Origin of the sequence: Candidatus Kapaibacterium thiocyanatum (genome assembly GCA_001899175.1) — a bacterium.
GTDB classification, from domain to species: domain Bacteria; phylum Bacteroidota; class Ignavibacteria; order Kapaibacteriales; family Kapaibacteriaceae; genus Kapaibacterium; species Kapaibacterium thiocyanatum.
In genome coordinates this window covers 1-115343 of record MKVH01000024.1, presented here as the reverse complement: position 1 = coordinate 115343, position 115343 = coordinate 1, and the positions used below count along the sequence as shown (strand labels likewise).

Annotated in this window: 102 protein-coding genes, 4 tRNA genes and 1 pseudogene (1 of these 107 running past the window's edge); 29 read left to right on the top strand and 78 right to left on the bottom strand. The window is 59.5% G+C overall.

Annotated elements, in window-relative coordinates; all coding sequences use genetic code 11:
• The 12 genes from BGO89_09110 to BGO89_09055 all read right to left on the bottom strand — a co-directional run.
• On the bottom strand, positions 1-145 hold the beginning of the coding sequence (locus tag BGO89_09110; protein OJX56691.1) for a 50S ribosomal protein L22. 194 nt of this gene lie to the left of the window's left edge; 145 of the gene's 339 nt are visible here — the first part of the coding sequence; the start codon lies at positions 143-145; its stop codon lies beyond the left edge, outside the window.
• A 10-nt stretch (positions 146-155) separates the two neighbouring features.
• On the bottom strand, positions 156-443 hold the full coding sequence (locus BGO89_09105) for a 30S ribosomal protein S19 (protein OJX56690.1): 288 nt from the start codon (positions 441-443) through the stop codon (positions 156-158).
• Between the two features lie 23 nt (positions 444-466).
• Positions 467-1303: a 50S ribosomal protein L2 gene (locus BGO89_09100; GenBank protein ID OJX56689.1), complete on the bottom strand. Its 837-nt coding sequence runs from the start codon at positions 1301-1303 to the stop codon at positions 467-469.
• Positions 1304-1342: 39 nt separating this feature from the next.
• Entirely contained in the window at positions 1343-1645 is a 303-nt protein-coding gene (locus BGO89_09095) for a 50S ribosomal protein L23 (protein OJX56688.1), read from the bottom strand.
• Between the two features lie 16 nt (positions 1646-1661).
• Positions 1662-2291: a 50S ribosomal protein L4 gene (locus BGO89_09090; protein ID OJX56687.1), complete on the bottom strand. Its 630-nt coding sequence runs from the start codon at positions 2289-2291 to the stop codon at positions 1662-1664.
• 12 nt (positions 2292-2303) lie between these two features.
• Positions 2304-2924 (bottom strand): 50S ribosomal protein L3, encoded by a 621-nt coding sequence (locus BGO89_09085; protein OJX56686.1) that lies wholly within the window; start codon positions 2922-2924, stop codon positions 2304-2306.
• A gap of 15 nt (positions 2925-2939) precedes the next feature.
• Positions 2940-3248 (bottom strand): 30S ribosomal protein S10, encoded by a 309-nt coding sequence (locus tag BGO89_09080; protein ID OJX56685.1) that lies wholly within the window; start codon positions 3246-3248, stop codon positions 2940-2942.
• A 97-nt stretch (positions 3249-3345) separates the two neighbouring features.
• The gene (locus tag BGO89_09075) at positions 3346-4554 is read right to left on the bottom strand and encodes a translation elongation factor Tu (protein ID OJX56684.1); all 1209 of its coding nucleotides are present in this window, start codon (positions 4552-4554) and stop codon (positions 3346-3348) included.
• A 215-nt stretch (positions 4555-4769) separates the two neighbouring features.
• The gene (locus BGO89_09070; protein ID OJX56683.1) at positions 4770-6821 is read right to left on the bottom strand and encodes a translation elongation factor G; all 2052 of its coding nucleotides are present in this window, start codon (positions 6819-6821) and stop codon (positions 4770-4772) included.
• Between the two features lie 40 nt (positions 6822-6861).
• On the bottom strand, positions 6862-7329 hold the full coding sequence (locus BGO89_09065; protein OJX56682.1) for a 30S ribosomal protein S7: 468 nt from the start codon (positions 7327-7329) through the stop codon (positions 6862-6864).
• Between the two features lie 41 nt (positions 7330-7370).
• Positions 7371-7778 carry a 30S ribosomal protein S12 gene (locus BGO89_09060; protein ID OJX56681.1) on the bottom strand — a complete coding sequence of 136 codons (408 nt, stop codon included), beginning with the start codon at positions 7776-7778 and terminating at the stop codon, positions 7371-7373.
• A gap of 176 nt (positions 7779-7954) precedes the next feature.
• A complete protein-coding gene (locus tag BGO89_09055) occupies positions 7955-8848 on the bottom strand; it encodes a hypothetical protein (protein OJX56680.1) in 894 nt (297 codons plus the stop codon).
• A 144-nt stretch (positions 8849-8992) separates the two neighbouring features.
• Between BGO89_09055 and BGO89_09050 the strand changes: the two genes are divergently transcribed.
• Positions 8993-9673, top strand: a complete 681-nt coding sequence (locus BGO89_09050) for a DNA-binding response regulator (protein ID OJX56679.1) — start codon at positions 8993-8995, stop codon at positions 9671-9673.
• Positions 9670-10911, top strand: a complete 1242-nt coding sequence (locus tag BGO89_09045) for a hypothetical protein (protein OJX56678.1) — start codon at positions 9670-9672, stop codon at positions 10909-10911. Before BGO89_09050 ends, BGO89_09045 begins: the two co-directional genes overlap by 4 nt.
• Before the next feature lie 11 nt (positions 10912-10922).
• On the opposite strand, the gene BGO89_09040 is transcribed toward BGO89_09045, so the two are convergent.
• Together BGO89_09040 and BGO89_09035 are read right to left on the bottom strand one after the other, a co-directional pair.
• Entirely contained in the window at positions 10923-13466 is a 2544-nt protein-coding gene (locus BGO89_09040) for a hypothetical protein (protein OJX56677.1), read from the bottom strand.
• Between the two features lie 2 nt (positions 13467-13468).
• Positions 13469-16057 (bottom strand): hypothetical protein, encoded by a 2589-nt coding sequence (locus tag BGO89_09035; GenBank protein OJX56676.1) that lies wholly within the window; start codon positions 16055-16057, stop codon positions 13469-13471.
• A 124-nt stretch (positions 16058-16181) separates the two neighbouring features.
• Between BGO89_09035 and BGO89_09030 the strand changes: the two genes are divergently transcribed.
• Complete coding sequence (locus tag BGO89_09030; GenBank protein OJX56675.1) at positions 16182-17708, top strand: hypothetical protein; 1527 nt, start codon at positions 16182-16184, stop codon at positions 17706-17708.
• Positions 17709-17840: 132 nt separating this feature from the next.
• Here the strand turns inward: BGO89_09030 and BGO89_09025 are convergent, their stop codons facing one another.
• The 3 genes from BGO89_09025 to BGO89_09015 all read right to left on the bottom strand — a co-directional run bounded on the left by BGO89_09025 (position 17841) and on the right by BGO89_09015 (position 22914).
• A complete protein-coding gene (locus BGO89_09025; protein ID OJX56674.1) occupies positions 17841-19940 on the bottom strand; it encodes a translation elongation factor G in 2100 nt (699 codons plus the stop codon).
• A gap of 122 nt (positions 19941-20062) precedes the next feature.
• Positions 20063-21433, bottom strand: coding sequence for a hypothetical protein (locus tag BGO89_09020; GenBank protein OJX56673.1), 1371 nt, complete (start codon positions 21431-21433; stop codon positions 20063-20065).
• Between the two features lie 245 nt (positions 21434-21678).
• Complete coding sequence (locus tag BGO89_09015; protein ID OJX56672.1) at positions 21679-22914, bottom strand: hypothetical protein; 1236 nt, start codon at positions 22912-22914, stop codon at positions 21679-21681.
• Positions 22915-22975: 61 nt separating this feature from the next.
• Between BGO89_09015 and BGO89_09010 the strand changes: the two genes are divergently transcribed.
• On the top strand, positions 22976-24268 hold the full coding sequence (locus BGO89_09010; protein ID OJX56671.1) for a dicarboxylate/amino acid:cation symporter: 1293 nt from the start codon (positions 22976-22978) through the stop codon (positions 24266-24268).
• On the opposite strand, the gene BGO89_09005 is transcribed toward BGO89_09010, so the two are convergent.
• The 17 genes from BGO89_09005 to BGO89_08925 all read right to left on the bottom strand — a co-directional run bounded on the left by BGO89_09005 (position 24258) and on the right by BGO89_08925 (position 42791).
• Positions 24258-26381, bottom strand: a complete 2124-nt coding sequence (locus BGO89_09005; GenBank protein OJX56670.1) for a hypothetical protein — start codon at positions 26379-26381, stop codon at positions 24258-24260. The genes BGO89_09010 and BGO89_09005 overlap by 11 nt on opposite strands.
• On the bottom strand, positions 26378-26602 hold the full coding sequence (locus tag BGO89_09000; GenBank protein OJX56669.1) for a hypothetical protein: 225 nt from the start codon (positions 26600-26602) through the stop codon (positions 26378-26380). The genes BGO89_09005 and BGO89_09000 overlap by 4 nt, the downstream gene beginning before the upstream one ends.
• Before the next feature lie 42 nt (positions 26603-26644).
• Complete coding sequence (locus BGO89_08995; GenBank protein OJX56668.1) at positions 26645-28771, bottom strand: hypothetical protein; 2127 nt, start codon at positions 28769-28771, stop codon at positions 26645-26647.
• A gap of 146 nt (positions 28772-28917) precedes the next feature.
• Positions 28918-29643: a hypothetical protein gene (locus BGO89_08990; protein ID OJX57330.1), complete on the bottom strand. Its 726-nt coding sequence runs from the start codon at positions 29641-29643 to the stop codon at positions 28918-28920.
• A gap of 90 nt (positions 29644-29733) precedes the next feature.
• Positions 29734-34008, bottom strand: coding sequence for a DNA-directed RNA polymerase subunit beta' (locus BGO89_08985; GenBank protein ID OJX56667.1), 4275 nt, complete (start codon positions 34006-34008; stop codon positions 29734-29736).
• A gap of 28 nt (positions 34009-34036) precedes the next feature.
• On the bottom strand, positions 34037-37828 hold the full coding sequence (locus BGO89_08980) for a DNA-directed RNA polymerase subunit beta (GenBank protein ID OJX57329.1): 3792 nt from the start codon (positions 37826-37828) through the stop codon (positions 34037-34039).
• A gap of 228 nt (positions 37829-38056) precedes the next feature.
• Positions 38057-38437 carry a 50S ribosomal protein L7/L12 gene (locus BGO89_08975; protein OJX56666.1) on the bottom strand — a complete coding sequence of 127 codons (381 nt, stop codon included), beginning with the start codon at positions 38435-38437 and terminating at the stop codon, positions 38057-38059.
• A gap of 48 nt (positions 38438-38485) precedes the next feature.
• The gene (locus BGO89_08970) at positions 38486-39010 is read right to left on the bottom strand and encodes a 50S ribosomal protein L10 (GenBank protein OJX56665.1); all 525 of its coding nucleotides are present in this window, start codon (positions 39008-39010) and stop codon (positions 38486-38488) included.
• A gap of 95 nt (positions 39011-39105) precedes the next feature.
• On the bottom strand, positions 39106-39804 hold the full coding sequence (locus tag BGO89_08965) for a 50S ribosomal protein L1 (protein ID OJX56664.1): 699 nt from the start codon (positions 39802-39804) through the stop codon (positions 39106-39108).
• Between the two features lie 60 nt (positions 39805-39864).
• A complete protein-coding gene (locus BGO89_08960) occupies positions 39865-40290 on the bottom strand; it encodes a 50S ribosomal protein L11 (GenBank protein ID OJX56663.1) in 426 nt (141 codons plus the stop codon).
• Positions 40291-40305: 15 nt separating this feature from the next.
• Positions 40306-40875, bottom strand: a complete 570-nt coding sequence (locus BGO89_08955; protein OJX56662.1) for a transcription termination/antitermination factor NusG — start codon at positions 40873-40875, stop codon at positions 40306-40308.
• A 17-nt stretch (positions 40876-40892) separates the two neighbouring features.
• On the bottom strand, positions 40893-41075 hold the full coding sequence (locus tag BGO89_08950; GenBank protein ID OJX56661.1) for a preprotein translocase subunit SecE: 183 nt from the start codon (positions 41073-41075) through the stop codon (positions 40893-40895).
• Positions 41076-41104: 29 nt separating this feature from the next.
• Positions 41105-41177, bottom strand: a tRNA-Trp gene (locus BGO89_08945).
• 5 nt (positions 41178-41182) lie between these two features.
• Positions 41183-41258, bottom strand: a tRNA-Thr gene (locus BGO89_08940).
• An 81-nt stretch (positions 41259-41339) separates the two neighbouring features.
• Positions 41340-41412: transfer RNA gene (locus BGO89_08935), tRNA-Gly, on the bottom strand.
• A 17-nt stretch (positions 41413-41429) separates the two neighbouring features.
• A tRNA-Tyr gene (locus BGO89_08930) sits at positions 41430-41515 on the bottom strand.
• A 142-nt stretch (positions 41516-41657) separates the two neighbouring features.
• Positions 41658-42791, bottom strand: coding sequence for a carbamoyl phosphate synthase small subunit (locus tag BGO89_08925; protein ID OJX56660.1), 1134 nt, complete (start codon positions 42789-42791; stop codon positions 41658-41660).
• 145 nt (positions 42792-42936) lie between these two features.
• Between BGO89_08925 and BGO89_08920 the strand changes: the two genes are divergently transcribed.
• Positions 42937-43446 (top strand): HNH endonuclease, encoded by a 510-nt coding sequence (locus BGO89_08920; GenBank protein ID OJX56659.1) that lies wholly within the window; start codon positions 42937-42939, stop codon positions 43444-43446.
• Between the two features lie 21 nt (positions 43447-43467).
• Here the strand turns inward: BGO89_08920 and BGO89_08915 are convergent, their stop codons facing one another.
• From BGO89_08915 to BGO89_08905, 3 genes are read right to left on the bottom strand one after another with little or no spacing between them, the layout of a single operon-like run.
• Positions 43468-46377, bottom strand: a complete 2910-nt coding sequence (locus BGO89_08915; protein ID OJX56658.1) for a hypothetical protein — start codon at positions 46375-46377, stop codon at positions 43468-43470.
• A gap of 26 nt (positions 46378-46403) precedes the next feature.
• Entirely contained in the window at positions 46404-47969 is a 1566-nt protein-coding gene (locus tag BGO89_08910) for a hypothetical protein (protein ID OJX56657.1), read from the bottom strand.
• Positions 47970-47977: 8 nt separating this feature from the next.
• The gene (locus tag BGO89_08905; GenBank protein ID OJX56656.1) at positions 47978-49369 is read right to left on the bottom strand and encodes a hypothetical protein; all 1392 of its coding nucleotides are present in this window, start codon (positions 49367-49369) and stop codon (positions 47978-47980) included.
• Between the two features lie 140 nt (positions 49370-49509).
• On the opposite strand from BGO89_08905, the gene BGO89_08900 reads away from it, so the two are divergent.
• From BGO89_08900 to BGO89_08890, 3 genes are read left to right on the top strand one after another with little or no spacing between them, the layout of a single operon-like run.
• Positions 49510-52005, top strand: a complete 2496-nt coding sequence (locus BGO89_08900) for a hypothetical protein (protein ID OJX56655.1) — start codon at positions 49510-49512, stop codon at positions 52003-52005.
• Positions 52002-52601: a hypothetical protein gene (locus tag BGO89_08895; GenBank protein OJX56654.1), complete on the top strand. Its 600-nt coding sequence runs from the start codon at positions 52002-52004 to the stop codon at positions 52599-52601. The genes BGO89_08900 and BGO89_08895 overlap by 4 nt, the downstream gene beginning before the upstream one ends.
• Before the next feature lie 2 nt (positions 52602-52603).
• Positions 52604-53950, top strand: coding sequence for a hypothetical protein (locus tag BGO89_08890; protein ID OJX56653.1), 1347 nt, complete (start codon positions 52604-52606; stop codon positions 53948-53950).
• Between the two features lie 4 nt (positions 53951-53954).
• Here BGO89_08890 and BGO89_08885 read toward each other — a convergent pair whose 3' ends face one another.
• From BGO89_08885 to BGO89_08825, 13 genes are all read right to left on the bottom strand, one after another.
• Positions 53955-54596, bottom strand: a complete 642-nt coding sequence (locus BGO89_08885; protein OJX56652.1) for a hypothetical protein — start codon at positions 54594-54596, stop codon at positions 53955-53957.
• Between the two features lie 18 nt (positions 54597-54614).
• Complete coding sequence (locus BGO89_08880; GenBank protein OJX56651.1) at positions 54615-55493, bottom strand: hypothetical protein; 879 nt, start codon at positions 55491-55493, stop codon at positions 54615-54617.
• Positions 55486-56106: a septum formation protein Maf gene (locus BGO89_08875; GenBank protein OJX56650.1), complete on the bottom strand. Its 621-nt coding sequence runs from the start codon at positions 56104-56106 to the stop codon at positions 55486-55488. The genes BGO89_08880 and BGO89_08875 overlap by 8 nt, the downstream gene beginning before the upstream one ends.
• A gap of 23 nt (positions 56107-56129) precedes the next feature.
• Positions 56130-57623: a hypothetical protein gene (locus BGO89_08870; protein OJX57328.1), complete on the bottom strand. Its 1494-nt coding sequence runs from the start codon at positions 57621-57623 to the stop codon at positions 56130-56132.
• A 632-nt stretch (positions 57624-58255) separates the two neighbouring features.
• The gene (locus BGO89_08865; GenBank protein ID OJX56649.1) at positions 58256-58795 is read right to left on the bottom strand and encodes a glutathione peroxidase; all 540 of its coding nucleotides are present in this window, start codon (positions 58793-58795) and stop codon (positions 58256-58258) included.
• Positions 58796-58815: 20 nt separating this feature from the next.
• The gene (locus BGO89_08860; GenBank protein OJX57327.1) at positions 58816-59403 is read right to left on the bottom strand and encodes a hypothetical protein; all 588 of its coding nucleotides are present in this window, start codon (positions 59401-59403) and stop codon (positions 58816-58818) included.
• Positions 59393-60451: a hypothetical protein gene (locus tag BGO89_08855; protein OJX56648.1), complete on the bottom strand. Its 1059-nt coding sequence runs from the start codon at positions 60449-60451 to the stop codon at positions 59393-59395. Before BGO89_08855 ends, BGO89_08860 begins: the two co-directional genes overlap by 11 nt.
• A complete protein-coding gene (locus tag BGO89_08850; GenBank protein OJX56647.1) occupies positions 60448-61254 on the bottom strand; it encodes a tRNA threonylcarbamoyladenosine dehydratase in 807 nt (268 codons plus the stop codon). Before BGO89_08850 ends, BGO89_08855 begins: the two co-directional genes overlap by 4 nt.
• Positions 61255-61400: 146 nt before the next feature.
• Positions 61401-62069 carry a hypothetical protein gene (locus BGO89_08845; protein OJX56646.1) on the bottom strand — a complete coding sequence of 223 codons (669 nt, stop codon included), beginning with the start codon at positions 62067-62069 and terminating at the stop codon, positions 61401-61403.
• A gap of 150 nt (positions 62070-62219) precedes the next feature.
• The gene (locus BGO89_08840) at positions 62220-63848 is read right to left on the bottom strand and encodes a chaperonin GroL (GenBank protein ID OJX56645.1); all 1629 of its coding nucleotides are present in this window, start codon (positions 63846-63848) and stop codon (positions 62220-62222) included.
• A 17-nt stretch (positions 63849-63865) separates the two neighbouring features.
• The gene (locus BGO89_08835; GenBank protein OJX56644.1) at positions 63866-64153 is read right to left on the bottom strand and encodes a co-chaperone GroES; all 288 of its coding nucleotides are present in this window, start codon (positions 64151-64153) and stop codon (positions 63866-63868) included.
• Positions 64154-64481: 328 nt separating this feature from the next.
• On the bottom strand, positions 64482-65261 hold the full coding sequence (locus BGO89_08830; GenBank protein ID OJX56643.1) for an ABC transporter permease: 780 nt from the start codon (positions 65259-65261) through the stop codon (positions 64482-64484).
• A gap of 141 nt (positions 65262-65402) precedes the next feature.
• Positions 65403-66143, bottom strand: a complete 741-nt coding sequence (locus BGO89_08825) for a hypothetical protein (GenBank protein ID OJX56642.1) — start codon at positions 66141-66143, stop codon at positions 65403-65405.
• Positions 66144-66285: 142 nt separating this feature from the next.
• Here BGO89_08825 and BGO89_08820 point away from each other — a divergent pair, with 142 nt between their 5' ends.
• Both BGO89_08820 and BGO89_08815 read left to right on the top strand, forming a co-directional pair.
• On the top strand, positions 66286-68427 hold the full coding sequence (locus BGO89_08820; GenBank protein OJX56641.1) for a hypothetical protein: 2142 nt from the start codon (positions 66286-66288) through the stop codon (positions 68425-68427).
• A gap of 102 nt (positions 68428-68529) precedes the next feature.
• Positions 68530-71910: a hypothetical protein gene (locus BGO89_08815; GenBank protein OJX56640.1), complete on the top strand. Its 3381-nt coding sequence runs from the start codon at positions 68530-68532 to the stop codon at positions 71908-71910.
• Between the two features lie 102 nt (positions 71911-72012).
• Here the strand turns inward: BGO89_08815 and BGO89_08810 are convergent, their stop codons facing one another.
• Together BGO89_08810 and BGO89_08805 are read right to left on the bottom strand one after the other, a co-directional pair.
• Positions 72013-72711 (bottom strand): hypothetical protein, encoded by a 699-nt coding sequence (locus tag BGO89_08810; protein OJX56639.1) that lies wholly within the window; start codon positions 72709-72711, stop codon positions 72013-72015.
• Positions 72711-73154: a hypothetical protein gene (locus tag BGO89_08805; GenBank protein OJX56638.1), complete on the bottom strand. Its 444-nt coding sequence runs from the start codon at positions 73152-73154 to the stop codon at positions 72711-72713. The genes BGO89_08810 and BGO89_08805 overlap by 1 nt, the downstream gene beginning before the upstream one ends.
• 145 nt (positions 73155-73299) lie before the next feature.
• Here BGO89_08805 and BGO89_08800 point away from each other — a divergent pair, with 145 nt between their 5' ends.
• Complete coding sequence (locus BGO89_08800) at positions 73300-74547, top strand: carboxylate-amine ligase (protein OJX56637.1); 1248 nt, start codon at positions 73300-73302, stop codon at positions 74545-74547.
• A 111-nt stretch (positions 74548-74658) separates the two neighbouring features.
• The gene (locus BGO89_08795; protein ID OJX57326.1) at positions 74659-76056 is read left to right on the top strand and encodes a peptidase S10; all 1398 of its coding nucleotides are present in this window, start codon (positions 74659-74661) and stop codon (positions 76054-76056) included.
• 15 nt (positions 76057-76071) lie between these two features.
• Here BGO89_08795 and BGO89_08790 read toward each other — a convergent pair whose 3' ends face one another.
• Positions 76072-76521, bottom strand: coding sequence for a hypothetical protein (locus BGO89_08790; protein OJX57325.1), 450 nt, complete (start codon positions 76519-76521; stop codon positions 76072-76074).
• An 84-nt stretch (positions 76522-76605) separates the two neighbouring features.
• Here BGO89_08790 and BGO89_08785 point away from each other — a divergent pair, with 84 nt between their 5' ends.
• Entirely contained in the window at positions 76606-77244 is a 639-nt protein-coding gene (locus BGO89_08785; GenBank protein ID OJX56636.1) for a hypothetical protein, read from the top strand.
• Between the two features lie 65 nt (positions 77245-77309).
• On the opposite strand, the gene BGO89_08780 is transcribed toward BGO89_08785, so the two are convergent.
• The 12 genes from BGO89_08780 to BGO89_08725 all read right to left on the bottom strand — a co-directional run bounded on the left by BGO89_08780 (position 77310) and on the right by BGO89_08725 (position 87897).
• Positions 77310-77936 carry a hypothetical protein gene (locus tag BGO89_08780; protein OJX56635.1) on the bottom strand — a complete coding sequence of 209 codons (627 nt, stop codon included), beginning with the start codon at positions 77934-77936 and terminating at the stop codon, positions 77310-77312.
• Positions 77933-78316, bottom strand: coding sequence for a hypothetical protein (locus BGO89_08775; protein OJX56634.1), 384 nt, complete (start codon positions 78314-78316; stop codon positions 77933-77935). The genes BGO89_08780 and BGO89_08775 overlap by 4 nt, the downstream gene beginning before the upstream one ends.
• A gap of 36 nt (positions 78317-78352) precedes the next feature.
• Positions 78353-79645 carry a 4Fe-4S ferredoxin gene (locus BGO89_08770; protein ID OJX56633.1) on the bottom strand — a complete coding sequence of 431 codons (1293 nt, stop codon included), beginning with the start codon at positions 79643-79645 and terminating at the stop codon, positions 78353-78355.
• A complete protein-coding gene (locus tag BGO89_08765; GenBank protein ID OJX57324.1) occupies positions 79642-80889 on the bottom strand; it encodes a hypothetical protein in 1248 nt (415 codons plus the stop codon). Before BGO89_08765 ends, BGO89_08770 begins: the two co-directional genes overlap by 4 nt.
• Before the next feature lie 34 nt (positions 80890-80923).
• Entirely contained in the window at positions 80924-81568 is a 645-nt protein-coding gene (locus BGO89_08760; protein OJX57323.1) for a hypothetical protein, read from the bottom strand.
• A complete protein-coding gene (locus tag BGO89_08755) occupies positions 81568-82623 on the bottom strand; it encodes a radical SAM protein (GenBank protein ID OJX56632.1) in 1056 nt (351 codons plus the stop codon). Before BGO89_08755 ends, BGO89_08760 begins: the two co-directional genes overlap by 1 nt.
• 7 nt (positions 82624-82630) lie before the next feature.
• The gene (locus BGO89_08750) at positions 82631-82963 is read right to left on the bottom strand and encodes a 4-carboxymuconolactone decarboxylase (protein OJX56631.1); all 333 of its coding nucleotides are present in this window, start codon (positions 82961-82963) and stop codon (positions 82631-82633) included.
• A gap of 112 nt (positions 82964-83075) precedes the next feature.
• Positions 83076-83765 (bottom strand): hypothetical protein, encoded by a 690-nt coding sequence (locus BGO89_08745; GenBank protein ID OJX56630.1) that lies wholly within the window; start codon positions 83763-83765, stop codon positions 83076-83078.
• A gap of 108 nt (positions 83766-83873) precedes the next feature.
• Entirely contained in the window at positions 83874-85421 is a 1548-nt protein-coding gene (locus tag BGO89_08740) for a hypothetical protein (protein OJX56629.1), read from the bottom strand.
• A 136-nt stretch (positions 85422-85557) separates the two neighbouring features.
• Positions 85558-86052, bottom strand: coding sequence for a hypothetical protein (locus BGO89_08735; GenBank protein OJX56628.1), 495 nt, complete (start codon positions 86050-86052; stop codon positions 85558-85560).
• The gene (locus BGO89_08730; GenBank protein OJX56627.1) at positions 86037-86987 is read right to left on the bottom strand and encodes a hypothetical protein; all 951 of its coding nucleotides are present in this window, start codon (positions 86985-86987) and stop codon (positions 86037-86039) included. The genes BGO89_08735 and BGO89_08730 overlap by 16 nt, the downstream gene beginning before the upstream one ends.
• Before the next feature lie 10 nt (positions 86988-86997).
• Entirely contained in the window at positions 86998-87897 is a 900-nt protein-coding gene (locus BGO89_08725) for a hypothetical protein (GenBank protein ID OJX56626.1), read from the bottom strand.
• Between the two features lie 142 nt (positions 87898-88039).
• Here BGO89_08725 and BGO89_08720 point away from each other — a divergent pair, with 142 nt between their 5' ends.
• The 5 genes from BGO89_08720 to BGO89_08700 all read left to right on the top strand — a co-directional run bounded on the left by BGO89_08720 (position 88040) and on the right by BGO89_08700 (position 92002).
• Positions 88040-88765: a hypothetical protein gene (locus tag BGO89_08720; protein OJX57322.1), complete on the top strand. Its 726-nt coding sequence runs from the start codon at positions 88040-88042 to the stop codon at positions 88763-88765.
• Positions 88762-89478 (top strand): hypothetical protein, encoded by a 717-nt coding sequence (locus BGO89_08715; GenBank protein OJX56625.1) that lies wholly within the window; start codon positions 88762-88764, stop codon positions 89476-89478. Before BGO89_08720 ends, BGO89_08715 begins: the two co-directional genes overlap by 4 nt.
• 106 nt (positions 89479-89584) lie before the next feature.
• Complete coding sequence (locus BGO89_08710) at positions 89585-90532, top strand: hypothetical protein (protein ID OJX56624.1); 948 nt, start codon at positions 89585-89587, stop codon at positions 90530-90532.
• 205 nt (positions 90533-90737) lie between these two features.
• Positions 90738-91301, top strand: a complete 564-nt coding sequence (locus BGO89_08705) for a hypothetical protein (protein OJX56623.1) — start codon at positions 90738-90740, stop codon at positions 91299-91301.
• Entirely contained in the window at positions 91298-92002 is a 705-nt protein-coding gene (locus BGO89_08700; protein OJX56622.1) for a hypothetical protein, read from the top strand. The genes BGO89_08705 and BGO89_08700 overlap by 4 nt, the downstream gene beginning before the upstream one ends.
• A 10-nt stretch (positions 92003-92012) precedes the next feature.
• On the opposite strand, the gene BGO89_08695 is transcribed toward BGO89_08700, so the two are convergent.
• The 6 genes from BGO89_08695 to BGO89_08670 are packed head-to-tail and all read right to left on the bottom strand — an operon-like array spanning position 92013 to position 99186.
• Positions 92013-94706, bottom strand: a complete 2694-nt coding sequence (locus BGO89_08695; GenBank protein OJX56621.1) for a carbonate dehydratase — start codon at positions 94704-94706, stop codon at positions 92013-92015.
• Positions 94703-96244, bottom strand: a complete 1542-nt coding sequence (locus tag BGO89_08690; protein ID OJX56620.1) for a histidine ammonia-lyase — start codon at positions 96242-96244, stop codon at positions 94703-94705. Before BGO89_08690 ends, BGO89_08695 begins: the two co-directional genes overlap by 4 nt.
• Positions 96245-96253: 9 nt before the next feature.
• On the bottom strand, positions 96254-96709 hold the full coding sequence (locus BGO89_08685; GenBank protein ID OJX56619.1) for a hypothetical protein: 456 nt from the start codon (positions 96707-96709) through the stop codon (positions 96254-96256).
• Positions 96710-96753: 44 nt separating this feature from the next.
• Positions 96754-97722, bottom strand: coding sequence for a glutathione synthase (locus BGO89_08680; GenBank protein ID OJX57321.1), 969 nt, complete (start codon positions 97720-97722; stop codon positions 96754-96756).
• A 10-nt stretch (positions 97723-97732) separates the two neighbouring features.
• Positions 97733-98410 carry a hypothetical protein gene (locus tag BGO89_08675; GenBank protein OJX56618.1) on the bottom strand — a complete coding sequence of 226 codons (678 nt, stop codon included), beginning with the start codon at positions 98408-98410 and terminating at the stop codon, positions 97733-97735.
• Positions 98407-99186 (bottom strand): hypothetical protein, encoded by a 780-nt coding sequence (locus BGO89_08670; protein ID OJX57320.1) that lies wholly within the window; start codon positions 99184-99186, stop codon positions 98407-98409. Before BGO89_08670 ends, BGO89_08675 begins: the two co-directional genes overlap by 4 nt.
• A gap of 175 nt (positions 99187-99361) precedes the next feature.
• Here BGO89_08670 and BGO89_08665 point away from each other — a divergent pair, with 175 nt between their 5' ends.
• The 9 genes from BGO89_08665 (at position 99362) to BGO89_08625 (ending at position 105927) form a co-directional block, all read left to right on the top strand.
• Positions 99362-100183, top strand: coding sequence for a 3-methyl-2-oxobutanoate hydroxymethyltransferase (locus BGO89_08665; GenBank protein OJX56617.1), 822 nt, complete (start codon positions 99362-99364; stop codon positions 100181-100183).
• The gene (locus BGO89_08660) at positions 100180-100581 is read left to right on the top strand and encodes a hypothetical protein (GenBank protein ID OJX56616.1); all 402 of its coding nucleotides are present in this window, start codon (positions 100180-100182) and stop codon (positions 100579-100581) included. Before BGO89_08665 ends, BGO89_08660 begins: the two co-directional genes overlap by 4 nt.
• A gap of 41 nt (positions 100582-100622) precedes the next feature.
• Positions 100623-101645, top strand: coding sequence for a hypothetical protein (locus BGO89_08655; GenBank protein ID OJX56615.1), 1023 nt, complete (start codon positions 100623-100625; stop codon positions 101643-101645).
• A 76-nt stretch (positions 101646-101721) separates the two neighbouring features.
• The gene (locus BGO89_08650) at positions 101722-102447 is read left to right on the top strand and encodes a hypothetical protein (protein OJX56614.1); all 726 of its coding nucleotides are present in this window, start codon (positions 101722-101724) and stop codon (positions 102445-102447) included.
• Between the two features lie 21 nt (positions 102448-102468).
• Positions 102469-103653, top strand: coding sequence for a hypothetical protein (locus BGO89_08645; GenBank protein OJX56613.1), 1185 nt, complete (start codon positions 102469-102471; stop codon positions 103651-103653).
• Positions 103654-103666: 13 nt separating this feature from the next.
• Positions 103667-103987 (top strand): hypothetical protein, encoded by a 321-nt coding sequence (locus tag BGO89_08640; GenBank protein ID OJX56612.1) that lies wholly within the window; start codon positions 103667-103669, stop codon positions 103985-103987.
• Positions 103984-104424, top strand: a complete 441-nt coding sequence (locus tag BGO89_08635; protein OJX56611.1) for a hypothetical protein — start codon at positions 103984-103986, stop codon at positions 104422-104424. Before BGO89_08640 ends, BGO89_08635 begins: the two co-directional genes overlap by 4 nt.
• A 4-nt stretch (positions 104425-104428) precedes the next feature.
• Positions 104429-104926: a hypothetical protein gene (locus BGO89_08630; GenBank protein OJX56610.1), complete on the top strand. Its 498-nt coding sequence runs from the start codon at positions 104429-104431 to the stop codon at positions 104924-104926.
• A 5-nt stretch (positions 104927-104931) separates the two neighbouring features.
• Positions 104932-105927, top strand: a complete 996-nt coding sequence (locus BGO89_08625; GenBank protein OJX56609.1) for a hypothetical protein — start codon at positions 104932-104934, stop codon at positions 105925-105927.
• Positions 105928-105945: 18 nt separating this feature from the next.
• Here BGO89_08625 and BGO89_08620 read toward each other — a convergent pair whose 3' ends face one another.
• Positions 105946-106713, bottom strand: a complete 768-nt coding sequence (locus tag BGO89_08620) for a hypothetical protein (GenBank protein OJX56608.1) — start codon at positions 106711-106713, stop codon at positions 105946-105948.
• 5 nt (positions 106714-106718) lie between these two features.
• Between BGO89_08620 and BGO89_08615 the strand changes: the two genes are divergently transcribed.
• Positions 106719-107123, top strand: a complete 405-nt coding sequence (locus tag BGO89_08615; GenBank protein OJX56607.1) for a hypothetical protein — start codon at positions 106719-106721, stop codon at positions 107121-107123.
• Positions 107124-107199: 76 nt separating this feature from the next.
• Here the strand turns inward: BGO89_08615 and BGO89_08610 are convergent, their stop codons facing one another.
• The 6 genes from BGO89_08610 to BGO89_08585 form a co-directional block, all read right to left on the bottom strand.
• Positions 107200-108144 (bottom strand): hypothetical protein, encoded by a 945-nt coding sequence (locus BGO89_08610; protein OJX56606.1) that lies wholly within the window; start codon positions 108142-108144, stop codon positions 107200-107202.
• A gap of 125 nt (positions 108145-108269) precedes the next feature.
• On the bottom strand, positions 108270-110105 hold the full coding sequence (locus tag BGO89_08605; protein ID OJX56605.1) for a hypothetical protein: 1836 nt from the start codon (positions 110103-110105) through the stop codon (positions 108270-108272).
• Between the two features lie 500 nt (positions 110106-110605).
• Positions 110606-111283, bottom strand: a complete 678-nt coding sequence (locus tag BGO89_08600) for a hypothetical protein (GenBank protein OJX56604.1) — start codon at positions 111281-111283, stop codon at positions 110606-110608.
• Between the two features lie 349 nt (positions 111284-111632).
• On the bottom strand, positions 111633-112319 hold the full coding sequence (locus BGO89_08595) for a hypothetical protein (GenBank protein OJX56603.1): 687 nt from the start codon (positions 112317-112319) through the stop codon (positions 111633-111635).
• 1147 nt (positions 112320-113466) lie between these two features.
• Entirely contained in the window at positions 113467-114045 is a 579-nt protein-coding gene (locus BGO89_08590) for a hypothetical protein (protein ID OJX56602.1), read from the bottom strand.
• A 510-nt stretch (positions 114046-114555) separates the two neighbouring features.
• Entirely contained in the window at positions 114556-115104 is a 549-nt protein-coding gene (locus BGO89_08585) for a hypothetical protein (protein OJX56601.1), read from the bottom strand.
• Between the two features lie 33 nt (positions 115105-115137).
• On the opposite strand from BGO89_08585, the pseudogene BGO89_08580 reads away from it, so the two are divergent.
• Positions 115138-115343, top strand: a pseudogene (locus BGO89_08580) (hypothetical protein).

Sequence of the window (115343 nt, the reverse complement as noted above, 5' to 3'; positions counted from 1 at the left end):
GTTCGGCTGCCTTCGCCGCATGCTTTTCATGGAACTGCAGGATGTTGAGGGCCTGCACCACCGATTTGCCGCGGATAAGGTCGATCACAAGCCGCATCTTGCGGGGCGAGGACCGTGTGTAGCGTTTTACTGCTCTTGCTTCCATCGTTCGTCCGTTATTTCTTGCCTGTCTTGAGATCCTTGCGGTTGCCGGAATGGCCGCGGTAGTTACGCGTCGGCGAGAACTCACCGAGCTTGTGGCCTACCATGTTTTCCGACACGTATACCGGGATGAACTTGTTGCCGTTGTGTACCGCGAAGGTATGACCCACGAAGTCCGGTGCGATTACCGAAGCGCGCGACCATGTCTTGATCACGGTCTTCTTGCCGCTCTGATTCATCGTGTCGACCTTCTTCACCAGCTTGTAGCTGATAAACGGTTCTTTCTTGAGGGAACGAGGCATGGTGTATCCTTCTTGATCGCTTCTTACTTGGTCCGACGACGAATGATCATGTCATCCGACGCCTTCTTCTTCTTGCGCGTCTTCAGCCCCTTGGCGAGCTGACCCCACGGCGAACGCAGGTGCTGACGTCCACCACCCGACTTCGAGCGACCTTCACCACCACCGTTCGGGTGGTCGATCGGATTCATGGCCATACCGCGCGTCTGCGGGCGTACACCCAGCCAGCGCTTGCGGCCGGCCTTGCCGTACAGGATGTTCTCGTGATCGCCGTTGCTCAGCACTCCGAGCGTCGCCATGCATTCCGAAGGAACCATGCGGATCTCGCCTGAAGGCAGCTTGAGCTGGGCCTTGTTTCCGTCCACACCGACGAGCTGGGCCGAAGCGCCAGCCGTACGTACCATCTGTCCACCCTTGCCGGGCTTCATCTCGATGTTGTGCACGAACATGCCGAACGGGATCTTGCGAAGGGGAAGGCAGTTGCCGTCACGCAGTTCGGCGGTCTCGCTGGAGATCAGGACGTCGCCGACCTTGATCTTCGCCGGTGCGAGGATGTAGCGCTTCTCTCCATCGGCATACTCGAGCAGAGCGATACGGCAGGTACGGTTGGGATCGTACTCGATCGTGAGAACCGTGGCCGGAATATCCTTCTTGTTCCGCTTGAAGTCGATGATGCGATACAGACGCTTGTGTCCGCCGCCACGGTGACGCGACGTTACGCGACCCGTGTTGTTCCGTCCACCAGACTTCTTGAGAGGCACCGTGAGGGACTTCTCCGGCTTGGCGGCCGTGATCTCATCGAAGGCGCTGACGGAGTAGAACCGCGTGCCTGGTGTGATCGGTTTGAGTGTGCGAATTGCCATTGTCGTTCTCTTCTAGTCGTCGTGTTCTTGATGGAGCCCTTAGTTCTCGCCACCTTCGCCGGCAACGATGTCAAGCGTCTGGCCTTCCTTCAGCGTGACATAGGCCTTCTTGCGGAGGTTCGTCCGTCCAACCTGCAGGCCACGCTTCGTGAAGCGCGACTTCACCTTGCCCTTGATCCGTACGGTGCGGATGCTTTCGACTTCCACGTCGAACATCTGCTTGAGGGCAGCCTGGATCTGAAGCTTGTTCGAGTTCGGATCAACTTCGAAGACATACTGGCGGAGGTGACCCACCTTCGTGGCCTTCTCGGTAATCACCGGTTTTCTGAGTACTGTGATCATGATAGCCGCCCGTACCTTAGTTGCTTCCGAATGACTGTTCGAGGGTCTGTACGGCGCTCTTGAAGATCAGGAGCTTGCCGTGGCTCAGCACATCGTATGCCGAGATCTTGTCTGCGGGGAATGTCGTCACGCCCGGGATGTTGCGCGCCGAACGAACGACGTTCGTGTCGGTCTGCGGCAGGAGGACGAGGACCTTCGAACCATCGAGGTTCAGCGCCTTCATCATGGAGGCGATGTCCTTCGTCTTGGCCTGCTGGAGGGTGAAGTCTTCCACCACGTGCACGTTGTTCTCACGAGCGCGGAGAGCCAGCGCCGACTTGCGTGCGAGGCGCTTGACCTTCACCGGCAGTTCCACACGGTAGAGGTGGGGAATGGGGCCGTGAATCTTGCCACCACCAGGCTGCAGCGGAGAACGGCTCGTGCCACGACGTGCGCCACCAGTCCCCTTCTGCTTGAAGGGCTTCTTGCCGCCGCCCGAAACTTCCGAGCGCGTCTTGTTCTTGTGAGTACCCTGGCGACGATGAGCGAGATACGCCCGCACCGCCAGATACATCGCGTGCTCGTTAGGCTCTACGCCGAACACCGTTGCCGGGAGTTCGATCGTGCCTGACTTCGCACCGTCCTTGGTTACTACTTCCACTGTCATGGTCGTGTTCGATTAAAGCTTGACAATTTCCACCACACCGTTGGGCGCACCAGGGATGCTCCCCTTCACCATCAGCAGATTCGATCCGGGAATCACGCGCACGATCGTGAGATTGCGTACGGTGATCCGCGTTCCGCCCATCCGGCCTGCCATGCGCATGCCCTTGAAGACACGCGACGGGAAGGACGAGGAGCCGATCGAACCAGGGGCGCGCGGACGGTCGCTCTGACCGTGCGTCGTCATACCCACACCACCGAAGTGGTGGCGTTTCACGACGCCCTGGAAACCGCGTCCTTTGCTCGTGGCAGACACTTTGATCTTGTCGCCTTCGGCAAAGTTGTCAACCGTCACAACGTCGCCTACGGCAACCTTGTTGAACAGCTGGCGGAACTCCTTGAGATGGCGCACGGGCGCCGTTCCGGCCTTGGCGAGGTGTCCCGCCTTCGGCTTGTTGAGTTTACGTTCGGCAAGAGCTCCGAATCCGATCTGCACTGCCTCGTATCCGTCGCTCTCCATGGTTTTCACCTGGGTGACGGGGCAGGGGCCGGCTTCGATCACGGTGCACGGTACGAATTGACCGTCTTCCGTGAAGATGCTCGTCATGCCTATTTTTCGTCCAAGAATAGCACTCATGGCTCTAGATCACTTTTAGACTTTCACTTCCACATCAACGCCTGCCGGTAGTTCCAGGCGCATGAGCGCATCAATTGTCTTCTGCGTCGAGCTGAAGATGTCGATGAGCCGCTTGTGCACACGAGCTTCAAATTGCTCGCGCGACTTCTTGTCCACGTGGGGCGACCGCAGCACCGTGTAGATGCTCTTCTCCGTCGGCAGCGGGATGGGTCCCGAAACCACGGCTCCGGTCTGCTTCACCGTGCGCACGATGCGCTCCGCCGAACGGTCGATCAGATTGTGATCGTATGAGCGAAGCTTGATGCGAATGCGTTGCGTTGCCACTCGATTGTTCTCCTGGTTGGCGTGTTCAGGTCCTGAGACGACAACGAGGGAAGGGGTGACCTTCCCTCGGTCCGTTCATTGCTGTCTTCGCTATTGCTTATTCGATGATCCCTGTCACGACACCAGCACCTACGGTACGGCCACCTTCGCGGATAGCGAAGCGAAGACCTTCTTCCATAGCGACCGGCGTGATGAGCTCAACTTCAAGGTTGTCGACGTTGTCGCCAGGCATGATCATTTCCATGCCGGCCGGCAGGTTGAGAACACCCGTTACGTCCGTCGTACGGAAGTAGAACTGCGGGCGATAGTTCGTGAAGAACGGCGTGTGACGGCCGCCTTCTTCCTTCGTGAGTACGTAGGCCTGAGCCTTGAACTTGTGGTGCGGCGTGATGGATCCCGGCTTCGAGATAACCATACCGCGCTCGAGTTCTTCCTTGTCCACACCGCGGAGAAGAAGACCGACGTTGTCACCGGCTTGTCCTTCATCCAGCAGCTTGCGGAACATTTCGATACCCGTTACCGTGGACTTCTTCTGAAGACCGAAGCCTACGATTTCGACTTCATCGTTGACCTTGACGATACCGCGCTCGATACGACCCGTACCTACCGTACCGCGACCCGTGATCGAGAACACGTCTTCGACAGGCATGAGGAAGGGCTTGTCCACATCGCGCTTCGGCGTGGGGATGTAGCTGTCGACGGCGGCCATGAGTTCATAGATGCACTGCAGGTCGGGATGGCTCGACGTCGTTCCGTCTGCGGAAGCGGCTTCGAGAGCCTTGAGAGCAGAGCCCTTGATGATCGGAATGTCGTCGCCGGGGAATTCGTACTTCGACAGCAGTTCGCGGATTTCGAGTTCCACGAGGTCGACGAGTTCAGGATCGGCGATGTCAACCTTGTTCATGAAGACGACGATACGGGGCACACCGACCTGGCGAGCGAGCAGGATATGCTCACGCGTCTGGGGCATCGGGCCGTCCGTAGCGGCTACCACGAGGATGGCGCCGTCCATCTGAGCGGCACCCGTGATCATGTTCTTCACATAGTCGGCGTGACCAGGGCAGTCGACGTGAGCATAGTGACGGTTCTCCGTCTCGTACTCGACGTGCGCCGTGGCGATTGTGATCCCGCGTGCCTTTTCTTCGGGAGCGTTGTCAATGGAGTCAAACGAACGCTTTTCAGCCAAACCTTGCACAGCTAGCGACATGGTGATCGCTGCCGTCAACGTTGTTTTGCCGTGGTCAACGTGGCCAATCGTGCCTACGTTCACGTGCGGTTTGTTCCGCTCGAATTTTTCCTTTGCCATGGGTCAAACTCCTCTGGATGCAGGAAGGTTTGTGTTGAGAGTTATTTACTAGAGTTTCTTGCGGTTGCTTCTCGTTCAGCCGAAGATAGACTTCAAAGATACGAAAAGTTCTGATACTGGCAAGCACACGAATCCACTTTCCCGAAAAAAACGCATTGGGCGTTTCCGGTACCACATAACGGAGTCTATACCGCTCACGCGTTCCGGTAGCAGAATTACCGGCGCGTGGTCGATGGTTCGTAATGCGAAAACGTCATCGTATACGAACCACGACCCTGTGTGAGCGATCGCAACTGCGTTACGTAGCCGAATAGCTGTGACAGCGGTACGACCGCCGTAACAACCTGGAGGATATCACGCACCTGAATGCCTTCAACCCTTCCACTTCGCGAGCTGAGGTCTGCAATGACCTCGCCCACGTATTCCTCGGGCGTAACGACCTCGACGTGGAAGACGGGCTCCATGATGACCGGATTGGCCATCCTTGCCGCATCCTTCGCTGCCATCGAGGCGGAGATCGCATATGCCATCTCCGTCGAATCTTCTTCCTGATATTCCGCACCGACCAGGGCCGCCACGATGTCGATCATGGGATACCCTGCGATGGGGCCTACCTTCAGGGCTTCCAGTGCGCCCTGTTCAGCACTTTTCACGTACGGCGCCGGAAGTACGTTCGGTCCCAGTTCATTGATGAACTCGAAGCCTTTTCCAGTTCCGTTCGGACGCAATTCGATTGTAACCTGTCCGAATTGATTCTTCCCCGTGGCACTGCGGATGAACTTTCCTTCGTGCCGAGCAGGGGTAGTAATCGTCTCGCGATATGCTACCTGAGGCTTGCCGACCTTGACCGGGACGTTGAATTCCCGCTTGAGGCGATCGACGATGATCTCCAGATGGAGCTCGCCGACACCCGAGATGATGATCTGTCCGGTTTCGGCATCCGTATGGAATCGAAACGTCGGATCTTCTTCAGAGAGCCGATGTAAGGATTCCGTCAGTTTGTCCTGATCTGCCAAGGTCCTGGCCTCAACCGCCTGGTTGATGACCGGCTCGGCAAAACGAATGCTTTCAAGCAGGATGGGGTGTTTCTGGTCGCAGAGAGTATCGCCCGTACGCGTGAATCGCAGTGCGGGGATGGCGACGATGTCGCCGGCATATGCTTCGTCGATCTCGTCGCGCTTGTTCGCACGCATGCGAAGAAGCTTGCCCGCGCGTTCCTTCTTGTCGTTGGTGACGTTGAAGATCTGCTCACCGGCCTTGACCGTTCCGGAGTAGATCCGTATGAACGTGAGACGCCCTACGAAGGGATCGGTAAGGATCTTGAATGCCAGCGCCGAAAAGGGCTCGGCATCGTCGGGCTTGCGTGTGAGTTCCCTGTCGGGATTCCTGACATCGAAGCCATGGACATGGCCGACGTCGAGTGGCGACGGGAGATAGGCGATGACGGCGTCGAGAAGCTGCTGAACGCCCTTGTTCTTGAAGGACGAACCGCACAGGACAGGCGTGAGCTTGTTGTGCAGCGTGACGTGCCTGAGGACACGCTTCAGTTCTTCCGCGCCGATTTCTTCACCGTTGAGATACCGTTCGAGCATGGCGTCATCATGTTCCGCCACGGCTTCGACGAGCATCATCCGGTAGCGCTCGGTTTCTTCCTTCATATCGTCGGGAAGCGGCAGCGTTTCGTAGGTCACACCACCATCGGCTTCGTTGTAGACGACGAGTGCCCGATCGACAAGATCGACGACACCCTTGAAGGTATCTTCAGCACCCCACGGTATCTGTATCGCAACCGGGCGGGCCTGCAACCGCTCGCGCATCATGTCGAGTACGCGGGGGAAGTTGGCGCCGATGCGATCCATCTTGTTCACGAAGGCGATGCGCGGAACGTGATACTGGCTGGCCTGATGCCATACCGTTTCACTCTGCGGCTCGACTCCGGCTACCGCACAGAAGAGTGCGATGGCTCCGTCGAGAACGCGCAACGAACGTTGAACTTCTGCCGTGAAGTCGACATGCCCGGGAGTATCGATGATATTGATCGTGTATCCGTGCCATGCACAGGTCGTGGCTGCGGAGGTGATGGTTATCCCCCGCTCCTTTTCCTGATCCATGTAGTCCATGAAGGCAGTGCCTTCATGCACTTCGCCCATGCGGTGCAGCACCCCGGTATAGAACAGGATGCGCTCCGTGGTCGTCGTCTTCCCGGCATCGATGTGAGCCATGATGCCGATGTTACGCACGAGGTCGATGGCGACGGTACGGGGCATGTCGGTCGTTAAACCTTAGTTGTCAAGGAACAAGGATCAATTACCACTTGAAGTGGGCGAAGGCACGGTTGGCATCGGCCATGCGGTGCATTTCGTCACGACGCTTGATTGCTCCGCCTTCACCGTTGGCAGCGGCCATGAGCTCGGAAGCGAGCTTGGCAGCCATCGAACGGTCACGGCGCTCGGAGGCGAACTTCTTGATCCAGCGGATCGCCAGGGCGACGCGGCGCTCTTCACGCACTTCCATCGGGACCTGATACGTAGCACCACCGACGCGGCGCGGACGGATCTCGAGTGCCGGCGAAGCGTTCTGAATCGCCTTGCGGAAGACGTCCAGCGGATTCTGTTCGGTCTTCTTACCGATCATGTCCAACGCATTGTAGACGAGCGTGCGGGCCGTAGCCTTCTTGCCTTCGTCCATGACGTTGTTCACGAACTTGGCCACGATGACATCATTGAACCGGGGATCCGGGGCCACGCGGCGTTTCTCTGCACGTTTCTTACGCATAACGACTGCTGATCAAGTGTGTTCGTCGATGAATTTCGTTGTTACTTCTTGCCCTTGCCTGCAGGTGCCGGAGCGCCGGGCTTGGGCTTCTTGGCGCCGTACTTGGAACGGGCCTGGTTGCGTTTGTTGACACCCTGCGTGTCCGCCGCACCGCGAACGATGTGGTAGCGAACACCGGGAAGGTCCTTCACACGGCCGCCGCGAATCAGCACGATCGAGTGTTCCTGAAGGTTGTGACCTTCGCCAGGGATGTAGGCGGTCACTTCGATGTTGTTCGTCAAGCGCACACGGGCAACCTTCCGGAGAGCCGAGTTCGGCTTCTTCGGCGTTGTCGTGTAAACACGCGTGCAAACACCGCGCTTCTGCGGACACGAGTCCAGAGCGGGCGACTTGCTCTTCGTGATGACTGCCTCACGGCCCTTGCGGACAAGCTGGCTGATCGTTGGCACGTGATCTCCGACTTCTATTGAGTTACGATACTGGATTCTGACCTGAACTCCGGCGCTCCGACCCTTCCGTTCGCACGGAGCGCGTCGAATCTTCCAGAGCCCGCAAAGATAAGGGGTTCATGTGGACAAACCAAATGCAATGTGGGATTTGCGTCGCGGCTGACCTCTTCACGAAACTATGGCTCAGCCGGAGTATCGGCGGCAGGCGGGAGTTTTGGAGCTTTCCTAGTCGATTTTTTCTTGGATGAATCCGCTTTCTGTAACGCCTTCGACTGGCGTTTCAGGTCCTTTTTCGCTTCATTGATATCTTCCATCCTCGGCAATGCCTCGGGGGCAACTCCACTTATACTGATCATCGATTCCCGGACCTTCTTCCCGACTTCACGAGCTATTTCCTCCGCCTGTCCTTGCCCGCTGACCCTGTCTGCCTTGATCTTCAACTCCGTCTGAGACATGGCGAAGAGATTCGCAGCCAATTCATCCTTCCCCATATAGTCCAGTGGTGTTCTACTGGAATCGATGCCTCGCAATTGTCGCAGTTGGGCAATCGACCTGTTGTAGAGACCGACATAGCGGGCATTCTGGAAATATGCGTAATTGACAACACCAGCCTGTTTCGCAGTGCTGGTCAGCGACTTTTCCCGCTCGGTAATCTCACCTCGGAACGCTATGCGATCAGCATTTTCGATTTGTTCGAAATGGTCCCTGATCGCCCCGGCTATGGTCGCGAAATAGTTAATTGCCCCAGCCACCTCAGGCTTTCTGGCATCTGCTCGCATGGCTATATAATAACAGGCCACTCTGGACAACTTCGCATCCGTCTCCTGCTTCCCATCGATGGTCCTACCAACGAACATGATATGATCCTGAATTGGCATACCCAGGGTATTCAGGATCTGCATCGCTTGATTCATCACCCGTTGAAAGGAATCCCATCCAGTATATCCCAGACAAGACATCAATGTGCGGGCGTACCAGAACCTGAAACCATTCTCCTCGGCGAAAGACTCGAAGTTCGGTTCGTCTTCGTTGAAATGGAATACATGCTGCGATGTTGATTGCTCGGCCATAGGTTACGAATATGGCGAACTATCCACTATTTGACAGGGTATCGAAGTTGAGGGAATTTACCGACGGACCATATCCGTCAACGACTACAGCCCCTGGCACTACCCTACCCCACCCACGTCCGCCGAATTGCTGATGTTCGCAGCATGACAGTCCTCATCATCGAAGACGAACCGAAACTGGCGGCCTTCATCAGCCAGGGCCTGGAGGAACACGGCTGGACGACGCACGTGGCCACGGATGGTCCCCTGGGCTGCCAGGCAGCACGCGACCTGCACCCGGAGGTGATCGTCCTGGATCTCCTCCTGCCTGGCCTGCACGGCCTGGACGTCTGCCGCGAGATCCGCACCTTCTCGACCGTACCGATCCTGATGCTGACGGCCCTGGGAACGACCGACGACAAGGTGACCGGCCTGGAATCGGGAGCCGACGACTATCTCGTCAAACCCTTCCAGTTCGAAGAGCTGGTAGCTCGCCTCCGGGCCCTCGCCAGACGCTCCCAGCCCGCATCGCAGCAGATATATCAGGTCGCGGACCTCGTCGTGGATGCCGGCAAACGCACGGTGTCGCGCGGCGGCAAGGACATCGCCCTCACGCCGCGGGAATACGGCCTGCTCGTCGAGCTCATCCGCGAACCGGGCGCCACCCGCAGCCGCTCCGAACTCGCGGAACGCGTCTGGGGCATCACCTTCGATACCGGCACGAACGTCATCGACGTCTACGTGAACTATCTGCGCAACAAGGTGGACAAGCCGTTCTCGCCCCGACTGATCCATACGGTCTTCGGCACCGGCTACGTCCTGAAGGAAACGAAGGAGCAGCCGTGACGATCCGCGTACGACTCACAGCGACGTTCACGGCCATCACGGCCGTCATCCTCGCAGGCGTCCTGGTCCTGATCTACGTGCTCACGGCACAGTCCACGCGTCACGACTTCTACGGCCGGCTGCGCGAACGCACGACGTCCGTCGCGACGGTCTTCCTCGAGCACGATACATTGTCGAGAGCGAAACTGCTCGACTTCAACCAACGCTATCACGAAGACCTCACCGACGAATCCGCAGCCGTCCTTCGCGACAACGGCCGGAAACAGGTCGTGGACCAGCATGGCGCGTTGAATACGTCGGAAGAGCTCCAGGCAGAGGCTCGCCAGCACGGCGTCATCCAGCGTCAATACGGTGAACGGCAACTCGTGGCGGAATACTATCACGACGCAGGCGGCAACTTCATCGTCGTGGTATCGGCGGTCGACCGCGCAGGCAACGAAAAACTGTCGACGCTACTGCTGCTGATGGCAGGTGGGTATTCGATGGGCCTCGTCGTACTCGCCCTCGCGGGTTCCTGGTTCGCCAAGGGCGCCATGCAGCCGTGGGAGCAGAGCATCGCCCGTGAACGCCTGTTCCTCGCCAACGCTTCGCACGAGTTGCGCACGCCACTGACGACGATGATCGGCGAGTTGCAGGTACGGCTTTCCCGTGAACGTACGGATGAGGAGTATCGCGAAACGCTTCGATCCGTCCTCATGGACGCCGAGCGTCTGAACGACATCGTCAACGGCATGCTCATGCTGTCGCAGGCCAACGCCAAACCCGACAGCATCCAGCGCGAGCCGGTACGTATGGACGACATCCTGTTCGACGTCCTGGCCATGATGCAACGACATCACGAGGCGCGGCGCATGCGTGTGGAATTCGACGTACCGAACGATGCGCACTCCGTCACGGTCATGGCGCATCCGATGATGATGAGGGTGGTCATCACGAACATCATCGACAACGCGCTGAAGTATTCGGGAAATGAAATCGTGGAGATCACGCTGCAGTCCGACAGCCATACCGTGCGGCTGATCGTGCGCGACAAGGGCCTGGGCATCGCTCCCGAGGATCTCATGCGTCTGACGGAACCATTCTTCCGAGCGGCCAGTGTGCGTCCGATCAGGGGATACGGAATCGGCATACCGCTCGCGGACAGGCTCATCACGCTATTCGGCGGCGAGTTGCAGATCAGCAGTGTGGAAGGATCGGGCACGACGGCAACCATCATCGTGCCCGTCTATGACAGGTAGGACTTCTTCGTTTATCGCTTCACGAAGCTTCGTGCTGCCGTGCGGCCGGCAGCGGATACCATGACGGTGTAAAGGCCTGGCGGAAGCGCCTGCACGGACACCGTTTCGTCGAGCACGCCTGCACCACGTACGATCGGACGGTCGACGACGATACGTCCGAGGATATCGATGATGGTCAATGACGTCGCATCCACGATGGAAGCGTCGGCGATGCGAAGGATATCGGATGCGGGATTGGGATGGACATCGGCGAGCGTATTTCCTCCGGGATGAGGCCGTCCTTCTTCCACCGTCGTGACGCGTACGGCATCGCCGTAGAGCGTCCGCTTCGACGTACTGTAGACATCGCCATCGGGCAGGACGAAGGAGAGGCGCAAGGCGCTCGCATGCGTCCCTTCCTGTTCCGGAGTGAAGCGGATCCGAACTTCGATCCGCTCATCAGCCTGAACGACTGCCGGCAGGCGAGGTACGACATCGACGATGGTGAAAGGCGCAACCACACCCTCGATGCCATTCACCGTCATCTCCATGTTGACGTTATGCTTGAAAGTCAGCACCATCTCCGCCGACCCCCCAACAGCCACCGTCCCGAACGGCACCCCGGTAGATCCTATGGGACATATACCACCGACGTGCAGGCGTTCGACGCCTGCAGACGTAGTAACGACGAGCCATGCATTGTGCGCTCCCCCACGACGGGGATCATATCGGAACAGAAGATCCCGCGACATACCGGGCCCCAGCACGATGGGCAGTTCCAGCGTTTCCGACAAGGCGAACTGATCGTAGTCGTCCCCGACGAAGTCCACGGAGGTGATCATAACACGCCGGTCCGTTCCGTTGTACAACTGTCCTGGCAGCACCGTATCGCGCGTACGGCCAGCAGGGATCGCACCGAAGAACACATGACCGACACGCGACTGCAGACCACTGGCTCCGCTCGTTCCACACCATGTTACCGTGATCGTGTCCACGATCGGACCGTCGTTCGCGATGACGCAATGCGCACGATGGATACCGGCGTGCGTCGCAGTGGCACGGAACTCCACATCCGAAGCCGCACCGGCTTCGATCCGGAACGATCCATCGGGAGTGACGACGGCGAGGCCCGCGGCATCGGGACCTTCAACGGCGATGTTACGCACCGTAAGGGCGGATACCCCTTCATTCTCGAGAATGCCGCCCAGCGTTCGATCGAGCGCCTGCCCGATATTCACGACACCGATGTCGACGACGCGCCGGGCAAGACGCAACAATCCTCTATCCGGCTCCACCGTCAGCATGCACATTACCGTCTGGACGTCCGAACATCCATTCCCGATCACTACATCGTACTGTCCCGAATCCGAACGCCGTGCGTTCTCGATGACGTAGTGTGGTTTCGTCGCATCGTAGATAGGAACGAGATCCTTCCGCCACTGGAACGACGTAGCACCCGTTGCCGCGACCCCGAGTTCGATACGGCTGCCGATGGCTCCCTTCCTCGTACCTGGAAGATCCGTCGTGACGACGGGAGCGATGCATCCCTCCGTCCGACGGACGATCATTCCATCGGCACCCACGACGACGATGGCGGAACCCGCGAAATCCAGGGCGACCGCCTGGAGATTCGGCAGCGTGCTCGTCGCAGGCGACCACGTCGCACCACGGTCCTTGCTCGTCAGGAACGTATGCCTCCCGAAGGCGATATGGCCTTCTTCCATCACCTTGTTGCCCGCGAGAGCGATTTCGCCACTCGGCCCCATGGCCGCATCGACGAACGTTCCCGCCTGATGCCCCAGCACGACGAAGGTCCGGCCGCCATCCGTCGACCGCAGCAACGGCGGCGGAATGGACAGCAGCGATTCCCCACCGGCCACGATGTCGCTCTTCGACGTCATGATGACGGAGGTCAGGAAGCCAGGCCGTTCACGCGGTCCTTCATAGGCAACCGTCCATGTGGCACCACCGTCGTCCGTGGTGCATACGAGATGGACGTCGACGCCGCTGGCCAGCACGACACTGCCCACGATACAACCATGGCCGGCATCGAACATATCGGCACCACGATACAGATGCGCGCGCTGCCCACGCAACGGATCCACCACTTCGGTCCACGTCAGTCCCGCATCCGTCGTGCGCAGGATCACACCGTCGTTCCAGTCTGCCGTCATGCCGACGATGAGCCCGACGCCCGACGGACTGATGTCCATTTCCATCGCCATGAACGACTCCGGATGGCCGCTCGGAATGGCCCGCCACGAAGCACCACCGTTCGTCGTGCGCCAGATATCGCCATCACGCGTGACTGCGACTGCGATGTCGGGACTCACTGCCTGCACGGCCCTGAAGTCATCCGTCGTCGGAACGGTCAGCCGCTCGGACCATGTCTTCCCGCCGTCCACGCTCCTCCGGACGGTACCGTAGACGCCGACGGCATATCCGGCCGTTTCGCCAGCGAACGAAACGTCGACCAGGGCGAAGCTCCCTCCTTCGACGACGACCTTCCATTGTGCCTGCACGGGTATGCAGGCGAACGATGCGAGCAGAACCAGAATCGCCAGCAGACGCTTCATGACTACCTCTTGACCATACGTGATGTACTGCGCTTGCCGTCCGACACGAGTGAGACCGTATAGGCTCCTGAGGGAACATCCTCTATATCGATGGCGGCATGGATACCGTCCATGCCTGCGTCGACGTCGAGCGTCCGCACCGTGCGTCCGAACATATCGGTGATGGAGATGCGTACGCGACCGCCAGGCCCGGGCGCATCGATCCACAGTCGGTCATCGGCGGGAATGGGCCGCAGCTGGAGCCTGCCGGCAGGGGCCTCCTCGACGGTCGCCACGATAGGTGTGCGGCCGGTGAGAAGCCTGCGCTCCGTCTGCACGACGACACCTTCCGGAGATTCCCATGAGAGACGAAGTCCCGTAAGACCTGCTCCTGGCTTGGTAGGCCTGTACCGCACGACGACTTCCAGAAGACCGTCGGCACCGACGGTGGCAGGGAGACGCGGATTGACCTCCTGGAGGGAGAAATCGCCGTCCTGAAGATCGATGGCCCGGCATATCAGTTCATCGTCGAGTACGTGTTCGAAATAGAGCGTCGTATCCCTGCTTATTCCCACGCCGACACGGCCGTAGTCCACGACGTCCGTATACCACGTCGGACGCGATACGCCGACGATCGGCAGACGTCGTTCGACACCGCCCTGTCCGATGACGAGCACGGCATGATAGGTTCTCGGAATGGACGGAGAGAAGGAGAGACCGACACCACGACCGGCACCGGACTCCAGCGGGATGGGCAGACCATCGTAGCCTTCGAGGCTGAAGCTGAAGATATCGTCACCGCTCAGATACATCGTGTCGATGGTCATCGGTTCGGCGAAGTCGTTCACGATAAGATCCGGCAACACCGTATCCTTTGTCTGCCCCATGTCGACCACACCGAAATCGACCATGCGTCTGGAATACAGCACGGGCAGACCTTGTCGTTCCGCACCGGCACTACCACTGACATGGACGACGGGATTGTCCGCACCTTCCGTCAACAACTGCAGTGCGGCCCAGTGCGTTCCGACTTCCTCCGGACGATACCGGACATGCACATCGACGGAAGCCCCGGGAGCGACGAGAGTGTTGGCGTGATTACCGACGATGGAGAAGAAGGACGATTCACCGGCGATCCGTACATCGACGATACGGACGGATGTTTGACCACCATTCAGGAAGGCACCCGTGAAGACCGTATCGCGCGTTTCACCCCGTTGCGTGGCACCGCATTCGAGATGCTTCGCCATCGCCACCAGACGGGACGGAAGCGTCACGGCAAGCGTACACACGTTACTCCTGACGGTATTGCAGTCCGAGATCACGTCGACGCGATACATCCCCGAATCCTTGATCTCCGCACCGATGATGGGATAGATCCTGTGTACGGCACCGGGAATGGCGACGTCGTTGTGATACCAGAGGAAGCGATCGGATTCCCGCTCGCTTTCGACGGACAGGGCCATCGTCGCTCCGTACGGCATCGTCGCCGAATCGGGCAGATCGCGGACAATCGACGTTGCAGGGCACTGATACGCCACATGCGCCCCCTCACCCTCGACGCCTGCAGCGAGGACACGTGTGGTACCCGCAACGGCCACGGTGGAAGGAGCGAACTTCATGGGCGAGATCGTCTCGCGTCCCCACGCCATGCCACCATTCCACGTATAGATGGCGCTCGGCATCTTGCGGACTTCCTGACCGATGACGTCCGTCACCACTCCTACGGCCACGCCGTTCGTGGTTCCGAGGAAGACGAGGTCGCGCACGTCCCGCAGATGTTCGTTGGCTTCGAAACGCCATTGCTCACCGCCGTCGTCCGACGCGAAGAAGCCGGCCGCATCATCGGGATCCACGGTACCGAGAACGAGGATAGCGTCCGATGTCGTTCGGGCTATCGCATTCGCTTCGAACCGTTCCGCAGACGTATATCGATGCTGCCAGGTCCGCCCACCATCGGTGGTCGTCAGCACGAGGGCATGGTGTTCGGAGACGCTTTGCCACGTCGTTCCGGCGATGGCGCCGCGCAACGGGTCGTGGAAGTGTATGGCTGCGTAGTTATGAGGGACGCCTTCGACCGGATTGCCCACGGTCGCCCATGTACGTCCGGCATCCACGCTATGAAGGATCAGCCCCCGCATGGATTCGGACATCGTTCCCACGATGGTCGCTTCCGTATCCGACGAGAAGACGACGGAGACGAGATTCCACTCCGAATCGAGAACGGCCGAGGTGAACTGTATTCCATCCTCCGAGCGCAGAAGTCTTCCGCCCTCACCTACGACCACCACCGTTCCCGATGGAGAAACGGCCACGCCCCGCAGGTGTTCGCGGGCATTGGAAACCAGGGGCGACCATACCGCCCCGCCGTCCGTCGTCGACGTCAGCGTACCGTGTTCACCCACGGCCCAGCCGTGCAGGGAATCGGCGAAGGCCGCGTCGCGCAGCGTCTGCGTCGTATGCATGTCGACGGGCTGCCAGCCGCCCTGGGCCCGGGCGGAGGTTCCGACGAGGAGAAGAGCGAGCGCCAGGGTGGCCGACCATAACGCGGTCCTGTACTGCCCCAGACCTGCTCCTACGAGTTGCGAGAGGAGTTCCTGTTTCGTGTTCATGATGATCGTTCGTATTCCGAAGGAATGGCATTGTGTGGATTCAAATGCAAGGACGTGCTCGGAATCGATAGGTTCACACCATTTTTGCAGTATTCTTCCAAGTCGAACGGACCCCCTCAGCCACATGCCCTCGAATGCTTCGGACTCATTGCATCGCCTGATCACGTCGTTGCACCGCACGGAGAAAGGCTACGTCAAGAAGTATTGCTCCCGCCACGTCCTCGGCGACGGCAACGATTATCTGCGCCTGTTCGACGCAGTCGATGCCATGGACGAGTACGACGAACGGCGGCTGAAGGAATCCCTCAGCGACTCGCCGATGGTGAAACGACTGCCCTCCGTCAAGAACTACCTCTTCCAGCAGATCCTGGAGGCGATGCGGGCCTATCATGCCGCGAAGTCGGCGGAACGGCAGATCGTCGAGCTCCTGGTCGATGCCGACTTCCTGTGGGAGAAAGCGCTCTACGATCTCGCCTACAAACGGATCGTGAAGGCCAAGGACCTTGCGGAACGCCATTTCGAATACGCCTTCTGGCTCAAGATCATCTCCTGGGAGAAGAACTACTGGTATCTGGTCAGGGGCATGGTACAGGAGGAGAACGGGCGGGACGTCCTGTCCAGCGAACAGGAGCGCATCGCAGCCCACCTCCTGAATACCATCGCCTATGAAAGCATCGGGAACATGCTGCAATTGCAACTCCACCGGCTTTCGTCGTCGAACGACCCTGACGCCCGCAAATGGCTGGACGCCTTCCCGGATCTCGAAGAGATCAAGGACGAAGCCCATGCCACATCTCCCCTCGCCCGCTGCAACTTCCACCTCATGCAGTACGGCTACGAGTCGCTGTATCACGACGACAACGAACAGGCCTACGTCCACGCGCGGAATCTGATAGACTTCATCCACGCCACTCCCGGACTCGCCACCGGCCATCCGAACTATCTCATGGTGGCGCAACTCGCCTACCTCACGACCTGTGTCGCGACGAAGCGGTACGACGAATACCTGGCCCACATCGACGAGCTATGGGGGGACGCTGGAACGACTGCACTGACCAGGAACATCAGCGTCAAGAAATTCTACCGCGCCCTTACGGTCGAACTGCGGTATGCCGGAGTGACCGGAAACATGGAGCGCATCCTCGATCGCCTCCCCTTCATCCTGCACCAGCTCAACGATCTGTGGGACTCCATTCCGGCGCACTACCAGGCGACATCGACCTTCACGATCGCCCAACTGTGCAGGCCCGTGGGAAGGATCAGGGAGGCCGATGCGGCCATGCGCCTGTTCAGCCGCGTTCCCGAAGACGTACGCGTCGACATCCATGCCGCCGTCCGCATCCAGCAGATGCAGCAGGCCGTGGAGCGGCAGGACTGGGACTACCTGACCAATGCCGTGCGGACGGCGAAGCGGTTCCTGAAGAAATCGGGTTTCGCCAGCAGGCGTACGGACATCATGTTGTCCTATTTCTCGAGAGTCGGTCAGGCTCCTCCCAAGCGGAGGAAAGCCCTGGTACAGGAGGCGCTGAATGCCCTGTCCAACTACCCTGCGTCGACTGATATCGCCGACGTGGTCGAGACGGCCGGTACCGAACACTGGCTCAGAAGTCTGGCAACGGCGGCGCAGTCGAAATACCAGGTATCGATATAATATTCGATCCGAACGAGCGATCCGCCATGGCCGCGGACAGGATCGGATGCCGTGGGACTACCCGCAAAAAGAAAACTCCGTGCATCGTTGCCGATGCACGGAGTCTGGATTTTCGAACCGATCGTCCGACGCTTACTTGTTACCTTCGGCGCGACGCTTCTGATATTCCTTGACCATCTCTTCCTGGACGTTGCGCGGTACGGGTTGGTACTTCTCGAATTCCATCGAGAACTCGCCCTTACCTTGCGTCACGGAACGGAGGTCCGTGGAGTATCCGAACATTTCGGACAGCGGTACTTCCGATTCGATCGTGACGTAGCCCATGTCCGTTTCCGTGCCGAGGATGACGCCACGGCGCTGGTTGATCTGGCCGATCACCGTACCCTGGAACTCTTCCGGTGCGCTCACTTCGAGCTTCATGATCGGCTCGAGGATCACCGGCTTGCAGGCCGAGTACGATTCGCGGAAAGCCTGGATGGCAGCCGTCTTGAACGCCATTTCCGACGAGTCGACCGCGTGCGTCGCACCGTCGTTGATCGTCACGCGTACACCGACGACCGGCTGACCGATCAGCGTACCCTCCTTGACGGCTTCACGGAAGCCCTTGTCACAGGCAGGAACGTACTCACGGGGAATCACGCCGCCGACGATGTCGTCCACGAATTCATACATTTCCACAGCGTCGCTCGGAAGCGGATCGATGAAACCGCCCACGCGGGCGAACTGACCCGAACCACCCGTCTGCTTCTTGTGCGTGTAGTTGAAGTCGGCGCGCGCCGTGATCGTTTCGCGGAAAGCTACCTTCGGACGACCGACGGTGATTTCCGTGTTGTATTCACGACGGATACGCTCGATGTAGATCTCGAGGTGAAGTTCACCCATGCCCTTGATGATCGTTTCGCCGGACTCTTCGTCTCGCATCACGCGGAACGTCGGGTCTTCCTTGGTGAAGCGGTTCAGGGCCTTCGAGAAGTTCACCTGACCTGCCTTGTCCTTCGGAGCTACGGCAAGTTCGATCACAGGCTCGGGAACGAACATCGACGTCATCGAATAGCGGACGTTGCCATCGGTGAACGTGTCGCCCGAGGCGCAGTCCACGCCGAACAGGGCCACGATGTCACCGGCGACCGATTTTTCCTCGAGTTCGTGCATTTCGCTGGAGTGCATGCGCACGAGGCGGGGAACCTTGACCTTCTTGCCGTTGGCGACGTTGAAGATCGTATCGCCCTTACCTACCGAACCCTGATAGATACGCATGTAGGTGAGCTGTCCGTACCGGCCGTCCTCGAGCTTGAAGGCAAGCATGACGAGCGGCTTGTTGGGATCGGGATCGAGGGTGACTTTCTCTTCGTTGTTGTCCTGGTCGAGCGCTTCGTTCTTGATCTGGTCGGGCGACGGAAGGAAGTCCACGACACCATCGAGCAACAGCTGAACGCCCTTGTTCTTGTAGGCGGAGCCACAGAAGACGGGCGTCATCTTCATGCTGAGGGCACCCTTGCGGATGGCGGACTTGAGTTCCGCTTCCGTGGGTTCTTCGTCCATGAGGAACTTCTCCATCAGACTGTCTTCGAAGTCGGCGGCGACTTCGATCAGGTGATGGCGCAGTTCCTTGGCCTTCGGCATGAGGTCGGCCGGAATTTCTTCGATACGGATGTCGTCACCCGAATCGCCGTCGAAATAGACGGCCTTCATGGTCACGAGGTTGAGGCAGCCCTGGAGCTTGTCTTCGAGACCGATCGGATACGTCACGAAGGCAGGATTGTGCTGGAGCTTCTCGCGAAGCTGGTCGACGACCTTGTCCGGATTGGCACCCTGACGGTCGGCCTTGTTGATGAAGGCCAGACGGGGTACGCTGTAGCGGCGCATCTGACGGTCTACCGTGATCGACTGCGACTGCACACCTGCAACCGAGCACAGAACCAGGACGGCGCCATCGAGTACGCGCAGGGCGCGCTCTACTTCCACCGTGAAGTCCACGTGACCGGGAGTGTCGATCAGGTTGATGTTGTAGTCGCCCCACGTGCAGTACGTGGCGGCCGACTGGATGGTGATACCCTTTTCACGTTCGAGGTCCATCGAGTCCATCTTGGCGCCGACACCGTCCTTACCGCGGACTTCGTGAATTGCGTGGATTTTACCCGTGTAATACAGGATACGCTCGGACAGTGTGGTCTTGCCGGAATCGATGTGGGCCGAGATCCCGATGTTCCGAACCTTTGACAGATCTGCCATGGCCGTTCATTGGTATAAGTGGAGAGACTGATTCGCTTCGACAGCTTTTCCGATCGGTGAGCTACCGCCATGCGGCAGACACTTCCCGAAAAAGACATCAAATGTAGTGAATTTTTCCGGATTTATCGCACGACGAAGGCCGACGTGCGGTCGCCGATCCGGACCGAATAGGCTCCTCGCATCCAGCCGGACGTCTGGAGTACGACGGACGCCGTATCGAGGCCGACCTTGCGCCGTACCACGATACGGCCCGCGGAATCGGCAACGATGAGGTCCGCACCGGCACTGCCTTCCATTCCGAAGGTCAACGTCACGTGACCTTCCGCGGGATTGGGTCGGGCGTCGATGCCGGGCTTGTCGGCCTGACCCGCCTTGACGGAGACGGCTCCGAAGAGGTCGATGTCCGGCCAGCCGTTCGTGGCCTCGATGGCAGCCAGGGCCGCATCCATCCGTACGCGCGTATCCTGGGCGAACTCGCCGATCGTCGTGATGGGAGAGCTGTTGAAGATCCATGTGAATGTCACACCAGTACGGCCGTCCCGCCAGATGAGGCTGGATGCGCCCGCGAGAATGCCCGCATGCGTCCATACCTGACCGTTCGCTTCGCAGCGGAAGGCCAGCCCCTGATACCGCTGCGGATCGTTCTCACCGGAAATCGCAGGAACGACAACCATGGTATCGATCTGATCCGCGGGCAGGATGTGCGGGCGCGACGTCGTAGGATCGAGCGACGTGAGATAGCGCACCAGATCGGTGGCCGTGGTGACCCATCCACCGTGGGCATCGGTCGTCGGCAGATGATAGTCCGCCCCATAAGCCATGCTCACCCGCGCATCCTCATCGCCCATCACGCTCCACCCGTCAGGCAGGTCGTTGCCGACGTAGTAGACGACTTCCCCTTCCATGCGTTCGATGCGCCTGGTCTTTCCGATATACGCCGCGGTGATCCCTGCCGGTGCGAAGATGCTGTCGCGAACGTAGCGTTCGTACGGCATACCGGTCACGGCCTCGATGATGCGACCCAGGAGGTTGAATCCGAAGTTGGAATAGGAGATGGCCGTTCCGGGCTGATAGTCGAGTGGCTTGTCCAGCATATACCGAATGATGGAAGCAGGATCTGCAGGTACGGGAACGGCGCAGGCCCGGGCCGCAGTACGCAGGTATTCATACTGCGGATCGCCGTTCGAGTTGGCGAAACCGGCGCTATGCATCATGAGATGACGGACGGTGATCTTGTCCCAGTCCGCATGTCTCGTCGCCCCCGGCACCGGCGCGATGCCTGCGAGGATATCCACGACCTTGTCGTCCAGATGCAGCCTGCCACCGGCAACGAGCTTCTGGATGGCCGTTCCCGTGACCGGCTTCGAACTCGATGCGATCCGGAACAGGTTGCGACGGGTCGCAGGAATCTTCGCCATGGTGTCGGCATAGCCGAAGGCACGGGAATAGACGAGACGTCCGTTCTTCGTGACGGCGAGCTGGCCACCCGGCATGTTCCAGCGCTCCATGGTACGCAGCATGAACGTATCGAGGGCACGCAACGACGGGACCTCGTCGCCATCGGCGGGTACGACCTGTGCACTCATTCCGGCGCAGGCGATCACGAACGCACAGCAATACGACAACAATGATTTCATGACGATGGATCAGTGAATGGATGATGTTCGTTCGAAGGCACGCGATGACTCGCGGAAGAGGACCACAGTCCCCGCGATGGGCAGGCGGCGGCCGGCGCCGCTCAGATTTCGTTCTGGGACAGATCCATGGCACGGAGCGCAGGCGACGTGAGGGTGACGACTGCGACGACGATCAGCGTGATGGTACCGCCGATGAGAACACTCGGAACGGTACCGAACAGCTTGGCACTGATACCGCTTTCGACTGCACCGAGCTCGTTGCTGGACGACACGAACATCGTATTCGCAGCGGCGACCCGCCCCTTCATGTCTTCCGGCGTATAGAGTTGCAGGATCGTCTGCCGCGTCACGACGCTCACGCTGTCGAAGATACCGGCAAGGACGAGCAACCCTACGGACAATGCGAAGGATGTACTCATGGCGAAGCTCAGCATGCACCCGCCATAGGCGGCAACGCTCAGCAACATGTTGCGTCCGGCATTCCGTGCCGGCGGCCGATAACTCAGCCACGCCATCATGACCACCGAGCCGATGGACATCGATGCGCGCAGGAGGCCGAGCCCGGATTCACCGACGTGGAGGACGGTATCGGCGAAGACAGGCAGCAGTGCCGTCACGCCACCGAACAGCACGGCGAAGAGATCCAGGGACAGTGCACCGAGGATGATCTTGTTCGCGAAGATGAAATCGAGTCCCTTCGTCAGATCATCCTTCATCGAACTGCCGCGCCCCTTGAGCAAGGCGGGTTTCGGCGTGAGTCGTAACACGCCGAGCGAACCGATGATCATGAAGAGGACATAGGTAATGGACGCCACCGTGACACCGAAGTGACCGTAGACGAGGCCTGCGGCCAACGGACCGGAGATCACGGCACCTTGCCAGACCGTACTGCTCAGCGCCGTTCCTTGCGGAATGAGATCACGCGGAACGATGGCCGACAGCATGGAGAACATCGACGGCGAATACATGCTGCGGGCGAAGCCATTCACCATGATCATGGCGAGCAGTCCGCCGATCACCGTCGGCTTGCCCAGCGCAGGAAGCATGGAAGGCTGCAGGAGGACGGCCGAGATCATGGCCGACACCACGATGAGCGTCAGGGCGATGCGCACGGCACGACGTTTCTCCATGCGTTCGATCACGTATCCCATCGGCAGTGCCGCACCGATGGCGGGAATGGCCTCGGCCAGCCCCACCATTCCCAGCATGAACGGATCCTTCGTGATCGCATAGACATACCAGGCGATGACGACTCCCTGCATGTGCCAACCCGTCGCCAGAAAGAACCGCAGTTGCAGGAAGGCCCGATACTCGGGCAGTTGAAGTGGTGACGTCATCGATCATCCAGGTACGTGTGGTCAGCGGACGAAAATACTATCTTCGTCATCCAACAGGACCATGCCCATGATGACACACGATACTTCGCCCAAGCCCTGGTGGCACCTTTCACTCACGAAACAGATCCTGATCGGCCTCGTCGTCGGCGGACTCATCGGCCACTTCGCCCCTGAATTCGGCACCAGCCTGTCCTGGTTGCGTGACATCTTCCTGCATATGATCAAGTCCATCATCGCACCGCTGGTCTTCGCCACGGTCGTGGCAGGAATCGCAGGCGGAGGAGATGTAAAGAAGATCGGCAGGCTCGGCGTGAAGTCGTTGCTCTACTTCGAGATCATCACCACCGTCGCTCTTTTCCTGGGTCTGCTCGTCGTCAACGTCATCCAGCCCGGCGCGGGCGTCGTTCTCCAGGGGGATGCCGGAATATTGGGAACGGTCGGACAGACGCATCCGAAGACGCTGATCGAAACGCTGGTCCACATCTTCCCATCGAGCATCATCGAAGCCATGGTCAAGGGTGACGTCCTGCAGATCGTCGTCTTCTCCGTGCTCTTCGGTCTTGGTGTTTCGGCCAGTGGCGACAGGGGCAGACCCATCGTGCAGTGGTGTGAAAGTCTGGCCTCGGTGATGTTCAAGTTCACCGGCTACGTCATGATGTATGCGCCCATCGGCGTGGGTGCGGCGATGGCGGCGACCATCGGCCATCAGGGTGTGGAAGTCCTGAAGAATCTGGGCATGCTCATCGCTTCGCTCTATATCGCCCTGCTCGTCTTCGTCGTCATCGTTCTCGGCTTCGTCATGCGCATCGCCCGCATTCCGGTGAAGCAGTTCATCCGCGCCGTACGCGAACCGTTCACCATTGCCTTCGTCACGACGTCGAGCGAATCCGCCCTGCCGAAGGCAATGGAAAACATGGAGCAGTTCGGTGTTCCGAAGCGCATCGTCGGCTTCGTGATGCCGACGGGATACAGTTTCAATCTCGATGGCACGACGCTCTATCTCGCCATGGCCAGCGTCTTCATCGCCCAGGCCGTAGCGGGCACCGTACCTGGCTTCACCTTCGGTATCGATCAGCAGATCGCGATGATGATCACCCTGATGATCACGTCGAAGGGCGTAGCCGCTGTGCCGCGCGCTTCGCTCGTCATCCTTCTCGCCTGCGTCAATTCCTTCCTTCCCGCGCCCTACGGAGCCATCGGCGTAGCCATGATCTTCGGTGTCGACGAGATCATGGACATGGCCCGGTCGAGCGTCAACCTGCTCGGCAACTGCCTGGCCGCGGCCGTCATGGCACGATGGGAAGGTGTCTTCGACGAAGAGAAGGCCCGCGCCTTCGGCGAAATCACCGCTTGACGAACATCGCTGTCGAAACGCCGCGTTCGCTGACGACACGCAGGGCATAGACGCCCGCCGTCAGGGATGAAACGGACAACGACTGACGTCCTTGCGTCATCCGTTGCGTGAGAACGATGCCCCCGTTCACGTCGATGACCTGGACCATACCGCCCATCGACAGCGAGAAAGCCAGTTCCGACTGTACGGGATTCGGATGGACGTCATGGATACCGTTGCCTGCAACGACATCGACATCACCATCGACACCCGTCGACGTCGAATCCGGGAAGCGCACATGATAGCGCTCCCATGTGTCGGAACAGAAGTGGCCGATGACTTCGAAGGTATCGCCGAGGGGACGGATGATGACGGCATCGCCTTCCATGACTTCCGCCGACGTGAAATCGATCAGCGTGAGGATGACGGCATCGTGCGTGGCGATCGCACGCGACGTACCCGCAGGCAGCACCAGTCTGGACAGATCGGCACGGCGACCGGCATCGTTGCTGGCGCCTCCGCCACTACCCCAGTATGCCACCTTCTCGTAGGTACCGTAGATGAGGAAGGCCGTCTCCCAGCACCTGCATACCGGACTGGCCAGGACTTCCGTCACGTCGATACCGAGTGCACGGCTGTGTTTGCCGATGGTGATCCCTTGCTGACGTCCTTCATAACTGAGGTTACGACCGGGGAAGCATTCCGGTGCCGGGCCCGGATCCTTCTGATCCCAGTCCGTCGTCATGTGACGATACATGTAGACGAGACCGTCTTCGCGCATTTCACGTACGATCTCACGATAGCGTTCGTGCCCAGGACGCTGCCACTCGTAGGCGCCGAGATCGATCTTGCGCTCGACCAGACGAGGATTGCCGATGCAGTCGGTACGCCAGTGGTTCACGAATCCGTCGATGACTCCTGCATCATGCGCAGTCGACATCGCATCGACGCGAAGTCCATCGTCGTCCGTTCCCAGGAAGCCGTCGGGACCGGCAGGATGTTCGATATCGATGAACATCGGATCGTTCTGCCAGAAGCCGAAGTCGAAGTCGTTACGTACCAGACAGGCCCTGGCAGCGATCATCGTATCGAGACCCGTCGTATCCAGTTGTGCGATCTGACGCTGATTCTCTTCCTCGGTTCCCCAGAAGATGCTGTTGAGGACACCTGCTCCATGCATGGCCACGGCCGCACCGACTCCCGAGCTGTCACCGTACAGGTTGCGCACGAACGTCGTGTTCACGACGTAGGGAATCGTCCTCTCGTCGGCATGGATGGCACCACCGGCGCCACCGATCCCTTCGACGCGATTGCCGTAGAAGACCGAGCTGGCGACGCGGGGAGTACCTGCATCGACGAAGCTGATGGCACCTCCACGCGATCCCGCCCTGTTGCCGATGAAGTGCGACTGCGATACGGCCGGACGCGTAAGACTGTCCTTCCTGCCTTCGTAGCAGATGGCGCCACCTTCACGCAGGGCCATGTTCTCGATGAAGGTGCAGTATTCGAACTTCGCCTGTCCCGTTCCCGTCACGTATGCGGCGCCACCCTTGCTCGCCCCGTTCCGCAGGAATTCGCAGTTGCGGAAGATCGGGGAGTCGGCACCGACGAGGATACCGGCACCCTCGCCAAGAGGATTGAAGCCGGCCGTGATCACCAGACCGTCGATGATCGTCATCGAGTCGAGATCACCGCTCGTCATGGTCACGACGTTCATGCTGTTGTCGAAGCGCGTAACGTCGCTCACGTCGATCACCTCGGCATCGTTCCCCAGAAGATCGCCGCTGAGGATCGTCCGGTTACGATACCAGTCGCGCGTTTCGCGCAGTGTCTCCGTGCCCTTGAATCCACCGTAGACCTGTCTGCGGTTCAGGATGCGGAACGTAGCGTTCTTGTCCCCGGCGGTGCGATCCGTTCCCTGATCGGGCTTGTACGTTCCCTTCGCAACCCACAGTTCGTCGCCCTGGCGGCTTGCCGTGAGCGCGTCGTTGAGATGACGGTAGGCGGTATTCCAGCTACGGCCGTCCCCACCGGGCTCGGCCTGGATGTTGACGTAGAGCGTGTCGGCCTTCGCCGAAAGGCAAAGTCCGATGACGGCGACGACCAGTACGACGACACGACGGAACAACGTCATGAGTTTTCTCCGATCCAGATTGTAAAGATGATAGCGGCACCTTCCGTGCCGACAAGGATGGCCAGGACGCTCCCGATCGTGCCTGTCATGAGCCACGCAAGGAACTGCAAACGACCGGTTTCGTTACCGATCAAAAATATCCAGATTTCGGTACGGTAATACGGCTCCCTTGATGAAGCACGGAGGGACCCGACGTCCCAGGGACTGCGTATCCGATCCATTCAGCCATGTCACATGGCACGGCTCGAACGGCCCGCCTTCACTCACCGATACCTCACGATCTTCCGCACCACACGCCGCGCACCATTGTCGACGACGCATATGTACGGACCTGCACCCAGACCATCCATCATCGCCACAACGTGATCCGTCGTGATCGCGGAAAGGTGCTCGCGCAGAATGACGTTTCCACGCACGTCGACGATGGTTACGGTACCAGGACCCGACAGATCGTCGTTCGTTGCGATACCGCCTTCGTGACGCCACTCATCCACCGACGTCAGCGGTCCCGCCACGGCGTAGACACCATCGACGGTACCTACCGTGTAGCCGGATGCCGAAATGACGGCGATACCCTTGTCGACGTCCGGAATGTCCAGCGCATATCCGTACCACGTTTCGGCATCGGCGGAAACGCAGATACCGATCGACATCGCATTCCGGCACGGCACACACCATCCCGTACCGTCGGCGGCCGGCACACCGGCGAAGCCGATGTCCGTGGGATTGCCTCCCCAGCTCTCACCACCGTTCCTGCTCGACAGCAGCATGTCGCCGAGATAGACGACGAGCGTGGACTTCGTTCCGATCATCCAGTGGAAGGCCAGGCCGTCACCATCCCGCACCAGCATGTAACGCTGCGATTCCGCCATCGTTCGCAGATCGACGACGGCAAGCACGTAGGACTGCAGCCCCTCTTCGTGATCGATGACACGCATGACGACGTAGGCAGTGTCGTTGCGCACGACCATATCGACCGGCTGACCCTCCCCGATATCGACCAGCGCCCACTCGTCCGATACGGCAGGTCGCTGTCCGTAGAGACGGCCATCGGCCGCCGCGAGGCGGACGCCATCACTCGTGGCGACGGACGTAACGGTACGGCCGACGAGGCCCCTCGATTCGAGGGATGCCCCTTCGATGTTCACTTCCCGCAATCCGTTGACAGGATCGCCGATGAACGCCCCATCAGATGTGCTGAAGATCTTCGACACGTAGGCGTCGGTATGGATGACGACTCGACTGCCCGCCACGTCGTCCGGCTTCCATATCTCCAGTGCATACCTGCCGTCGATGATGCTATTGGCGAGCAGTACGTGTCCACCGGCCGTACCCATGACGAAGCCTGCCGAACTCTGCATGCCCGACGGTCCGATCACGGCGGCATTGGAATCGCGGCGATAGGTCCAGAGACCGACGGATCGCTGCGAGAACAGCATGATACTGTCGTTGGCATAGAGCGCTTCATCGCCCTGTTCCGTGAATCGTGCTGGCCGCTTGACCATTCTCGTCCATGTCGCACCGTCCGTGCTGACGAGGAATCGTCCTGCCGCTTCGATCAGAATGGTCGTATCGACGAGGGAAAGTTCGTACGGAATCTCCGATGCCCCTTCGGGCAGGATGATCCGCGAACGGGACGGCAGACCATCGACGGCAAGTGTGTCACCCGAACCGTGGAAGTAGACCGGACCACCGATATCGCCCGTCGGGACGAGGACGCGTCGTGCCTCGGGATACAGCCGCTCGACGTATGGTTCCACGTCTGTCAATCCGAATGCGGCAAGAGTATCGTCGGAAACATAGCCGCTGACCACGATTCCCGCGGCCTTGCGATGGACCTTCACACCGCTCCGACCCGAGAGCGGCAACGTTATCGTACGCCGATCTCCGCCATGCAGCGGATAGGTCATCAGGATGGCCTGGAAAGCAGGATCGATCGTCGAAACGGTGACGACCGCGATCTCGTCGTTCGTCATGACGGCCGATACGGGAGCTTCTCCCGATGCGATGGTCATGACATGATTCCAGGAGACGCCATCCGTCGTCAGTGCGATGGAGGCGGTCCTCCGCGAACCATCCGTTCGCACGATATGGGCAAGGATGGCATCGCCGTTCGCGTCGTAAAGCCGGACTTCGACGACGTCGTTCGCCTGCGTCATGCGCTCCATGATTCCAGCGTCGTTCTGACGATAGAGCTGATTCACCGACGTGGCATAAGTGCGCCCATCCCAAACCAGTGCCGACGTCACCACCGACGCACCGTCGCCGACCGGTAGACGCTGCTGCGCGAACAGTGCGGAATCGGACACGACGATGCACACGGCCAGCGACAGCCATAGATGGAGCATCGCCTGCAGATGCGACGTCCGCCCTTCCGATCGTTCCATCATCGTTCACTCCATGCTACGTTCATGATCCGTATCGAGCGTACGGCCGTGTGAATGTGACACGAAGCCGGCACCTGTCGGTGCGCTCTTGTCCGACGCCCTAAACTACATCCCAACGCCATGCGCGCGTTCCGGCATGCGGACGATGTTCAGTCGACGGTACATTCCATCATGAAGCCACCCGGACGCAAGGGATGCTCACCGTACGATCTATCGATACGCGTGGCGAATCCTTCCTTCGTCAACGACGCGATGATCGAAGCCGGATCGTACAATCTCTGCACGTGCGTTTCCCGTGTGCGACGGTACGAGGCGCCGTCCTTCCGGAACAACGTGATATCCCGCATCAGCAGGTTTCCCCTCCGCGTGGCTTCGACGACGATGGACGAGTTCTCCGTTTCCACGAAACGGACGTTGCGATCCGAGCCTGCGTGAGGGGTTTCGTCGAGCATATCGAAGACGAACAGACCGCCCGGCCCCAGGGCATGGCGCAGCCGCCGGAACAAGGACTGCAAGGTGGGTCCGTGATCCCCTTCCTCGATGACGTAGGCGAGGCATTCATTGAAGGATACGACGGCGGCGGCCTGCGGCAGTTCCGCTCCGTGCATGTCGCCGACGATGAAGGTCGCACCGGGATTGCGACTTTTCGCGATATCGATCATAGCAGCGGAAACATCGATGCCGACGACGTCGAATCCCGCCTCGGTGAAGATCAGCGATGAAGCGCCGCTGCCGCAACCCAGGTCGACGATCGTCCCGTTACGGACTCCACGAGCTGCGAGAGCTTCAACGACGTATCGCGCTCCGTGTCGGGCAGTGGATTCGTATCCATCGGCATGCACCATCGCGAGATCGGGACCATAGAAACCGTTCATGTCATGACGCTCCATTCATCGAAAAAAGAAAGAGCCCCATACGCGGAACGCAGGGGCTCTCATAACATTCAGGCAGGACGCCCGGCCATATCAGACCGTGGTCTTGCGGCGAGGAGCGCGTTTGGGTGCGACTTCCTCTTCCTTGACTTCGGGGATGATGGCGGCCGCACCGAAGATGTTGCCGACTTCGCTGGTGACGATAAGGTCCTGATAGGTACGCAGACCCGTACCTGCAGGGATGAGCTGGCCGAGAATGATGTTCTCCTTCAGGCCCTGAAGGCGGTCGGCCTTCGCTGCCGCCGAAGCGTCTGCGAGTACGCGCGTCGTTTCCTGGAACGAGGCTGCGGACAGCCACGATTCCGTCGTCAACGATGCCTGCGTGATACCGAGGAGCAGGGGTTCGCCGATCGCCGGCTCCGCCTTGCGGCTCTTGATGCCTTCCTTCTCCTTCTTCTTCAGCTCGTCGTTCAGTTCCTTGAGCTTCCGCTTCTCGACGATCTGGCCGACCTTGAGCTTGGAGTCGCCCTTATCGGTCACGACGACGCAGCTCTTGAGGTGCTCGTTCTCGTCGTTGAACCGGATACGGTCGATCTGGTCTCCTTCGAGGAACTGCGAGTCCCCTGCATCCGTGATGCGGACCTTCTGGAGCATCTGGCGGACGATGATCTCGATGTGCTTGTCGTTGATCTTCACACCCTGCATGCGATACACTTCCTGGATTTCGTTCACCAGGTAGGCCTGCACTTCGTTGATACCCTTGATGTGCAGGATGTCGTGCGGGTTGATGGCGCCTTCCGAGATACGATCGCCGGCGCGGACGAGGTCACCTTCCTGTACGAGGACGTGGCGACCGATCGGCACACTGTAGTCGCGCTTGAGCTCACCGTCGAGCGACGTCACCGTGATCACGCGCGAACCGCGCTTCGGCTTGTCGATCGAGATGATGCCATCGATTTCCGTGACCGTCGCGGGAGCCTGCGGCGAACGTGCTTCGAAGAGCTCCGTTACGCGGGGCAGACCGCCCGTGATGTCGCGCAAACGTCCGAGGTCGCGCGGCATCTTGACGAGCTTGGAACCGACCGACACCACTTCGTCGTCATCCACGACGATCTGTGCGCGCGTCGGGATGATGTAGGACTGGATGATGTTACCTTCTTCGTCGACGATTTCGATTGCAGGGCTCTTCGTACGATCGCGCGAGTCGATGACGATCTTCGTCGTGTGACCCGTCTGTTCGTCGTTGGCTTCCTTGTAGGTGAGGTTGAGCACGAGGTCGCGATAGCGGACGCGGCCCGACTTCTCCGTGATGATGACGGAGTTGTAGGGGTCCCAGTCGTACAGCATGTCACCCTTCTTGACGGCCTGGCCTTCGCGGACCTTGAGTTCGGCACCGTAGATGGCGTCGTACTTCGTGAGAACGCGATTGGAATCCGGCTCGATGATGCTGATGACACCGGAACGGCTGACCACGACGCTGACTTCTTCGGTTTCGCCTTCGTACGTCACGAACTTGACGTTCTCGAACTGGATGACACCGTCGAACTTGGCCGTCGCGACGCTCTGCGAGAGCGAGAGCGAGGCCGTACCACCGGTGTGGAACGTACGGAGCGTAAGCTGTGTACCCGGCTCACCGATGGACTGCGAAGCGATGGTACCGACAGCCTCGCCCGTATCGGTCATCTGACCGGTAGCGAGGTTGCGGCCATAGCACTTGGCACAGACACCACGACGCGATTCGCACGTGAGTACGGAGCGGATCATGACGGCTTCGACGTGCGACTTCTCGATGTTGTCGGCGATCTCTTCCGTCACCAGATCTCCCTTGCGGGCGAGGACGGTGCTGTCCACGGGATCGATGACGTCCGTGAGTCCCACGCGGCCGAGAATGCGCTCGCCCAGCGGCTCCTTCACTTCTTCGCCATCCTTCAGTGCACGCATTTCGACGCCACGGATCGTACCGCAGTCATCGTCACCGATCACGACATCCTGCGCGACGTCATGCAGACGACGCGTCAGATAGCCGGCATCGGCCGTCTTGAGAGCCGTATCGGCAAGACCCTTACGGGCACCGTGCGTGGAGATGAAGTATTCGAGAACGGTCAGACCTTCCTTGAAGTTCGAGATGATCGGGTTCTCGATCAACTCGGCGCTGGAAGCGGCAGCCGTCTTCTGCGGCTTGGCCATGAGACCACGCATGCCCGCAAGCTGACGGATCTGTTCCTTCGAACCCCGTGCCTGCGAGTCCATCATCATCCAGAACGTGTTGAAGCCGTCCTTGTGCATCTGCAGCTCGGTGTAGAGCTTGTCGGCGACACGGTTGGTGGCAGTGGACCACGTATCGATGATCTTGTTGTAGCGCTCACCTTCGGTGATGACACCGGAGTGATAGTAGTCTTCGATCTTGTCGACTTCCTTCTGGGCCTTGTCGATGATCGTGACCTTTTCGGCCGGTACCACGACGTCGGCGATGGATACGGACAGACCACCACGCGTAGCGGTGAGGAAGCCCGCTTCCTTCAGCTTGTCGAGGAATTCCACCGTCTTGGCCAGACCTGCCTTGCGGAAGCAGAGGGCGATGACCTGACGCAGACGCTTCTTGCCGAGCATTTCGTTGAGATAGCCCAGTTCGAACGGTACGATCTGATTGAACAGGATGCGTCCCGTCGTCGTTTCCACGAGCTGTCCGCCGATACGCACCTTGATGGAGGCGTGCATGCTGATACGGCCCGTGTTATGGGCGATGATGACTTCTTCGGACGAGGAGAAGATCTTGCCTTCACCCTTGGCGCCACGACGCTTCTTCGTGAGGTAGTAGACGCCGAGAACCATGTCCTGCGACGGAACGGCGATCGGTTCACCGTTCTGCGTGTGCATGATGTTGTGGCTGGACAGGATGAGGAGCAGGGCTTCGAGCTGCGCTTCGTGGCTCAGCGGCACGTGTACGGCCATCTGGTCACCGTCGAAGTCGGCGTTGAAGGCGGTCGTCACGAGCGGGTGAAGCTGGATGGCCTTACCTTCGATCAGACGGGGCTGGAAGGCCTGGATGCCGAGACGGTGCAGCGTGGGAGCACGGTTCAGGAGAACCGGGTGTCCGTCGATCACCTTGTCCAGGATATCCCATACTTCCGTCGTCTTCTTTTCCACCTGCTTCTTGGCACTCTTGACGGTCTTGCAGTGGCCACGCTCGATCAGCTTCCTGATGATGAGCGGCTTGAAGAGCTCAACGGCCATGTCCTTGGGCAGACCGCACTCGTGGATCTTGAGTTCGGGACCCACGACGATGACGGAACGACCCGAATAGTCGACGCGCTTACCGAGCAGGTTCTGACGGAAACGACCCGTCTTGCCCTTGAGCGTGTCGGCCAGCGACTTGAGTGCGCGTTGCGATTCGCTGCGGACGGCGCGGCGGGAGTTGTCGAACAGGGCGTCGACAGCCTCCTGCAACATCCGCTTCTCGTTACGAAGGATCACTTCGGGCGCCTTGATGTCGATCAGGCGCTTGAGACGGTTGTTACGGATGATGACGCGGCGATAGAGATCGTTGAGGTCGGACGTCGCGAAACGGCCACCTTCGAGCGGCACCAGCGGGCGCAGGTCCGGAGGGATGACCGGGATGATGTCGAGCACCATCCACTCGGGGCGGTTCGGCTCCTTGCCTTCGCCGGAACGGAATGCGTCGAGGATGCGCAGGCGCTTGAGAAGGTCGGCCTTCTTCTGCTGCGACATGTCCTCCTTGACCGCTTCACGCAGCCTGTAGTAATCTTCGTCGGGATCGACGCGGCGCAGCAGCTCCTTGATGGCTTCGCCACCGATGAGAGCGATGAACTTGCGCGGATCGTCGTCGTCCATGTTTCGCTCTTCCGGACGCAGGTTGGCCAGTACTTCGAGGTACTGGTCTTCCGTGAGCAGGTCCTTCGGTTGCAGACCCGTGGAACCGGGCTGGATCACGACGTACGATTCGTAATAGACGATCCGTTCGACGTCCTTGGTAGGCATGCCGATAACACCGGAGATCTTGCTCGGCAGCGAGCGAAGGAACCAGATGTGGACGACGGGCACGGCCAGCATGATGTGACCCATGCGTTCGCGGCGCACGCTCTTCTGCGTGACTTCCACACCGCAACGGTCACAGACGATTCCCTTGTACCGGATGCGCTTGTACTTGCCGCAAGCGCATTCCCAGTCGCGAATGGGGCCGAAGATCTTTTCGCAGAAGAGACCATCCTTCTCCGGTCGGAAAGACCGGTAGTTGATCGTTTCCGGCTTCGTCACTTCACCGTGCGAACGGTTCAGGATGTCGTCCGGCGACGAGATGCGGATGGTGATCTGCGAGAACCCGCGCTTCGGGATGAATTGGTATTGCATCGTAACTCCGATGTCGTGTTCTTTTTCTTTAGTCGATCTTGACGTCGAGACACAGACCCTGCAGCTCGCGGACGAGTACGTTGAACGATTCCGGGATATTGGGTGCCGGCATGTTCTCGCCCTTGACGAGCGATTCATACATCTTGGCACGGCCCGTCACGTCGTCGGACTTCACCGTGATCATTTCCTGCAGCGTGTGTGCAGCACCGTAGGCTTCGAGAGCCCACACTTCCATTTCCCCGAGACGTTGACCGCCGAACTGGGCCTTGCCGCCCAACGGCTGCTGCGTGATGAGGGAGTACGGTCCGATGGAGCGAGCGTGGATCTTGTCTTCCACAAGGTGGCTCAGCTTCATCATGTAGATCTGGCCTACCGTGATCTCGTTCTCGAACGGCTCGCCGGAACGGCCATCGTGCAGAATCGTCTTGCCCGTGCGGGGCAGACCGGCCTTCTCCAGATAGTCGCCGACTTCATCCCACGATGCACCATCGAAGATGGGCGTGGCGAAGTGTACGCCGAGCTTTTCGGCAGCCCATCCGAGAGCGGTCTCGTAGAGCTGGCCGAGATTCATACGCGAGGGTACGCCGAGCGGGTTGAGGACGATGTCGACGGGCTGTCCATCGGGAAGGAAGGGCATGTCCTCGAGCGGAACGATCTTGGACACGATACCCTTGTTTCCGTGGCGACCGGCCATCTTGTCACCGACCTGCAGCTTGCGTTTCTTGGCGACGTAGACCTTGGCCATCTGCAGGATGCCGGGCTGCAACTCGTCGCCTGCGGCGATCTTGTTGCGCTCGATGCGCGCATCGGCCATGATGTTGTTGCGACGGTTATTGTAGCTCTCCACCAGACGGTGCAGGAGCTTCATGATCTTCTTGTCGGCCACCCAGTCGTTGTCGTAGGCCATCATCGACGGCACGAAGGTACCGGCCTCGAACTTGGAGAGGATGTCCTTCTTCGTGAGCTTGGCGCCGGAGCGATAGACGACGGAGTCGTTCGCCGAGCGGATGCCGAGGCTGGTTTCGCCATCGAGCAGCGTGCTCATGCGGTCCACGCAGTCGGCATCGAGCGAGCGGAGCGTCTGCTGCTCGCGCTTCGTGATGAGGTCCTGGCGCTTCTTCTCTTCCTGACGGAATTCGCTGTCGCTCGTGAGCACGCGGCGTGCGAAGAGCTTGGTGTTGATCACCGTACCCTTCAGTCCTGGAGGCGCCTTGAGGGACACATCCTTGACGTCGCCTGCCTTGTCGCCGAAGATGGCGCGGAGCAGCTTCTCTTCCGGCGTGGGATCCGTTTCGCCCTTCGGCGTGATCTTGCCGATGAGGATGTCGCCTTCGCGAACCTTGGCGCCGATGCGAACGATACCGCGATCGTCGAGGTCCTTCGTGGCTTCTTCGCTGACGTTGGGAATTTCACGCGTGAACTCTTCTTCACCGCGCTTGGTGTCCCGGACCTGCAGCGTGTACTCTTCGATGTGGACGGACGTGAAGACGTCCTCGGCCACCATGCGTTCGCTGATGATGATGGCGTCTTCGAAGTTGTAACCGCGCCAGGGCATGAAGGCGACCATGACGTTACGGCCGAGCGCGAGCTCGCCCATTTCCGTCGACGCACCGTCGATGAGGGGTTGCCCCTTCTTCACCTTCTGGCCATAATAGACGACCGGGCGGTGGTTGACGCACGTGTCCTGGTTGGTGCGGTAGAACTTGAGCAGCGGATAGGTCTTGACACGGTCTTCGTCGAACGAGACCAGCTTGTCGTCGTCGGAGCGCTTGTCGTCGTAGCGCACGCGGATGTAGTCACCGCATACGTATTCGACCACGCCATCGTCCTCGGCGAGGACGAGTGCGCGCGAGTCGCGCGCGACGCGGGCTTCCATACCGGTACCGACGACGGGAGCCTTCGGACGGAGCAGGGGCACGCCCTGCCGTTGCATGTTCGAGCCCATGAGTGCGCGGTTGGCGTCGTCATGCTCGAGGAAGGGAATCAGCGAGGCGGCCGGCGACGTGATCTGATCCGTCGTGACTTCCATGTAGTTCACTTCGAGGGGCGACAGCACCTTGAAGTCGCCGCTCACGCGGGCCTTGACGCGGTCGCCGCTGAGTTTGCGGTTCACATCCATCGGCGTGGAGGCCGGAACGATGATCATCCCTTCTTCCTTCTCGGCAGGAAGATGTTCGATGGTATCCGTGACCACACCATTGACGACCTTGTAGTACGGCGTCTCGATGAAGCCGAACTTGTTCACGCGCGAATGGATGGCCAGCGACGAGATGAGACCGATGTTCGGACCTTCGGGGGTCTCGATCGGGCAAAGACGGCCATAGTGGGTGTAGTGAACGTCACGGACTTCGAAGCCTGCCCGCTCACGCGTAAGACCACCCGGACCGAGTGCCGACGTACGGCGCTTGTGGGTGAGCTCGGAGAGCGGATTCGTCTGGTCCATGAACTGCGACAGCTGGTTCGTACCGAAGAACTGGTTGATGACGCTCGTGATGGTACGGGCGTTCACCAGTTCGCTCGGCGTGATGTTCTCGCTGTCGCGCACGCTCAGGCGTTCCTTGATCGTACGCGCCATACGCGTCAGACCGAGGTTGAATTGTGCGGTGAGCTGCTCGCCTACCGTACGGACACGGCGATTGCCGAGGTGGTCGATGTCATCCACCGGCACCTTGCCATCACGCAGATCGATGAGGTAGCGGATGATGGCCACGATGTCTTCGATCGTCAACGTCGTCTTGTCGAGCGGAATGCCCATACCAAGCTTCTCGTTGATGCGATAGCGTCCGACGACACCGAGATCGTAGCGCTTCTCGTTGAAGAACAACTTGTCCAGCAGGCTCCATGCCGTATCGAGATCGGGCGGATCGCTGGAGCGGAGCTGGCGGTAGATGCTTTCGAGAGCGTCTTCGCGCGTGCGGGACGTGTCCTTGGCGAGGGTCTTGGCGATGATCGGTTCGTCGTTCGAGTTCTCGTACTTGTAGAGTTTGATGCTCTCGACGTCCGAGTTCCTGAGCACGGCGATCAGGTCGTCGCTCAGGATGTTGTCGCGCGTGGCCACGATTTCGCCTGTCGACATGTCGATGGCATCGGCCGCTACGCGGCGGCCGAGGTAGTCGTCATCCAGATCGGCGACGGCGACCTCACCGGAGAGGTCGAAGAGATCGAGCAATTCTTCGTCGCTCGAATATCCCAGGGCACGCAGCAGCGTGGTCACGGGGAACTTCTTCTTCCGGTCGATATAGGCATACATCACGTCATGGATGTCGGTGGTGAATTCCACCCACGAACCCTTGAACGGAATGATACGGGCCGAGAAGATCTTCGTACCGTTCGGGTGAACGGCATCGTCGAAGAACACGCCCGGCGAGCGGTGGAGCTGCGCAACGATGACGCGTTCGGCACCGTTGATGATGAAGGTACCGCGCGGCGTCATCGCTGGGATGTTGCCAAGGTAGACTTCCTGGTCGATGGCTTCGATGTAGTCTTCGGAGCTCGGATCGGCCTTGGAGGACAGACGGAGCTTGGCCTTCAGCGTCTTCGCATAGGTCAACTCACGTTCGCGGCATTCTTCCTCGGTATACTTGGGCTTTTCGACCAGGTACTCGAGGAAACTCAGTTCGTAGATACCCGAATTGTCCTCGATGGGGAAGTTCGTCTGGAAGGCCATCTGCAGGCCCGTAGGCTTGCGTTCAGACGACGAAACGTTCTCCTGGAGGAACTCGTGGTATGCGTCCAGTTGGATGCCAAGAAGATCTTGGTAGGAATGCTCCTTCTCCACGCTTCCGAAGGTGATCCGGTTGCGCAGCCGCACGAGCGGCATCGAGAAGATTGACGTTTCCTGAACATCATTCATAGGAGAGGACTCCCGAATGCAGAAAAAACAAGGATTTTTTGATGGGCGAGCCTTGACTCATCCATCAAAAAACCCTCAGCTATCGATTCCGTACGAATCGCGGTCGATCATGGAACGGTTCCGATGGTGGCGGAGAAAACGACAACGCCCGGGACGGCACAACGACCGTCCCGGGGCTGTCCGATACAGGCTTGCTTACTTGAGCGTAACCTTGGCGCCGGCTTCTTCGAGCTTCTTCTTGAGAGCATCGGCATCGGCCTTCGGCACAGCTTCCTTGACGAGCTTCGGAGCGCCTTCCACGAGGTCCTTGGCTTCCTTGAGGCCCAGACCCGTGACTTCGCGGACGACCTTGATGACGTTCAGCTTCTGAGCGCCGCCATCCGTCAGTTCGACGTCGAATTCCGTCTTTTCTTCGGCAGCGGCGGCAGGTGCACCACCGACCGGGCCACCAGCCATCATGATCGGTGCGGCAGCCGTTACGCCAAACTTGTCTTCGAGAGCCTTCTTGAGATCGGCAGCTTCGAGAAGGGTAAGATTACCGATCTTCTCGACGAGTTCTTCAACGATTGCGGACATGTTGTTCTCCAGGTTTGATATTGTTGTTTGTTCCGTGCGGGGAGTGAATCAGGCCGCCTTGTTCTTGGCGACTTCTTCGATGAGCGATGCGAGATCGCGCATCACTGCATTGACGCTGCCTACGATGCCCGAAATCGGCGCATGCAGGCTGCCCACGATACCGGCGATCATGTCTTCGCGGGTCGGGAGTTCCGATACCTGCTTGAGCTGGGAACCGTCGAACATCTGGCCTTCGACCACTGCCACCTTCAACTTGGGCTTCTCGCCCTTGTCGAAGTACTGACGAATGATCTTGGCCGGTGCGATCGGATCCTTGCCACCGAAGATGACCGCTGTCTGACCGAACAGCTTCTTGTCCTCTATCTCATAGCCACCTACTTCAGCAAGGGCACGAAGAACGAGTGTGTTCTTGGCGACCTTGATGCCGACACCCTTCTCACGCAGTTCCTTGCGGAACGCCTGATCGAGGGCGACGGTCATGCCGGTGAAGTCTATGAAATACAGGCTCGAAGCACCCTGGATCTTCTCCACGAGTTCGGCGACGGTAGCCTGTTTTTGTTCCTTCGTAATCATAGATCCCGTTTGATGATGGGCCCGTTGTTCAACGCATCCGGAGATACGCTAGAAGCTGAACGCGGAGCGATGCGTAATAACCGTTGTCAGGTACCTTACTCCTGCGTGAACGTGTATTCGTCGACGCGGACGCTGGGGCCCATCGTCGAGCTGAAGAACACGCTCTTGACGTACTTGCCCTTGGCCGTTGCCGGCTTGGCGCGGAGGATGGTCGTGTAGAGGGCCTGGGCGTTCTCCGCGATCTGGGCCGCGGTGAACGAACACTTGCCTACGGCAGCGTGAACGTTACCGGCCTTGTCGACGCGGAATTCGATCTTCCCTGCCTTGACTTCGTTGACGGCCTTCGCGACGTCGAACGTCACCGTACCGCTCTTGGGGTTCGGCATGAGACCGCGCGGACCGAGGACACGGCCGAGCTTGCCGACTTCGCCCATGACGTCGGGCGTAGCGATGATGATGTCGATGTCGGCCCAGCCACCCTGCAGCTTCTCGATGTATTCCGTGAAGCCCGCGTGATCGGCACCGGCTTCCAGGGCTTCCTTGTCCTTGGGAGCCTTGGCCAGTACGAGAACGCGGACGCTCTTACCCGTACCGTGCGGCAGGGACACCGTACCGCGGACGAGCTGATCCGCCTTGCGGGGGTCAACGCCGAGGTTCATGGAGAGGTCGAAGGATTCGTCGAACTTCGCCGTTGCATTGGCCTTGACGAGGTCGATGGCCTTCTTGAATTCGTAGGTCAGCGTGCGGTCGTAGGACTTCGCTGCCTTGTCAAAACGCTTGCCCGCGTTCTTCATCGGGGTGTTCCTTGATTCGTTGTGCGAACGGCCGCATACGCAGCCTCCAACGTGATTGAATTAGCCTTCGACGACGATACCCATGGAGCGTGCGGTACCGGCAACCATGCTGACGGCGCTCTCCATGGTGTGGCAGTTGAGGTCCTGCATCTTGATCTTGGCGATCTCTTCGAGCTGGGCCTGCTTGACCGTTCCCACCTTCGTCTTGTTCGGCTCCTTGGAACCGGACTCGATGCCGATGGCCTTCTTGAGAAGGACGGGAGCCGGCGGCGACTTGATTTCGAACGTGAAGCTCTTGTCACTGAAGAACGTGACGAGCACGGGCAGGATCATGCCGGGCTGCTTGGCCGAACGGGCATTGAACTGCTTCACGAATTCCATACCGGCAAGACCGCGCTGACCGAACGCCGGACCTACCGGCGGCGCCATCGTGGCCTCTCCAGCCTTCAGCTGGAGCTTGAAGGTGCCCATTACTTTTTTGGCCATGACCTGACTCTTCGATTAGTGATTTTCGAGTTCGACCTGATGGAAGTCCAATTCGATCGGCGTCTTGCGGCCAAGAATACCGACCTCCACCTTCAGCTTCTGCTTTTCGACGTTCACTTCCTTGACCGTTCCGGAGAAGTTCGAGAACGGACCATCGATGACCTTCACCGGATCTCCCTCGCGGAAGCTGGTTTCGACCGTCGTGATGTCCTTGCGCTCCTCCACCCGGCCGAGGATGCGATCCACTTCGTCCGGCTGCAATGCCTGCGGTTCGGTCTTCGTACCGACGAAACTGACGATGGACGGCAGCGAGAGGATGATTTCCTTCAGCCGCTTGTCCAGCGCAACTTCGATGAGTATGTATCCCGGCAGGAAGTTCTTGACCTTCGTACGGCGCTTGCCGTTACGCACCTCGTACACCGTCTCCTGAGGGATGACGATGCTCTTGACGCGATTCTGCAACCCCAAACGCACCATCTCCGTTTCGATCGACGTCTTCACACGGGCCTCATGGCCGGTGAACGTCCGGATGGCGTACCACTTGGGTTCGAGTGCCGTTGTCTGTCCTGTTGCTGTATCCATCATATCGATATGCCCCAGGCTTAGTAGACCAGTTTCATGAGCTGCGTCATGCCCAGGTCGATGAGAGCCACGATCGCCGTCAGCACCAGACAGGTAACGATCACCACGACGGTACTTTCGCGCAGCTGCTCCCGCGTGGGCCAGGAGACCTTCTTCATCTCCTTGGACACGTCGTTGAAGAACGCTTTCGTCTGTGCAAACATGGCCGTACTCCAGGACAAATTTTCTACTGCACGGGTGGCAGGAATCGAACCCACAGCCTACGGTTTTGGAGACCGCCGCTCTACCAATTGAGCTACACCCGTATGTTTCGAGCTGATGACCGGGATTGAACCGGTGACCTCCACCTTACCAAGGTGGTGCTCTACCAACTGAGCTACATCAGCGAACTCACCGGCGGAGACGCCAAAGCCCTCCGACAAACCGGCCTACAGTATGCCAGATCGCCGCAGGGTTCGCTTTCTCTGAGCGGGAGACGAGACTCGAACTCGCGACCAACAGCTTGGAAGGCTGTGACTCTACCAACTGAGTTACTCCCGCGTAACCGCTCGTGTTCTTGGTGGGCAGGGAAGGATTCGAACCTCCGTAGGTGTACACCAGCAGATTTACAGTCTGCCCTCGTTGGCCGCTTGAGTACCTGCCCGATCACCAGAGCCTGCAAATATAGGGGAGATTGGGAAACCTGCAAGCGGGTTCATGCATTCATGACAGGAATTCGTATCGCCGCCGTCCGAACACGCGATTCCGGCCGCCCCGCTCCGTCATCCCCGGAAATTCCGTCCGGGTTATGCCATCATCGCCACGAACTGCTCGAAGAGATAGTCCGAATCGTGCGGGCCGGGCGAGGCTTCGGGATGGTACTGGACGCCGAAAGCCGGCGCATCCGTGAGGCTGATGCCGGCGCAGGTATCGTCGTTGAGATTCATGTGCGTCACCGCCGCATTCGGCGGCAGCGTGGCCGCGTCCACGGCGAACCCGTGGTTCTGCGAGGTGATCTCGATGCTTCCCGACACGAGGTTCTTCACGGGATGATTCGCCCCTCGGTGACCGAACTTGAGCTTGTAGGTCGAGGCTCCTACGGCAAGACCGAGGATCTGATGTCCGAGGCAGATGCCGAAGATCGGACGCTTGCCGAGCAGCCCCCGCACGGTTTCGATGCCGTAGGTGACGGCCGCCGGATCGCCCGGACCGTTCGAAAGGAAGACTCCGTCGGGCGAGATGGCGAGGATTTCCTCGGCCGTAGCCGTGGCCGGGAAGACGGTGACGTCGCATCCGTGGGCCGCGAGACGACGCAGGATGTTGCGCTTGATGCCGTAATCCACGGCCGCCACCTTGTAGCGCCTGCCGCCCGCAGGAGCAGGGCTGCGCTCGGGTGCGCCGTAGTTCCAGGTCGTGGCTTCCTTCCATTCGTAGACGCTGCCCGTCGTGACGAGCGGACAGAGGTCGAGGCCGTCCATCGAAGGGACGTTCCGTGCCTTCTCCACCAGAGCCTTGGGATCGGCCGACGCATCGTGGGAAATGACGCACCGCATCGCTCCCTCGGAGCGGAGAATCCGCACGATCATCCGTGTATCGACACCTTCGATGCCAGCGATCCCACTGTCCTCGAGATAGCGCTGCAGCGTCCGCGTGGAACGGAAGTTCGACGCGATGTCCGACAATTCGTGAACGACGAGGCCCGAAGCCTGCACGGCGTCGTTCTCGACGTCCTCCGGATTCGTACCGTAATTGCCGATATGGGGATAGGTGAAGGTGACGACCTGCCCTTTATAGGACGGATCGGTCAGGACCTCCTGATAGCCAGACATCGCAGTGTTGAAAACCAGCTCGCCCGTGGCCTCGGTGCCGATAGCTCCGATGGCCGAACCGTGTACGATGACACCGTTTTCGAGCGCAAGAATAGCCGGACGTCGTTCCATGAAACCCGTTAACGTATGAAGAGTTGTTATTCGGGGTACAAAAATACCCTTTACTGTGTATTTTGACACCGAAGAAAGGAGGGTTGCCTTCAGTACGCACGCCCATCTGCGCCAGGAACACCACCGTCCACCGACGGGAGGGTTGGTGTCTCTCAATACGAAGGTACTGGTCCTCAACCAGTCCTACGAACCGATCAGTGTCTGCAGTACGAAGAAAGCCCTGCTCCTGCTCGTCCTCACGAAGGCCGAAATCGTCGAAGAACGTACGACCCTTTCCATCCGTACCGTCCGCTCTTCCTATCCGTTCCCCAGCGTCATCCGCCTCAGCGCCTACCTGCGCGTCCCCTTCCGCAAGATCGAACTGTCACGCAAGAACATCCTGCGCCGCGACGGCTTCCGTTGCATGTACTGCGGAACGCCGCAGACGCCGTTGACGATCGATCACGTGATCCCCCGCTCGAGAGGCGGCATGGATCAGTGGGAGAATCTCGTCTGTGCCTGCGTGCACTGCAACAACAAGAAGGGCAACCGGACGCCGGAGGAAGCAGGAATGCGCCTGGCCACGATACCGCGCAAGCCGCATCACGTGCTGTTCCTGAAGCACTACCTCGGCAAGGTTGAGGAGACCTGGCGCCCCTACCTCTTCATGGACTGAGAGCTGGGGACCGACTCCCGTCTACCGCGCGACGACTACCGGAATCGTACGGACGGCACTTCCGGTGCGGGCACGGACGGCATAGGTCCCCGCAGGGAATGCATGGACGTCGACCGTCGTACCGGTACCACCCGCTTGTACTCCGGACCATACGATCCGGCCGAGAGCATCGACCATGTCGACCGCTGCATCGCTCCTAACATCGATCCGCATGGTTTCGCCGGCAGGATTGGGCGAGATCACGATATCGCCTTCGGGCAGATCCTCCCCTACCGACGTCGCCGTCGTACCGAACTGCAGCCTGAACCACGGCGTCTTCCATTGCGCCGTGCTCACCGTCAACGTGAAACGGCCGGACGGACTCCTCGTCGCGGCGAATCGCCCGCCCGCAGGACGTCCATCGGGACCCAGCGGCTGTGCGAAGACGCTGTCGACGTCGGGGCGCGTGATGGTGATCCGGAAGGCCGTTCCCTCCATCATGGGCCGCCCCGTACCCCACGTCACGAGTGAAAGATTGTCGGCGCTGAACGTGGCACCTTCGTTCAGGACGCGCGTGGCGATCGTCAGCAAGGCGGTTCTGCCTTCCCTGATCGGCTCGGCGCCCTCGCCGACGATGGACATCGTCACGTTCTCGACGGTATCGAGTTGTTCGACGAGGAGGCCCGCTCCGGGCAGCGTGAACAGTTCACCCCGAAGCTTGCCGGACAGACCTATGTAGCGATCGGTCTGCACGCGCAGGATACCCGCCGATGCGTCCCAGAATATCTGGTCGTTCTCGGCGTTGAGCATGCGGAGGTCCACGTCGTTGCTCGCGAGCGCGGAGATCTCACGGTGCGGCAGGAAGCTGCCGATTTCCGCGGGTTCGGCATTCATCCTGATCCTGCGGAATAGCGGCATACGTCCATCGGAATAGATACCGAGCGAATACGGCATCTGGGCATGGAGCCTCGGATACGTGAACGCTTCGTCGGGTACCGTGATCTCGACGACCTTCGGTGACGGGCGGACGTCGCCACGACGCATCATCGCCGCAGTCGACGGGAGCATGACAAGGACGTCGGGCTTGTCCATGATCTCCCAGGCCGCATTGGAATCCACGCGTTCGGAACCTGCGGCAGGGCGACTCGCGAAGACGCTGAAGAAGACACCGTCCCAATCATGCAGTCCGGCATAGGCCGGGAAGATGGTCGCCACCTGCGCGTGATACGGTCGCGGATACTGGATACCGGAATGCGTGATCACCATCGCCTTGCCCTTGACGGCATTCTGCGCAGGCACGTATACCGAGCCGCCATAGTATTCGCTCAGCATCGACGTGGCATTGCTTCTCCAGTCCGTCGACGAGAACACATCGTAGTCCTTCGCGGCATGGAGCTCGGGGAAGGTCGTGAATCGGGCGCTGGGACACAGGAGCACATCACTGCGCAGCGTATCGCGCACGAGACGACGGACACCATCGAAGAGGGATTTCAGTGTTCCGATATAGAATTCGGCATTGTCCCGCGCGCGTGCGGGCGATATCGTCTCGTCGAAGACCGACGTCCGTGCGACCGTACCGTTCACGATGGACTCGCCGGGGAACAGACCGCCGAACGGTATCTCACGAAGTACGGCATCGTCGATGTAGACGTCGCCACTGTCGGAGCCGAGCAGAAAGGACACCGCGCCGCTCGTGGAGTCCGATGCCGAACACGTGAACGTGTAGTCGAACCGCTGCCATTGATCCGTGAGATTCACGACTTCGGCGAGGCCATAGGTATCGTACGGATAGGTACTGTTCTGCACGCTCACGGCGATCGCACGCGAGCCGCGTTGCGGCGTAGTCTTGGCCCAGAAGGCCACCCTGTACCGATGCAGGCGCTTCATCTTCTGCAGTATCTGGGCGAGCTGGATACCATACGACTGTTTGTTCGCATCGAGAGAGGCGATCCGTACGCGGAGCGACGATTCGCCTTCCTTCCTGTCGGCGTCGCTGTACTGCACGATGGCCTGCGCCCCTGCATTCGTGTTGACGCCGAGAATCCATGCGGCGTTGAACGGATCGTTGAAGCCGGCGTTCCGCAGCACGTTCGACGTATCCGCGACTGTCGAACTCCATGCCCTGTCCAGCGCGGCATCGGTCGTGAGCCCCTTGCTCCGCAACGAAGCGAGGAAGAGCGAATCGATCAGACGCAGATGTTGCATACCGACGGAGGCATCACCGCCGTTGGGACGTATAACGTTCTGCGTATACATCCAGTAGGCCATGACAGATGCATCTTCCGCGGCGATGATGAATGGAATTGCCGCTTCGTCCTTGTAGGCGACGTTCGTGAACTCGTTTACATGTTCGAGGAAGAGGCGAAGGATACGGCGGTGGATGGTCTGCACGACAGGATCGAAGACGAGGCCCATGCGCGTTCCCCAACCGACGGAGTCGGGTTGACGCACGCCGTCGCCCGGCCGGGGCATCCATACCGAATGAAAGGTGAAGACACTGTAGATACCGTTGCGCTTGAGCTGATAGACGAGATAGTCGAGCTTGCGCATCTGTTCGTCGTCCAGCCGTTCCGTGCTATTGCCGTCGGCCAGGATGCTCACGCCACGGAAGTACGGATAGTCGAAGGCATTGAACTTCACCGTATTCACTCCGAGGGCCCTGAGCCGTCGTGCCGTACGTTCCGCCACGACGCTGTCCGGGAAGCAGCCGCTCCATTGCAACCCGGTCCCCACCATCCTCAGCCTGCCGCCATCGGCGAAGACGAAGTGACCATCGGCATCCAGCCGTACACGGCCACGGCTGCCTGCGGGCTCGAGCGGTACGGCGAGCAATGTCGTATCCAGCTCCACGCCTTCCGGCATGGAGAAGACGAATGGCTGGGAAAGCGGTTGGGCCTGTTGTGCGACGTGCACGAAGACGAAGGCAAGGACGAAAAGGAGCGAATGGCGCATCGTGATGATCGATTCGTGGACGACGGTTAACGGCTGACGGTGAGGAACGTGTGCATCGTCGCACGGTCGGCATGCAACGTGAGCAGATAGGTACCGGGATTCATTCCCTGTACGTCGAACGTGGCGATACCACTCCAGGCGTCGACGGGGACTGCGCGGACGAAACGCCCCTGCATGTCGCTTATCCGGAGTCCGACATCGGCGAACGGCTCGCAGTCGACACGCACCTGCACCGTCGTGGATGCGGGATTCGGCGACACCGAACGGAATCCGCAATGTATCCCCTGCCCAGCCTCCTGCACGGATACCGGCACGTGGAACAGCGGCAATGCCTGTTGGGAGAAATCCCTGAGGAGAACGTTCTGCGCCGTCGTCTGCGACTCGCCGAAGTACTGCAGCAGGACGCTCGCATAGACATGGCGATAGTCGTACTGCATGAGCAGGTCACCGCGCTCGTCGAGATTCTGCAAGTCGGGATTGCGTCCGAAGACCTTTCCTCCAGCCACGTAATGCCCGAAGACGAAGAGCGGTGCGGCCGTTCCATGATCCGTGCCCTGGCTTCCGTTCTCCGCCACACGGCGCCCGAATTCGCTGAAGGTCATCCCGGCCACTTTCTCCTGCAGTCCCTGACGCTTCATCTCGGCCATCAGGGCACTCACGGCATCGCCGAGTTCGCGCAGGAGACGCGCATGATTTCCCGTGACGCCTCCCTGATCGGCATGGGTGTCGAAGTTGTTGTTCGCCCACGACACGAGGTAGACCCGCGACTGCAGGCCTCCGGCGATCAGTTGCGATACGACGCGCAGCTTGGCTCCGATGTCCGTCGTCGGGAACGTCGTACCGATGTTCCCCCTGTCGGCGGTGTCCTTCACCACACGGGCGTAGACGTCGGCGGAACGCGCGATACTGCGCATGAAGGATACTTCACGTCCTGCGGGCGTATCCGACGGCGGGGCGGCCGGCACTTCGTCCGTCGCCCCCGTGTTGACGAGTCGATAGAATTCGTCGGGATCGCGAAAGCTGATTCCCATCGGGCCGTTACCACCCAGGAGGCCGAGCGACAACGACGTACCGATCTGCACTGCGAGCGGATGCGGCGGGAGCTCCTGCGGATAGCCGGGAGCGAGCGTCTGGAGATATCGCCCCACCCAGCCCGTACTGCCGAAGACGTCGGCATCGGTCGCCGTCAGCCAGATGTCCGTACCACGGAAGTGCGAACGGTCGGGATTGGGATAGGTCACACCCTGTACCAGGGCGAGCTTCCCGTCCTTGTAGAGATCGTCGAAACCCGACAGCGATGGATGCCAGCCGAGCGTATCGTCGATGCGAAGCGTCTGCGCCGCCGGAATGGCGATGTTCGGACGGCGTTCGTAGTAGAGCGGATCGGCATACGGAACGACGGTGTTGAGGCCATCGTTCCCACCCTGCAACTGAATCAGGATCAGGATACGGTCCGAAGCGGCCAGGAGGCGCTCGAGTCCCCCGTCACCGGCCGCAAGTGCACGTACCGTGAAGGAGTCCACGACGGCCGGCAGGGTCGCAAGGGCGAGGCCGGACGTACCGGCGGCGCGAAGAAAACGTCGGCGATTCATGTGTCCTCCTACATCAACTGGAATTCGGGCATACGAACGATGGCCTGCAGGAGGCTCCTCAACCGGACGACGCTTCCCGGTGCGTCGATATCCCATTCATAGACCGGAGCACCGGCGAGCATGATGTCGAGCAGGACGTCGAGCTGTTGCGGCGTCGCAGGAACGGGCAGGAGCAGGCCGACGATGTTCGCCACGAGCTTCGTCGCATCGCCATGGTCCGGGAACTGCTTCGCGAAGGCCACGACGTCGACGGCGAGCACCTGCCCCGTATCGTCGGCCAACGGCAATCCGTCCGTCTTGCGTCCGGCCACGAGATTCTCGCCGAAGCGCTGGCGTTGCGGGAAGGTCGAGCTCGTGATCCATGCATGATGTCCCTTCCATCCCTCCACCGTCGGAGGGTAGAACGGCTCCTGTGCCAGCCTGGTCATGGATGCCACGGCATAGGCCGGATCGAGCTTCGTCGCATCGAGCAGGGAAGCGAGGCCGATGACGAGATCGGCAGGACTCTTGATGAGGGCACCGCGGATGGAGGCATCGTAGAAATGATCCGAGACGAGAACGCTGCGCAACACCGCGCGTATGTCATAGTGCGTGTCGAGCAATGCCTGGGCCATCACCTCCACGACCGTAGCGTCGGGCGTCGATTGCACGTAGGTCCTGTACAACTTCCCCGCGATGAACCTCGCACAGGCCGGTTTCATGAGCGTGATCCTCACGACGTCACGATATCCCCACGATCCGGTCTCGCCAAGGATCGTCTTCGCCCCCGTGTCCGCAAGCTGCGCGTTGTAGACGCCGTTCATGCCGGAGATACGCCACCCCGTGAACGCGCGGGCCGCCTCGACGATGTCGTGTTCGGTGTAGTTGCCCACGCCGAGCGTGAACAGCTCGAAGAATTCGCGGGCGAAGTTCTCGTTCGGATTCCCCTTCACGCTCTGGTTGCCATTCAGGTAGATCAACATGGCAGGATCGCCGACGATGTTCTCGCACAGCGTCGCGAACGGACCGTAGGCATAGGTTCTCAGCAGCTCGTGCTGGCGCACGATATACTGACCATAGTAGACCGTCACGTAGTCGCTCGTCGTCACGTTGTGCCAGAAGAGCGTCAGTCGCTCGCGGAGGGACGGCGTCGTCAGCACATGACGCATCCACCACGTCTGCACCTCGGGCCAGCGCCGGGCGACGTCCACGAACGGTGTTCCGGGATCCGGGGCCACGGCGGCCCAGTCGGGCGGAGTCGGTGCTGCCCCCATGTCCAGCAGTATATCGACGGCCTGTGCAGGCGTCTTCCCCGTCATGCTTCCGACGAGCTTGAATGTCGGATGGAATGTGGTGCGTCGCACCAGGTGCAATGCGTCATCGAACGTCAGTGGCGAGGTACGTTCGGCAAGGTCAGCCATGGGTCCTCCCGGAGTAGGTCAGGTCGAGCGCCGGAACATACGAAATGACCATCCCGAAGCCAACAGCTTCATCCTGCATCACGGAATGGCTTTTTGTACTTTTGTCTCTTGCAATCAACGCTTCATTCATAGGGTCGTCCATGAATTTCATTCCGGAACGCTACCGCGATCTCGCCGCCTATGGCGTGATACTTCTCGCCGTCATCCTGTTCTTCGCCGACGCATTGTTCGGTGGCAAGACCTTTCTCGGTGAAAGCGACAACGTAGCCTTCTTCAGCTTCATCCCCTATCTGGATCAGGCCAAGCAGTCGGGTGAATTTCCGTTGTGGGTACCCTATATCTTTTCGGGCATGCCGTCGCTCGCCTCCTTCCTCGCCGCAGGCGAACGCGGGTGGGACATCGTGGCGCAGATCCTGTTCGCGATTCCGCGAACGCTCGGAGAGGTCATGAACAACGATACGGCGCGTATCGGACTCTGGTACAGCATCTACGGCTGGGGGGTCTATACGCTCATGCGTGCCAAGAAGCATCTTCGTGGCGTCAGCATCTTCTCTGCCCTCGGCGCCGTGTTCTCCACGTTCGTCATCGTCTGGATCATGATCGGCCACTCCACGAAGCCCGTCTCACTGGCCACGCTGCCGTGGATACTGCTCGCACTGGAACGCCTGCGCGAACGCTTCAGCCTGCTGAACCTCTTCATCCTGACGCTGCCGCTCATCGTTCTCGTATCGGCCACGCACCCCCAGATGATGTTCTACATCGGATGCGGTCTGGCCATCTACATGCTCGTCGAACTCGTCCATCGCCTCATCACGAAGGACGGTGCAATGGACGTCCTGAAGAGCGCCGGCGCTCTCGCCGTGGCGGGCGGCCTGGCCCTGGCCACGCATGCGGACATGTTCCTCGCGACACGCGAATACACACCGTATTCCACGCGCGGCTCCGCGCCTCTCGTCCAGAACACCAGCAACCAGCAGGATCGATCGGGCGGCAACGACTACGAATACGCCACGAACTGGTCCTTCTCGCCGGAAGAGATGATGACCTTCCTCGTGCCCAACTACTACGGGTTCGGCAAAACGAAGGACGAACGCGGCCGCATGGAGATGACGTACTGGGGTCAGATGCCCTTCACCGACGCCGCCAACTACATGGGCATCGGCATCCTGATGCTCGCACTGGTCGGGGCCTGGGCCAACAGACGCGACCCGTTCGTCGTCTTCCTCATCGTCGTCTCGGTCTTCTCGCTCCTGCTCTCCTTCGGCAAGAACTTCCCGATCCTCTACGACATCTTCTATAACCTGGTACCGTCGTTCAACAAGTTCCGGGCGCCGTCCATCGCCCTGTGCCTGTTGCAGTTCGCAGTACCCGTCCTCGCGGGATATGGCCTGACGTCCATCATCGGCTGGTCCACGAAGGCGACGGCACAGCAGAAGAAGACGGGCCTCGCCCTTCTCGGTGGAGCAGCCGCCTTCTTCATCGTCGGCGTCATCTACACCAACACCTTCGAGTCGTCCTACAAGCGTTCCATCGGTGAAGCATACATGGCCAAGATGCCGGACCGCGTCACAGATCCCTCGCAACTACCCGACGAAATGACGTCAAAGCTGTTCGACAGCATGCAGAGCGACTGGATGGTGACAGGACTGCTGGCCATCGGCTTCGGACTTCTCGCCTTCCTCACGATCCGCGGCACGATCAAGCCGGGCCTCTCGACGTCGGCCCTCATCGTCCTGCTCATCATCGACCTCTGGCGTGTGGACAAGCGTCCGTACGAACCGTCGAAGGCCAAGATCGAGCAGACGACCTTCCGCAGAACGGACGTCGTGGACTTCCTGAAACAGGACAAGGGCGCCTTCCGGATCGCCGATCTCTCCCGCAACGCGCCCAATGCATGGGCCTATCACTTCATCGAGAACGTCCACGGCTACAGCTCGGCCAAACTCCGCGTCTACCAGGACATGCTCGACATCGCAGGCGTGAGCCCCGGCTCCAAGCCCATGCCCGGCAATTCTCTCATCGTGAATCCCTTCATGTGGAACCTGCTCAACGTGAAGTACATCGTGGCGGATCAGCCCATCTATCAGAACGTCCCTCCCGCCTTCACGTCGCAGCAGACCGGGCAGCTCGTCTACGACAATCCGATGGCTCTGCCCCGCGCCTGGTTCGTCGACAGCACCGTCGTCGGCACGTCCGACCGTGTCGTCCTCGAAGCCATGCGCGATGCGGCATTCAATCCCCGTCAACGTGCCTACGTAAGCAAGGCCGTGAATGGCGTCGTGGCCGCGGACAGCACGGCAAGCGTCCGGATCACCGGACGCGGCAACCAGCATCTCGCCTTCGACGTCAAGGCCAGCGGCGACAACTTCCTCGTCGTCAGCGAGGTGTACTATCCCGAATGGCATGCCTACGTCGACGGCAAGGAAGTGGAGATCGTACGCACGAACACGCTCCTGCGCGGTGTCAGGATTCCGGCAGGATCGCATACCCTCGAATTCCGCTTCATCAGCCCCGCATTCGAATCCGGCCGCACCATCAGCATGGCCGCCAACGGCATCATCCTCGCCATCGGGGCATTGGGACTGCTGCTGACGCTGCGGGACCGCAAGCGCATCGCAACAGGAAAGGCCGCATGACGACGGAAGAACTGCTGACGCTATGCCAGACCTCCATCGAGGCCAACGGCCATCTCGTCCTCGACGACGACACGTTCCGCCTGCTCGACCCGGATCAGATCGACGCGGTGCGCTCGCGCTACGGCTCGAAGTACCTGCTGCGTCTGCCCTCGCATGAAATCGCATTCTTCGAGTGGCTCCGCACGACCGACGAGACCGTGTGGAAGGACCTATGGGAAGGCAACGAGGCCCCCTATCTCGTGAGCATGGCCTACCTGAAGGACTTCTCCGGCGCCAATGCCAACGGCGCCTTCGTCATCTGCGACCTGGTATCGACCGACAACTACTACTTCTCGCCCGATCTCATCATCGAGAAGGAATCGGACGACTACCTCGCCGCCGTCCGCGACCGTTTCCGCGACCGTCAGTCGCTCACTCCCGCACAACTCCTGTCGCTCGAGGCGAGCAACGGCCCGATCGACATCTGGCACTTCGCCCACCGCTACAACCTCTCCCTCGATACGGCGAAACGTGCCGTACTGGAACTGGTGGACGACCGCATCCTGCTCCACGTCCCGAGTGCCGAACATCTCGCAAACTATTTCGACGTACACTGATCATGCTGGTGATGAAATTCGGCGGCACCTCCGTTCAGGATGCCGTTTCCATGCGCTCCGTCCTCGACATCGTCCGTCACCGCACGTCCGAACCGGGCGGTCTCGTCGTCGTCCTGTCCGCAACGGCACGCACGACGGACGCCCTTCTCGCCCTCGCACGCGCCACCACCGACGTGAACCGCACGACGGCGCATACGATGGTGAGGGACGGCATGGCGGCGATACGGACCAGACACCGGGCGATCGTGGACGAGCTCATCACCGTGGAGACGGAACGGGCTGCGACCGGCGCTCTCGTCGATACGCTCTGCGATACGTTGCACAGATTCCTCGACGGAATGGCGATGCTCGGCGAATGCACACCGCAGTCACTCGACGAAGTAGCGTCGTTCGGTGAACGCCTGAGTACGACGATCTTCGCGGGTGCATGCAGGGCCGCAGGATTGCGCACGGCTTGGTTCGATGCACGGACCGTCATCCGTACCGACGACACCTTCGTGGAAGCCGCCATCGACATGACGGCCATCAACGCACTGTGCACCTCTACGCTACTGCCCGTCGCCGAATCCCATGACGTCGTCGTGACGCAGGGCTTCCTCGGCTCGACGGCCGATGGCCGTACCACGACGCTCGGCCGTGGGGGTGGCGATTATTCCGCTGCGATCCTCGGTGCCGCATGCGGTGCGCGGGAGATCGACGTATGGACGGACGTGAGCGGCATCTACAGCACGGATCCACGACTCGTCAAGGAAGCACGCCCCATTTCCGGCATGTCGTTCCGCGAAGTACGCGAGCTGGCGCTCTACGGCGCCAAGGTCCTCCACCCGGATACCATCGCGCCGGCCATCGATGCCGTGATTCCCGTCCGCGTACTGAACACCTTCAAGCCCGACGACGAAGGAACGTTGATCGTCGCCGCACAGCCTGACGATGCTCCCATCCACGCCGTCACCCTCCTTCGCGACACGGTAGCCGTCACGTGCACGCACGATGATGCCATGGCGTCGCTTCCCGACGCGTTGCAGCGCGAAGACCTTTCACCGGTACTCGTCTATGGCGCACTCGGTTCGGCAGCGGCAATCCTGCGCATTCCGAACGAGGAACGTCGACTGTCGGTCGACGTGGCGACGGCAGGACTACCCGTTACCGTGCAGGATGTTGCCCTGATCTGTATCGTCGGCCCTCACGTGACCGGAGCTTCGGCGATGGCTGCCATCGCCGGTGCCGTATCGTCGCTGCCCATCCTGGGTATCGTGGCGGGAATGAGTCCGGTCAGTGCGCACGTCGTATGTGACCGCGCCGATGCCGTCGATGCACTGGCGGCGATCCATGCCCTCATCGGCCGCTGATCCGTCAATCCTGGTCTTCCTCGCGGGAAGCCGCGGCGACGAGCTCGCGCATGGGGCCGATGTGACGGAGAAAGATCACGACACATGAGGCGAAGACGAAGAGCTTGAGTTCCGTCGGGTTGTCCATGGTGACGAGCGTCGTCATGCGCAACACCCGTTCCGGTGTGCTGAAGATCAACACTGCGAGCCCGATCGTACCCACGACGTTGCCGACGTGCTGGTTGCGTTTGATGGCGAAGTATCCCGTAAGGTACATGAGGTCCCACAGCAGGATCACGAAGGGATTCACGACGGCGAACACACCTGTGGCCGTCGAGAGTCCGCGCCCTCCCTTGCCCTTGAGCAGCAGGTTGAAGTTGTGGCCGCCGATCACCGCCGTGCCCATCACGGCCTTGGCCAGGAACCAGTCACCGTAGATCCACTGCGCCACGCATACTGCGAGCACACCCTTGAGAGCATCGATCACGAAGGTGATGATGCCGAGCCAGCGACTACCGGTGACGTCGTAGGTATTCATCGCCCCGACGTTACCCGTGCCTTCCTGACGGATGTCCTTGCCGTGGGAGAACTTCAGGACGAGATAAGCCGTTGGGATCATGCCGATAACGTAGGCGATGAGCAGTCCTGGCAGGAGTCCGATATTCATGACGTCGATTCCGGTTTGTCAGTCACGGCTGCCGATCAGCTTCATCTGGCCGAGCGACAGCATGAGGAGAATGATGAAGATCACATAGGCCAGCGCACAGGCATAGCCCATCATGTCCGATTGCTCGAACGCCTGTACGTATACTTCATAGACGAGCGTCGTAGTGGCACCGAGCGGCCCGCCCTTCGTCATCACATACACCTCGACGAAGATCTGGAAACTCTTGATGGTGTTGATCACGAGCACGAAGAGCATGGTCGGCTTCAGCATGGGCAGCGTGATCCGGATGAACTGCTGCCACCGCGTGGCTCCAGCCAGCTCGGCGCTTTCGTAGAGATCCTTCGGTATCGCTTCCATACCGGCGAGGAAGAGCACCATGTAGTATCCGGTGCTGATCCACACGTCCATGGCCATGATGGACCCGAGAGCCGTCGACGTATCGAGCAGCCAGCCTCGGGCAGGATACGGCAGCCCCATCATTCCCGCCAGCGCATTCACGTAACCATCACGGGCATAGAGATTGGTGAAGATCAGAGCGATCACCACGAGCGACGTGACCGACGGCATGAAGTACGAGGCCCGGAAGACCGCACTGAGGCGCGGATGGCGTCGCTGCAGGGCCGATGCGAGTGCGAGCGCGAAGACCGTCGTCACGGGCACGGTGCCGAACGTGAAGATGACGGTATTCTTCAGTGCATTCCAGAACGTGCCGTCGGTGAACACCCGACGATAGTTGTCGAAGCCGACGAAGGACATGTCGTTCGTGAGCGTGGCGTACTTCGAGAAGCTCAGGACCAGAGCGTAGCCCAGAGGATACAACCAGAAGACGAGGAGCGTGAGGATCCACGGCGCCAGCAGCGTCACCGTCATCGCTCCTTCGCGTACGCCTCTACGCATGACGTTCTCCTGCCACGAAGTCGCGCAGCGTCGTATAGAGTAGCTCGAGCGGAAGGCCGACGATGGTGTAGTAGCATCCTTCGACGCGATTGACGAAGACGGCACCGAAGTCATCCTGGATACCGTAGGCACCCGCCTTGTCGAGCGGTGATCCCGATGCGACATAGGCCTCGATCTCGGCATCGTCGAGATCGCGGAAGGTCACACGCGTATCACGAACGGCCGTCACGGAACGTCCGCTCGCCGCATGGACGAGGGCGATGCCCGTATAGACCGTATGCGTACGCCCACTCAGCGAGCGTAGCATCCGCGCGGCATCCATGGCGTCGACAGGCTTGTTGAGAACCCGACCATCGAGTACGACGGTCGTGTCCGATCCCAGGACGATGACGTCATTCCCGGACATCTCCGCACCACGAACGGCCTTCATCAACGCGAGTTGCGAAACGTAGTCGGCGGGCGGCAACGTCACCGGCACGCTGTCTTCGTCAACGTTCGGCACGACGACGGAGAAGTCGAACCCCACGTGCGTGAGCAAGGCCTGACGCCGTGGCGATTGGGAAGCCAGGACGAGCGGTACCGACAGTTCGAGAAGTCCGTTGAGCGAGAGCATCTGCGAAGATAGGACTATGGCGGCTATCGCTTGACGATCATGAATTCCACGCGGCGATTGTTCTGGCGCCCTGCCTCGTCATCGTTCGATGCGAGAGGACGACTTTCACCGTAGCCCTTGGCGACCAGACGCGATGCGGGAATGCCCTTCTCCACGAGATAGTTGCGAACGCTGTTCACACGGTTCTGCGACAACTGGAGGTTGTCGGCATCGGACCCTATGTTGTCCGTATGCCCAGCCAGTTCGATGGATACTGCAGACGTCCTGAGGAAGGAGGCGAGACGATCGAGTTCCGGGTGCGACTCGGGGCGCAGATCCCATTTCCCGCTGTCGAAGAAAACGTTGTTCAGACGGATGGCGACGTTCTCCTTGATGGGCGTCAGATACAGGTCTCGATCGACCTGCGTGTATTTGTCCAGCGACTTCGCATCGAACTGCTCGGCCATCGGATAGAAGCCTTCGGCTTCGGCGCGGACACCGTAGACCTGGCCGCTCGGCAGGGACACCTTGTATCGTCCGTCCGACGGATGCGAACGGGCGATACCCACGTCCTTGCCATCGGATAGCCGTTCGTATCGGATGGCGGCTGCGAGAGGCTGCTTCGTTTCGGCATTCAGCACGCGACCACTGACGAGGAAGACGGGATTGGGCCGCAGCGACGGAGGAACGGGCACGGATACGATATCGGATTCGCCGTAGGTATCCTTCTGCGTGGAGAAATATGCCGAATCGCCCTGCGCGGGAATGTAGAGAAAGGAATCGTGTTCGTCGGTATTGATACCCTTACCGAGATTGATCGGCGTCGACCACTTCATCCATGTATCGTCGAGGCGACGCGACATGAAGACGTCGTATCCGCCGTATCCCGGATGACCGTAGCTGGCGAAGTAGAGTGTGCGGCCGTCGGCCGCGATGAAGGGCGCCGTTTCCGCCCCTGTCGTATTGATCGTCGAGCCGAGGTTCGACGGTGCTGTCCATGTGGAGTCGTTCTTCCTGAACAGCACGTAGAGATCCTGGCCACCCTTCGAATCGTCCCGCTCGCAGGTCATGATGAGCGTCGTCCCGTCCGGTGCGAGATACGAATTGAGAACGGACGCATAGTTGTAGAAGTTCTCGATGGTCTGGTTCTTCGGCATCGACCACCCCGTGGCCGTACGATACGTGATGGACATCCCCTCGCCCAGAAACTCGCCCTTGGCATCGTACTGGTTCTGGAGCAGCATCATGTTCTGGTCGGGCGTGATGGCGATGGCGAAGTTGTGTCCTTCGTTGTTGATCGGCTTGCCGAGATTCACGGCCTTCGACCATGAACCATCGCGCTGCCGCGTCGACATCCACACGTCGCGACGCAGCTCCTTGCCCACGTTCTCCGGATGGCTGCCGCGGCTGAAGTAGAGCACCTGTCCGTCGGCCGTGAAACAGTCGACCAGTTCGTCGGACTTCGCGTTGATGTTGGGACCGAGATTCCTCGGCCGGACATTGGTATCCACACCCTCCGCAACGCTGACAGGCGCCATATCCGAGGCCTTGACACGTATCCAGTCGATGTCGACGGTACGTTCTTCATGGACGATGGGAGCGATCTTGTTACCGAAGATGCGATAGTAGGAATACGGGAACATGACGTTCGGCGTACCGTTCACGAAGCAGGTGAGGGCGTCGTTCGTACGGCGGACTTCCAGGGTGTTCCATTCGCCTACAGGGTTCAGACCGCGCACCTTGCGCCACGGAACGATGTCCTGGCGTTCGCCTTCCTTCCATCGCGCGATACGGCAGTAGCCATCATGCGTCACGATGAACTCGTACATGTTGTCCGCGTCCTGACCGTTCCAGAGAAGGCCGTATCCATGATCGACCTTTCCTTCCTTCTGACGCATGCGGATCTCGATCGACCAGTTCCTGTCGACCGGCAGATCGACGTTCTGGTAGAAGTAGCGGTATCCGTCACCCGTATACGTCATGCGATAGATGCCGTCCTCGATTTCCCCATTCGCGGCGCCATCGGACGATTCACCGGTGAACCATTCCTTTTCGTTGTCGTTGAATTCATCGCCGTACAACAGTTCCTGGGCGTGCAGCGAACCGGCGAGGACGAGACAGCATGAGAGGGACAGAAGACGCTTCGCGGCATTCGGGACGATTCGATGCATCAGAGTGCCTTCTCGATATCACGCAGGACTTCTTCGCTCATGGGATCGACGTCGCTCTTGTAGCGGTGGATGATGCGCCCGTCCTTGCCGACGAGGAACTTCTCGAAGTTCCAGTCGATCTCGCCGGCCAGAGCGGGATTACCGCCACCGCTCGTGAGGAAGGCATAGAGCGGAGCCTTGTGCTCGCCCTTCACCGTGATCTTCGAGAACATCGGGAAGGTCACGTCGTACGTGGTCGAACAGAACGTAGCGATCTCCTTGTCCGTTCCCGGCTCCTGTGCTCCGAAGTCGTTCGCGGGGAAGCCGGCGACGACCAGCCCGCGATCCTTGTATTTGCGATACAGTGCTTCGAGCGGCTTGTATTGCTTGGTGTAGCCGCAGAATGAGGCGACGTTGACGACGAGAACGACCTTGCCCTTGTACGAAGCGAGTGCCGTTTCCTTGCCGTCGATGTCCTTCATGGTGAAATCGTGCAGTGACTGTGCAGACATGGCTGTGATTCCGACGATCAATGTAACGAGAATGATTATCGCTTTCATGGGATGCTCCGTTGGTATCGTCAACGCTGGTCGAGACGCATGGGTGCAGCAGGCTTCTTCGCCGCGACGAAGACGACGGGCGGTTTGCCCTGCTGGTTGATGAAGGATGTTTCGATGCACGTGACGCCGGACTGCTCCCACGACGAGAACATGGCTCGGCACATGTCGAGCTCGCGCTCGCCTTCCTGATGACGATAGCAGACAACCGTCAGCACGCCGTCGTCGGCAAGGAGTGCCAATGCGGCATCGAGCGCGGCACGCGTCGTATCGGCCATCGTCGTGATCTCCTTGTCCCCACCGGGAAGATAGCCGAGATTGAACGTCACGGCCCGTACCTGTCCCCGATGCGAGGCATCGACATGCTCGCGCATCGTCTCGTGTCCGGCCAGTACGAGACGCGCATCGACGGGCAGGCCAGGCAGACGGACAGCCGTGACGTCGAGCGCCGTCTGCTGGACGTCGAAGCAATAGAGCGTACCGGTACCGATGCACGATGCCATCACCGCCGCATCCCATCCGTTTCCGGCCGTGGCGTCCACGACGATATCGCCGCCGCGGAGATGGGTGCGAAGCAGGGCATGGACATAGCTTACGGCATTATCGAACATCATGATTCCACCATCGAAGTACTGTTGTTTCAGGATGAAGAGCTTCACCCAGCACGAGGTGTCGGGCGAGCTGACGTGCAAAGTACGGCGCAAGGAGTGAACCCTTCGTACCCAGGCCGTTCATGATCGCGTGACATGGCCGTTCCGGATGTCGTCCGAGGAACGGACGCTTGCTCTTGGCCGCCGGCCTGATACCTGCGCGTTGATCGTGGACGACGATGTCGCGTCCGAACAGGTCCCGGGCATCGTCCAGCAGCGCCCTTCGCGCCGCGTCCGTGGCATCGACGTCGAGGTGATCCCAGTCATAGGTCGAACCGATGCGATAGCGATATGCTCCGTTCCTGTCCGGCACGCACCATATTCCCGACGATACGATGTAGGGAACGTCGAAACCGGGAATCTCCACGTCGAGGATCTCGCCCTTGACGGGCTCGAGCGGCAACCAGGACCAGAGCGGATGCCGCAGCATCGAATGGCCTTCGCACCATATCACCGTATCGAAGGATCGTCCGTTCCAGACGACGGTATCACCGTGCTCGACGACCTCTTCGGGAGATACCATCGCCTGGATATACGCTTCGGTATCGATCAATCTCTTCCGCCCGGCATCAAGCAGTGCGGGAATATCGACGGCAGCGGCTTCGTGTTGTTCGTAGCCACCGAATGGATATCGTATACCGTCATGAACGCCGGCCTCCATCGCTTCGAGCGTCATCCATGCACGTTCGGGGTCATCCCGACGTTTCCCGAACCACATCAGCGATTCCTGGTCGCGGAAGACGCGGCGGAGACGCAATGGGCGAAAGACATCGATTCCGAAGTCCTGTTCGAGACGTCGGTATTCGCGGACGGCATCGTGCCAGAGCAGTTCGCCTTCCCACGTGGGCTTGAGTCGCTTTCCCGTCAACGGATTGATGATACCGGCCGCAACTCTCGACGCACTCGACGCATCGGCCGCATCCACCGCCGTCACGACGGCGCCCGCTTCCTGCAGACTGCGTACGAGCCAGGCTCCCGCGAGACCGTAGCCGATGACGAGAACGTTCATTGTCCGTTCGTTCCATCAGGCACGACGTCCTTCACCTCGACGTCCGCCGAGAGGCCCCGGATGACGACGCTGGCACAAGCACCACCGAAGGCGGCGGGGAGATAGGATACCGTCCCGAACGCGGACTTCTTGAAGTTCAGACCATCGGTGAACATGAGCGATTCCTCCACGACGGGTTCGATGGAATAGACGGCGGAGATACCGTCGTTCACGCCCTTGCGGCGTAGCCGCTTGCGCACGTATCGTGCGAGATTGCATTTCTCCGTCGCCGAGATATCGGCCACGCGGATCTTCGTCGGATCCAGCTTCCCGCCCGCTCCCATGGCGCTCACGATGCGCATGCCCTTGGCATGGGCCCCTGCGAGCAACCATATCTTCGGCGTCAGCGAATCGATGGCATCGACGATGAAGTCGTATCGCGCGGCGAGCAGACGATCGATGCGCGATGGCGTGATGAACTCCCTGACGGCGACGAGACGGATGTCCGGATTGATGGCGCGCAGGCGGTCGCGCATGACTTCGACCTTGTACTGCCCCTCCGTCTCCACCGTCGCAGGCAGTTGCCTGTTCCGGTTGCTCGGTTCGATCACGTCTCCGTCGACGATCGTCATACGACCCACACCGGCGCGGGCGATGAATTCGGCGGCATAGGAGCCGACGCCGCCCATGCCTACGACGAGGACATGGGCACGCTGCATACGGTCGACCGGATCGTCGCCGAGCAGAAGGCGGGTACGGGATGTCCAGGACGAGTCTCTCGTCGCATGGATACGGTCGCGATAGTCATTGGCTGGATTGAGCATGGCGGACAAAAATCGCCAATTCCCGAGACCCGGGCGTCGTCGACAACGGATCGATGTTCAGGAACAGTGACCGGCATGCGAAAGGAACCGGAAGTCGACGTCAACCCCTTGCCGGGGCATGCTCCATACGTCGGATCGTCGCCGTTTCACCGTACGGCAAGCTGCGGGAACAGGTGCCGTACCGTTCGCGTCGTCATGGCTTCGATGCCTTCCGGCGTCATGCCACGAAGCGTGGCGGCCGTCATGTAGATGTCTTCGATCGTTACGGAAGCGTCGTCGGTCTCCAGGAGAACCCGACCATGCGGGATACGGGCGATGGCTGCACGTGCAGGTGAGCGTTCCTTCAGCAGAGCCTCGCCGAACGACAGGTGGCATCCGGCATCGATCAATCTGTCCATCACGTCTCCCCCCTTGTTGAAGCCGTGAAGGATCCAGGGTTGCTCCACCTCGTTGTTTCGTCGCTCCTTGATGACCTCGTCGAACGCACGTACGCAGTGCACGACGAGGGGCTTGCCGAGTTCTTCGCTCAAGGCGATATGCCTGCGAAAGATCTCCATCTGCTCGTCCCATGGCGTGTCGACGTTACGGTCGAGCCCGGCCTCTCCTATCGCCACCACCGACGGCCGATGGGCGAGCATCACGCAACGTTCCCATGCCTTTTCGATATCGTCGTGCCGCGTCCACGGATGCATTCCCACACTGCATGGTGCCGTATCCGGCAGCGACGTCGTGCCTTCGTCCACCATCACGTTCAGGATGGAGACGACGTCGAGTCGTGCGGAGCGGTGGTGGGTATGGATGTCATAGAGGGGCATGGGGCAAAGATGCGACAGACGGGGCAATGATGTTCAGACTGTGTCGGTGATGACATGCACATCGAAGCCGTACACGTCTGTCCAAAACAAAAAAAGCGGAGCCGGTTTTCACCGGCCCCGCCATGATGACTCTATCTATCGACAGATCTCTTAGTACATGTCCATTCCGCCGCCGTGAGGCATGGCGGGCGCCTTTTCCTTCTCCGGACGTTCCACGATCGTGGCTTCCGTCGTGATGAGAAGGGAAGCGACCGACGCCGCGTTCTCGAGAGCGACGCGCGATACCTTCGTAGGATCGATCACACCGGCTTCGAGAAGATCTTCGTAGCGCTCGGCATAGGCGTTGAAGCCGTGGGCGCCGTCGCTCTCCTTGATCTTGTTCACGATGACCGATGCTTCGAGACCGGCGTTGTTCAGGATCTGGCGGATGGGCTCTTCGACGGCGCGGCGGATGATGTTGATACCCGTGCGCTGATCTTCATTCTCGGGCTTCAGGCCTTCGAGCTTGTGGATCGTGCGGAGGTAGGCGACGCCACCACCGGGTACGATACCTTCTTCGACGGCTGCGCGCGTTGCATGGAGTGCATCTTCCACGCGGGCCTTCTTCTCCTTCATCTCGACTTCCGTAGCGGCGCCGATCTTGAGGACGGCAACGCCACCGCTCAGCTTGGCCAGGCGCTCCTGGAGCTTTTCGCGATCGTAGTCGCTGGACGTCTTTTCGACCTGCGAACGGATTTCGCTGATACGCTTCTTGATATCATCGCTGGAGCCGGCACCTTCGACGATCGTCGTGTTGTCCTTGTCGATCGTCACGCGCTTGGCCGTACCCATGTTGGCGATGGTAGCGCTTTCGAGCTTGTAGCCCTTTTCTTCGGAGATGACCATACCGCCCGTGAGGATGGCGATGTCTTCGAGCATGGCCTTGCGGCGATCACCGAAGCCGGGAGCCTTGACGGCAGCGACGCGGATGGTGCCACGCAGACGGTTGACGACGAGCGTAGCGAGCGCTTCGCCTTCGATGTCCTCGGCGATGATGAGCAGGCCACGGCCGCTTTGTGCCGTCTTCTCGAGGATGGGGAGAAGATCCTTGATGGCCGAGATCTTCTTGTCGTGGATCAGGATGTAGGGGCTTTCCAGCGTGCATTCCATCGTGTCGGCATCCGTCACGAAGTAGGGCGACAGATAGCCGCGGTCGAACTGCATACCTTCGACGACGTCGACGTTCGTTTCCGTACCCTTGGCTTCTTCGACCGTGATCACGCCGTCCTTGCCGACTTTTTCCATGGCATCGGCGATGAGATTGCCGATCATGGGGTCGTTGTTGGCGGAGATGGTACCGACCTGGGCGATTTCCTTCTTGCCCGTGACCGGACGGCTCAGCTCGCGCAGACCTTCGTGGATGGCCGTCACCGCGAGGTCGATACCACGCTTGAGGTCCATCGGATTGGCGCCGGCCGTCACGTTCTTCAGACCTTCGTGTACGATGGCCTGTGCAAGAACGGTTGCCGTCGTCGTGCCGTCGCCGGCGATGTCGCTCGTCTTGGAAGCGACTTCACGAACCATGGAAGCGCCGAGGTTTTCCATCGGATCTTCCAGTTCGATTTCCTTCGCTACCGTTACGCCGTCCTTGGTGACGGTCGGCGAACCGAACTTCTTGTCGATCACGACGTTACGGCCCTTGGGACCGAGCGTGACCTTGACCGCGTCTGCAAGTTGATCCACGCCGCGCTTGAGCGCCGCACGTGCGTCAACATCGAAGGTTATGATCTTTGATGCCATGGTTATGATTCTCCTGATTACTTGATGATGGCGAAAATGTCCGACTCACGCATGATGAGGAAGTCCTCACCATCGATGCTGATCTCCGTGCCGGCATACTTGCCGTAGAGGATCTTGTCGCCCTTCTTGACCTGCAGCGGCGACGTGCTTCCATCGTCGAGAATCTTGCCGTTGCCTACGGCGACGATCTCGCCCTGCATCGGCTTTTCCTTGGCCGTATCGGGAATGATGATGCCACCCTTGGTGGTTTCTTCGGGTTGTGCTGCTTTCACGATCACGCGATCGTGGAGGGGCGTAAGATTCATGACATACCTCGGAATGAAATTGATTGGGGGACGTGGATGCGACGTGATACTCGCCTGCCGAACGATCGGTCCGGACGATCCCGATCGTCGATTCTCATCGCCGTCGGAATCCTTCCGTCTTCGTCCGTCATGTCGTCATTTCGTGACGACCGTTCGGTCGATCGTGGCCAGTGGACGATCTGTTAGCACTCTTCGTGTAGGAGTGCTATCCTCTCGAACGATGCGAAAATATGGGCGCCCATGCGGGCGATCAAGTGAAAGTTTGGCAATCGATCCGCCAGTATGACTGCATTCATGCCATGTTGTCATCCCAGGCGATCGTCCCCGATCAGAAGATGACACCGAACAGGGCGTCGATGATGAGGATACTCGCCGCGGAGATCGTGAACGCGCGGACCGTGCTCTGGCCTACTCCTTCGGCGCCACCTTCCGTCTGGAAGCCCACATGGCAGCCGATGAGAGCGGTGAATCCGCCGAAGACGAAGCTCTTCGTGATACCCAGCGTGATTTCGGACACGGCGAAGAACGTCTTGATCGAATTGAAGAACATGGCGACGGTGAACTCGAACTTGAAGCTCGTGAGCACGTAGGCGCCGACGAGGGCCACGATGTTCGAGAACACGGCCAGGACGGGCATCATGGTGATGGCGGCGAAGACGCGCGGCATGCCCAGATACCGGTCCTTGTCGATGGCCATCATCTCCAGCGCATCGATTTGCTCGCTCACCTTCATCGTGCCGATCTGCGCCGCGATGGCGCCACCGACGCGGCCGGCGATGACGAGAGCCGTCAGCACCGGTGTAAGCTCCGTGAAGACGACCGTGGCGATCGACCCGCCGATGAACGGCCGGGCGATCCCGATGAGATTGAACTTCGCGAAGAGATTCGTGGCCTGCAGGGCGGCGATAGCCCCGGTGAAAGCTCCGACCAGGACGACGAGCGGCAGGGAATCCGATCCTACGATCTTCATCTGATCCAGCACCAGCCCCCTATCCTTGAATACACGCGGGAAATACCTCACGATTCCCATCAACAGAAGCACGACCTGCCCCACCTCGGCGAACAGATTGGTCATCATCCGCCCGAATCTGGCAACCAGAGTTATCATAAATGTCCATAACGTGTATATTGTCGCCGCATACTTACAAAAGTAACGCCCGCCCACCTAATGGTGGACGGGCGCTCGTGAAAGTACTACAATCCGGTGCCGTTGTTAGAGGGGAACACTTTCACGTTCCCCGAGCGGATGTCATCCGCCATGTTTCTTGTGGCCATTTCCACGGCCGTGGTGATGGTCATCGTCATGATGATGGTGGCCATCGTCGTCGTCATCGTCTCCATCGTCATCGCCCTGGTTGCAGCGCGGCTTCACGGGGTGACCGCCACGACCCGACAACCATTCATCCAGCAATGTCAACTGACGTTCCGTCAGGATCGCGCGGAATGCCGTGAAGAACTCGTCGCGGCACGTCTTCAGTGCTTCCCAAGCCACGGCGATCGCCGGGTTGTCGATCAGCGCCTGCATCGTGCTGTCGTTCAATGCACGCATCCGTTCGCGAGCCGTCGCCGTGTCTATCGATCCAGCCGAAAGGCTGTCGATGATGACCTGGCGTGCCGCCTTCGCCGAATCGAGGATCGCCTTCTCCGAATCACGCAGCGCCGTGATGGCCGACCGTACGCAATCTTCATGCGAAGAAAGCAGGGTCTTGACCTGTACGGTCTGCGACGAATCGAGACGCATCCTGCGGAGGACATCTCCGAACATCAAACGACGAACCGAGGCAGCGGGAACCTTGATACGCATTTCCACCTCGATCGAGGCTCCTTCATACGTAGAGCCGCTCATATCGGGATCGGGAAGCGTCGCGGAAACCAGGTTGTCGTTATCGTCAACCGGGCCTGTCGTATCACGCATACAACCGGTGATACCGACACTCACCATCCCAATGATCAGCAGCGTCATCATTACACTGCGCAGATTGCCCATCATCGCACTCTCCTGTGAAAAACCTGAAAGATTTGTGCATCAGCTTCGATGCGGATGCTTTCAAGTCATACCAGCGAGCCCTGCTTCTTGTTTCCACCAGAGCCAATCCATGAACGGATCTGGTAAAAAAATCGTTATTTCCGGCATGGAACATTTTTCCGTTTCGCGTCTGTCCTTGTTTCCCGCCCTGGTGTCGGTGATGCTTTCTTTATCCGCATCCGCCGATGCCCAGACGACGAGGGACTTCATCGTTCCACTGGAGGCCCGGAGAACTTCCGATTCGACCTTCGACCTTCGATGGACGTCGGACAAGGACGCCACATTCTATCGTGTCTGGTTGAAGACACCCGAAGCGGCCTCATGGTCCCACATCGATTCGTTGAAGGGCGATCAGCGCTCGTTGTCGATCGTGCTGAATGAGCCTGTCATTGATGTCCGAATAGAAAAGAACGGTGCCCTGCCTGACGGGACGAGGCTTGCCGGAGACGGATATGTCCGACTCACGAGCAAGAATCCACCATCGTCGAGGTTGGTTACAAAAATTCTTGTCGTTACCGATGAAGGCGTCGAATCGCTCCTGAAGGAAGACGTGGACCGGTATCGCGAGGACCTCGTACGCGACGGCTGGGTCGTCGACACGACCGTCGTCCCCTCGGACCTGCTCGACGTCGATGCCCAGATGGTCCGGGACCGCATCATGCGCTCCTGGCGCGATACGTCGAAGGCACGGCTCACGCACGTCGTCCTCATCGGCGCCATTCCCGTTCCCTATAGTGGGGGATTCGTCTCCAACGGTACACCACAGCCGCCGGACGGCCATCCTGAACACGGTGGCGCCTGGCCGAGCAATGCCTATTACGCCGACATGGAGACGTCGGCGGGTGTCGATGCGGACTACCAATGGACGGATCAGACGATCAACCTGACTGCTCCGGGCCGCCCGCAGAACCGCAATATTCCGGGCGACGGCAAGTTCGACCAGAGCATGATTCCGACCGATCTCGAGCTCTGCGTCGGACGGGTCGACATGCGCCGTCTGCCTGCCTTCGGAACGAAGGACGGCGACCGCACCGTCGAGCTCGCATTACTGAAACGTTATCTGGCGAAGAACCACCGGTATCGTACGAACGACGTTTCCATACGGCCCATCGCCATCATCGACGATGCGTTCGGTCCGTTCACGAATACGATCAACTCCTATCTGACGGCCGAGATCTTCGCAGGCAGTGGCTGGAGATCCTATTCGGCACTCGTCGGAGCCGATAGCGTCTTCGCCGGCGATTTCGTACACGATACCATGAATCCGGGAAAACCTGCGCTAGACACCATGTCCGCCCTCTTCTCGTACGGCTGTGGCGGCGGTGGCTACGAGCACTGCACGGGCGTGATCACGACGACCGAATTCGCGGCGAACACGTTCAACTCCGTCTTCCTCATGATGCTCGGCAGTTATTTCGGCGATTGGGACGCCGAAGACAATCTCATGCGCAGTGCACTGGCATCCGAGGGATCCATCCTCACCTGCGGATGGTCGGGGCGCCCGCACTGGTTCCTCCATCCCATGGGAGCAGGCGCGACGTTCGGCGAATGCGGCCGCATGGCGGCGAACAACGACGGCACGTATCGCAGTGGCATCGCCATCAACCTCAACACCCCGTCGCAAACCTTCGGGCTGAGCTTCGCCCTCCGTGGCATACAGATCAATACGCTCGGCGACCCCACCCTGCGCATGCCCGCACCGGCATTGACGACGCTACTCTCCGTCAGCGAGGAGAACGGCGTGACGATTCTGGAATGGGATAACGTTCCCACTGCCGAAGGCTTCATCGTGGAAGGTGCCGAACACGCGAAGGACGCATTCTCGGTCCTGCAGGACGTCCCAGCCACGACGGACGGATCGCGCATGTCGGTACGACTGGCACTTCCGTCCACAACGCGCGTCGTGCGCATCCGCCCCTACAGATCGTATTCCACGACTGCGACGTCCTACACCAACATCGGCTACGGCAGCATTGCGTATCGTGGAACGGCATCCGTCGCGGAAGCCCGGGCGACGCACGACGTCCGACTCCACTCCGACGCATCGTCGCTCATCGTGGCCACGGACATCGGGAACGCCACCGCGGCTATCGTACACGACCTGCGCGGCAACGTCGTGGAGACGATATCCCTTCATCAGGAAGGTGCGACGGCCTTCGGGCATTCCAGTCGTCTCGTCCCGGGATTCTACATCGTTACCGTCACCAACGGTACGAAGACATCGGCATCGACCATCGTCCATCGATGACCATGCCAGCCGGCCTGACCCGTCGGTGATTTCGTAACATTGCCCTCATTCCGTACTCATTGCAGGCGGACCGGGGATGATATCCATTTTCTCTTTTTCAGCATGAACAAAGCACTACTTCTTGCGGCCACGGCATTGGTGTGTCTTGTCGGCACCATCGCCGCTTCGGCCGGAACCGATTCATATGTCGTCGACCGCCCGGCATACACCCTGCCCAACGGCGTTACCATCCAGGCACGCTCGTATCGCATCGAGCGCCCGACACCCGGAACCTTCGTACCGGGCATCGTCATCGTCCAGACCCGCGCGAGCTACGGCGTCGGCAAGGGGGACCGCACACTTGCAGGCAGCCCGCTGAACCAGGCTCTCGCATCGTCGCGCGTACGCGACATCGGCTATGCGAGCTTCGAACCCGGTGCAGCACAGCTCAACAGCATGGAAGCACGGATGACGGGGTTGAACAGGCTCTACTCCGTCCGCTACGACGAACCCATCGAACCGTTCGATCTCTGCAAGCGGCTGATGTCGAATCCGGACGTCGAGTATGCCACGCCTCTGTTCATGCACAACCTCACCTTCACCCCGAACGACCCGCGATTCGTCCAGCAGGGCGCCCTTACCAGGCTCCGCGCCGCTCAGGCATGGGACGTCACGAAGGGCTCGCCCGACGTCCTGATCGCCATCATCGATTCGGGCACGGACTACGAGCACGAAGACCTCGCACCGAATATCTGGACGAACACGAAGGAGATTCCGAACAACAACGTCGATGACGACCAGAACGGCTACGTCGACGACGTCCGCGGATGGGACTTCGTCGGCAACGTCAGCTACAGCGACGTCATGAGTGGCATCCTTCGGCCGGACAACGATCCGAAGGTCCGCAGCGGCACCATGACGGACGTCCTTGCCCACGGCACGGCTACTGCCGGATGCGCATCGGCCGCCACCAACAACGGCAAGGGCATCGCCAGTGTGGGCTTCGGCTGCCGGATCATTCCCATCAAGTGCGGTTCGGACAATCCGCAGATCACGGCAATCCTGCAAGGCTATCAGGCCATCCGTTATGCGGCCGACCTCGGCGCCGACGTCATCAACTGTTCGTGGGGCGGCGCAGGCTCCGACCCTTCGGCACAAAGCGTGATCGACTACGCCGTCAGCAAGGGCGCCGTCGTCGTAGCCGCAACCGGCAATGTCGGTGCGAACATGGACGTCACGCCGTTCTTCCCGGCATCGGCACAGAACGTTCTGGCGGTAGGCTCGGTATCCGACAACGACATCCCAAGCGGCTTCTCCAACTACGGATGGGGAGCCACGACGTATGCTCCGGGTGAGAACGTCCTGAGTACCTATCCCGGCAACCAGTATCGCGGGCAGTCCGGCACATCCTTCTCCTGCCCTATCGTTTCGGGCATCTGCGGCCTGGTGAAGTCGGTACACCCCGACTGGACTCCGCTCCAGATCATCCAGCAGGTCCGCTCCACGAGTGACGTCATCTCCAGCGCGATCGATCGCCGCCAGCAGTTCTACGGCCGTGCCAATGCCGAGCGCGCAGTCAAGGTCAATGCATCATGGACGACGGGTGAACGCCTGCCAGGTCTCTACGTATCGGCCACCCAGGTGAGCCCCGGCGCAGCCATCACGTCGTACGACAACACGACGGTCCAGTTCACGCTCTCCAACGCTCTCGCCGACGCGCCCAATACAGTGGTCAGCATCCAGCCCTTCGATGTACGGACGCGGGTGATGTCGGGCACGGACGTCAACGTCGGCACGGTCGCCCACAACGGCACCGCCACCGGCTCCTTCACCGTCAAGCTCGCGGACAACTATCCGTGGTACGAAGACAACGCACGCTTCGGTCTTACGATCCGCAGCGGCAACTACGTCAACTACCATCTCATCGAGATTCCGGTCCGCCTCTCGACATCCAATTCCCAATCAATACTTCAGATGGCAGCCGAGTACGACTGGAATTCCATACGACTCACGGCCGATGGATCGCTGTGGGCTACGGGACGCTTCATCCAGGCGGGCGGCGTCCCCGTCTGGGTACGGGCAGGTAGCTCGGGCGGTACCAACCTCAACGCACTACCCTTCGTTCCGACGGCGATCGACGCCGTCGACGCATCCACTGCCTTCATCGGTGGCTCGGCATCGTCATCGACGACGATCATCTATACGACTTCGGGCGGGGCCGGCTGGGGTCAGACGAACGTCGGCAACATCGCTGCCAGCGTGGAGGGCATCCGCATGTACAATGCCAACGAGGGCATCTTCGTGGGCAATCCGGCGGGTTCGAAATTCGGTGTAGGACGTACGACGAACGGCGGCCAGACGTGGACGGAGTACGGAACGCGCCCGCAGGTCACGAACGGCGAGACCATCGTGCCGGGTAGCGTCTTCTTCCATGGCGACAGTTGCTGGTTCGCTTCCTCGACGAATCGTATCGTCCGCACCACGAACAAGGGCCAGGTCTGGGCTTCCGCACCGTTCGGCATTTCCGGCGCACGCATCGTGTCGCTCGCCTTCCGCGACGGCAAGAACGGTATCGCACTCTATCGCACGTCGTCCAGCACCGACGCACCCTATCGTTTCGCCGCGAGCACCGATGCGGGACAGACCTGGAAGGCCACGCAGTTCTATCCCTCGACGCTGGGCTTCGTACCGGTCGGCGTGATGAGTCCGGGCGGCCATCACGTTCTTCTCGGTAACGGCGGTGAAGTCTTCGGAAGCGACGACAATGGCGCTTCATGGCAGCCCATTCTCTCCCGCCCTGCGGGATGGGTCACCTACGGTACGGCTACCGTGGCCGGCGCACGTCCTACCATCGTCATGGCCGGCCAGGGTCTCTCGATGCTCCAGTATCGGTACTCGGGGCCGAACGGTTCGCGCATCCTGGCCTTCAACAGCAACACCCTCGACCTCGGGGATCTGAATCCGGGGCAGACGCGTGTACGCTATGCGCAGATCCATAGCAGTGGTGAAAGTGCCGTGCGGATCGACAGTACGGTCATCTCGATCGAGAACGGTCCTGCGGATGGCCTCGTCGTGGCCGTCGGCCCCGGCTCCATCATCGAACCCGGCGCGAGCAAGCAGGTTGGCGTACGTCTCACGGCGTCGGATACCGGCACCTATCGCGGCACGCTCAGGATCTTCAGCAATGCCGCTGCGCCCATCATCTCCATCCCGGTTACCGGACGCGTCCAGGCCGCAGTATCGGTGGAAGAGGATGCCGTCGCCGGTATCATCAGCGTCGCACCCAATCCGGCTGCCGACGTGGTGACGATCCGCACCGGCATCGGCGCGACGCTCACGCTGCAACTCGTCGACACCCGCGGCGCGATCGTACGCAACGTCAGATCCAGCGCGGCCGACGGCCATCATCGCCTCGACGTCTCCGATCTCGCACCCGGCATGTATCGCCTCGTGATCACGGGTGGCCCGTCGATCCGCACCGTCCCGCTCGTACTCACGAGATAAGGAATGGTGGCAGCGCGCCACCGATGATCCGTACAAATCGGAACGCAAAAAGGGCAGCCCTCATCGGACTGCCCTTTTTCTTTGTCGATTCGTTCGATGCGATCAGCCGAAGGACGATCGCGACATGTCCAGCCCGCCGTTCGCACTGCGGCGACGGCGGTTACGGACCCATACGTAGACGATGAAGGCGACGCCTCCTATGACCAGAACCGTGAAGAACAGCGTTCCCCACTGGAACGTCCCCGGATAGGCGCTCACCGTACCGTCGGGATTCGCGACCGTATAAGGGCGGCTGTAGTAATAGGCCGGATGGAAGGGCATGCTGTAGTACCACGGCACACTGCCCATCAGATAGCCCATCATGAAACCGTCGCCCATACCGCCGTAGCGATTGACCACGTAGTTCGTTCTGCCACCGCCACCCGACGAGAACGTCGCGCGCTCCGTCTTGCGGGGAATACCGTAGCGGCTGGTATAGTCACTGGACGTGCTCAGACGCGAACCGCCGAACGAGTTGCGCTGTACGGACGGCGAGGATTGGGCCCGGGGAACCGACGACGTCCGTCCGCCCGATCCCGAATAGGGACTGGTCGACGGCGACGAGCGTCGCGAACCGAAACTGCCGCCACCACTGCGGGAACCGAAGCTTCCCCCACCGCGTGATGGCGAGGAGTAGGAGCGGCTCGAGCGGCTTCCACCGAAGCTGCCGCCGCGTCGTTGTGCGTCGAGGTCGGCCGGTATGAGCATCACCAGGATGGCGACGAGCATGGCCGTCAGTGATATGCGTTGCAGAACCTTCATCAGAATACTCCTTCGGTCGAGAGCGAGTCATCATCGTTGCGATAAGTGATTTCGGCCTTGAATTCCGGCCTGGAGCCTTGAGACGTTTGTGCGGGGGCCTTCATGTGGAGGAAGAGGCTGACGATGCCACCTTGCTCCTCGTCGTTGATATAGACGAAGGTATTGTTGATGTCGCCGTCGCTCCGGATCGTGATCAGGCGCAGTTGCGCCGCTTCCTCTTCCGTGAAGGTGGGCTCCATCGTCTGCACGTTGTCCAGCAGATCCACGAAGATCTGCTTCGTATAGAGCTGTTCGTCCGTTCCCTGATATTGGACAACGGCATCGAACGTACCGTTCTCGTCCAGATTCAGCATGATTTCACGTACGCCCCGGAGCTGGTCACCGTTGTAGTAGACGGCGGTTTTCTCGATGCGTCCGTTGCTTTCGATGGAGAATTCGGGCATGGTCTGTCACACGAAACGTGGTTGGAAATGGTCCCGCAAAGTTAGCCGAAAGGCCGAGCATTGAACGGAAGTCGGGACATGAAGTTTCGCTGGCATATGCGGTTCGCCGCTTGAGTATATTGCCGACTGCATTACCGGAGGTTGCATGGAAGATCCCGCAGTCACGTACGACGCAACGGACAATCCGTATGCTCGTCCGAGTTTCACGCTTGGCATCGAAGAAGAGTACATGGTGCTCGATCCTACCACGTACGATCTGCGATCCCATGTCAACCTCGAATTGCTGTCGAAAGGACGCCTTCTCCTGCACGAACACATCAAGCCGGAAATGCACGGCTCGATGCTGGAAATCGGCACAGGGATCTGCAGGAACGTGAAGGAGGCCCATTTCGAGGTCACGAAGATCCGTTCCATCGTCGCCCATCTCGCACGGCAGAACGGACTCCTCATCGGCGCCGCCAGTACGCATCCCTTCGCGCACTGGGAAGACCAGGATATCTATCCCGACGATCGCTACCGCATCCTGATCGAAGACATGCAGATGCTCGCGCGATCACTCCTGATCTTCGGCATGCACATCCACATCGGTATCGAGAACCGCGAAGTCCAGATACAGATCATGAACGAGATGCGGTACTTCATGCCGCACATCCTGGCGATCTCCACGAATTCGCCCTTCTGGGAAGGCGTCAATACCGGTCTCAAGAGCTTCCGTTCGAAGATCTTCGAACGCTTCCCCAGGACCGGCCTGCCGGATCGCCTTGCGGGCTGGAGCGAATACACGCAGTACGTGAACCTGCTCGTCAAGACCGGCTCCATCGACAATGCGAAGAAGATCTGGTGGGACATCCGTCCACATCCGTTCTTCCCGACGCTCGAAGTACGTATCTGCGACCTGCCGATGCGCATCGAGGAAACGATCGCCATCGCTGCACTCTGCCAGGCCCTGGCGGCCAAGCTCTATTCGCTCTATGCCAAGAACCTGTCCTTCCGCCAGTACCGCCGTTCCCTGCTGATGGAGAACAAGTGGCGGGCCGTACGCTACGGTCTCGATGGAAAACTGATCGACTGGGGACGTCAGAAGGAACTTCCGGCACGCGACTTGATACGCGAACTGCTCGACTTCGTGGACGACGTCGTGGATGAACTCGGCTCACGACAGGAAATAGAATACATCCATCATATCCTCGAAACCGGGTCCGGCGCGGATCGCCAGATCAAGGTCTTCAACGAAACCGGCAGCATCCAGGAAGTCGTCCGCTACATCCAGCGGGAAACGACGAACGGACTGATCGAAGACGTGACGCCCTTCCTGAGCGGGATACAGCCGCCGTCGGACGAGGCGATGCAGGAAAAGATTCTCTCCATCAGATCGGAAAACTCACCCAAATAACGGCTCTGCTCCATGCGTTCGCTCAAGTCCCTTCTCATATTCGCTTCCTTCGTCATCTCCATCGGTAGTGCATCCGCAGCGGACTCCACGTCGAAGACCACACCGCAGATCATCCAGCCGCCCGTCACGACGCGGCACGAGATCACCATCGGCGGTCAGCGCGTGCAGTACGATGCCACTGCAGGCCATCTGTCGTTGACGCAGGAAGACGGTACCGAGCGCGCCCGCATCTTCTTCATCGCCTATACCAGGACGGGAACCACGGATCCCGCCACGCGCCCACTCACGTTCTCGTTCAACGGTGGCCCCGGCTCGTCGAGCGTATGGCTCCATATGGGCGTTCTCGGCCCTCGCCGCGTCCTGCTCAAGGACGACGGCAATGCCCTGCCCCCGCCGGGCAAGCTCGTCGACAACGACCAGTCATGGCTGGACATGACGGACCTCGTCTTCATCGATCCCGTCAGCACGGGGTATTCCCGCGCCGCGGTCGGAGACAAGGCGAAGGACTTCCATGGATACAATCAGGACATCGAATCGGTCGGCGATTTCATCCGCCGCTACGTTTCGGAATACAAGCGCTGGGCTTCTCCGAAGTATCTCATCGGCGAGAGCTACGGCACGACGCGCGCATCGGGATTGTCGGCACATCTGCAGCAGCGATACGGCATGTTCCTTAACGGTGTCATTCTTGTCAGTGCCGTGCTGAACTTCCAGACGCTGGACTTCGCCGAAGGCAACGACCTGCCGCCCAATCTCTTCCTGCCCAGCTACACCGCTGCCGCATGGTATCACAAGAAGCTCGGCGCCGATCTCCAGGCGAAGCCGCTCGCCGACGTCCTCAACGAAGTACGTGCATTCGCCACGGGAGACTACACCGTGGCCCTGATGAAGGGTGATGCCCTGCAGGGTACGGAACGCACTGCCGTCGTCGAGAAACTCGCGCGCTATACCGGGCTGTCGACGCAGTACATCGAGGCAACCGACCTCCGCGTCGTGATCTACCGCTTCTGTCAGGAACTCCTTCGCTCGAGCGGCCGCGTCATCGGAAGATTCGACGGACGGTATACGAATCCGCAGGTGAATCCCCTGAGCGAGTACATGGAAAACGATCCGAGCTACGCTCCTGCTGTACAGGGTTCGTATTCGACGCTCGTGAACGACTATCTCTCGCGTGAGCTGAACGTGCGTACGAATCTTCCCTACGAAGTCCTCACAGGCCGCGTCCATCCCTGGGACTATTCGAACGCCCAGAACGAGTATCTCAACGTGGCTCCCCGACTTCGCGACGCCATCGTCATGAATCCCGACCTGCGGATATGGGTGCTCAACGGCTACTACGATCTCGCCACACCGTTCTTCGCCACGGAACATACCTTCCGTCATCTCGGCCTGCCGTCGTCACTGCGTCCCAACATCGACATGACGTACTACGAGGGCGGTCACATGATGTATCTCATCAAGTCCGAACTGGTCAAGATGAAAGAGGACGCGAAGAAGTTCTACCGGTAACGGACCACAAACAATCTATTCTTCTTCATCCGTCATGCGGAGCTTGTCGATCACATCGGTCATCGCCTGGACCACACGTCGCTGAAATTTCAGAACGGTTTTCAGTTCGGATTCGCTGTATTCGCCAAGTACTGTTTCCCATGCCTCGAAGAACGGGCTGAAGGCGGCCATGACTTCCTCCTTCCGGCCCGGGACGGTCGTCACCACGACCTTGCGCCGATCGTCCGGATCGCGCATCCGCCGTGCCATACCGGCCTTTTCCAGCCGGTCGATGATCGTCGTCACCGCACCCGTCGTCAATCCGGTACGTACGGCCAGTTCACCGGCCGTCAGTTGTCCGTGTCTGTCGAGCAGATCACCGCATTTCCAGTCCGTCGCATTCAGTCCGAACTTCCGTGCGAACAACGTGTGCATGAGCACGGTCACGGTACTGAGTTCGCGCCCGGCATCCGAAAGTTCTTCCATCAGATCGGTGTTCGACACTGCTGTTCCATTTGTTTTTAATTTGATGATTGAGATATTTGCGAATCAAGATAACAAGGAATCAAGATGACGGCAAGCTACGATACCATTGCAGCGGACTCCGGGGTACTGGACAGGCTGTCCGAGCGTCGTTGCATCATCCATAATGGCGTCGTCGGACTGCGCATCAGTGCCCGACGGACGCTGGCGAACGTCGAAGCTATCTTCCAGGGCCCTTCCCCGAGGGTCATGGAGGACGGACGGAACATCCATATCTCCGTTCCACGGTTCCGCACGATGATGCACGAGCTGTGTATGGGCAGCGAGACAGGCTGGAGCGATCTGAAGCTCCCATCCGTCTCTCCCTGGGACGTCGTCATCCATGGCGGCGTGGCCGACCTGGAAGTGGACATGCTGGAATCGACGCTGAACGGGCTGACCATCCATGGTGGTGCCGTGAACGTCGACATCGTCCTTCCCGCTCCGACATCGAGAATCTCCATCGACATCCACGGTGGCTGCAACAACGTCCGTATCCTGCGTCCGCACGGCTCCGATCTCGGCATGGCCATTCACGGCGGTTGCACGGGTATGAAGCTCGACAACTGGAATGCCGCCGCCCAGGGGAAACCGTTCACCTGGTTAAGTGGCCCTTCCATGAACAGATACGACGTCAACATCCACGGCGGCGTGACCGACATGGAAGTAGCGACGTTCAGGGAATAGGGCCAGATACGAGGCAGGCGACGTTCAGGGAATAGGGTCGGATACGAGGCAGGCGATGAATCCGGTTACCTTCTGCCGATCGCCCGCGTCTGCCACCCGAATCGCAGGGCAAGCATGCGGATGACGACCGTCACCGTCGTCCCGATGATACCCGATACGTCAGCCGGTACCGTCGTGAAGGCCTCGAACGTCACGAAGACGATGATACCTGCGATGGTGGCCACGGCGAAATACGTTCCCGGACGAAAGACTTCCGGTTCGTTGCGGACGATGATGTCACGCAGCAATCCCCCGCCTACGGCATTCAGGAAGCCGATGAAGACGGCGGACAACGGGCTGAGTCCGAGCAGCAACGCCTTCTGCGCCCCGAACACTCCGTAGAGTCCGAGCGATGCCGCTCCGACGATATCGAGGATGCGCTGGAGCCTGGGCACCATCCGGTGCAGCATCAATCCGACACCGGCTGCGCTCCACGCCGCGGTCAGATACCACGTACTGCGCAGGGCCATCGGCGTACCTGCCTGCAGGACGACGTCGCGCAGCAGACCTCCGCCGACACCACCCACCAGCGACAGCACCAGGACACCGATGATGTCGTACCCGCGCGTGATGGCGAATCGTGTTCCCACGATGGCATAGAGGAAGGTGGCGAGCAGATCCCACCACATCGGCAGTTCGAAGGTGTCGGTCATGCGACGACGGCTGTTGCCTCGATTTCCACGAGAAGACGCTGATCGATGAGACCGCTGACGACGACGATCGTCGCCACGGGCCTGATATCACGGAAGACCTCTCCGTGCGCTCGAAGAACGTCGTCGATGACGAACGAAGCCGTGACGTACATCCGCGTCCGCACGATATCGCCCATCCCGCCGCCCGCCTGTTCGAGTGCATGCTGGATCTTCCTGAAGATGAAGGCCGCCTGGGCATAGGCATCGCCCTGCCCGACGATGTCGTTGCCTTCCACGGCCGTCGTCCCTGCGACTTCGATGAGATTCCCCACACGAAGGGCACGGGAATAACCTACCGTGGCTTCCCACGGTGTGCTCGATGATATGAGATGTCGTTCCATGCGGCAAGTTATGGATGTTTCACGATGCTGGCCCGATCAGCGATTCTCCAGCTTCAGCACCCCGCGCGGACAGACCGTGGCACAGACGCCACAGCCGACGCACGAGGCCCGGCGGATATCTTCTCCACGCTGCGCATAACTCCGTACGTCGATGCCCATCTCGCAGTACGTACTGCAGTTGCCGCAGGAGATACACTGGCCGCCGTTCGTGGTAATCCGGAATCGCGAAGCGAATCGCTGCAGGATTCCGAGCACCGCCGCCATCGGACAGCCGAACCGGCACCAGACCCGCGACCCGAGAATGGGATAGAATCCTACGCCGATCACGCCACTGAACAGCGCGCCGATATAGAATCCATACGCACGACCGATACCCGAAGACCATGAGCCGAGCATGGCCCCACCGAGAACGGAATTGAGCCATACCACGATCGTCGTCACCACGACGAAAAGGAGAACACCATGGACCATCCAGCGTTCGACCTTCCATGCCGCCAATGATTTGTCCGAATTGTGCCGGAAGGGATCGCCCGCGGTTTCCGCCAGACCACCGCATCCGCAGATCCACGAACAGTACCAGCGTTTGCCGTAGAACCACGTCAGGATCGGCGTCGCGACGAACGTCATGACCAATGACCAGAATCCCATGAACATGAGCAGGCCGTCCGACGATCCGAGCAGCGTATCGATCGTATCCGGGAACAGGTATTCGTACTTCAATGGCCAGAAGTAGCTGAAGTAGAATTCCTTCGACTCCATCCGGATAAGCATGGCAGGAATGAGATAGGCCGCCACGAGCTGTGCGGCCATGACGCTGAGCGTACGGATGACGTGATATCGACTGTGACGGTACTTCGCCAGCATCCTGATGCCCATGACGACGATCGCCAGCGTATACAGCGTTCCGTAGAAGAACCAGTGATCCGCCGCCCTGCCGCGTAACAGCATGCTGAGTGGGTCGGCAGCAACAACGATGTGCGACAGCGTCGAAGGATACCAGTAGAGAAGAACGTAGAATACCGTGAAGAGCACACCCAGAGCCCATGCGATGGCTCCACGGCGTTTGGCCGGCGACCACATGATACCGTTGTTCCGTATACCGGCCGGTCCATCGGCGAAGCCCGGCAGAACGGCCATCAATCCTCCGATGGTTCCGATGCCGAGCGTGAGCAGCATATGGAGCATCGGATGTCCGTCGAACATTCCGCCTGCGCCAACGATGAACATGAGCACGGCAGCACATACGAGAACGATTCCCGCACGCTCGATCGGCATCAGCCGGTTGGCCGATCCGATCTCCTTCGGTACGTCGAGCGTCAGCATCGTCATGCGGCCCTCCTCTCGCGTCCGACACGTTTGATCGTCCGTGTGAACTCCGGATCGAAGTCGGCTTCATCGAGACGATCGAGGACCTGGGACAACGGCGTCCTGTTCCGTATCCATTCCATGCATGCCGATGCACGCAGGCGGATACCCAACGCGTTGAACCCGGTCACTCCCTGTCCGTCGTGAACGATGCGCAGGAAATGTCTGCGATCGGGATGCATCCATGTGAACGATGCGTCGTTCCGCACCTGCGCAGGAACGATGCCATAGGTCTGATATTCGATGTCGAAGAACTTCGCCGAATTGTAGAAAACGTCGCGTCGGTATGGAGCCCCATCGCCACAGATGACGCGTGCGACATGTTCTCCGTGATCCCTGGCCGTATACCACAACTGATCGACACTGCCGTCGGCATGCTGGGCGCAGTCACCGATGGCGTAGACATCGGGTGCGGTGGTCGCGAAACATCCATCGACGACGATGCCGCGATCGACGTCGAGTCCACTCGCACGGGCAAGCGCGGTATTCGGTGAGACGCCGATGGCGAGGACGACCGTTCGGCAGGCGATCTCGTGCCCATCCTTCGTCACCACCGCACGCACCCTGCCCGACGTATCGGAGAATATCTCACCGAGCTCCGTCGACAGCCGAAGATCGACCCCATGATCACCGACATGGCGGCCGATGACGGCCGATTCTTCCGACGGCAACACATTACCCCAGTATCCGGATTCACGTGCGAGCAACGTGACGCCCACATTCCGGGAACGGAGCATCTCCGCGGCTTCGATGCCGATGAGGCCACCACCGACGACGACGGCATGCTCCGTCGAACGCGAGCTCACGTCGAGATTCCGCAGATCCTGCAGCGAATACAGGCCCTGCACGCCTTCGCTTCGCTCGCCGGGCCATCCTCCATAGTTCGGGACCGATCCCGTGGCTACGATACAATGGTCGTAATCGATAGCATTCCCGCCGTCGATCATGACACGCCGCGAGGCCGTGTCGATGCCGGTTGCATGACCGAATACGAGATCGATACGATTGCGCTTCCAGAACCCGTCGTCGTAGGGTTTGAGATGGTCGAACTCCATGCTGCCCATGAAGAGATACATGAGGGCAGGACGGGAGAAGAAGTACTGCGATTCACTCGAGACGATGGTGATCCTGTGATCCGAGCGCTTGCGGATGTTCCGCGCTGCGGTCACTCCGGCTACGCCATTTCCGATGATGACGACGTGTCCCATGATTCTCCCTGGACTTCCTGCGGGATCGATCCCGTCATACGACATGCTTGCCGACACGCTGCAGGAACGAATGATCGCCGGGCAGCGCTGCAAGGACGGAGCGAAGATCGTCAGCGGTATCGATATCGCGCAAGGGCTCCAGCAGAGCGCACGTATGCCCTCGCTCCGCCGCGATACCGAGCGTCTGCGTGAGCACCCGGTCGGTACTCCACGCGATACCCTCGAACAACTCGAACAGCGGCTCGGCGACACCGATGAGATAGTATCCACCGTCGTATGCCGGACCGATCACGACGTCGTGATCGTGCAGCTTCCGTTCGGCAGCATACAACAGGGCATCATCGAGCAACGGTGCGTCGGTGCCGATGATCAACGTCCGGCTGGCGCCATGCGCGAAGGCGACGGCGATCGCCTGCTTGAGCCGCGCACCGAGATCGGCGCCTTCCTGTACGTGGACGTGATCCAGCGACAGCCACGCCCTGACCGCTCCCGCATGCTCATTCCCGTCGACGAAGACCGCTACATGCATGTTCAACGACGACCACATACGGGCCAGTCGTTCCACGCAGGCACGATAGACGTCGAGAGCGGCATCCGTACCGATCCCGTCGGCCAGTCGCGTCTTCGTCGTTCCAGCCACTGGTGCCTTCATGAAGACGATCAGCCACGTACTGTCCATCATGTGAGTTGACCGCCGCATGAGCTCCCCGCCCCTGCCGTACAACCATAGCAATGCTGTCCGAGAACGACGGCGCGGGCTTCGAGCTTCGCCATATCGAAGTCGTGAATCGACGATGACGATGCTACGGGCAGATCGAGCTGCTGATTGAAATCGCAGTCGTAGATCGTACCGTCCCAGCCTATGCTCAGCGTATTCCTGCACATGACGTTCGCCGCCGCGGCAGGATTGAAGGCATTCACGAGCTTCTCCATGTATGCCGCATAGTTGCCGCTCTCGATCAGGAATTCGAGGAAGCGCGAGATGGGCATGTTCGTGATGCAGTGGAGATCGTTGAATACCACTCCATGCCGCTTCATCAGTTCACGCTTGAAATCGGCCTCCAGCGCCTGTTGCGGTCCGGGCAGAAGGGCACCGACCGGATTGTAGACGAGGTCCAGCACGAGCCCGCTTCCCTCCATGCCATACCCGACGGCGTTGAGCATCTTGAGGGCACGCATGGAATCGTCATGGACCCCATCACCGCGCTGACGATCGGTATTCCGTGCATCGTAGAACGGCAACGACGATACGACGTGCACCCGATGCTCACGATAGAATTCCGGCAAATCGTGATACTTCGGATTCGATACGATGATCGTCAGATTGCATCGCACCATGACGGTCCTGCCGAGCTTGCGGATCTCTTCCACGAACCAGCGGAAGTCCGGATTCATCTCGGGTGCACCGCCGGTGATATCCACCGTCCGTATGCCCGTCGATGCAAGTGCGTCGAGACAGGCCTGCATCGTATCGCGGGTCATGATCTCCTTGCGGTCGGGTCCGGCATCGACGTGGCAATGCCGACAGACCTGATTGCACATCTTGCCCACGTTCACCTGGAATATCTCCGTCGGTACCGGCCTGAGCGGATACAGGCCCGCCGTGCGCAGCTTGTCCCCGAACGGTGCGAGTGGCGGCATATCGCCACCCGCACCGTTCAGCACACGAAGCTGCAGGGCAGTGCTCGCGAGCTCACTGCCCCTGAACTTCAACGATTTCGTTATTGATGCCATGGCGACCTCACATCAGGACTTCTTTGGCCTTGTTCATCATCTGCACGCTGTGGACGAGCGATGCACCACCACGAATGGCGGCCGTGACATGAACGGCTTCCATCATCTGCTGCTCCGTGGCGCCCTTCTCGAGCGAGTCCGTCGTATAGGCGTCGATGCAGTACGGACACTGCACCGCATGCGCCACGGCAAGAGCGATCAGGGACTTCTCGCGCTGCGTCAGTGCGCCTTCGGCGAAGACACTGCCGTAATAGTCGAAGAACTTCTTCGCAAGGTCTTCCTGGAACTCACCGATCGCACCGAACTTCGCGAGATCTGCGGGGTTGTAATACGTGCTCATTATTGGTCCTTGTTGTGTTGTCGTGTACGACGAAAGATTCCCCTGCCGCACCTTGCGGCGAGAACATGTAGAAGGTCGACCATTCCATGGCCGATGACCGCCGATCAGTGCATCATCGGTGACGGACCGATGGAGGGGCGCGTCCGTCGATACCATCGACGACGACGAGAAGAGGCGGGGGGACGTGTCGGGGGCGTCCGTAGACGACGTGGTCCGCATCATCGGCGAGACCACGGAGATACTTGTCGGGGTGGGCGCGCAGGATCGTGCCTGCCACATCGAAGTCGAGCCGTGCTTCGACGACGGAAAGATCCAGGCCGGTGACATCTGGACGTCCTCCGTTCCAGCGTTCCGCATCGAACAGGGCAGCAGCCGGAGATCCACGCATCAGCTTGAGGATGTAGAAGCCTCCATCCCAGGAATGACCGATGACATCGGTACCGGCGTCCAGGACGTTCTCGACGAGATCGCGGGACAGCGGAGTATCGTTTCCGACGATACATACCTGGGCATATCCACGCGCGAACAGATCATCGACGGCGTTCTTCAGGCGTTCGCGCTGATTCGCGCCGCGCTGGCATTCGTTGGTATGGATGCCATGCCTGTGGAGAACGTCGGATTCGATGGGGACATCGGACCACCAGTGAAGATCGGCGTCGACACCCGAAAGCACGGTCAGGACACCCTCCATCATCGCGCGTATGATGCGCTCCGCACGACCGGTATCGGTGATACCGAGGGGCTTGGCGACGGCTTCGGTCGCCCAGCTCCGGCTGAAGAACAGTATTGCGCATCCTGACATGGCGTGAATATAGCATTCGGGCGATGGCTCACGTCATTCGAACGGAAACGGGGTGCCGATTCACATCGGCACCCCGTTCATTACGTTCATCGCCGTTCGGACGGCAGCTTACTTCGTCCGCTCGAATTCGATACGGCGGTTCTTCTGCTTGTTGGCGTCGGTGTCGTTCGGCGCGATCGGACGATCCGGGCCGAAGCCCTTCGTCGTCATGCGTGCCGCGGAGACTCCACGCTGTACCATCCACTGCTTGACGGATTCGGCACGGTCGGCGGACAACTTCATGTTCTTGTCGCGCTTGCCTACGTTATCCGTGTGGCCGGTGATCAGTACCTCGACTTCGGGATTCTCGTTCATCGTTTCCAGGGCACCTTGCAGGATCGGCTCGGATTCGGGCTTGATGGCAGCCTTGCCCGTTTCGAAGACGATACCTTCGAGGACGATCTTCTTGCCGAGTTCGAGCTTGGGTCGAGCGCGCTCCACATCGTCCAGCGGATCGAGCGGATTCTTCTTGCGGCGTACTTCCTCACCGTCGGGCATGCCACCCTTGTCCGTATCGCGGTCGTTGGGATTGGTGTTGTACTGACGTACTTCCTCACCGTCCTTGAGACCGTCGCCATCCGTATCGGGATTGGTAGGATTGGTCTTGAAGGTATTCACTTCATCCCCATCCTTGAGGCCATCACCGTCCGTGTCGGGATTCGTAGGATTGGTCTTGTACGTATTCACTTCGTCGCCGTCCGTCAGACCGTCACCATCCGTATCCTTCTCGAGAGGATTGGTCTTGTGGGTGTTCACTTCGACACCATCGCCGAGTCCATCGCCATCGGTATCCATCTTGAGCGGGTCGGTCTTGTGCTTGTTGACTTCGTCACCGTCCGTCAGACCATCGCCGTCCGTATCGGCCTTCAGCGGATCCGTTTCGTACTTGCGTACTTCGTCGCCATCGGTCAGACCATCGCCATCCGTATCGGCCTTCAGTGGGTCGGTCTTGTACTTGTTGACTTCTTCGCCATCCTTCAGACCGTCGAAGTCCGTATCGGGGTTGTTGGGATCGGTACCGAGTGCACGTTCCTGTTCGTTCGTCAGGCCATCGCCATCGGAATCGTTCTGGCTGTTGTCGAACACATACAGGATACCGAGCGTTCCCTTCCAGTAACCGTCCTTCTTCTCATCGTATGCAGGATTGATATCATCCGTGAAGGTCGGCACGGCAGCGACCTGGAAGTCGATACCCCAGTTGTTGCTGAACATGTACTGGAAGCCCGCTCCGAGGATACCGGCCAGTGCGGCACCACTCTTCTTCGCTTCGGGATCGGCATTGTACGGACGCTCGCTGTTATCGTACAGGGCAGCACCGAGACCACCGGTCACGTAGGGATTGAAGGCACCACGGGTGAAGTAGGCGCGGATACGTACGTCGGGCTGGATGATGGACGTCTTGTAATCGGAGAAACCGCCGACGTCCTTGCTGCTGTTCGTCGTGAAGCCCAGACCGAGTTCGAGAGCGATCGTCTCGTTCAGGTCGTACAGTCCGTTGACGCGTCCAAGGAAGTTGAAGGAACGATTCTTGATCTCCGTTTCGTTGACTCCCCAGGAGACACCACCGTTCAATCCTACCGCCACTCGGCCATCGTATTTCGACTGTGCGGTCAGCATCGTCGATGCGGCTATCGTGGCAAGAAACACGTGAAGAAATCGTGACATAAGACAACCTCAACTGATAGTTGGACAGGTATTCGTTTGTTTGAACGCGCCCTTATACTTCCATGTCGAAGGTTTGTTCCCTGAACGACTACATTTTTCGCTCCATCATCAAACCTGCAGTATATATACCGATGCCGGCGATGAACATCGTCAGCATGATAGGTAGGGTCAGCGATGCTCCGATGTATGCGGACAATCCGATGGCGGCTATACCGGCCGACTGAACGGTCAACGTAAAGGCGATACGTCGTCCCGATGCGACGCGTGCGTGATTGATCGCCATCAGCATATACATACCGACCGACAGGATCGTACACGTCACGGAAACGAGAAGTGCTGCGATGACGGCGAGGAGCGATGCTCCTGCGAACTTCGAACCTGGTTCTCCCACTTGTGCGTCCGACTGGACGATGAGGCCGAATACCAATACGGTGAGCGACAGCGGCAGGGATATCCATCGCAGAAGGCGGGTGATCTTCGATGCGCGATCAGCATCGAGGTAACGGATGGAAGCCCTGATGACAAATTCAGAAGACAGGATAAGATTTGCAACAATAATGATGAGCTTCAGCATGAGCCGCATTCTCCCTGATCGTGCAGGTCCCGCGTCTCGACCTGAACCGTTGCATGATCGATCGAGAAGCGTTCACGCAGACGGTTCTTGACGTCGATGACGACGTCGTCCGTAGCCCTGCCGGATACGACATGAACGGTCGCCGTATAGTCATTGGCACCGAGCTGCCAGACATGGACGTCGTGAACGTCATCGATACCTTCGAGATCGAGCAGTGCCTCACGCACGTCCTTGGGCATGATGTGTTCCGGCGACGACTCCATGAGGATCACACCGGCCTGCCTGATGACGCGGATGGCGCCACGGATGATCACGGCGGCGATCAGCAGCGAGATGAGAGGATCGATCCATTCCCAGTCCGTGATCGTCAGGATGACGGCGGCGATGATGACGCCACCGCTCGACATCAGATCCGTCATCACGTGCAGATAGGCACTCCGCGTCGTGATGTGCTCGGACTTGTGCAGATACATCGCACTGATGGCGTTGGCGATGAAGCCGACGATGGCGATGACGAGCATCGACTCGGCGTGGATGTGATGGGAATGATCGACGAAGCGCTTCACCGCTTCGATGATGATGTAGATGCAGATGCCGAGGAGCAGGAAGCCGTTCGTGAGAGCGGCGAGTATCTCGATTCTCCGGAGGCCGAAGGTGAAGCGCATGTCGTGCTGATCCCGGGCACGCGCAGCGAGCTTCAATCCGATGAAGGCGATGAGCAGTGAGGCGAGATCGACGAAGACATGTCCGGCATCGGACAGCAGGGCGAGACTGCCGGAGTACAGCCCGCCGACGACCTGGGCGACGAAGACCAGACCCGTCAACGTGATGGCGATCCTCAGTGGCCGGATGTCCCGATGCTCATGGATATGGACATGGCCCGGACCATGATGGTGATGATGTCCATGATGATCGTGATGATCATGATCGTGCGACGATGCCATGCGAAAGGTATTAACCGTGATACAAGTTGACGAGCACCAGGATGGCACAGATCAGCGGAGCCACGAAGAGCATGCTGTCGAACCGGTCCAGCACACCGCCATGTCCGGGAATGAGGTGTGACGAGTCCTTGATCGTGGCGTCACGCTTCATCAGCGATTCGGCGAGATCGCCGATCTGGCCGAATACTCCGACGATTCCACCGAGCGTCGCGAGCAGCCACATCGGTGCATGGGGCAGCAGCCAGCCGCCGAGCACTATCGCTGCGACGATGGCACCGAGGCCGCCTGCGACGGCGCCTTCCCATGACTTCTTCGGACTCACGCGAGGGAAGAGCTTGTGTTTGCCGAAGGCCATGCCCGCGAAGTAGGCCACGCTGTCGCACATCCATACGGACACGAAGAGCGTCAGGATGAAGGAGGCACCGCCATCGGCGAAGCGGGCGTCCAAGAACCACGGATGATCGTATCCACGCAGATAGATCAGTGAACCGAGTCCGCCCGAAACGTAGATCACGCCCGTCACTGTGGACATCACGTTCAGCAGGGCGTTCGGCTTGTTGCGCCACAGCTCCAGCGTCAGCGCCAGAACCGTTCCCGTGACGACGACAGCGGAGAGGACGATCGAGCCTGCCGTAAGCCCGGCCGGAGACCGAACCATCCATGCGATGGCGAGCTGCACGCAGATTCCCCAGATCATGCCGAACGGTACGTTGGCATCGGCATGCTTGGAGAGCCCGAGGCCATAGAATTCGCGCAGGGCAAGTGCGGATATGATGATCATGACGGCGGAGAACGGCCAGCCACCGAAATACACCAGGCCGATGACCAGTGGTATCCCCACCAGACCGACCAGGATACGTTGCAGCATATTGCTCATGAGACGCAAGATAGCGGTTATCTTTGTAGCCATGACCGTATACAACCTGCCTACCGATCCCCGATTCAACGTGTTGCTGACAGGCGACCTCGACTTCGTTGAAGAATTCGCAGCGATCCTCGACGCAAAGAGCGTCCCCTTTTCCATCCTTCCCCCGATGGATGAAGTGGACGAGATGGACATGCACCTCGACCTGATCGATCAGGATTTTCAGGATGGGACCACCCAGCCCGAGATCTACGGTCCGTATGCCGACCGCGTCGTCTACGACATCCGTACGGCCGCAGGATCGTTCACCCACATCGTCGACCTTTCCGTCGGAACGCCCTTCGAGCGGAAGATCGGACTCGAAGTGGCGGGAAGCATCAATCCCAGGGCCACGATCATCGCGAGCTCGCTGACGAATACCGCCACGGAGCTGGGCTTCTTGGGCAACGTCATCAACCGTATCGTCGGTATAGGTCTCGTCCCGTCGATGATGTCGTCCGTCACGATCGTGGAAGTGGCCCCCGGACTGAATACGACGGAGGATCATCGTGCCAGGGCCGAAGCACTGCTCGCCGCTCTGGGCTATACGACTGAGCGTGTGGAAGATCGTGTGGGTCTCGTGCAGTTGCGCGTCCTCGTCACGATCATCAACGAAGCGGCATTCTCCGTGATGGAAGGCGTAGCCTCGCCGGAAGACATCGACAAGGCCATGATGCTCGGCACGAACTATCCCAAGGGTCCGCTCGCATGGGCCGACGAAATCGGCCTTCCCGTCGTGACGCTGATCCTCGAAGGTCTCTATCGCGAGTACGGCCAGGAACGTTATCGTCCGTGCGTCCTCCTCAAGCAGTACATGCGCGCGGGATGGAACGGCAAGGCCGCGGGCAGAGGTTTCCACACCTATCAGGCATGATGGCGAGGATGGTACGGATATTCATCGACTTCGACGGCACGATCACTCGTGAAGACATCGGCAACGAACTCTTCCGCACCTTCGGCGACTTCGACACCATCCACGACGACCTTCTCGCCGGATCGATCTCCGTCGCGGAATACTATCGACGGTCCTGCGCAGCTCTCCGCATCGACACGACGGTCGAAGCTCTTCGCGACTTCGCCGAACAGCAGACCGTCGACGCATCGTTCCCGGCACTGGTGCGCTGGTGCGATGCCAACGGCCTGCCTCTGACGGTCGTCAGCGACGGCTTCCGCTCGTACATCGATCCGATCCTCGCACGCGTGGATTCTTCCCATCTCACCGTCCATTGCAACACCATGGAACGAAGGAACGACGTATGGCAGCCCGACTTTCCCGGCGCTTCCGAGTCGTGCTCGTGCTACTGCGCATCGTGCAAACGCAATGTCCTGCTCGATACCGCAGGCCCTGACGACGTCATCGTCTACATCGGCGACGGGCATTCCGACCGGTGTGCGGCCGAGCATGCCGACATCATCTTCGCCAAGGGCCATCTCGCTGCCTACTGCACGGCGAACGGCATTCCCCATCATTCCTTCAAGACCCTGTTCGAAGTGCTTCACGTACTGCGTACGCGCCACGAGAAACGGGCATTCAAGCAGCGCCGCCAGGCCGTCCTCTCGAGGAAGCGGGCCTTCGAGGAGGAGTGATCCGGACCGGATCGTGATCCGTTGTTAAACCTCCCCCTATGGGGCAGGGTCTAGGGGCACATTCAGCACAGACACGGTTCGATACTCCCACATTCGAGGTACGATCATGAAAACGACGATGGTGATGGCACTCGTCCTTCTGCTCAGCATCGGTCAGGCGAACGCCAAGGCAGGACGCCCCGACAAGGATCGCGCGGCCAACAAGGAAGCCTTCAACGAACTCCGCACGTCGATGCATTCCTGGCTCGAGAAGTCGGTCTTCCCGACGCTCTCGGAATGGAAGCGGACCTACGACGCCTCCCTCTCCACGCAGGATCTCACCGAACTCAACAAGCTCCGCGCCGAAGCCAAGGTCAGCCGCGAGAACATGGGCAAGGAGATGCGTTCCGCGATGACGAAGAATCACGAGGATCATTCCGAACGCCACGATGCGATCAAGGGAATGCGCGAGCAGCACAGGGAATCCATGGAATCCATCATGGAACGCCTGAAGCCGATCGCGGACCATTCGAAGAACAAGCTCCGCAGCATCTTCGACTCCGGTGAACCGAAGATCGAAGCATGGAAGAACGAAGCGCAGGCACTGATGAAGGCATGGCACGACAAGTATCCGGACCTGAAGTCCGGGCGCCTCGACCATCACCGCATGAAGGGTCTGCCGCTCGGCATCGGCGACGGAGGCAAGCGCTCGGCCACACGCTTCATGCTCTGGGACGGCACCATACCTTCCAGGGACGAGTCTTCACTGCTCTTCCCGTCCAGCGGCACGACGGGCCTGAACGACGCATCACGTGACGGCGGCATGTCGCTGCACATCACGCCGCTCCCTGCATCGTCGGCGGTGACCGTACGTCAGCAGGGCCTCCAGGACGGGCCGGCTACCATCGAAGTCTTCGACATGAACGGAGTGCTGGTGCGCTCCGTCCCCACTACGGTCAGCAACGGAATCCTCGAACAGCATATCAGCACGGACGGCATCCCTGCAGGGACGTACATGACGAGCATCAACTCGCCGTCCGGACGCAGAACGAGCCAGATGGTCATCGCACGGTAGGACCTCAGTTACGCACGGTGCATTGGACACCTCCATCGTCCTCGGACAATGGAGGTGTTGTCTATTTTAGACCGGCCGTACCGTCGGGATCCGGCGTCGCAGTTCCTCCGAACGGTGGTCCATACGGCATATGGTTTGATTTGTGTGTTTAAACACATATATTGCGTTCGAACCTCGATGTGAACTATACCGGAAGGGAAAGTACATGATGAATCTCGTTGGAATATCCGGGTCGCTGCGCAAGGCCTCGACGAATACGGGTCTGCTGCGCGCCGCGCAGACACTCCTGCCCGAAGGCGTATCCCTGACGATCGCCGGCCTCGCCGACATCCCGTTGTACGATGAAGACGTCGAGCACGCCGGAGAACCGGAGGCCGTAGCGGCATTGCGCAAGCAACTGGCAGAAGCCGACGGTATCCTGATCGCGTCGCCCGAATACAACTACTCGCTGAGTGGCGTCCTGAAGAACGCCATCGACTGGATGTCGCGTACGCCGGTGAAGCCGTTCAACGGTAAACCCGTCGCCATCATGGGTGCATCCGGAGGCAACTTCGGAACGGTACGGGGTCAGATCGCCCTGCGCACCGTCCTCCAGTCGCAGAACGCCCTCACGCTCAGCAGACCGGAAGTGCTCGTCACGCAAGGTCGCACGAAGGCCGACGAAGCCGGCACGCTGATCGATGAAGCATCACTCAAGGTCCTCGGAACACTGATCGAGGCACTCGTCCTGCATGTCCGTCGTACACAAGCCACAAGGGAACTACAATGACCACGCTCTTCATCCCCGCCGATGATCGCGGTGGGTTCGACTTCGGCTGGCTGAAGACCTTCCATACCTTCAGCTTCGGTCATTACCGCGATCCGAACCGTGTCCGCTTCGGTATGGTCCGCGTCTTCAACGACGACATCGTCGAGCCGGGAAAAGGCTTCGGGACCCATCCGCACGACAACATGGAAATCATCACGATTCCACTCGAAGGCACCGTGATGCATCGCGACAGCATGGGCCATGCGGAAGCACTGCGTCCGGGTGAGGTGCAGGTGATGTCGGCGGGCACAGGCATCACGCACTCCGAATACAACGGCTCTGCGGACGAGGCTCTGAAGCTGCTGCAGATCTGGATCATTCCGGAACGTATGGAGGTGGAGCCGCGATACGAACAGATGGCCGTGCCCACCACGAACGGCATCACGACGATCGTCGGTCCGCACGGCAAGGGGCTTCCGCTCTGGATCAACCAGCAGGCCTATATGTCGCTGATACGGTTGCCGCGTGGTGAGAAGGTCACCTATACCCTCAGGAACGGAGGCAACGGAGTCCTTGTCTTCGTCATCGAAGGTACGATGAAGATGGGCGGCGACACACTGCGACGCCGGGACACCATCGGTGTCACCGACGTCGGACAACTCGACGTCGAAGCCGTCGACGACGTCTATGCAGTGCTGATCGAAACACCGATGACACTCTGATCGTCGTCGCTCAGCCGCGGATCCTCCTGCGGAGAGCCTTTTCGATGGTCACGAGCAAGAGAACGACGATGCCGCTTGCGACGGCGCCTACCCAGACGTCGAGTGCGAGCGGCACTGTCTTGAACGCCATGTTCATGAAGGGTAGATACGTGAAGGCGAGTTGCAGGATGATGGTGAGCGCAACACCGCCCCATACCCAACCGTTGCTGAAGAATCCTACCGTCCGCACCGGCAGCACGAGCGTACGACAGGCGAAGAGATAGAATATTTCCATGATGACGAAGCCGTTGGCTGCGGCCGTTCGTGCGGTATCGATGCTTTCGCCCCGATCGAGTTCCCACAGGAAGAGCGAGAACGAGAAACACAGGAGCAGCGTTCCCACGAATATCGTACGCAATAGCAGATCCTTCGAGAGGATCGGCTTCGACGCATCGCGAGGCGGCCTGTCCATGACGTCGGGCTGACGCGGCTCGAAGGCGAGCGGCAGGCCGAGAATGATGGCCGTCGTCATGTTGATCCACAGGATCTGTACAGGCAGGATCGGAAGCTCCATACCGAGGGCAATGGCCGCGACGATGACGAGGCCTTCGCCGATATTCGTCGGTATCGTCCACACGATGAACTTCAGCAGGTTGTCGAAGACCGTCCGACCTTCCTCGACGGCTGCGACGATCGTCGTGAAGTTGTCGTCGGTCAATACCATATCGGCAGCGTCTTTCGCGACGTCCGTTCCGGTCCGCCCCATCGCCACGCCGATATTCGCCGCACGCAGTGCGGGCGCATCGTTGACTCCGTCACCGGTCATCGAAACGACGTGACCTTTACCCTGGAGCGCTTCGACGATCCTGAGTTTCTGTTCGGGCGTGGCCCGTGCGAAGACGGCGACGTCGTTGGCGGACCGGGCGAAACTCTCTCCGTCCATCGCCGAAAGCTCCGCGCCCGTGCGGGCTACGAGTCGTCCGTCTTTCTCTGCACCCGACAATCCGAGCTGCATGGCGATGGTCGATGCAGTGGCGGCATGATCTCCGGTGATCATCTTCACGGTGATCCCGGCACGCTGACATTCCCGGATCGCCTCCTTGACTTCCTCGCGCGGCGGATCGACCATTGCAACGAGGCCGCAGAAGATCATGCCGTTGGCGACGTCCTCCCGCTCGAGAGCGCCGTGCGATGCATCGACATCCTTCACGGCGAGAGCCAGCACGCGCAATCCCTGCGCGCTGATGTCGGCAGCCTGTGCCAGTACCGCATCATGATCGAAGGCATGGGATCGGCCATCGCCCGTGCGCCGCTCGACCGACCGCGACAGCACCGCTTCGACGGAACCCTTGAGATGGATGCGCATCGTCTCGCCTTGACGATGTAGCGTCGCCATGAACTGATCTTCGCTCGAGAACGGAATGGTATCGACGAGCGGATGATCGCGTTCTTCGGCATCACGTTGCATACCGGCCTTCATCGCCAGAACCACGAGAGCGGCTTCGGTGGGATCGCCGATGGCATCCCAGCGTCCTTCACGGTTCTCGACGACGGCCGTGCCGCAGAGCAAGGCCACGTGCAGACAGTCGTCCAATGCCGCATCCGCGGCGACGTCCACGGCTTCACCGTTACGCACGACGCGACCGTCGGGCGCATAGCCCGTACCCGTGACATCGTAGACCACGGCATCCGTCATGATGGTCACCACCGTCATCTGGTTCTGCGTAAGCGTGCCGGTCTTGTCGCTGCAGATGACCGTCGTACTGCCGAGCGTCTCCACCGCGGCCAGACGACGGATGATGGCACGGCGCTTCGCCATGCGCGCCACACCGATGGCGAGAATGATCGTCACTGCTGCCGGTAGTCCTTCCGGGATCGCCCCTACGGCAAGGGCCACGGCAGCGAGCACCATTTCGAGGAAGGGCTCGCCACGGAGCAAGCCTGCTCCGAAGGTCAGCGCCGCAAGGATGATGATTCCGACAAGGAGGTAGTTGCTGAATCGTTCGATCGCTTTCGTCAACGGCGTCGCAAGAATGACCGTATCGGCCAGCAGCGTGGAGATGGCGCCTACTTCCGTATTCGCACCGGTCGACGTCACGATGCCGACGGCACTACCGTACGTCACGACCGTGGACGCATAGGCCATGTTGATACGATCGGCAAGGACGGTCGCGGCATCGAGTGGACCAGTGCGCTTTTCGACGGGGACGGACTCACCGGTCAATGCAGCCTCGGCGATGGCGAGATCACGTGCATTGACCAACCGCATATCGGCGGGTACGCGATCGCCGCTCTCGAGAACGACGACGTCACCCGGCACGAGATCGACGACGGCGACCTGCTGCTTGCGCCCGCTCCGTATCACGCGGGCATCGGTTCCGACGCTTCCGGCGAGAGCCTCGAGCGCCTCGACGGCCTTCCCTTCCTGGATGAAGCCGATGAGTGCATTGACGAGGACGACTCCGAGAATGACGCTCGCATCGGTGATACCACCGAGGATGATCGTGACGAGTCCCGAGATCAGCAGGATATAGACGAGAGGATTCCGGAACTGCTGCAGGAAACGCGCAAAGGCGCTCTGTTTGCGCTGCCTGGGCAACTCATTGACACCGTGTTCGCGACGACGTCGCTCGACGTCGTGATCCGACAGACCTGCATCGACGGAAACGTCGAATGCCATGCAGACATCTTCCGACGTACGTGCATGCCAAGCGTCGCCCGTCATTCGTGCAGTCCTGCAGCATCGCACACCGTTCCATCGGCAACCAGTCGGCGGACCTTCTCCATGTCATGATAGAGCACACGGTCTTCGTCGGCGAATGGTACGTGCTCACGAATGCGTGCGATCACACGTTCGAGTCGTTCGCTCGATGTGAGCGGGCGCAGCAGATCGACGCCCTGAGCGGCACACAGCAGTTCGATCGAGAGGACGCATTCGACATTGGCGACGACGCTCCACAGCTTGCGCGCCGCGATACTGCCCATGGAGTTATGATCTTCCTGATTGGCGCTCGTCGGAATGCTGTCCACACTCGCAGGATGGGCCAGCACCTTGTTCTCGCTGACCATGGCAGCGGCCGTGTACTGTGCGATCATCATCCCGGAATGCAGGCCACCGTTGGGCGTGAGGAATCTCGGCAGTCCACCGAGGGAATGGTTGACGAGACGCTCGGTACGCCGCTCGGAGATGTTGGCGAGTTCCGCGATGGCGATGGCCAGGAAGTCGAGCACGAGGGCCAGTGGCTGACCGTGGAAGTTGCCACCTTCGAGATGACGGTCTTCGTCGGCGAAGATGAGCGGATTGTCCGTAGCGCTGTTCATTTCCCGTTCGATGACGGAGGCGACATGGTCGATGGTATCGCGGGTGGCTCCATGCACCTGCGGCATGCATCGTATCGAATAAGCGTCCTGCACGCGGTTGTCGTGCTCGCGATGCGATTCGCGGATGGCACTGCCGTGCATCAATTCGCGCAGGTTCCGCGCAGTTGTACGTTGTCCGGGATGCGGTCGTACCGCATGGAGTCGCGCATCGAAGGCATTGTCCGTTCCCCGCAGGGCATCGGCACTCAGGGCTCCGGCGATATCGGCCACGGCCATGAGCTGGCGGGCACGATGGAGCGACAGCGCGCCATAGGCGCACATCATCTGCGTACCGTTGATCAGGGCGAGTCCTTCCTTGGCCGCGAGGCGGACGGGTTCGATACCGTGACGTCGCAAGGCGACGTCGCTCGGCTCACGCTCGTCCATTCTCCACGATCCGTCGTCGTTACGGACGAGTACCTCGCCACGTCCGATCAGTGCCAGCGCCAGATGGGCGAGCGGGGCGAGGTCGCCGCTCGACCCTACGGATCCCTGACCCGGAATGGCAGGAACGATACCCGCATTGAACATGGCGATGAGGGCGTCGAGCGTGGAAGGCCTGATGCCGGAATATCCCTTGGCGAGGGCGTTGATGCGCAGGATCATCATGCCGCGAACGATGTCGGACGGCAGCAGCGGCCCCATGCCCGCACTGTGCGAAATGATGAGATTCTCCTGCAGCGCTTCCACCTGATCGGCAGGAATGAAGACGTTCGCGAATTCTCCGAATCCCGTCGTCATCCCATAGACGACACGGCCTTCGGCGATCCAGCGTTCGACCGCATCGCGTGATGCTTCGACGCGGAGGCGCGAATCGGAAGTGAGAGCGATCGTTGAATCGGACGACTTCACGGCCGTCACGAAGGCCTCGAGGGCCAGCGATTGTCCATCTAGGTACAGCATGCACCCAAATTACGACGTCCGCTCCGCAAAGTCCCTCAACCACAGCGGAAGATCGGTACGATCGTCCATGCCGAGTTTGCGCCGGATGGACTGACGGTGCTTCTCCACGGCTCTCGGCGTCACGAACATCAGCTCCGCGCTCTGTCGTGCGGACAGACCCGTCCGCAGGTAAGCACAGACGTGAAGTTCGGTGGACGTCAGGACGGGATAGGCCGCCTTCAACTGCTTGCAGAAGCTACTGGTCAGCGTCGCGATGGCACGTTCGATCTGCGTCAGCCTGTCGAACGTCCGCAACTGCCCCTTGATTTCCTTCGTCAGGCTCAGCATGGTGCGGCGCAGTGTATCGTCATCGGCCGAGCGCAGTTCATCCATGCGTGTCGCGAGGTCGTGCAGGAATGCCCGCTTGCGCTGCAGGTGCAGCACAAGGACCAGACGATCGTCGGAAGGCCCGAGGGCACCGATCACGTCATCGTGCAACGACGGGGCTTCACCCTCCTCATCCCCCGCCGCTATTTTCCGTTCCTTGATTTCTGACCACCCCTTGGTGCGTCCGGTCCGTTTAGAAACTGGCTCCATTTGAGTTCCGACGGTGTTGCTCGCCCTTGTTTCGCAAGATCGATGAGATAGCTCGCCGACGTCGACAGCACCCATTCGAAGTTCTCCTCCTGGATGGAGGTTCGCTCCGCATCGGGAGCCGGATTCATGTAGTCGATGGCGTACGGGATACCGTCACGCACGGCGAACTCGATCGTATTGAATCCGTAGCCGAGAATGTTGCAGATACGGATGCAGAGGTCTTCCAGCATGGCCTTCATTTCGGGCGTTGGCGCGAAATCGGCCTTGTATCTGAGATGATGCGGATTACGCGGCTCGTACGGCATGATGTGCACGTGCTTGTTACCGATACAGTAGCAGCGGTAGTATTCCGTGAAGTCGATGGATTCCTGCAACGTCATCACGATATCGCCCGTCTCGCCGTAGGAGGCGAAGAACTCTTCGACGTCATGGACCTTGTAGACATGCTTCCATCCCCCGCCGTCGAACGGCTTGAGGTAGGCCGGGAAACCGACGTAGGCGAAGATCTCTTCCCAGTTCAGGGGATAGATGAGGTTGCGGAAGGATTCGGACGTCGTGTCGGGCGGATGGCTCTTGCTGGGCAGCAGGGCCGTCTTCGGCACGGGAATGCCGGCCTTGTTGGCCACGGCATAGTTGAAGAACTTGTCGTCCGCACTCCACCAGAACGGATTGTTCACCAGCCGTACCCCTTGCAGCGCAGCCAGCTTGAGCATTGCGCGATAGTACGGCACATCCTGGGAAATGCGGTCGAGGATGACGTCGTACTGGAACAGCTCGTCGAGCGTCACGCCACCGATCTTGACGAATTCCGCGGCGACGCCTGCATCGCGGCTGTTGATCTCGGCGACCAGCGCAGGCGGGAACGATTGTTCCATGCCAAAGAGAAGACCGACCTTTTTCATCATGCCCTCACTACTTGATGTCGACGATGGTATAGTCCTTCGGAACGGTGAACATCGCAGGATCGATGGCCGTGCCCTCATCGAAAGAAATCGGGCGCAGCACCATGCGATTGCCGTTGTGGTTCACATCGATCTTCAGTGGGATGTTGTTCCATACATGATAGGTACCCCGCATGCCGGTGGACTTGTCGTCGATCATGTAGATCGTGCATTCCCGGCCGAGGACGGTGTCCTTGCCCTTGCGGACCATGTTCCGGACCTGCATCATGCTGTCCGTCATGCCTTCGAAATCGACGAAGGCCGCATCGACCGTGCCCTCGGGAAGGATCATGCGCCGGGCCCGACGTTCCGCCGGATTCAGCGAATACACCGTCCGGCCCGTCGTGATGTTGATGGTCTTCGAATTGATGGACGGCTGCCCCGGCTGGGCGATCTTCATATCGTGTTCGCTGCGTTCCAGACGACCGTAGTCGTCGAACATCATCGTGGTCACGCCCGAACTGCCCATATCGGGCATCTCGCTCTGGGCCTTGAGGATGCCGGACTTGATCCGGTAGCGTCCGCCGGCCGCGGCATTCGCCTGCTCTTTCGAGGGCGGGGCCGGCTTCGGGACGTTCCGCTCCAGCTCACAGGACGCAAGAAGGACGATGCACGCGATGGCGCCGGGGATGAAGTGTCGTAGTGTCATTGTTGGGGCGCAATATAAACAAGGCCCGACTGGAGGTATTCGTGTACCGACCCCAACGACATGATACGTGTGGCAGGATCGAAGATGCCGAACGTCGGGTCGTTTCCGAGCCAGTCTCCGAGATTGACGTAGGTGCCGTCCGGCCGACGCTCCTCCATCGCACGATGGCGATGCCCCATCACGACGACGTCGTATCCCTCGTGGATCTTCTCGATGGCGAAATCCCTGATACCGTCCACCGGACCGAAGTCCCTGGCTGTCGTGTAGTCGCGGCTGCCATGACTGGTATGAGCCGCCAGGCCGATGCCGAGATTCGGGTGGAGCATCCTGTAGATACGCTGTGCGAAACGGTTGCGGAGAATCGAACGCAGGATGAGATATCCCTTGTCGTTATGGGCTTTGCCGTCACCGTGGGCGATGTAGAACCGGCTTCCCGCGATGTCCGCATGCACGTCGCCGGTGACGACGGTGATGCCGAGCTCTTCGTGGAAATAGGTGAAGTGGCCGAAGTCATGGTTCCCCATGAGGTAGGTGATGGGCAGGCCCTGTTCGCGGAGTCCGGCCAGGGCTGCCAGGGTCCGCACGTGACCACGGGGAATCACGGTACGGTAGTCGAACCAGTAGTCGAAGAGATCACCGACGATGAAGAGGTGGGCGGCATTCGACGACATCCGGTCCAGCAGCCGCAGCAACAGGGCTTCGCGCTCCCGGTCGCGGTCGCGGGATCCGAATCCCAGGTGAACGTCGGAAACGAAATAGACATATTGGCCCGACATGGCCTCGACGGCCATCCTTGTCAGCGAGGTAACGGGAGAAAACATCCTGCGAATCTAACGACTTGGAGGCGTGTTGACCGGAATATGCGTGGCGATACGTTTTGAAATCATAACATCGCCGTATGCCGATCGTCGAAAATGTTTGTTCTTCGGGTCATTCTGTACTTTTGCCCTTATGTCTGCAACCCCAACCTTGCGTAGAACGGTCACGACGCGTCGTCTGATCGAAATGAAACGGACCGGGACACCGATCGCCTGTCTCACGGCCTACGACGCCATGACGGCCGAATTATTCGACAATGCCGGTATCGACGTCCTCCTGGTCGGCGATTCCGTGGGCAATGTCGTCCAGGGTCACGACACGACGCTACCCGTGACGCTCGAGCACATGATCTACCATACGCAGGCCGTTCTCCGTGGGGTCTCACGGGCCCTCGTCGTTACCGATATGCCCTTCATGACCTATCAGGTCAGTCCACAGGAAGCCTTCCGCAACGCAGGCCGTCTCATGAAGGAGACGGGATGCAGTGCCGTCAAGCTCGAGGGTGGAGCGCGGGTAATCGAGGCCGTACGTATGATGACGGAGGCCGGGATTCCCGTGATGGGCCATCTGGGGCTGACGCCACAGAGCATCCATCAGTTCGGATCCTACAAGGAACGCGGTACGACACCCGAAGAAGCCGATCAGATCAAGCGCGACGCGGTGGCCCTTCAGGAAGCGGGCGCCTTCTCCATCGTCCTCGAGAAGATTCCCTCCACGCTTGCCGCCGACATCACGGCGATCACGGACATCCCCACGATCGGCATCGGAGCCGGACCCTCGTGCGATGGCCAGATCCTCGTCTGGACGGACATGATGGGCATGAGCACGGAATTCCGCCCGCGCTTCGTCCGCAGGTATGCCGAGCTGCACGACACCATCGGTACGGCCGTCGGACGGTACGTGGCCGACGTTCGGGGACATGCGTTCCCGGGTCCCGAGGAGAGCTATCCATGATCCGGTGGCTGGCCGTCATCCTTGTCGCGGTTTCGACGATCCTGCTCGGTGCGTCGGCATGTTCGACGAATACGATCACGAATCCGCAGGATATCGTATTTCCCGACAGTGGCGTCAGCTATCTCCGACACGTCCAGCCCTTCCTCACGCTGTCATGTGGGTTCGCGGCATGTCATGGAGATGCGAGCCCGGCAGGCGGCGTGCGGCTCACCAGTTATACGTCCGTGATGTTCACCAGCCGTCCCAACCTGGCCGTACCCGGCAAGCCCGACGAAAGCCTCATCATCCAGGTGCTCGACAGGCGGATCCCGCATTCGATCGCCGTACTGGATCGCGTGACGTCGAACCAGTATCAGGGCATGCGGCGCTGGATCATCGAAGGCGCCATCAACAACTGAACGAAACGATCATTCATTATCCCATCTGGAGTTCACATACCATGACCATGCTTCGCTTGCTCGGGCTCTCGGCACTGGTGGCACTCGCTGTTGCCGGTTGCGCCCGCAAGGCCGAGTCCGTCAAGATCGACGGGTTGACTCTCTACAAGGACGAGGTCCGTCAGTTCGAAATCAAACTGCCCAACGGATGGCACAAGCAGTCCCTCCCGGGCCAGCTCGTCGTCGTGCATTCGACTCCCACCATCGGCAGCCGCTTCCTGAACTTCTCGAAGGGCGAAGGCGGATGCAAGATCGAGCTGCGTGCCATACCGGTCGACAGCGCGCTGACGCTCGATACGCTCGTGAAGAACAGCAAGCTGCAATTCGAGGATGGACTGGACCGCTACATCAAGTCGTCGGCCACGCTCGGCGGCAAGCCTGCGCAGAAGCTCACGGTAGAATTCGATCAGGAGGACGGCAAGTACAAGTCGGAATCGTACTTCGCCGAGCAGGACTCCGTGGTGACCGTCGTGACGTTCGCGGCCTTCGGCAATACATACGGCGACTACGAGGATGACTTCAAGGAGATCCTCGCCTCCGTCAAGATCGCACGGCGTCAGGTCGAACTGAAGCCCAAGGTCGACACCGCAGCACCGAAGGGCCCCGAGCCGCCGTCCGACACCCTGCGTTCCTACAACGCGCCGGACTTCGCCATCGAGATTCCCCAGAACTTCAACGGCTCCAAGGCGCAGAGCTCGGGGCTGTCCTCCGTCAGCTTCGCCGGCTCGCGTCTGGACTGTACGATCCAGGTCGACGTCTTCGATGCGTCGAAGCAGAGCAACCTCGACAAGATCATCGAACAGAACAAGGCGAAGTACGGTGGTGGCAGTGCGACGGGCACGACGCTCGGCGGAGCCAAGGCCTACTACTTCAGCTACAATCCTGCCGCCAACATCGGCAGCCGCGCATACTTCACGGTCAAGGGCAACAAGATGTACCGCGTGACCGTGAACTGGTACAAGCCCGAACAGAACGTCTACCTGCCGCTCTTCGAGCGCTGCATCGCGAGCGTCAAGCTCAAGTAGAACGCATCGGCCGCATGAGGAATCCGAAACAACGCCGGGCATATGCCCGGCGTTGTTTGTTGCGCATATTGCGCCCATGCACGCCCTCCCGGTGATATCGGCCGCCCTGGTCATCTGCCTCGTCGCAGCGGCCTGCTCCAGCTCGTCCACGAATCCCGTCCCCGATTCTCCGTCCGACAGGAACTGGAACGTCCGCAGCTTCCTCTTCCTCCGCCAGCCCGGCAGCTCCTATACCCTGCAGTATCGAACCGTCAATATCACCGCCACCGGTGAGCAGACGACGACCATGGGCTCGGCCTATCGCTATACGGTGCTGGACACCGCCTTCGTACGCAGTACGGACGGACGCCGCTGCGTCATGGTCCTGCGGGAAACGATGGCATCGACCGGCGGCAGCGTGCTCCAGACCGATACGACCTATCAGTTCGCCGACGCTTCGCAGCTCGTCGTCTACGAACGGATGTCCGATACCGTCGGCCGCCGGCGCCTCGCCGAACCACTGCGCACGGGCACGACCTTCCTCTATCGCGACTATCTCGGAAGCGTCGAGAGTAACATTTATCACATCATCTCACTCGATAGCACCGTCAGCACCGTAACGGGCAATCTGCCCGCCGTACATGTCCGGATGTCCACCAGCACATCGGACTCGACGGGGCGCACGGTATTTCAGGACGAACAGTTGTTCTCACCGTCGATCGGCGTCATCGTACAACGGCAGACACGCCGTTTCACGCCGGCCGACGGAGGTGCATCAACGACGACGGTTCTTGAATTCTATCTTGTACAACGATCATGGTGAACCGTGATACGACTTCGACGCTTGCCGATCCACCTTGTCTACGTCATCCTCACCATCGTCACGCCCGCCACGGCATTCGCCATTCCGCAGTATTCCCTCCTCAGCGGCAACCGCTGTTCGGCCTGCCACGTCGCCCCGGCAGGCGGTGGTCTGCGCAGCGAGCTGGGATGGTATAGCTGGAACGACGTCAGTATGATTCCCCGCGACGCCCAGCCCCTCAAGGCGCTCTTCGCCGGCGACGACTCGAACACGTTCTTCGATGGCCTGCTCACCCTCGGCATGGACATGCGCCTGCAGAACACACGCTCGTTCTACAGAGATTCGGCGGAACGCACGACGTTTCCGATGCAGGCCGCACTCTACGCCGCCATCACCCCCATCAAGGCCCTGACCATCGAAGGCAGCTACAACCTGGCCGCACTGCGCAAGGAAAGCGGAGCCACCTCGACGGCACGGTTTCCCGGACAACGCGACGGTCACCTCAGCGCCATCATCTACCCCGATTCCTCGGGATATTCACTGCGCGTCGGTCTTTTCCGCCCCGGCGTCGGCATGCGGTACGACGACCATACCATGTTCCCCTACTCGTACGTGACGTCCACGGCGCGCCAGACCTACCTCGCGCCGAACTGGTCCGAGTTCGGCGCGGAGTTCACCTACGAGACACCGCTCTGGCTCACGGCCCAGGCAGGCATCTTCGGTTCGGAAGGACTGTCGCAGGTACGCCTCAACGACGGAACGCACAGCCATAGCGCCGTGAGCGGATCGGCACCGACACTGACCGGACGCGTGATCTTCTGGCCGCGCGCTCTGGACGACAAGCTCAACATGTACGTAGGCACGGGCCTCCTCGTCAACGGCGGCTTCTCCATCGTGAACTCCTTCGCAGGGATAGGACTTACCGACAACCTCGCCCTGATGCTCGACTACACGCAGACGTCGCGCAAGGACATCCAGACATCGAGGAACTTCATGGCCGAACTCATGTGGCAGGTCTGGTCTCCAGCCCTGCTCTATGCCCGGTGGGAACGGGGAGCCACGACGTTCGCCCAGGCGGCCGACGAAGCGGTCGTCTACAGCGCCGTCCTCGGCGCACAACTGTTCGTCCTTCCATACGTCGAGCTGCGTCCGGAGTATCGGATCTGGGATACGATGCTCGACGGGCGTACGACCCGCTGGAACGTTCAGCTACACATCTTTTATTGACGGGGGACGCGATATGGGACCACGCATTCTGATCATCGTTTCCGTGCTGGCCATTCTCATCGCAGGTGGGAAATGGATCTCCGACGGAATGGAATGGTATACGAAGGACAGGAAACAGGTAACCGAGCTGGTCAAGGACGAGTTGTTCGGCACCACGGAAAAGAAAGTGACATGGGTGGACGACCCGCGCTTCGGCCTGCTGCCGGACGATGCGACGATCACCGCCCTGCCGAAGAGCTTCGGCTTCGTCCTCGGCATGGGCACCGTCGGCATCATCGCAGGAATGTTGTGGAGCCGCCGCAAGACACGCACATCTTCGAACAGGACACCATGAAACGGGCATCATCGATCGCAGCACTATCGGCATTGGCCATCCTCGCCGCGGCATGCAGCAAGGACGACGTGACCATCACTCCACCGAAGGACGACGGCGCGCCCAGGATCGTCATGTTCAATGTCGATGCCGAGCCCGCACTGAACGTTCCCGGTGGCGTCGTCCTGAAATCATGGACGGGGATGAACAAGGGCAGGCCTATCGCCATCGTGCGGATCACGACGAACTTCTTCGCGGCTCATCGTGCACAGTGCACGAAGGACAGCGTCAATCTCCAGCTTGGTGGCGACTATCTCGTCTGCCCGGTCGACGGTACGCGTTACCGCACGGAAAGCGGTACGGTCGCGACGCAGCCTCCTTCGGGTGGCGCCACCGAACTGCGTCATGTCGCCGTTCTCTTCGACACGACGTCACGTTCGATCACCATCAGCGAATAGAACCATGAACGACATCGATCTCGACATGGAACGCCAGCAACGACGGCTGTTCCTCCAGCGGGCGGCGGCTTCGGCAGGACTGGTTCTGTGCGCCGGATCGGTCGCCAGCATCCTCACGTCCTGCGAAACCACGGAACAGGCACCCTCGCCCAGCGGCAAGACAGTCACCTTCCTCGTCCAGGGGGTCACGGAACTGGAACAGCCCGGTGGCATCGTCCAGCGTACCATCAGCGGCCTCAACAGCGGCGGCCCGGTCTTCATCTCGCGCATTTCGCCCACGGCCTTCGCCGTCTTCAGTTCGATCTGCACCCATGAAGCGTGCGTCGTCGATATCCCTCATGACCCGGCGGAACCGTGCATCTGCCCATGCCACGGCTCCACCTATTCCCGCACGGACGGCAAGGTTCTGAGCCAGCCCTTCAGCGGAGGCAGAGCCACCGACCTGCCAACCTTCGCATCGACGTTCGATGCGACGACACAACAATTGACGATCAACACCTGAGCAGCGTGACACAACTCGACCACGACATAGGCCGGGCCATCGCCGACGTAACACGGAACGGCCGACATCTCTCCACGGTCATCGACGAACTCTTCACGGCCTATCGCCCCGACGCGGACACGGCGGCCGATATACGATCCCGCATCGTCGAAGCCGTACGAACCATGCCCGAGTGGTTGCGTCAGCGTATCCGGGCGGCATACGGCGACAAGGCGACGCGGATTCTCGAAGCACTGCGATCGGAAGCACCCGTCTTCATTCGCGTCAACACCCTGAAGACGACGGACAGGGATGCGCTGCGCGCATTGCGGGATGCAGGCGCCGAGCCTACCGAACTCGAGCACTGCCTGGTCGTCGCACGGCCTTTCGGACTCTATCGCAGACAGTCCTTCCGTGACGGCTGGTTCGAGCAACAGGACATATCGTCGCAGCGCGTGGCGCTATCCATGGACCTTGCACCCGGCATGCGCGTCGTGGACGCCTGCGCAGGAAATGGAGGCAAGACGCTGCATATGGCCGCCCTCATGGGCAACAGGGGACGTATCATCGCCCTCGACCCCTATGCGGAGAAACTGTCGACGTTACGTTCACGAGCCGCACGCGCAGGCGTCTCCATCGTCGAGCCTCGCGCCATCACATCCACCAAGACCGTCAAACGCCTTGCGGAAACGGCCGACCGCGTCCTCGTCGACGTCCCGTGCTCGGGAACGGGCGTACTGCGACGCAATCCGGACATTCCCTGGCACCTCACGGATGCATCCATCGGCGAACTGGTATCGCTACAGCGCGACATCCTGCGACGCAGTGCCAACTGCGCAAAGCCGGGCGGTCTCGTCGTCTATGCATCGTGCAGCATCCTTCCGGAGGAAGGCCCGGACCAGATCCGTACCTTCCTCGACCAGTCTCCGTTCACTCTCGAGAGCGAATGGGCCTCGATGCCCGACAATGCTCCGCACTCCGGTGACGGCTTCTACTGCGCCGTGCTGCGAAGGAATCCATAGAGCGTTCGTCTCGACGTGTTACGAGATAAGATGTCTCATCAACTTCCGCTTCGCTACGGGAAGGATGGTTTCCTCGAACGGGAAATCCAGATCGGTATCGCAGATATAGGTTGCCGGATTGGGCAGATCACGATGGCCACGCACGAGTTCGAGCTTGATCGATTCTGGCGCCTCCTGGACGTAGCGTGCATCCCGCGTCTCCACTTCGATCGTCCGCATCGCACGGTATTGTTCCTGCTCGGCCGTGAACAGCGCCAGTTCATAGCGCAGGATATGGAAGATCTGGGTCCGCAGGTCCGGTATCATCACGTACCCTTCGTCCTTGTAGATTGGCATGATGCCGACGATGTCGAGCGACATGTGCTGGCTCACGAAGTCGAACATCGCCGTACCTTCCTCGACCAGCAGCTTCAGTGACGGCAGGGCCCACATGATCAGCGTGAAGAGGTGTTCCACCGCTTCCTGATCGGCGGGAACCGCGTCCAGCGTAAGGGTCTTCGTTTCGAGGTCCACACCCGTAATCGTTTTCGGGAGATTACGTCTGTAGTGTTCGCCCTGCTGCCGGATCGTTTCCAGGATCGACGTGAGTTCGATCAGATCGGGAAGGGTCGGATACAGCCGACTGTGATGAAAATCGCTGCGTACGGATGCGATCCCTGCAAGGATCCTGTACTGACTCGATTCAAGGTCATGCCCGGCCTTGGTAAAGAGTTCAAGATTCAGCGTGCCCATCGGGTACCTCCTGGTACCAGTGAATGAATCGTTGCTGTTCTTCCTGATTAACAATCCCCATGCCGAAAATGTTACCCGTCATCGTCGTCTTCGATGGAGTCTGCACGCTCTGCAATCACAGCGTGGACTTCCTCATGCGCCACGATCGCACGGAGTCACTGATGTTCACCTCCTTCCAGTCGGAAGCAGGGCGAACACTCCTGGCACGACATGGCATCGATCACGCACCGACGACGATCTACGTGGTCGAGAACGACCGGATCTACACCGAGAGCACGGGCATCCTCCGTCTGTGCAGATATCTTGACTGGCCATGGCGGGCAGGAACCGTACTGCTCGTCATTCCCGCCTTCGTCCGCAACATCGTCTACCGCATCGTCGCCCGCAATCGCTACCGGTGGTTCGGCGAACGCGATACATGCCGCCTGCCGACTCCGAAGGAACGGCGAAGGTTCCTGGAGTAACGTCCGTCGGAATGCGGGTACGTGACAGGCCTGCAGACATCGTATCTCAGCTACGAGTCATGAAGGCCCGATGCGATCATCGCTGTTGCGCCACGTTGCACTGTGTGCCCATCGGCGTCACCGAAAGGGAGATGAGATAGCTTCCACCGGTGGAAACCGTGAACGTTCCCGAACACGAATGACCTTGGGTCACGACCTGGAGCGACATTCCCATCGCCCTGTAGATGATGATGTTCTGCAATTCGAACGTATGCTTGCCCGCGGAGATTCCGTCGATCGTCGTCGACAGATTCACACTACCGGGAACGTTGCTGAGAAGGCCCTGGGCTTCGCCGTCGACATACAGTCCGAAGGTTGCAAGGCTTCCCTGGAATCGATCCCACATGGACATCCGGATGTCATGTCCGGGATCCGGTTCATCCGTTGCGTTCCGGACGTTCGCGGCACGGACGTCGCTCTTGCTGTGCTGATAGTCCCCGGGCATATCGGGCAGCATGTCGAGCATGGCGACAACGGGCTCCGTATCGTAGCTATGCTGGACGAGGAATTCCGCAGCCCAACGATCGGCGGCATCCTCGCTCTCCGTACCGCGTCCGCTGCTGTACACGGGAAAGACCTGCGTACCGGATCTCACGAGATGCGGGGTCACGTGGCCAAGAACCTGATGGGCATACTCGTGTGCCATCCAGAATGCCGTCACTTCCTGATCCCGGTGTCCGAATACGGCATAGTCGATGATCACGGTTCCATTGGGCAGTGCCCGTCCGATGCTCGACACATCGGTAATGAAGACCGGATACGACCTGCCGCTGTACTGTGCGAGCTGGAACCATATCTCCCTGAATCTGCCAGCCGCGGTCGGATCCGTAAAGGCACGGAAGGTATTCTCGACCCGTTCCTGAAAGAACCGTTGCACCCTGTCCCCTTCCTGTCCGTTGCAGACCGGTACCGCGAACAGGAACGACAGTGCGGTGCAGGATGCTGCAACGATCACTCCCGCACGGACGATAATCTTGCGCATAACCTACTCCCTTGGTATTCGTGACATCAGAACACGTATCTCCATCCCCTCGACGGCACAATATTATTCAATATGAAAGTAAGAACATATAGCAAATACCCGTATTCCGCATAGGATGAACGAGCTTACTGGCCATGCACGAGAACCAGCGTCGTCGTCCTGCCGACGACAACGTATGGCCCTGCAGGCGGAGGCATGGCAGGCACGAAGCGGCACGAAGCAGTGGGTACAACGTGGATCATTCTGCCCGTGAGGTCGTAGACGGCGATCCGCTGCCCGTCGGACACCCCAGTATCCCGTATCACGAAGGCCTGACCATCCCAGTAGGCTCCATCCTGTCCACCGACATCCGATGTCGGATCGTCCTTCGCCGACAGGACCGGATCTATCGAGATATAGAGCCCGCGGTCCGTCGCTACGATGAGACGATCGCCATGGACGATGGCATGCGTCGGCAGCTCGGTCTCTTCCCACGATCCCGTCACGAACTGCCACGTGATGCCGCCATCAGTGCTTTGCACCAACCCACGTCCGCCTACGTACAGCGTACCGTCGGATGCGATCGACATGCGCATCCTGTTCCGGATCTCCACCGGAAGGAGGCTCGCGAATCTCCACGTACGCCCCTGATCATCACTTCGGTACATCTTCGCCTGCGTATACGTCGTCGGATGAAGAGCATAGCTCATGAGAGCGTAGATCGTATCCCCCCGATGCTCCATAGCCCAGCAGTAGATGTCCGTGCCGATCCCTTCATTGGACATCATCCAGGACCTTCCTTCGTCGGTCGACATCAGGATTCCGTACCGGTCGACCACGGTGGTGAGCGAATCGGTGCCGATGTTCCACGCCTCCGTGGTTCCCACCACGATGCGGCGCGGTTGCGAGCCCAGGATGACTCGACCGACTGGCCCGGTGGTATACCCTTGCTGGGTGCGGGGCCAATCGGTCTCCATGACCGTGGCCGTCGCCGTCCTGACATCGACCGTATACCAGAACTTGTTCGCGAAGAGGAGAAGTGTGTCGGGCGCCAACTGGATGGCCTGCAACGCCGCCCCTATCAGGGCCTTGCCGCTCGTGTCCTCGACGACCGTCGCCACCGTATCCATACCTCTGAGAATGCCCGTCGTACTCTGATCGTTCACGATCGTGAAGGATCGGAAGGGATAGACGTACTGCGGGTTGCACCGCTCGCCGGTGTCGAACGTCAGTCCATACCATCGCCCCGCATCGGGATCATGGAGCGCCATCTCGCGTTGACAACATTGCGTATGGAGAGCGAAGAACCGGGATGCACCATGCAGAACGGGAACGAGATCGGGATAGGACAGGCCCGTTTCCACGACAGGAGATGGTATCACGACGACCGTATCATCGAGAATCCGCAGAAGATGGCTGCCGATCGCTGCGATGAGGGCGCCGTCGGCACGTTCGGCCACACCCTGGATGTAGCCATCGACATCGTCGAAGGCAGGATGCGGAGCGAAGGTTGCGCCGTCATCCGTAGATACGAAGACCAATGGCGCAGCGGTATCAACCTGGGATTGAACGTATGCCACGACCCTGCCATCGGCCAGACGAAGGAGCTTGTCCACCGCTCTGTCCGGTCCGGCAGGTATATCGACAGCATCACAAGCACTACGGCGTACTATATGGCGATTCGATATCGAAAGGATACCTCCGTTCGCAAGCACGATATGTTCCGCCGAGCCGAACGCATGCGTCATCCTGTTCCACGATCCATCGACAGGATCATATCGATACGATGCCGTGTCCGGCTTCCCATCGGGCAATCGATCGATCACGGTCATCATCGCGGAAGAACAGGCCGAAACGTAGGACAGCCGTACCGACTCCGGTGCGTTGACCGGAAGCGTATCGAGACTCTTCCGCTCTCCGTCGATGAATACCGAAGAGAAGAGACGCCTCGTACCCGGTGTCGCGCTTGCCTCCAGAAGCAATCCTCCTGGTATTGAAACGATTGCCTGAAGTGGCCGTATCCGATCGACGCTCCCGATAACGCGGACCTGACCCAGCGAATCGACGTAATCCACCTCCTGTGTGGATCGCAGGACATACAGTCCCGAGTGCTCTCCGGGTGCCACCACTGCTGCATAGTTCGACATACTGTATCGCGCACAGGCCTCCCATTTCTGCCGTTCTTCTCTCCACATCACAAGAGCCGTCGAAGAACTGACTGCCCAACACGACGTCCCGGACCGCACCAACGCTCCGATCCCCATCGGCTCCACCGGCATCGGAATCCTGCGTACCGGAACATACTGGGCAGACGCGTCGATCCGGGTGAACAGAAGAACGGCAAGCAGAACTGGGAGGGCACTCATGTCTCGGCATCCGGAAACTGATCGGGAATCGCGCCATTCACTCGTCCGTACAGGAAGGCCGGTACACCATCTCTCGAAAGAGCCGATATACCGGCCGTCATTACATCTTCACGGCATCAATATCCACAGAGGATACACTGCATCGGATTCTGGCATTCACCGGTCGTCTTGCCCGTCGATCCCGGAACATAACGGAACTGCTTTCCTCCAGGACAGGGATTGGGGCACAGGGGTACGGCCGTAGGACATGCCGGACCGCACGTGTAGGCCTCGTACCACTTGTAGCAACTGTTGTTGTCGCACGGTGTCACGGTCAGGCAGTTGGTTCCGGGTTCTCTTTCGCACTGGAAACATGCCGGCAAGCTCAACTTCCATACGGTCTTGTAGTTCGAATTCGGATCGTTCCACTGCGTCGCGGTAGGAACGAAGTGCCCATGAGGATTGACCTTCGCTACCTCGAGCATCACGTTCTGCAGGATGCTGTTCATTTCGAACGATTGACAATCGACCTCGCAATCGCTCGGGAAGCATACCTTCGTCAGCTTGTATTCGCAACTGACTCCATACGGCACTCCGTATCCGCACGGCGTGCCTGTGATGTTCCTGCTGCAGAAATAGATCTGGGCCATACATGTTCCCGTACCCACGGGTACGGCCAGTAGCAGCGAACCATTCGTCCAGGCTGCCCCGGGACATGCCGCATCGGGCGGCGGGCAGGCGGGAACCGGAGGTTGGCATAGACAGTTCTGGGCATTCGCATGTGTTCCGACGACCGCCAGTATGGCGACTACCATAAGACAACGGACAACGATCTTCATAACCACCCCGAAAGATTAGTGATGCAAGAACCGACGCACTACTGATGCACTACTGATGCACTACTGATGCACTACTACAGATAACTATCACGTGGAAGTAAGCGGGAATATAGTAAACTCATGTTCCAGGACCATCGAACGACAGGCGATCAACGACCATGCACCAGTACGAGTGTCGTCGCCGTTCCGACGACGATATACGGTCCTGCAGGCAGCGGTGCTACCGGGACGAAACGGACGGGCACTGTCGATACGACCTCGATCATCCTGCCGGTGAGATCGTACACGGCGATTCGCACACCATCGGATATTCCGGCATGTCGTATCACGAAGGCCTGACCGTCCCAGTGGACCGTCTCATCGCCATCGCTGCATACCTGGGCCTGCAGCGTTCACCGGTCGAGAACGTCAGTCCATACCATCGTTTCGCATCGAGATCGTAGAGAGCGGCATCCTGCGGACAACATCGGGCATTCAGGGCAAGGAAGCGGGACGCGTCATGCGCGATGGGAACGAGGTCCGGATACGGTGCGGCCGTCTCTTCGTACGGTGGCGGGATTACGACGGCCGTATCACCGACGACGTTCAGGAATTTCTCGGCAGCCGTAGCGATCAGGACACGGTCGGCACCTTCCACCACGAAATGAAGGTTATCGTCGAGACCTTCGAACGCCGGATGCGGACTGAAGGTCGCACCATCATCGGTCGACATGCAGACTGCCGACGATACGGTATCGGGTCCGCGCCGGATGTATGCCAGGATGCTTCCATCCGAGAGGTGGTGGATCTTGTCGACAGCGTTGTCCGGACCGAATGCCATGCTGACGCCATTGCAAGCGGTCCGCCGGACGATACGGCGATTCGACAGCGAGAGGATATCTCCATTCGCGAGAACGACGCGATCCTCCGAGCCCAGTGGATTCGTCATCTTCTCCCATGATTCCCGGACCCGGTCGTATCGGTACGACGTCGTATCGAGCGTCCAGTTCGGTAACCTCCCGATCACGGTCATCACTGTCGAAGTTCCCGAGTGTTCTCCCGGAGCGCACGTCACCATGTAGTTCGACCCGGTGTATCGTATGCAGATGTCCCACGTCTGCAGCTCCTCCCGCCATATGGCCAGCGTCCGACTCGACACTGCCCAGCACAGGCCCCCCCGACTGCACCAGCCATCCCGCCATCATCGGCACCTGTGGCATCCGAATCCTGCGTACGGAAACGTACTGGGCGAAGGCCTCGTATCCGGTGAGCAGAAGGACGATGAAGAGGGTTCGGAAGATTCTCATGGTGGTACCGGGATTGGATCGGAATCACGGGCATCGGATCGAGCGGCGAACGAAGCGGGCTTTGCCGCCCGCTCGATAAGGAGCCCGGAGCGGACCTTTCGTCACATCTCCGAAATGACCGCCATCCCAGGAATCCGGCATCCCCGATCGGCCCGTTGACCCGGAATATCCCCGGAATAGGCCCGGGCGAAACAGCCCGACGGTACCGTATCAGTTTGATTCGTTGATTCCCATAGACTTACAACAACATTTCTGCTAAGTCCTTGGTTCTACATTCTGATGCGGCATCTTTGAGAGTAGATAGTACCCCGGCGAATTCTGTATGGATCAGTCCTGAACTCACCTTGGAAGAGAGGCCGAACTCCGAGATCGGACTTGATTAGGATAATGGACAGGCATATGGGAAAGATGCACTGAATGCAGCTTACTTTCCGTGAACCGGAGGTGCAAATGTGGCGAATGCCTGTTGAACGATTTTACGATGCTCTTTTCTTATATGCTTGCTATTCACTACGCAACTAAGAATATCGGGAAGGTCCTTGATGCTAAAGAGGGGCATGACAGTCCCACTTTCAATCTGGGAGATAACAACCTCCCTGTAGTCCTCATAGAAACCACTTGTACCTAGATCAAGCCATGTTGACTTTGAAAAGTTACCTGCACATTCTGCACAAAAGTAGTGTGGGAACTTATGCGTATGGTTGCAACCGACGTTCTCTGGTCGAGTATGGGGCTGAGAAGTGGCAACAACAAAAACTACCTCATCCTCAGTATGACCAACACACAGAAGTAATTTCCTTCCATACGTTTCGTCAGTTTTTAGGTAGTTATTGTGAACGTAGACTGTCCCTACTTTTAGCATAGGATTAATCCTTATAATTCGTCGTCACTTCCATATAGGATTCCAAGTATGTGCTTTTCATATTCGCTTCCCTTTAGCATATCGCTTGGGGTGATGCGTCTTGAGTATTGTTTCGCCAAGCCACCAGCACGTGCCCACGGAGTTTCAACAGGGTTGTTCTGATAATCATCACCGTAGTGGGTGATCATTTCCAGCACTGTGGAGGTCATACTCCCATATCTCTCCACGATAGACTCTAACAACTCCATTTGAAAGTCTGAGAATAGTGAATCCGAAAACTGGGCACCTTCAACCAGCTCAACGTACTCTGCCGGGTACGAGTCTGCATATGCCGGTTCAGTCCTGCTTTTTGCAAATGGCTGAATAGAACGTGGCCAATTACGGAATACAGCTTCGGGAACGGGACCATGTTGTTCGACCAGATAGGACTCACCAGTGATAGTAAGTCCTGTCTCCAGAACGTGGTTATAGTCAACCAGCCAAAGCAGCTTAAGCAGTTTGGTCTTGGTCATTGATTGGCAATTCTGCAACAGAAAGATCACGACAGATCGCAGACGCTCTTGAGCTTTCCGTCTTTGAAGGTCATTCATAACGATGCCCCCACTAAGTAGTCTTATTCTATATGCTGTAGATTCACAACGGCAAAATATCAAAAAGTCTGGCACTTTGATGTCCCCGTGTATCTGACCACTTGGCCCAATTCTAATGCTCATGACACCCAGTTCTTCAGTGAAATGGACGTCTTACATAGTAAGACGTCCATTTGTCCTATCATATAGGAAAACGATCATGGCCACTTCGTCAGAAAAACCTACAGTGTCACGTATCAGTGTTGAACCCGACAACGGTACGTCACCGTACTTCGAACTGCCCAAGGAAATCGTGTATTCAGTACCTGTCGTCTTTCGGGCACCTGTTAGGTTCGAAGTTCCTGTAGAATTCTGTGCTCCCGTCTCATTCAAGGATTCGGTGGATTTTCAGAAGGACCCGCAATCGGATCAAAAAGACCAATCACGTTAGTGTCGAACGACATAAATGATCCGCATGTATTGCACACAATGTGTGCGAGCTTGAACTTGATGTCTGTGAGGGTTTGACCCTCATGAATGTAGAACTCTGCCATAGAGTGGACGAAACAATGCGAATATACACAGCCCTGCCGCCAACCACTTCAAAAGCCCAATGGCTTTCTTCAGGTCAGTGGCTTTAGATTCGAATGTATTCACATGATCCCTGATAGTCACCCCCAAGTTTGAAATGATCTGTCGTTTGAAGGCATCCTCTGTGTCATCCCAATGAGCTTTGTACATACCCTCAAAATTGTAATCATACTTGTACGGTCGAAGATCAAGAACTTTGATGCAATGGTAGATGGAAAGGACGGCGATGATGAGAATCGCTAGTAGCACCAAGTGAAAGGCAATATACCATCCGCCTGAAGTGATCGTCGATGGTATGGCCGCCATCGACGCACTCGTAAGCAGAGCGACAGCAGCGATAATAACTTGTGCTTTCCTTTCCTGTCTGTCGGCTCTAGCCTGTAGTCCATCAAGAATTTTCTGACCCTGTTCATACAGGGCATGTATCGAGGTGTTCTCATTGGTCGGTCTGTTTTCCACAAGGTCTCCTTCTGTTCTAACATCGTCCATGAGTTCTTCTCCTGTGAAGCCTAACGATTCTTGATGATCGCAATTCTATTTCTTGCTTCGCCATCCCTGATGGCATTCGCAGGACTCTCAACGTTGTCCATATCAAGAACCCAACCCAATGATTCCGTTCAGTTTTACTGGGCTTACAGGAGGTTTCGGAGTTGGGAGTTCTTTAGGGTAGACTCCGATAAGGCCAGAGACTTGCATACGGCCAAGGAAATGTTTGACGTTACGTTTTC

Coding starts and splice junctions, on each gene's coding strand:
- BGO89_08680 (OJX57321.1), bottom strand. CDS start 97,722: ATGAAAAAGGTCGGTCTTCTCTTTGGCATGGAACAATCGTTCCCGCCT.
- BGO89_08710 (OJX56624.1), top strand. CDS start 89,585: ATGAAAACGACGATGGTGATGGCACTCGTCCTTCTGCTCAGCATCGGT.
- BGO89_08840 (OJX56645.1), bottom strand. CDS start 63,848: ATGGCATCAAAGATCATAACCTTCGATGTTGACGCACGTGCGGCGCTC.
- BGO89_08950 (OJX56661.1), bottom strand. CDS start 41,075: ATGTTTGCACAGACGAAAGCGTTCTTCAACGACGTGTCCAAGGAGATG.
- BGO89_08730 (OJX56627.1), bottom strand. CDS start 86,987: ATGGCATCGTCGCACGATCATGATCATCACGATCATCATGGACATCAT.
- BGO89_08695 (OJX56621.1), bottom strand. CDS start 94,706: ATGACGGGCGACGCTTGGCATGCACGTACGTCGGAAGATGTCTGCATG.
- BGO89_08850 (OJX56647.1), bottom strand. CDS start 61,254: ATGCTCAATCCAGCCAATGACTATCGCGACCGTATCCATGCGACGAGA.
- BGO89_08590 (OJX56602.1), bottom strand. CDS start 114,045: ATGAATGACCTTCAAAGACGGAAAGCTCAAGAGCGTCTGCGATCTGTC.
- BGO89_08790 (OJX57325.1), bottom strand. CDS start 76,521: ATGGAAGAACTTTCGGATGCCGGGCGCGAACTCAGTACCGTGACCGTG.
- BGO89_08965 (OJX56664.1), bottom strand. CDS start 39,804: ATGAAGAACGCGGGCAAGCGTTTTGACAAGGCAGCGAAGTCCTACGAC.
- BGO89_09035 (OJX56676.1), bottom strand. CDS start 16,057: ATGAACACGAAACAGGAACTCCTCTCGCAACTCGTAGGAGCAGGTCTG.
- BGO89_08980 (OJX57329.1), bottom strand. CDS start 37,828: ATGCCGCTCGTGCGGCTGCGCAACCGGATCACCTTCGGAAGCGTGGAG.
- BGO89_08990 (OJX57330.1), bottom strand. CDS start 29,643: ATGAACGGTTTCTATGGTCCCGATCTCGCGATGGTGCATGCCGATGGA.
- BGO89_08815 (OJX56640.1), top strand. CDS start 68,530: ATGAACAAAGCACTACTTCTTGCGGCCACGGCATTGGTGTGTCTTGTC.
- BGO89_08675 (OJX56618.1), bottom strand. CDS start 98,410: ATGACACTACGACACTTCATCCCCGGCGCCATCGCGTGCATCGTCCTT.
- BGO89_09095 (OJX56688.1), bottom strand. CDS start 1,645: ATGATCACAGTACTCAGAAAACCGGTGATTACCGAGAAGGCCACGAAG.
- BGO89_08745 (OJX56630.1), bottom strand. CDS start 83,765: ATGTCAGGATGCGCAATACTGTTCTTCAGCCGGAGCTGGGCGACCGAA.
- BGO89_08655 (OJX56615.1), top strand. CDS start 100,623: ATGACCATGCTTCGCTTGCTCGGGCTCTCGGCACTGGTGGCACTCGCT.
- BGO89_08900 (OJX56655.1), top strand. CDS start 49,510: ATGAATTTCATTCCGGAACGCTACCGCGATCTCGCCGCCTATGGCGTG.
- BGO89_08865 (OJX56649.1), bottom strand. CDS start 58,795: ATGAAAGCGATAATCATTCTCGTTACATTGATCGTCGGAATCACAGCC.
- BGO89_08765 (OJX57324.1), bottom strand. CDS start 80,889: ATGGGACACGTCGTCATCATCGGAAATGGCGTAGCCGGAGTGACCGCA.
- BGO89_09050 (OJX56679.1), top strand. CDS start 8,993: ATGACAGTCCTCATCATCGAAGACGAACCGAAACTGGCGGCCTTCATC.
- BGO89_08975 (OJX56666.1), bottom strand. CDS start 38,437: ATGTCCGCAATCGTTGAAGAACTCGTCGAGAAGATCGGTAATCTTACC.
- BGO89_08995 (OJX56668.1), bottom strand. CDS start 28,771: ATGATGGAACGATCGGAAGGGCGGACGTCGCATCTGCAGGCGATGCTC.
- BGO89_08810 (OJX56639.1), bottom strand. CDS start 72,711: ATGAAGGTTCTGCAACGCATATCACTGACGGCCATGCTCGTCGCCATC.
- BGO89_09090 (OJX56687.1), bottom strand. CDS start 2,291: ATGACAGTGGAAGTAGTAACCAAGGACGGTGCGAAGTCAGGCACGATC.
- BGO89_08870 (OJX57328.1), bottom strand. CDS start 57,623: ATGGCGCCTGTCAGCGTTGCGGAGGGTGTGGATACCAATGTCCGGCCG.
- BGO89_08890 (OJX56653.1), top strand. CDS start 52,604: ATGCTGGTGATGAAATTCGGCGGCACCTCCGTTCAGGATGCCGTTTCC.
- BGO89_08805 (OJX56638.1), bottom strand. CDS start 73,154: ATGCCCGAATTCTCCATCGAAAGCAACGGACGCATCGAGAAAACCGCC.
- BGO89_08885 (OJX56652.1), bottom strand. CDS start 54,596: ATGAATATCGGACTCCTGCCAGGACTGCTCATCGCCTACGTTATCGGC.
- BGO89_09005 (OJX56670.1), bottom strand. CDS start 26,381: ATGACGTTGTTCCGTCGTGTCGTCGTACTGGTCGTCGCCGTCATCGGA.
- BGO89_09040 (OJX56677.1), bottom strand. CDS start 13,466: ATGAAGCGTCTGCTGGCGATTCTGGTTCTGCTCGCATCGTTCGCCTGC.
- BGO89_08955 (OJX56662.1), bottom strand. CDS start 40,875: ATGATGGATACAGCAACAGGACAGACAACGGCACTCGAACCCAAGTGG.
- BGO89_08640 (OJX56612.1), top strand. CDS start 103,667: ATGGGACCACGCATTCTGATCATCGTTTCCGTGCTGGCCATTCTCATC.
- BGO89_08660 (OJX56616.1), top strand. CDS start 100,180: ATGATCCGGTGGCTGGCCGTCATCCTTGTCGCGGTTTCGACGATCCTG.
- BGO89_08830 (OJX56643.1), bottom strand. CDS start 65,261: ATGATAACTCTGGTTGCCAGATTCGGGCGGATGATGACCAATCTGTTC.
- BGO89_08960 (OJX56663.1), bottom strand. CDS start 40,290: ATGGCCAAAAAAGTAATGGGCACCTTCAAGCTCCAGCTGAAGGCTGGA.
- BGO89_08825 (OJX56642.1), bottom strand. CDS start 66,143: ATGATGGGCAATCTGCGCAGTGTAATGATGACGCTGCTGATCATTGGG.
- BGO89_08760 (OJX57323.1), bottom strand. CDS start 81,568: ATGGACAGTACGTGGCTGATCGTCTTCATGAAGGCACCAGTGGCTGGA.
- BGO89_09100 (OJX56689.1), bottom strand. CDS start 1,303: ATGGCAATTCGCACACTCAAACCGATCACACCAGGCACGCGGTTCTAC.
- BGO89_08715 (OJX56625.1), top strand. CDS start 88,762: ATGATGGCGAGGATGGTACGGATATTCATCGACTTCGACGGCACGATC.
- BGO89_09000 (OJX56669.1), bottom strand. CDS start 26,602: ATGGATCGGATACGCAGTCCCTGGGACGTCGGGTCCCTCCGTGCTTCA.
- BGO89_08860 (OJX57327.1), bottom strand. CDS start 59,403: ATGTTCGATAATGCCGTAAGCTATGTCCATGCCCTGCTTCGCACCCAT.
- BGO89_09105 (OJX56690.1), bottom strand. CDS start 443: ATGCCTCGTTCCCTCAAGAAAGAACCGTTTATCAGCTACAAGCTGGTG.
- BGO89_08630 (OJX56610.1), top strand. CDS start 104,429: ATGAACGACATCGATCTCGACATGGAACGCCAGCAACGACGGCTGTTC.
- BGO89_08740 (OJX56629.1), bottom strand. CDS start 85,421: ATGCTGACCGCACAGTCGAAATACGATGGCCGAGTGGCGGTAGGATTG.
- BGO89_09025 (OJX56674.1), bottom strand. CDS start 19,940: ATGGCAGATCTGTCAAAGGTTCGGAACATCGGGATCTCGGCCCACATC.
- BGO89_09010 (OJX56671.1), top strand. CDS start 22,976: ATGCCCATGATGACACACGATACTTCGCCCAAGCCCTGGTGGCACCTT.
- BGO89_08665 (OJX56617.1), top strand. CDS start 99,362: ATGTCTGCAACCCCAACCTTGCGTAGAACGGTCACGACGCGTCGTCTG.
- BGO89_08780 (OJX56635.1), bottom strand. CDS start 77,936: ATGACCGACACCTTCGAACTGCCGATGTGGTGGGATCTGCTCGCCACC.
- BGO89_08755 (OJX56632.1), bottom strand. CDS start 82,623: ATGGCATCAATAACGAAATCGTTGAAGTTCAGGGGCAGTGAGCTCGCG.
- BGO89_08770 (OJX56633.1), bottom strand. CDS start 79,645: ATGACGATGCTGACGCTCGACGTACCGAAGGAGATCGGATCGGCCAAC.
- BGO89_08835 (OJX56644.1), bottom strand. CDS start 64,153: ATGAATCTTACGCCCCTCCACGATCGCGTGATCGTGAAAGCAGCACAA.
- BGO89_08725 (OJX56626.1), bottom strand. CDS start 87,897: ATGGCTACAAAGATAACCGCTATCTTGCGTCTCATGAGCAATATGCTG.
- BGO89_08670 (OJX57320.1), bottom strand. CDS start 99,186: ATGTCGGGCCAATATGTCTATTTCGTTTCCGACGTTCACCTGGGATTC.
- BGO89_08845 (OJX56646.1), bottom strand. CDS start 62,069: ATGCCCCTCTATGACATCCATACCCACCACCGCTCCGCACGACTCGAC.
- BGO89_08880 (OJX56651.1), bottom strand. CDS start 55,493: ATGCGTAGAGGCGTACGCGAAGGAGCGATGACGGTGACGCTGCTGGCG.
- BGO89_08855 (OJX56648.1), bottom strand. CDS start 60,451: ATGAACGTTCTCGTCATCGGCTACGGTCTCGCGGGAGCCTGGCTCGTA.
- BGO89_08615 (OJX56607.1), top strand. CDS start 106,719: ATGCCGAAAATGTTACCCGTCATCGTCGTCTTCGATGGAGTCTGCACG.
- BGO89_08915 (OJX56658.1), bottom strand. CDS start 46,377: ATGCGCCATTCGCTCCTTTTCGTCCTTGCCTTCGTCTTCGTGCACGTC.
- BGO89_08875 (OJX56650.1), bottom strand. CDS start 56,106: ATGCTCTCGCTCAACGGACTTCTCGAACTGTCGGTACCGCTCGTCCTG.
- BGO89_08610 (OJX56606.1), bottom strand. CDS start 108,144: ATGCGCAAGATTATCGTCCGTGCGGGAGTGATCGTTGCAGCATCCTGC.
- BGO89_08985 (OJX56667.1), bottom strand. CDS start 34,008: ATGCAATACCAATTCATCCCGAAGCGCGGGTTCTCGCAGATCACCATC.
- BGO89_09055 (OJX56680.1), bottom strand. CDS start 8,848: ATGGCCGAGCAATCAACATCGCAGCATGTATTCCATTTCAACGAAGAC.
- BGO89_09085 (OJX56686.1), bottom strand. CDS start 2,924: ATGAGTGCTATTCTTGGACGAAAAATAGGCATGACGAGCATCTTCACG.
- BGO89_08910 (OJX56657.1), bottom strand. CDS start 47,969: ATGAATCGCCGACGTTTTCTTCGCGCCGCCGGTACGTCCGGCCTCGCC.
- BGO89_08720 (OJX57322.1), top strand. CDS start 88,040: ATGGACATGCACCTCGACCTGATCGATCAGGATTTTCAGGATGGGACC.
- BGO89_09030 (OJX56675.1), top strand. CDS start 16,182: ATGCCCTCGAATGCTTCGGACTCATTGCATCGCCTGATCACGTCGTTG.
- BGO89_08690 (OJX56620.1), bottom strand. CDS start 96,244: ATGCTGTACCTAGATGGACAATCGCTGGCCCTCGAGGCCTTCGTGACG.
- BGO89_08970 (OJX56665.1), bottom strand. CDS start 39,010: ATGATTACGAAGGAACAAAAACAGGCTACCGTCGCCGAACTCGTGGAG.
- BGO89_08925 (OJX56660.1), bottom strand. CDS start 42,791: ATGGAACGACGTCCGGCTATTCTTGCGCTCGAAAACGGTGTCATCGTA.
- BGO89_08635 (OJX56611.1), top strand. CDS start 103,984: ATGAAACGGGCATCATCGATCGCAGCACTATCGGCATTGGCCATCCTC.
- BGO89_09075 (OJX56684.1), bottom strand. CDS start 4,554: ATGGCAAAGGAAAAATTCGAGCGGAACAAACCGCACGTGAACGTAGGC.
- BGO89_08800 (OJX56637.1), top strand. CDS start 73,300: ATGGAAGATCCCGCAGTCACGTACGACGCAACGGACAATCCGTATGCT.
- BGO89_09070 (OJX56683.1), bottom strand. CDS start 6,821: ATGCCCCGTACCGTCGCCATCGACCTCGTGCGTAACATCGGCATCATG.
- BGO89_08585 (OJX56601.1), bottom strand. CDS start 115,104: ATGGACGATGTTAGAACAGAAGGAGACCTTGTGGAAAACAGACCGACC.
- BGO89_08600 (OJX56604.1), bottom strand. CDS start 111,283: ATGGTAGTCGCCATACTGGCGGTCGTCGGAACACATGCGAATGCCCAG.
- BGO89_09015 (OJX56672.1), bottom strand. CDS start 22,914: ATGACGTCACCACTTCAACTGCCCGAGTATCGGGCCTTCCTGCAACTG.
- BGO89_08905 (OJX56656.1), bottom strand. CDS start 49,369: ATGGCTGACCTTGCCGAACGTACCTCGCCACTGACGTTCGATGACGCA.
- BGO89_09065 (OJX56682.1), bottom strand. CDS start 7,329: ATGCGTAAGAAACGTGCAGAGAAACGCCGCGTGGCCCCGGATCCCCGG.
- BGO89_09020 (OJX56673.1), bottom strand. CDS start 21,433: ATGCCGGGTGGCCAGCTCGCCGTCACGAAGAACGGACGTCTCGTCTAT.
- BGO89_08595 (OJX56603.1), bottom strand. CDS start 112,319: ATGACCGTGATCGGGAGGTTACCGAACTGGACGCTCGATACGACGTCG.
- BGO89_08820 (OJX56641.1), top strand. CDS start 66,286: ATGGAACATTTTTCCGTTTCGCGTCTGTCCTTGTTTCCCGCCCTGGTG.
- BGO89_08705 (OJX56623.1), top strand. CDS start 90,738: ATGATGAATCTCGTTGGAATATCCGGGTCGCTGCGCAAGGCCTCGACG.
- BGO89_08750 (OJX56631.1), bottom strand. CDS start 82,963: ATGAGCACGTATTACAACCCCGCAGATCTCGCGAAGTTCGGTGCGATC.
- BGO89_08650 (OJX56614.1), top strand. CDS start 101,722: ATGCACGCCCTCCCGGTGATATCGGCCGCCCTGGTCATCTGCCTCGTC.
- BGO89_08735 (OJX56628.1), bottom strand. CDS start 86,052: ATGCGGCTCATGCTGAAGCTCATCATTATTGTTGCAAATCTTATCCTG.
- BGO89_08895 (OJX56654.1), top strand. CDS start 52,002: ATGACGACGGAAGAACTGCTGACGCTATGCCAGACCTCCATCGAGGCC.
- BGO89_08700 (OJX56622.1), top strand. CDS start 91,298: ATGACCACGCTCTTCATCCCCGCCGATGATCGCGGTGGGTTCGACTTC.
- BGO89_08785 (OJX56636.1), top strand. CDS start 76,606: ATGACGGCAAGCTACGATACCATTGCAGCGGACTCCGGGGTACTGGAC.
- BGO89_08775 (OJX56634.1), bottom strand. CDS start 78,316: ATGGAACGACATCTCATATCATCGAGCACACCGTGGGAAGCCACGGTA.